This window comes from Thalassospira sp. MCCC 1A03138, from assembly GCF_002115785.1.
Classification (GTDB): Bacteria; Pseudomonadota; Alphaproteobacteria; order Rhodospirillales; family Thalassospiraceae; genus Thalassospira.
In genome coordinates, this window is the sequence record NZ_JFJY01000010.1 from 1 (window position 1) to 115,343 (window position 115,343).

The following is a 115,343-nucleotide window of genomic DNA, read 5'->3' on the forward strand; positions in this document are numbered from 1 at the left end:
CAAGCGCAAACCGTGGTCGATGGCATGACCTATGCGTCAAGCAGTGAAAATCCCGGCACATCGAGCCGTGTTGTGACCCTTACCAGCATTAGCGACAGCGGCGGTACGGCCAACAGTGGTTCGGACACCGCAAGTGCGTCCATCGCGGCGACGGTTACGGTCAGTGCCGTCAATGATGCGCCAGTCAATACCGTACCGGGGGCCCAATCCGCCGTGAGCGGCGAGGCAAAGGCGATCACCGGCATTTCGGTTGCGGATACGGATAGCGCGACGGTGACCACCACAGTCTCGGTGCCGAACGGTGACGGGACATTTACCACGACGGGCAATGCGACCATCACCGGGGGTGGCACCAATTCCATCCAGATTTCGGGCAGTGTTGCCGATGTCAATGCGACACTGGCCAATCTGCGATACACAGCTGCCACGACCGGTTCGCAAACGATTACCGTCCTGACATCGGACGGCACGGATACCGACACCGATACGGTCACGGTCAATGTTTCCGCCCGCCCGGCCATCGGCGGCCTTTCCGGCGACAGCATTGCCTATGCAACCGGCCAGACGGTCAAGCTTGATGTCGGCCAGAATGCGACGGTATCGGATGCGGATTTCTCGGCCGGTGCTTTTAACAATGGCGGTAACCTTACGGTCAGCATCACCGGTGGTACTGCTTCGCAGGATATTCTCAAGATTGATACCGCAGGTACAGTTACGCTTGACGGTACGACGGCCGGATCGAACGTGCGTGTCAACGGAACGACGATCGGCACACTGGCAAACAATATTGCCGCGGGCAATACCCTGCGGATCAACTTTAATGGCGCGGCAGATCTGACAAATATCCAGGAACTGGTGCGCGCCCTTTCCTATGAAAACAGTTCGGGCACACCGGCAGGCGGGAACCGGACGATCAGCGTGACGTTGACCGATATCAGCGGAAACACCAGCACGGCCAGCACGGTGAAGGTAAGGGTGACAGAGCCGGTGACGGAAACGCCACCACCGCCGCCGCCACCGCCTGCGCCGCCACCAGCACCGGTCGTGACGATCCCGCCGATCCTGCAAACGCCGGGATCGGGTGGGGATGCGGGAACGCCGGTCAGCAGTGCGCTTAGCGGCGGATCGAATGGCAATGGTTCTGGCGGGCAGTTCAACTCCGGCGGCCCGATCCAGAGCTCCGTGACGGGCCAGTTGGGCAGTATCAGCGCGATCGACAATACCGGCACACCGGTTTCGGCAGGGCTTAGTTTCAACCAGGCCGGGAGTGGGTTGGGTGTTACCACCGGACTGGGAGGTAACGGCGGTGGTGCTGCTTTGACTGACGGCGGATTTGGTAGTAGTGGTGCCGGTGGTCTTGGCGGCGGCGGACTTGGTGGTGGTCTTGGCGGCGGCTTGGGCGGCGGCTTGGGCGGAAGTGCGGGCGGCGGTTTTGGCGGCGGTGTCGGTGGCGAAGCGGGAACCGGAACACCTGTTGGCAATGACGGTATTCTGGGCACGCCTTCAACCGGGGGCGAGGCTTCGGGTGGTCAAGGTGGCGACGGTGAAACCTCCGTTGGCGAGGGTGGCGGTGGTCAGGCCATGATCGATGGTAACAGTGAGGCGGAGCTTGCCGCCGCACTTGACGATTTCAGCGCGCAACTGGCAGCCTTTGGCGATGCCGCCGAAATGGAAACGATACTGCTGGATCAGGTTCTGGGCACATATCGTATCCCCGCGTGATGACTTGAGTGATGATTTGCTTGATGACTTCGCGGCGGTCGATCCTGTCTGACCGCCGGAATGAGGGAATGTCCCGACCGGTTTCGAAGAGCCCGGGCGGGATGGAGATGGAAAGAGGGATGTTGCGGTTTTGGACAGAATCGCAACAGACCCGGATGACGCATCGAATACCCGCGTATCTGTCGGGCAGAGATGCGGGAGTTTGAATTTACTTGGGGGAATACCGTCTTGGTTTATCGTGCTTTGAAGTTTCCCGGAACTTTCCGAAAATGGCGGAATGTGGCGGTCGCGCTGACAGCGGCGGCAGTATTATCGGCCTGTGCGGTTGCGCCAGAGCCGTTGACGGTTTCGGAAAATAATGCGCGGGTTGAAAAGGATCTGGCGCGCCTGTTTGAAAAGCAGGAAAAGATCACCGGGCCGCTGACGCTTGAGGAAGCGATAGCGCGTGCGCTTAAATACAACCTTGATCATCGGCTCAAGCTGATGGAAGAAGCGGTGGCGATGGGGCAGCTTGACGTCGCCAATGTCAATCTTCTGCCCGATGTTGTGGCCAGTTCGGGCTGGACACAGCGCAGCCGGTCAGACTCGACCTATAACGAGAGCAAAACCTCGACATCCACCAGTTCGGACAAGAAAATCCGCGATAGCGACCTGACGGTAAGCTGGAATGTGCTGGATTTTGCCATCGGTTATATGCGCGCCCATCAGCAGGCGGACATGGCGCTTATCGTCAAGGAACGCCGTCGGCAGGTGATCCATAACGTGATCAATGATACGCGCAGTGCCTATTGGCGGGCGGCGGCGGCCGAACGGGCGCTGGTGAAGTTCAAACCGGTCCTGGAAAAGGTTCGCGCGGCACTTTCGCGGTCGGAAACGCAGGTGCGCGAACGGGTTGGTGCGCCGCTTGATGCGCTGACCTATCAGGAAGACCTTCTGTTGACCCTGCGCGAGCTTGAAACCCGCCAGCGTCAACTGGTTGAAGCCCGGACCGAGCTTGCGGTTCTGATGAATATTCATCCCGATAGCGACTTTACGGTCGAGGCCGCGGTTGAACCCGACAGTGGCCCGATGCCGGTTCTGACGATGAATGCCGAGGAACTTGAACTGGAAGCCCTGAAAAACCGTTCGGAGCTGCGTTCGGAAGCCTATCAGTTGCGGATCAACCAGCAGGAAGCAAAGATCGCCATCGTGCAGATGGTGCCGGGCCTTAATTTCAGCGCCGGTATCAATCACACGACCGACAGTTACAAGGTCAATTCCGACTGGTACGAGGGGTCGCTTGATCTTTCGTGGAACCTGATGCAGCTGTTCAAGGCACCGGCAAACATGCGCCTTGCCGACAGCCAGATCGAACTTTCGGAAGTGCGGCGTCTTGCGCTGAGCATGGCGGTGATCAGTCAGGTCAATATTGCGCAACTGCGGTTTGCCTTTGCCAAGCGCGATTATGAACTGACCGACCGGATCGCGTCGGTGCAGGACCAGATATCGGAAACCGTCAATGCCAGCCAGTCGGCCAATGCGGTCGGCGAGGGGCAGGCGATCCGGGCCGATGTCCGTGCGTTGCTGAGCAACCTGCAACGCGATATGGCCTATGCCGACATGCAGGCATCCTATGGCCGTCTGTTTGCCTCGATCGGTGCCGATCCGTTCCCGAACGATATTCCTGATGATTCTGTCGATACGCTTGCCCAGACGGTCGGCGATGTTCTGTCGCGCTGGAATCAGGGGGATTACGATGCACCGGTCACCGTTGCCGAAGACGATGGCGGTCCGGCATCAGAAAATGAACTGAAGCAGGCTGCTGTTCAGTGATGCATTTTAGCCTGACGTCGTTGCGCGGATATCGGGCTCAGTCCCCGGGCCGCACATTCAAGGCTGCCGCAAGCATGTTTTGCATGCTTGCGGTTTCGGCTTTGTTGTTTCCGGTTCTGGCAGATGCGCAGGAACCACTGCAAGCGCGTGTTCTGGTGACCACACAGGATCGGGCCGTTCTTGCCGGTGAACTGGCCGCGAGAATTGATAAAATGACGGTCCGTCCGGGCCAGAAGTTCAAGCAGGGCGATTTGCTGATTTCTTTTGATTGTGCGGCCTATAAGGCACAACGCGCAACGGCGGCGGCCGACTATCGCCAGGCCGATGCGCAATTCAAATCCCAGCAGCGGCTTTTTGAATTGCGCAGTGTTGGCGAGCTTGATGTTGTCATGGCGCAAGCAGCAAAGGAGCGGACACTGGCGCAGTTGCAGCTTCATGATGTGTATCTTGATCGCTGCAAGATCACCGCCCCCTATGACGGGGCTGTGGTCCAGTGGCTGAGCCAGCCCTATCAGATTGCCAATCCTGCCGATGAACTGATGGAAATCATCGGTTCGGGCAATCTTGAGCTTGAACTGATCGTGCCGTCAAGCTGGCTGTCATGGCTTTCGACGGGGCAGAGCTTTCAGGCGCGGATCGAGGAAACGGGATCGGTCATTGCGGCAACCACCGAAAGGATCGGTGCTGATATTGACCCGGTCAGCCAGACGGTTAAAGTCTTTGCAATCATAAATGGCGATGCCGGGAAGCTGTTGCCGGGCATGAGCGGTGTTGCTGTTTTTGAACCGGAAACCTGAGCGTTTCCGGCAAAGGGCGAAGCGGCACGCGACCAGAACCGACGGGTAAAATGAGCACCATTACAGCATCCGCAATTTTGCTGGGCATCGAAAAATCCATCCGCCAGGCCCGGGATATGACCGCGCTTCAGTTCGTGGCCGTTACGGAAACGCGCCGACTGATTTCCTATCAGCAGGCGGTGTTGCTTTCGCACGGGCTGGATGGGAAATTGCGGGTGGTGGCTGTTTCAAACGTTCCGACGGTGGACCGCAATGCCCCCTATATCCGGTTCGTCGAAAAGCTTGCCAACCGGCAGATTGCCACCGATCAGAAGAAGATATTTTCGCGTGCATCGGATGGTGCTGATTTCGAAGCGGACTGGCGGGAGTTTCTTCAGGACAATATCCTGTCTCAGCCTGTTCTTACCCCGGATGGCACATCGCTTGGTCTTCTTTTGCTGATCCGGGCCCCGGAATGGCAGGACGGGGAGCTGCTTCTTGTCGAACAACTGACCGATGCGCTTGGCCATGCGTGGAATGCGCTTCGCCCGCGCAAAAGGCGGGGCGGATTGTTTGAAGCCGGAAAAAAACGCCGCGCCGTTCTGGCCGGGGTTTTCGTCGGCCTTGTTCTTGTGTTGGCCATCCCGGTTCGGCAAAGCATTATTGCGCCTGCGACGGTCATGCCGCGCGATCCGGTCATGATTGCAGCCCCGATCACTGGGGTTATTCGCGAAATCAGTGTTCGTCCGAATGCACCGGTGACAAAGGGCGACCTTCTGTTTTCGTTTGAAGGTGCGGAATTCAAGGCAAATTACGAGATAGCATTACGCGCGGTCGATACCGCCGAGGCGGAACTGCGCCGTGCATCGCAGCAGGCATTCGGGGATGCCAAGGGTCGGGCCGAGGTTGCGCTTTCGCAGACGCGTCTGGCATTGCGTCAGGAACAGGCCGAATTCAGCCGCTATCAGCTTTCGCAGATCGAGGTCAGGGCACCGCAATCGGGTATTGCGATTTTCAGTGATTCCAATGACTGGCGCGGGCGGCCTGTTTCGACGGGTGAGCAGGTCATGGCAATTGCCGCCCCCGATGCTGCCGAGCTTGGTATTTCCATTCCGGTTTCCGATGCCATCGCCCTGCAATCGGGGGCGGAGGTCCGGCTGTTTCTGGATGTTGATCCGCTTGGTTCGATTGACGCAACGCTTGAATATGCCGCCTATCAGCCAAAGGAAACGCCCGAGGGCATATTGGCCTATCAGGCGGTGGCGCGCTTTGACAGCCCGGAAGACATTCCGCGTATCGGGCTGAAGGGATCGGCGAAAATCATGGGGGATCATGTTCCGCTGGCGCTGTTCCTTTTCCGCCGTCCGCTTTCAGCCCTGCGTCAGATGATCGGGTTTTGATCTGCCATGGCAATCGCACCGCAGGGGAACGCAAAAGAGCTGGTTGTGCCGCCGCTGCGCGAGGATCTGAGACTTCTGCCCGCCGGGACCGATGAATATGGTGCGCCGTGCTGGACGATCCATGATCCGGTGCGCAATCGGTATTTCCGGATCGGTTATGCCGCGTTTGAAATGCTGCGCCGGTGGCCTTTGCGCCAGGGGCAGGCAATCATCGAGCGCATTTGCCGCGATACGGTTCTGAGCGTTGACGAGGCCGCGTTGACGGGGCTGATAAAGTTCCTGCATGGCAATGGACTTTTGCAGCGTGACAGCAACGAGACCGTGGCCGAGTTTTCGCGCATTGCCAATGCGGGCAAACCGCCCTTCTGGAAATGGGCGATCCACAATTATCTTTTTGTGCGTGTACCGCTGGTCCATCCGGACGGTTTCCTGCGCAAGACCCAGCCGATTGCCGATATTATCGCATCGGGCGCGGTTCAGCTTGGCGTGCTGATCCTAGGGTTGATCGGCATTTTCCTGACCTTGCGTCAATGGGACCTGTTTGTGTCGACATTCATGGGGTTTGCCAACTGGCAGGGCGTGGTGTGGATGGCGGTGACACTTACGCTTGCCAAAATCCTTCACGAATTCGGGCATGCCTATAGCGCGGCGCGCTATGGCTGCCGGGTGCCGTCGATGGGGGTTGCGTTTCTGGTGATGTATCCGGTGCTTTATACCGATACGTCCGATGCCTGGCGGATCATCAGCAAGGAAAAAAGGCTGCGTATTGCGGCGGCCGGTATCCGGGTCGAGCTGGCACTTGCGTTACTGGCGACTTTTTTCTGGCATCTTGTGCCGCCCGGGCCGTTGCAAAGTGCGGTGTTCCTTCTGGCGACGACAACCTGGATCACAACACTTCTGATCAATCTCAGCCCTTTCATGCGGTTTGACGGCTATTATCTGCTGTCGGATTTTCTGGGTATTGCCAATCTGCAAAACCGGTCCTTTGCCATGGCGAAATGGACGATCCGCGAGACGCTTTTCCGGTTCGGGCATCCTGCGCCCGAACCGATGCCGCGCAAAAAGCGGCGGATGCTGACGGTTTTTGCGATTGCGGTCTGGATTTATCGCTTCTTTCTGTTTCTTGGTATTGCGCTGGTGGTTTACCACCTGTTCTTCAAGGTTCTTGGCATTATCCTTTTCGTGGTCGAAATCGCATGGTTCATCATCCTTCCGGTTTTAAATGAAATGAAACACTGGTGGAAAGACCGCCATAGAGCAAAAGTAACACCGTCGCTTGTCGCGACGGGATTTCTGTTGGCTGTTCTGGTTGTTCTGACCTTCGTGCCGTGGCAATCGCGTGTTTCGGCAGATGCGGTGCTTCAGGCCAGCAATGATGCGGAGATCATCAGTACGGTTGCAGGCCAGATTGCTGAACTTGCGGTGAAAAAAGGGGACCGGGTCCGGGCCGGTGATACGATTGCCATTCTGAGCGCACCGGAACTTGATGCCGAACACCGCATTCGGGAGCTGGAGCTTGCCGAGGCGCGGATATTGCTGGCGCAGACCGAGGCGAGCCAGGGCAATCTTGGCGACTATGCCGCCCGTCTTCAGGAAATGCGGCGTCTGGCGGCGCGGATCGTTGCCCTTGAAGCGCGGCAGGATCTTCTGACCCTGCGTGCGCCGATTGACGGCATGGTGCGCGAACTGGCCGATGATATCCGGGTTGGCGACTGGGTCGCACCGCGCACCCAGCTTGCGCGGATTGTCGGTGCCAGGGAACGGGCGTCATGGGAAGTTGTCGCCTATGTGTCCCAGCGCGATATTGCGCGTATCGGCAACCGGCCATCGGCAAGGTTCTATCCGGAACAGTTTACCCAACCCGTTCTTGACATCGAGGTCGAGACTGTCGAGCGGTTCAACAGCACCTATATCGAGACACCGGCACTTGTATCCACCCACGGCGGGACAATTGCCGCGACTGCGGACAAGGACGGCCGATACACCCCGCATGATCCGGTTTTCAAGCTGGAGGGGATCGTTGCGACAGATAGGGAAAGTCCCCCGGCAGGCGAGGGTTTTTCGATGATGCAGCGCGGCAGGCTACAGATCGATGCCGAGCCCATGAGCTGGGCGCGCCGCCTTTATGAAGCGATAGTCGCAGGCTTTATCCGGGAAGTCAGTTTTTAGAGGGATTGTCCGGATCGATCATTTGAGCAGATTAAACATAAAACGCTTTAAGTAATTAATATTGCAAAATATTTGTTTGTCGTTCCAGGTATGGAGCGCTGGACTGGATGCCTGCCGTCGCATCCAAATGACAAAACCCTGCCGATTGGCGGGGTTTTGTCATTTGGGTCCTGGATTACGGGGCAGCGGGGCGAGGAGACGCGCGTCCACGCGATCTCCACATAACCTGCACTCAACTTTCATTACGGCGTGAGATGGTGCTTGAAGAAAGCAATCATGTTCACGGGGATTTTTTCAAAACTCGCAAACGACCCGCCCACGGCTAGCCATCTGGCTGACATGGCGGGGCTATCGAGATCAGTCGTCTCGTGGCGAGAGTGAACCCGATTGAGCGACGATCTTCTTCTCTGGTCAATAAACGTCAGTTGGTAAAAACAACAATGAAACTGTCAAATAGCATTGGTCGAAATCTGATCATCGCAGGCGTAATTGCTGTGGCGCTGGTGGCAATGGCGTCGGCCAGCGGTGTTCTTGAGGAAGAGCCGCAGGCATCCGTGCTTACCGAGTTTGTTTCGCTCGGCACAATCGAGGAAACGGTTCTTGCCAATGGTGAACTCGAACCTGCCCGGATCGTCAGTGTCGGTGCGCAGGTTTCCGGTCAGTTGAAAACCTTGCATGTTGAACTGGGTCAGAAAATCAAGGCCGGGGACCTGATCGCCGAGATTGACCCGACGGCACAGGCATATGCCCTTCGCATCGCAGAGGCGGCTCTTGCCAATGTGAAGGCGCAGCGCAAAGCACGTGGTTTTGAGCTCAGGCGGGCTGAGCAAGCCTATGACAGACAGAAGAGCATGGCCCGTCAGCGTGCGGCTTCGGTCGCCGAGCTTGAGACGGCGGAGGCGGCGTTCAAAGTCCTGACGGCTGATATCGAGGCGTTGGACGCGCAGATTGCCCAAGCCACAGTGGAGGTCGAGAACGCGAAAGCCAACCTTGGCTACACGAAGGTTATCGCACCGATGGATGGGGTTGTGGTTGCTGTCGTTACCAAGGCTGGTCAAACACTGAACTCCAATCTGGCCGTGCCGACGATCATTGTGCTGGCCGAGCTCAACGTCATGCAGGTTAAGGTAAGAATATCAGAAGCCGATATTACCCGCGTAAAACCCGGCCAGATCGTGCGTTTCACGATCATGGGTGAAACCCATCTTCCGACGGTCGGCAGATTGGAGCAGATTGCGCCCGCCCCGACATCAATCGCGACAGAATCAACGACGGCCTCCACAACCGGAGGGCAGGCAGCACAGGCTGTTTATTTCAACGGAATATTCACAACGCCCAATCCTGATGGCCGACTGCGGCCCATGATGACTACTCTTGTGACCATTGTGGTGGGGCAGGCAGAGGACGTGCTGCTCGTGCCATGGTCAGCGTTGACCGAGCGCGAACAGAACGGTCGCTATCGCCTTAGTGTCCGCTCCCCTTCTGGCGAAATTTCGGAGCGCCTTGTCACAATAGGACTGACTGACCGGATCAAGGCGCAAGTGATCGATGGCCTGCAGGTCGGCGAGGAGGTTGTCATTCCGGCTGATGGTCAGGCATCGGACTCTAACGCGATGGAGATGATGTGAGCGCTTTACTGGAAATAGAGAACGTAACACGGCTGTTTCAGACGGGCGAAGAGACGATTGCCGCGCTCGCGGGGATCAATCTTCATATCGACAGCGGTGAACTTGTCGCGATTGTGGGCGCAAGCGGATCGGGTAAGTCGACGCTCATGAATATTCTTGGCTGCCTTGATCAGCCGACTGCGGGCGATTACCGTGTCGGTGGGCGCAGTGTTGCCGGTTTGAGCGCAGACGAACTGGCAGCGTTGCGACGGGAGCATTTCGGCTTCATCTTCCAACGCTATCATTTGCTCGGCACGCTCAACTCGACTGACAATGTGGCGATGCCAGCCGTTTACGCAGGCCTTGATACCGCTTCCAGGCGCGAGCGGGCCCGGTCACTTCTGGAGCGTCTTGGCCTTGGCGAGCGCGTCGATCACCGTCCAGGTCAGCTTTCCGGCGGTCAGCAGCAGCGGGTGTCGATTGCTCGCGCGCTTATGAATGGTGGGCGCATCATCCTTGCCGATGAGCCGACTGGAGCGCTTGACAGCAGAAGCGGTGAAACCGTGCTTGATATTCTCAAGGAGCTTCATCGGGACGGCCATACGGTCATTATCGTCACCCACGATATGGAGGTCGCGGCCCACGCTGATCGCATCATCGAAGTCCGTGACGGTCTGGTTCTGTCTGACCAAAGATGCCGCGAACCTCTGGTTGGTGCTCCCTTACCTTCCTTTGCACGTTCCGGGTCTGTTGGCGTGCTGGCAGGTTTCCATCGACGGTTTGCAGAAGCTTTTCCCATGGCGTTGCGCTCTATGGCGGCTCATCGGGTCCGCACATTCCTGACCATGCTGGGGATTATCATTGGCATCGCTGCCGTGGTTTCCGTCGTCGGTCTGGGCGAAGGGACACGCCAGCGGGTCCTTGCCGAGATCAGCGAACTTGGTGCCAGTACACTTTCCATTTATCCCGGGCAGGGTTGGGACGACGAGCGCGCCGACAGCATCAGAACGCTGGTCGTGTCCGACGCCGAGGCTTTGTCTGCGCAAAACTATATCGACAGCGTTACGCCGCTGGTGTCGACAAGTGCGCGCATTCGGTTCGGCAGCACTTCCATGTCCGCCAACGTTGACGGTGTCGGGGAGGATTATTTTCGGGTAAACGGCCTCAAGATCGTGCAGGGCAACGGCTTCACGGCCGACAGTATCGCCGAGCGCCGTCAGGAGGCCGTGATAGATGACAGAGCCGCAACTACGCTTTTTCCGGGCAGTGAAACTCCGCTTGGCAAGATCATCATGATCGACCGCGTGCCGGTGGTCATCATCGGTACGGTGGCCCAGCGTTCCGGCATGTCGGGCAAAACCCTGCAAATATACCTTCCCTATACTGCCGTGGCCGGCAGGCTGCTTGGTGCGGCAACGAGCCTTGCCGGGCTGACCGTTCGCATATCTGACAATGTTGACACGATTGTTGCCGAACGCGCGATTGTCGGTCTGATGACACGCCGTCACGGTATACAGGACTTTTTTGTCTTCAACAGTGACCAGTTGCGCCGGATCATGGAGAAGACGTCGCGGACGATGACGCTGCTGATTTCTTCGGTCGCGGTCATTTCGCTGATCGTTGGCGGGATCGGCGTTATGAACATCATGCTGGTTTCCGTCACCGAGCGTACCCGCGAGATCGGCCTGCGCATGGCGGTCGGCGCACGGCGTATCGACATCATGCTTCAGTTCCTGATTGAAGCTGTCACGATTTGCATTGCCGGATCTCTGCTTGGCGTCGGAGTGGCGCTTGGCGCTGCTGCTGCGTTTGGGGGGCAGGGCAGTTCATTCCCGATGATCATTTCGATTGACGCCATCCTTTCCGCCTGTCTGGTCGCACTTCTCATCGGCCTCGTTTTCGGTTTTCTGCCTGCACGCAATGCCTCGCGGCTTGATCCGGTCGTTGCGCTTTCCAGAGAGTAGTCATGTTTTTTGTCAGATTGGTTGTTCCTTGCCTGTTTGTTGTCCTTGCCGGTTGCACCGGCCCGTCGACAGACTATCTGCGCCCTGATCTGCCGGAGGGACCGACATGGTCTGCTTCGGTTGCCGCAGATACGGCGAATGCGAGTGCAGATCAGTGGTGGGTTGCATTTGGAGATTCCGGACTTACCACCCTGATCAGCGAAGTTGTCAGTCGCAACAACGACATTTTCGCTGCGACCGTTCGTGCGCGCAGAGCGCGCCTGCAAGCGGACCTTGCTGCGAATGCCCTGTTCCCGAAGTTGAGCGGGACTCTTAACACTTCGAGGAGCAGGCCTCTTGAAGGAAGTACGACTTCGACAGCATCTTCGTCTGCAACAATCGGTGTTTCCTATGAAGTCGACTTGTGGGGCAAACTGGCGGCACAGCGCGACAGCACAAGCTTCGAGGCGGAGGCAACTGCCGAGGATTACGAAGCGGCGCGCCTGGCAATCATCGGCATGACGATCGAAACCTATTTCCGTATCGCCCATGCCAATGAGTCGATTGCATCGGCTATAAACAGCCTTGATTATGTAGAGCAAATTCAGGATCTCGTGCGGAAGCAGGCAGAAGTCGGGGATGTTTCCGATCTGGAACTTAGAGAAAGCGAACAAGCTGTCGAGACTCAGGCTGCGCGAGTAGCGGAGTTGCAGCAGGCCCGCCTTGTTCTGCACAATGTGCTTACGGTCCTTTTGAACGGTGCGCCAAACCCGGTTCCAGAACCGCAGAGCCTGCCGCGAAAGAAGTTTCCGGAGCTTGCAGCAGGGTTGCCCGCCGATCTGCTTGCCCATCGTCCTGATCTTCGTGCAGCAGAAGCGCGGTTGCGGGGGACGTTGAAGAGCGTGGACGCGACGCGGACCAGCTTCTATCCGGGGATATCGCTTACCGGTGGGTTAGGGACCAGCAGCGATCAACTGATTTCCTTCGTCTCCAACCCGGTGGCAACCCTGGGAGGAGGCGCTGTTCTCTCATTCCTTAACCTGAAGGATATGAGTTTGACGATTGCGGTTTCAGAGACCCATTATGAAGAGGCCGTCACCGCATTTCGCAAAACTTTGCTGAACGCGTTTGCCGATGTGGCCAATGCGCTTGGCGCGCGTGCCAGCTATGGCGAGCAGTCACGCCGACTTGATAATGCCTATATGGCCGCGCTGGAAGTCGAGAAACTGACCGAGACACGTTATCGGGCCGGTGCGACCACCCTGCGCATCTGGCTTGATGCGCAGGAACGCCGTCGTTCTGCCGAAGTGGTTCTTGCCGATGTGCGGCTCGCACAGTTTGTCAATGAATCGATGCTTTACCGCGCGCTTGGCGGAAGTACTGCAATCGCTGATGAAGAGGTTGCGGCAGTACAATGATGAAGTGCGCTCTTTGATACAGATAAATTATCGGACCGCCTCTTGAGCCCGTTACACTGGAGTTCCTGTTGCCGAACATCTCCACAGAACCTCGACAAAATCTTAACCTGCCCTCGACGCGGGAGCCGTAATCGTTGAGTGTTATCCCGGAACTCCGATGCTGGCATTGCTGGCAGATGCATGATGGTACTTTCAATCGGTTGTGAATAACCTGGGGTGAGATGCGCCTCAATCAAATGAATCCTTTTGGGTGAAAAGCCAAAGATCGAAAAACATGTCCATGAACAATGCCTTGATCCTCATAATTGAGGACGAGCCCGAGATCGCGGAAATCATCGGGACTTACCTGTCACGCGAAGGCTTCCGGGTTGTTGCGGCTGGTGATGGAACGGTCGGGCTTGCCCATCATCAGCGCTTGCGGCCCGACCTTGTGGTGCTGGATATCAAGCTGCCGGGGCAGGACGGTTATGAAGTGCTGGCGGCGATCCGTCGACGTGGTGACACGCCCGTCATCATGGTAACGGCGCTTGCCGAGGATCTCGACAAGTTGCAGGCGCTACGTATTGGTGCAGACGATTATGTCGTTAAACCGTTCAACCCGCTTGAGGTTGTGGCGCGTGTTAAGGCGGTCTTGCGGCGAACCATTGCCCGTGATGACGGGCAAATGTTGCGCGTCGGACCTTTGAGCATTGATCCACAGGCCTATCGGGTGGAGGTCGAAAGCGCGGCGGGACCGGTTGTGCTCGGCCTTACCAGAACCGAATTTCGCATTCTGGCTTATATGGCCTTGAGGATTGGCAGAGTGTTCGAGCGCTCGGAACTGGTCGATGCGTGCCTGCCGGAGGGTGAGGCGCTGGATCGGACAGTGGACAGCCATGTCAGCAATCTGCGGCGCAAACTGGCTGCTGCCGGGGCGGATGGCATGCTCGTCGGTGTCCGTGGTGTCGGTTATCGACTGGACAACACCCATGGCTAGAAATCTGAATTCCCGCATCGTTCGTGCGATGATTTCGCTTACATTGCTTGCTTTCACCGTCGTTTATTTCGGGTTAACGGCGTATTTCTTCTTCATTTATGAATGGCTTTATCCGGATTTCACCGACGACGACATCCTGCGCACCGGTGATATCGTAACGTTGGGCCTTCTTCTGGGGATCGGCATATTAACCGCCTCTTTGTTGGGGTGGGTTCTGGCACGACGGATTGTGGATCCTTTGAAATCTGTTGCCGCGGCTGCGCGCAAGGTGGCGAATGGGGATTTTTCGGCGCGCGCCTCATTGAGCCGGGGCAATTTTGGCGAGGCGAGCGATCTGGTTGACGATTTCAATCAGATGGCAGGGCGACTGCAACGTGCCGAGGCCGAGTTGAAATATTCTAACTCGGCCATTGCACATGAATTGCGAACGCCTTTGACCATTCTGCGTGGGCGGCTCCAGGGATTGCTGGATGGTGCCTTCGCCCCCAGTCCGGAACTGTATGGTCGCCTGATTAACCATGTGGATGATCTGTCGGCCATCGTCGAGGAGTTGCGGACACTGGCGCTGAGCAATGCAGGGCAGCTCGATCTGCAATATTCACGTCTTGATCTGGCGGTGGAGGCCGAGGCGGCACTCCTTTCGCTTGAGGATCATTTCAGCAAGGCCGGGATCACGGTAATGCGCCAGTTGTCCAGCGCCGTCGTCAGTGCTGACCGCGCGCGATTGAGGCAGGCTTTCGTGGCGGTTCTGGAAAATTGCTGTCGTTACGCGCCGCAAAGTACGGTGCATGTCGAGACCGGTGTGGCCGGACAATATGTCTTTTTCCGTTGCACGGATACAGGACCGGGCCTTCCTGAAGAAAGCCGCACGCGTGCCTTCGAGCGGTTCTGGCGTGCGGACGACTCACGGGGGCGTAGCGGTGGTGGTTCCGGCTTGGGCTTGCCAATTGTCAGGGCGATTGCCCGGGCGCATGGAGGCGATGCGTCGATATTCCCTTCTGATCATCCTGGTCTTGCCGTCGAAATCCGGCTGCCGTGCCAAGTGTTACCTTTCGTCTGATTGTACCAATGTCCAAACATCTTCCTTATTCCGACGACTATACCGACCTTGCGGCGCGGCATGTTTCCATGCGGCGTATATTGTCGTTGTTCATTCCTTACCGGAAACGGATCGCAGCGGTCATATTGCTTATGATCATGGCCTCAGCGGTCGGTCTGGCGGGACCGTTCCTGTTGCGGGCGATCATTGACGAAGCTTTGCCCGCCAATGATCTCAGACTGCTTGTCGGGCTGGTGGGAGGTATGGTCATCGTCGCCCTGCTTTCGGCGGCGGTCGGTGCCTATCAGGTAATCCTCATGTCACGTATCGGACAGGCGGTTCTGCATGCCTTGCGGGTGCGGCTTTACACCCATCTCCAAAGCCTGTCGTTGCGGTTTTTTACCGGAACGCGTGTGGGCGAGGTTCAGTCGCGCATCGCCAGTGATATCGATGGACTGCAATCGTTGGTAACGGAAACTGCCAACGAACTTGGTCGTTCGCTCAGTGCGGTTGTCATGACAGCCATTGCCATCGTGATCCTTGACTGGCGGTTGGCTCTTTTTGTTCTGTTCGTGGTGCCGGGAACGATCCTGATCAGTAGCCGCGTTGCCCGTATGCGCGAAGCGTTGACTTACCAGCAGCAGGCGCGCGCCGCCGACATGTCCGTCGCGGTGCAGGAAACGCTTTCGGCCTCGGGTGTCATCCTTGCCCGCACGATGGGAAGGGGACCACATCTTGTACAACGGTTCACCCGGATATCGGGAGACCTGGCGAAACTTGAGGTGAAGTCGCATACCGCAGGTGAATGGCAGTGGTCCCTGATCAGCTTTGCGCTGGCCGTCCTGCCGGCGATGACGTTGCTGGCGGGGGGGCTGCTGATGCAGACAGACAATCCTGCCACCATCGGTACGCTGGTTGCGATGATCGCGTTACAGGAACAGCTATTGTGGCCTTTCGAGCAATTGTTGGAAATCGGACGCGATACACGAAAAACACGTGCCTTGTTTGCCCGGGTTTTCGAGTATCTGGACAAGCCGGTTGAGATCACCGAGAAACCGGCACCCGTTACAATTCGCCGTTCGGACATGCGCGGTCAGGTAGAGCTGGAGCATGTCAGTTTTGCCTATCATGAGGATGGCCCGACTGCTGTGCATGACATAAGCCTCATGATCCCCGCAGGCAGCAATGTCGCGATAGTCGGCCCGACGGGTTCGGGCAAGACGACACTGGGATACCTGCTGGCGCGGCTTTACGATGTGGATAGTGGTGCCATCCGGTTTGATGGCGTGGATCTGCGCGATCTCAGTTTTCAGTCGCTGTCCGAATTGGTGGGGGTCGTTGCTCAAGAGCCCTATCTGTTCCATGCCTCTGTGGCAGAGAACCTGCGCTTCGCAAAACCGGACGCGACCGAGGCCGAACTGGTTGCGGCTGCAAAGATTGCCCAGATTCACGACCATATCGCGTCGCTGCCTGAGGGCTATGATACGCTGGTTGGTGAAGACGGATACCGATTTTCCGGCGGCGAGAAACAGCGCTTGGTGCTGGCTCGCACCATCCTGCGCGACCCGCCTGTGCTTTTACTGGACGAGGCGACCAGTGCTCTTGATACACGTACGGAACGCGCGATGTCGTCTGCGTTGAACCACATGTCGAAAGGCCGGACAACGATTACCATCGCGCACCGGCTGTCCACCATCCGCCATGCGGACCAGATCGTGGTGATGAGAGCAGGACGCATCGCAGAGCAGGGTCGTCATGACCAACTGGTCGCTCTTGACGGTGTTTATGCGGATCTGTTGCGCGTGGTGTGACCTTGCAACAGCGTGCAACAGATCGCCTCTTATTCACGCAATAGCTTGATCCGCAGCCTTTGAGCGCTTCGGATGTGATGTCTTGCATCGGCATCGGCCTGATCGGCGTTGCCGGACCGGATGCTGTCGATAATGTTCTTATGTTCCTGATAGGCACTTTCGGGGCGGCCGTCATATTGAAGCGTCGTACCGCCCAGAAGCGCCATTGAATTCGATAAAGAACTAAGTGCATCAATAAGATAGCGATTGTTCGCCGTTCTATACAGCGCCTGATGAAACAGCCGGTTTGCTTCTGCAACTTTCACCGGGTCCTGCCCGTTTTTCAGCATCAGTTCATTCAGATCTTCCAGTTCGGCGATTTCAAGCTCTGATGCGTGGCGCGCGGCATAGCGGGCGGCTGTTCCTTCCAAAACTTCGCGAATTTCATACAGCTCGATCACTTCGCGATGATCGAGCTCCTTGATGACTGCCCCGTGTCGCGGCATGTGGATCAGCAGCCCATCACTTTCCAGACGCCGAATGGCATCGCGCACCGGGGTGCGGCTGATCCCAAACCTTTCAGCAACTTCCACCTCGCGGATTCGGGTTCCCGGCTTGAGTTCGCCATGCTGGATGGCTGCCAGAAGCTTTTGATAGGCAACTTCCCCACGGGGCTGGTGATCGGCGGAATCTGGGCTCATGAGAAGGCACCTGCTTTGTTCTGTCTGGTTTTAACTTGACACAAGCATGCTGAAATCTCAAGGTTGGAGACAATTGTATACAAGAGTATCCATTAAAATACGAAAAGAGGTGGAGACGCCGTGAAAACTGAATCCGATCATTATGATGTCCTTGTCGCGGGCGGCGGGCAGGCGGGGCTGATTGCCGCGATCGTCGCTGCGGAAAAAGGCGCGCGCGTCTGTCTGCTGGAAGGGGCACCCAGAACCCATCGCGGCGGGAATACCCGCCATACCCGCAATTTGCGACCCATGCATATTGGCCCCTTGTCGGTTTTAAGCGGCACTTATGACGAAGCGGAATACTGGGATGACCTGATGCGGGTGACCAAGGGGAAAACCAACGAAACACTTGCCCGCATGACCCTGCGCCAATCGATAGAAGCCGTTGACTGGCTTGAGGCGCGCGGTGTGCAGTTCCAGCCGCCACTTGGCGGAACCCTGCATTTGGGCCGAACGAATGCGTTCTTCATGGGCGGGGGCAAGCAACTGTTAAACGCCCTTTATCGGCATGCCGATAAGCTTGGCGTTGAAGTTCATTACGATGCGATGGTCACATCCGTAGAGATTTCGGAAGGAAGATTTAAAAGCCTTCAGGTGGGTGATCACACCATTTCGGCAAATGCGTTCGTTGCGGCAGCCGGCGGATTTGAAGCGAATATCGAGTGGCTGAAAGAGGCGTGGGGCGATATTGCCGAAAACTTCCTGATCCGGGGGACGCCCTATAATCGTGGTGATTTGCTGCGCATGCTGCTTGATGCCGGGGCCCGGCAGGTCGGGGAACCCAATCAGTGCCATGCGGTGGCAATTGACGGGCGCGCGCCAAAGTTTGACGGCGGAATCTGCACGCGGGTTGACTGCGTGTCGCTTGGCATTGTGGTGAACAGGAATGCCGAGCGATTTTATGATGAAGGCGAGGATTTCTGGCCAAAGCGATATGCGATCTGGGGCCGCCTTGTTGCGGACCAACCTGATCAGGTGGCCCATGTGATTATTGACCAGAAGGCGCGTGGTGCCTTTATGCCCCCCGTTTTCCCGGCCGTGGTCGCCGATACGATTGGCGAATTGGCCCAAAAGATCGGTCTGGATCCCGCGACGCTTGAGAAAACCGTTGCCGACTATAACGCGGCGGTTCAACCGGGAAAATTTGATCATACCGAACTGGATGGGGTTCATACCAGCGGGCTTGTGGTGAACAAGACCAACTGGGCGCGGACACTCGATCATCCCCCCTATAGCGCCTATTGCCTGCGGCCGGGCATCACATTCACCTATCTCGGTGTGGAAGTCAGCGAAAAGGCGCAGATGCAGATGGCCGACGGGACCGAAAGCCCGAACATCTTTGCTGCGGGTGAAATTATGGCCGGAAACGTTCTGGGCCAGGGATATCTTGCCGGGATTGGCATGACGATTGGGAATGTGTTTGGACGAATTGCAGGAAGGGAGGCTGCCGATTATGCGCTCAACCGATAAAACAACCGAAGCCGCCCGCGTGATGTCGATCTGCAATGCCTGCCGTTATTGCGAGGGACATTGTGCCGTTTTCCAAGCGATGGAACTGCGGTTGGAATTCAATTCCGATACGCTCGATTATCTGGCAAACCTTTGCCATAACTGCGGGGCTTGTTATCACAATTGCCAATATGCGCCGCCGCACGAATTTCAGCTTAACGTTCCGGCCGCGATGGCGGAGCTCAGGCAGGAAAACTACGGCGTTTATGCGTGGCCGGGCTTTATGGGCAAGCTTTTTGCCAATAACGGTCTTTGGGTCAGTTTTCTGTCAATCGTTGTGATCACGCTTTTTCTGGGCGGAACGGCCATTCTGACCGGGGATGATTTCTTTTCAGCGCACGACAACGCATTCTACGGCGTGATTTCGCATGATGTTCTGGCCGCAATGTTTGGTGCGGTCGGTGGATTTGTGCTGCTTGCGCTGCTGGTTTCGATTGTTAAATTCTGGCGGACAATGAATTTGCCAAGTCCTTTCAGGCTTGATTATCCCCGCGTCATGCAGGGGATCAAAGATGCTCTCTCGCTGAAATATCTGGATGGGGGTAACGGGCAGGGATGCTCGTATCCAAGCGAAACGCCCTCCATGGCAAGGCGTTGGTTCCATCAGATGACATTCTGGGGCTTCATGCTGTGCTTTGCGGCCACATCGTCGGCCACGGTCTTGCATTATGGCTTCGATCTTCCCGCACCTTACGGGTATTTGAGCCTGCCCAAACTGTTTGGCATTCTGGGAGGACTTGGTCTTATTGTGGGGCCAGCGGGGCTGCTGATCCTGAAGGCCAGGGCAGATGCAGCCCCGAAAGGCAAAACGAACAAGGGTATGGATGTCAGTTTTCTGGTTCTGCTGTTTTTGACAAGTCTGACCGGACTTTGCCTGATGTTTGTGCGTGATACGCAATATGTCGGGGTGATGTTAAGCATCCATCTTGGTGTTGTGATGACACTGTTTCTGTCCATGCCATATGGCAAGTTTGTGCATGGTTTTTATCGCCTGATCGCGCTGATTGTGTTTGCGGTCGAAAAGAACGATCACAAGCAGGTGGTCGGCGTTTGTCCGGACAAGAAAGCGGCCTGAATGTCAAAAGACAAAAGACCGGCGCGCGAAGTGCCGGTCTTTTGTCTGCAACGAGACAGATAAAACCGGTTAGCGCGGGAATGCAATCCGCACCTTCAGGCCGACACCGTCTTTGCCGTCTTCAAGGGACATAACGGCCTGATGTGCGTTGGCAACTTCTTTGACGATAGCCAGTCCAAGGCCACATCCTTGCCCGTTTTGCTCATCAAGGCGCACGAACCGTTCCAGAACCGTATCGCGGTCTTTTTCCGGGATGCCGGGGCCGTTGTCTTCAACCTCCAGAACCGGACCTACTGCAACGCCGCGACCAATGACGCGAACCGTCACAATCGTACCGGGAGTGCCATATAAAATGGCATTCTCGATCAGGTTGCCAAGCATTTCCTGAAGCAGAACCTCGTTTCCTGTTTCAATTTCACAGTTCATGCCCTCGCTTTGATCGTCGAAACCAAGATCAATATCGTGGCGGATCGCATAGCGAACCATCCCGGATGTCACCGAGGCGGCAAGGGCCAAGAGGTCGGTCTTCTCGTAGCGGACAGCCTTTCGGCCTTCCGGTGATACCCGCGCGAGGTTCAGAAGCTGGTTGGCAAGTCTGGCCGTCTGACGGGTTTGACTGACGATACGTTCAAGAGCTTGACGGTCTTGTTGGGCGCTGGCATTGCGCAAAGCCCATTCGGCTTCGGCCTGTACTGTCGCAAGCGGGGTACGTAGCTGGTGTGATGCATCGGCGATGAAACGCTGATTGGCGGTGATTGAGCTTTCCAGACGTGCCAAAAGTGCATTTAGAGATCTGACGACCTCGGTGACCTCCTTGGGCATGGCATGGCGAATTGGCCGCAAATCATCAGTTGACCTGCGGCGGATTGCCTGTTGAAGGCGTCTTAGGGGGGCAAGTCCGCGTGAAACGCCGATCCATGCGAAAACGCCGCCGAGAAACATCAGAACCAGAAAATCAGTGGTCGATCCCAGAAGTTCGTCATAAATCAGATTGTCGCGTTCACGACGGGTCTGGCTGACATCAATGGTGACCCAGCCATAGATGTTCGACGACGGATTGGAAACCAGATATTTCATGGTTACCGCGCGTACGTCTTCGTTACGATAGTGTGCGTTATAGAAATGGGGGACACCCGGTTCCAGAGTAATGCCAGCGGGCAGTCGCGGCAGACCAGAATCCCCCGTCACAAACGCCCCGTCCGGACCCTGCACCCGGTAATATGTGTTTTCGCGGGTGAACTGCTCGAGCAGCAACTCGATATCACGCGATAGCAAATCGCCCCTCGAATTGATTGCGTGTTCGGAAATCGTTACCGCCAGTGCAACCAGAAGCCGGTCCTGAATACGGTTGGCCATTTCGCTGACGGTCAGATAGTTTTTGGCCAACAGCCCGAATGCCAGCATTAATCCAGGCAGCAAAAGCCAGCGCAGGAGCCTTGCGCGCAATGATGTTGATATGGCGGTAGCGTTTTCGGTCATTCGTCAATCATATAGCCAAGTCCGCGAATAGTCCGGACTTCGACATCACCTGATGCAATTTTTTTGCGCAGGCGACTGATGTAAAGTTCGATGGATTTTACGCTGGCCTCATCATCAAAACCGAACAGATGCAGGGCGATTTTTTCCTTGCTGATCACCTGGCTTACGTTCAGCAGCAGGATTTCCAGCACACCGCGTTCGCGCGGTGTTAGCGAAACGGGCTGTCCATCAATCGTGACGGACCGGTCCACCGAATTGAATGTCAGTTTTCCAACCGTAATGGTGGGATTACGCTGCCCGATATTGCGCCGCAAAAGGGCACGCGCCCGGGCTTCAAGTTCCGACAGCTCGAACGGTTTGACCATATAATCGTCTGCCCCGGCATCCAGACCAGCAACACGTTCATCCAGATTGCCGCGGGCGGTCAGGATCATGACGGGCAAATTGATTTTGCGTGCGCGCACGGTTTTCAGAATTTCAATTCCGTCCAGTCCCGGCAGCGACAAATCGAGAATCAGAAGATCGAAGGTTTCTTGCAGAACAAGTCGAAGAGCATCTTCGCCATCATGAACCAGATCGACAGCATGATCGGTCTGCCGCAGGGCAGCAGCGATTTTGTCAGCCAGAACAAGGTTATCTTCTACAATCAGGATACGCATTCTGCCTAAATAACACCGAAAATGACTTCGAAAATGAAAAATTTGACCCTAGACAGCAAACTGACAGCTTTTTCGTTTAGATTTTGCGTCATAGGCAAACGGCACTCCCGGCAATGACCGGTCAGAAGAACAATAACAGCCGAAAGCCTGAATGGGAGGAAATCGACACTTGATGCCTGTCTGTGCGTCACGCGCTTCTTCCTTCCGTTCGAGAGAAAACAACCGTTATGGAGGGAAAGCCCAATGTCATGGGGAAAAACCGTTAATCAATCATTCAAAACCGCATGTGCGGCTGCGGCAATTGCTTTTGGTTTTGTCGGTACAGCAACCGCACAGGATGCCGACTTTGCCGGGGATCGTGTCGAACTGATTATTCCGTTCGGTGAAGGTGGGGGGACTGATACCTGGGGCCGGTTCTGGGCACCGTATTTCAGCGTCTTTCTGCCGGGAAATCCCACCGTTGTCGTCAAGAACATTCCGGGCGGCGGTTCGACTTCGGGGGCGAACCAGTTTGAAGCCCGCGCCAAACCTGATGGATTGACCGCTATCGGAACTTCCGGCTCAACCCAGTTTCCGTATCTGTTGCGCGACAAACGCGTGCAATACGAAATGCGTGACTGGCGCGTGGTTTTGGCTTCGCCTACGGGTGGTGTTGTTTATGTGAATTCTGATCTTGGTCTTAAGTCGGCTGCTGACATGAAAGCACTTGAAACCGTCAAGTTGCGTTATGGTAGTCAGGGCGCGACGTCCCTTGATCTGGTTCCGTTGCTAGCGTTTGAACTGCTGGGACTTGATGTCGATGCCGTGTTTGGCATGAAAGGCCGCGGGGCCGGTCGTCTTGCGTTTGAGCGTGGCGAAGTCAATATCGATTATCAGACTTCGTCGGCTTTTATTAACAACGTTACACCACTTGTTGATATCGGCAGCGCTGTTCCTCTGTTCTCGTGGGGGGCAATCGACGATGACGGCAATATCGTGCGCGATCCTTCCTTCCCCGACCTGCCAAGTTTCCCGGAAGCATACGAGATGATGAAGGGTGAAAAACCTTCAGGTCCCGCCTGGGATGCTTACAAAGCCTTTTTCATTGCCGGTTTCCCGGCCCAGAAAATGGTCTTCCTGCCAAAAGATACGCCTGAGGAAATCGTGCAGGCCTATCGTGAAGCGGCACAGGCCGCAACCGAAGATGAGAGCTTTCTTGCAGATCGACAGGCAACGCTTGGCGAATACAAACAGATCGTTGGCGAGCCTGCAGAGCGTATTTTCCGCATGGCTGTGAACGTTCCAGAAGAAGCCCGTGAGTGGGTGCAAAAATGGCTGACCGATAAATATTCGGTTCAGTTCTAACTGAAAATCTGAAGTCTCCCGTTTCCTGATCGGGGTGGCCTTGTCCACCCCGCTTTTTTCACCCTTCGACTGTCCGGTCGTTTAAGGGAACGGGCGAACTTTGTCTTTTGACGGAGTTTCCTGATGCTTGATGCAATGATGACGGCACTGTCTCATTTCGCGCAGCCAACCCATCTGATCTATCTTTTGCTGGGGGTTGGAATGGGCATGATCGTTGGCATTCTGCCCGGGTTGGGCGGAATTGTCGGGCTGTCTCTTCTGTTACCTTTCATTTATGGCATGGACCAGATTTCGGCACTTGCCATGTTGATCGGTCTTGTTGCTGTTATCCCGACCTCGGATACCTTTACATCTGTCTTGATGGGGATACCGGGATCAAGTGCATCACAAGCAACAGTTCTTGATGGTTTTCCTTTGGCCAAAAAAGGCCATGGTGCCCGTGCGCTGGGGGCTGCATTTTCGGCATCTCTGGTCGGGGGCCTGGTCGGGGCCGTTATCCTGACCGGCTTTGTCGTGATCGCGCGGCCACTGATCTTGGCATTTGGTTCGGCCGAACTCTTTATGCTCGCTGTTCTTGGTCTGTCGATGGTCGGCGTTCTTGCCGGTAAAAGCCTGCCTAAAGGCGTGATTGCAGCGGGCCTTGGCTTGCTGCTGGGGGCGCTTGGTGCGGCTCCGGCCACCGGCGAACTCCGCATGAGCTTTGACTCTGTTTATCTGATGGATGGTCTGCCACTCGTCATTGTCGGGCTGGGCATGTTTGCATTCCCTGAAATCATCGACCTGTGCCGGCAAAATCGATCTATTTCTGATAAGGGCACCCTTGGTCTGGGATGGCGCGACGGCGTTCGGGATATGATCCGTCACAAATGGTTGTGCCTGCGCTGTGCCGGTCTTGGCAGTATTGTCGGGGCCCTGCCCGGGCTTGGTGGAAGTGTTGTCGACTGGATCGCCTATGGCCATGTCGTTCAGACCGCAAAAGACAAATCGCAATTCGGCAAGGGCGATATTCGCGGTGTTCTGGCACCGGAAAGCGCAAACAATGCCAAGGAGGGCGGCGGGCTCGTTCCCACCTTGCTGTTTGGTATTCCCGGATCGGGCAGCATGGCCGTTTTCCTTGGCGGTATGGTCCTGATTGGTCTTGAAGCCGGCCCTGCAATGGTTGGGCGCGATCTTGATATCACCTACACGATCATCTGGTCGCTTGCGATTGCCAATGTGGTTGGTGCTGGTGGTGCATTGCTGATTTCACCTTTCGTCTCGCGTCTGACGACAATCAAATACGGTTACCTTGCGCCGTTCATGATTACGGTCATCTGCTTTGCCGCGTTTCAGGCGACGCGTTCCCTTTCCGATATGATCGCCTTGTTGGTGCTTGGTGTTCTTGGCGTGCTGATGAAACGCTTTGGCTGGCCTCGCCCGGCGTTTCTGATTGGTTTTGTGCTCGCATCCAACACGGAAACCTACCTTTATCAGGCCTTGCAATTCTACAACTGGGAATTTTTGACCCGTCCAGGTGTGGTAATTATCGCGGCTCTGACAGTCATTTCCGTTCTGATGGGGATGCGAAAACACCCGGTAAATCCGGTTGAAGAAGAAGAAAGCAGCCATTCCCACAATCCGAGACGCTGGCCGCAAATCCTGTTTGCGGGCGTGCTTCTGGCGTTCTTTGCGTTCGGAATTTGGGATGCAACGCAGCATTCCTTCCTTGGCAGTGTCTTTACCGGTGCGGTTTCGGTCGTGATGTTTGTCGTTTCGGCGATTTTGATCTGGCAATTGATTGTATCGCCACCGTCCCATGCGGCCAATTTTGATCATGAATTTGATCTTGAACATCAGGACGTGAAGCCGACCGCAGGTCTTTGGCACTACGTTCTTTGGGTTGCCGGAATGGTGGCCGCAACCGCCGTGTTTGGGTTCCTGATTGCGATTACCGGGTTCTTCATTGCCTTCCTTCGGGTCAAGGCAAAGGCATCGTGGCTTCGGACGTTGCTTTTAACCGGGCTTGCGATTGGCGGGCTTTGTGTTCTTGCGTGGTCACTGGTTCTCGATTTCCCGGCCGGGATACTTCAGGACCTGATTGAACTTCCCTGGCCGCTGGGGTGATCGACATGAAAAATACCGTGATTGTGAATGACCAACATGCCGTTCCCTGCGTGATGATGCGCGGCGGGACATCAAAAGGGCCGATCTTTTTGGCCAGTGATTTGCCCGAAGACGTTGCCGCGCGTGATCGTCTTTTGCTTGCGGCGATGGGGTCGCCAGACAAACGTCAGATTGATGGTATTGGCGGTGCCGATACGTTAACCAGCAAATCATGCATTGTTGCGCCGTCCAGACGACCGGATGCCGATGTCGAGTTCCTGTTTGCCCAGGTCGCCATCGATAGGGCAGAGGTTGATGTTAATCCGAATTGCGGGAACATGACCGCAGCCGTTGCCCCGTTTGCGATTGAGGCCGGTTTGGTGCCGGTTACAGGGGATCAAACGCTGGTCCGCATTTACAATAAAAATGTCGGTGCATTGGTTGACGTTCTGGTCGCGACACCCGGCGGAAAGGTGACCTATAGCGGGGATGCCGCGATTGATGGCGTGCCCGGGACTGCGTCCCCGCTGATATTGCGGTTCAAGGATATCATGGGCAGTAAAACCGGTCGGCTCCTGCCAACGGGGAAACCGATCAACTATATCGACGGGCTTGAAGTGACCTGTATTGATGTGGCGGTTCCGATGGTGATGTTTCGCGCCCGCGATCTTGGAATAACGGGGAACGAAACAAAGGCGCAGCTTGACGGCAATGCAGAACTGATTGCGCGGATGGAAGCCGTGCGCCGCAAAGCATCGGAACTGATGGGGCTAGGCGACTGTACCGGCAAGGTCGTGCCGAAAATGGCCATTCTGTCCGAGCCGACAAAAGGTGGCGATATTACATCGCGCTATTTTGTGCCGCATAATTGCCATGCGACCCATGCGGTGACCGGTGCGATTTGTGTTGCCAGTTGCGCATCACTTTCAGGAAGCATCGTTGATGGTATGATCAGTCTCAAGGCCTTGCCGCAACAGTGGATTCAGATTGAACATCCGAGTGGCATGATTGCAGTGGAACTTACCATCGAAGGATCGGGGCCAAATCTTTCGGTGATTTCCGGCGGGGTGATCCGCACCGCACGCCGGTTGTTTGAAGGTCGGGTTCTTGTTCCTGAAAATATTCTGACGGAGGTTTAGGGTCGTGGATGTTCTTTTATTGCCGGGCGACGGGATCGGACCGGAAATTACGGCTGTCACCCGCAATGTGCTTGAGGCATTGGATCGTTCATTTTCGCTGGGATTAAAATTTAGCAGCGAAGACGTTGGATTTGCATCATTGGAAAAACACGGTGCCACCATTACCCCGGAGTTGATCGAGCGTGCCCGCAAGGCTGATCTGACCATTCTGGGGCCGGTTGATACCGCACATTATCCTCCGGCAGATCAGGGCGGGATCAATCCTTCTGCGGCATTGCGCATCAATCTTGATCTGTATGCCAATGTAAGGCCTTCGAAGGTGTTTGAAGGTCTTCCTGCTTTGGCCCGGAATATGGATCTGGTGATTGTGCGTGAGAACACAGAAGGTTTTTATGCCGATCGCACCATGTATGCGGGCACCGGCGAGGTGATGCCAACCCCTGATCTTGCGCTGGCGATGCGCAAGGTGACGCGCCAGGGAAGTTACCGGGTGTCGGCATTTGCTGCGCGCCTTGCGGCCAAACGTCGCGGACATTTAACTATTGTTCACAAAGCCAATGTTTTAAAGCTCAGCGACGGTCTGTTTTTATCCGAAGCAGAGAAAGCCGCAGCCGAGCAGGGTGGACTTACGGTTCGCGAAGAACATGTTGATGCGATGGCATCACTTCTGGTCAGAACGCCAGATGCGTTTGACGTGATTGTAACGACCAACATGTTTGGTGACATCCTTTCGAATGAGGCGGCGGAGCTGGCCGGTGGGCTTGGGCTTTCCGGGTCACTCAATGTCGGGGATGAAAATGCGATTGCGCAGGCATCGCATGGTTCAGCCCCCGATATTGCAGGCAAGAATATCGCCAACCCCGTATCGCTTTTGCTGTCGACCGTTTTGCTTCTGGATTGGAAGGGGGCAGAAGCTGGCCGCGGCGATTTGCAGCAGGCTGCAAACAGGCTGGATAAGGCAATTTCCGAAATGCTCAAAAGTCCGGACACGCGAACAGCAGACCTTGCCGGATCATTGTCTTGTCGTGATTTTGGTTCGGTTTTGGCCGATAGGCTTCGCTGAAAACTTATAAAAGAGCCCCTGTCGCAATGCGGACAGGGGCTTTCGAAACTTCAGTTGAAGCGCAATTCTATTCGTTTATGTGATTGAGAGCTTCGACGAGGCACAGAAGCGCCATGGATTGGCCATAGCCGGTGGGGTGCAGGGGGATGTTCTTGTAGAATTCAAGGTCATGTCCCATGCGGGTGCCGTAGGAAACCTGTTGCACGACGCCATTACTGTCGATGTTTTCGAGCACCGCATGCAGGGCCTTTTGACCGGCCGTTTTCCAGCTTTCGGGGCCAAGGCCCAGCCGATATCCTTTGAGCAGCGCATAGCCGATTGCAGAGGTTGCCGAGATTTCCTCGTAAGAAGTTGGATCATCGACCAGTGTGTGCCATGTGCCGTTCGCGGTCTGATAGTCGATCAGGCTTGATAGCTGTGCCTTGACCACCCACAGCAGATAGCGGCGCGTGGCGGCATCAAGATCGGCAAGATCAATCAGATCGAGTATTCCTGCCGAAATCCATGAATTGCCGCGCGCCCAGCGCGCACGGGCGAAATTGTGATTTCCATCGAAGGTCCAGCCATGGAACCACAGGCCGGTTTCGGGTTCGCATAGATAGTGGGTGTGGACCAGAAACTGGAATTTGGCTTCGTCGATCAGGTCTTTTCGGCCGGAAGCCTGACCGTAGGATGCCAGAAACAGGGCGAGCATGAACAGGGTGTCGTCCCACAGTTCGCCGTTATTGATCTTGTCTGAAACATCGTGCTGGAACCCGCCTGACGTGGTGCGCGGGGCTTCTGCGATCAGGCGGTTTGCCCAATCGTCAAGAACAGGTTCCCATCGAGGATCCCGGGTCTGCTGCCACAGAATGGACAGGGCCAGCATGGGGGCTGTCGTGTTCACATTCTGGGGCGGCAGGCCCCGGGAAAGCTGTTTTTCGTACCAATTTTCCAGAATGCTCCGCGCTTCTGCGTCTCCGGTCTGGAGCCAGAGTTGCGCAATTCCGTACAGACCGACACCCTGTGGCCATTCCCAACTATCGAAACTGACATAATCACCGGCTGTTCCATCAAGGTTCGGCTCGTTGAATTGTCCTTCGTCTCGCAGGTTACGTAAGCCTGTCACTATCTGAGAGATTTTATCTTTCAATTCGTGGTGAAGGCTGACGGTATCGGTTCCCATTATTATGTCTCGCTGTTTTTTCTGAAGGAATTTGGTGGCGCGGAGCGGAAAATTATTCGGTTTCGAGAATCTGGGTCAGAAGACCGCCGAAATCCGGATCGTTGCGATACTCGTCAAGCAGCGGCATGACTTTTTCGCGGAAGGGGGCCTGATCCGGGGAGACAAAGGTCACGCCCATCTTTTCTGCTTCTGCGGTTGAATCCTTGACGGCCTGATCCCAAAGCGCGCGGAAGGATTCTGTTGCGTGAAGAGCAGCTTCCTTGAGGATGGTGTTCTGTTCGTCGGTGAGTTTTTCTGCCGCCGCGTTGGAGATCACCAGGAAGTCGGGAATACGAAGATGTTCGTCCTGCGAATAGAATTTGGCGACTTCGCCGTGACGACCGATGGTCAAAGCCGTGACGTTGTTTTCCGCACCATCAATCACGCCCATTTGCAGGGCCGTGTAGATTTCGGCGTAGGGCATCGGTGTCGGGGAGCCCCCCATCATTTCGACCATGCGGATCGAGCTGTTGGAGTTCAGAACCCGGATTTTCTGGCCAGCAAGATCTTCTGGCGTATTGATCGGTTTATCGGTGGTATAGAACGAACGTGCGCCGCTGTCGAAGAAGGTCAGGCCTACAAAGCCGCTGCCTTCTGTGGCGTTATAAACCTCGTCCGCGACTGGTCCGGTCATGACGCGATAGAAATGGTCTTCGCCCTTGAAGATATAAGGCAGGGTGAATGCCTTGAATACAGGGTCAAAGTTTTCGAGGTTGCCTGCACTGACGCGGGTCATGTCAACCGCACCGTTCTGAAGCTGTTCGAGGACTTCGCGCTCGGACCCCAGAACCGCATTTAAAAACAGCTGAATGGTAACTTCGCCGTCTGTGCGTTCTTTCACTTCATCGGCGAATTGCTGCAAGGCTGTACTGGTCGGGTGGTCTGCTGACAGCGAGTTAGCCAAAGTCAAACGTGTTTTCGCCTCTGCCTGGCCGACCGTAAGAGTGGCGATTGCTGTTAAGGTCAAGGCAAGTTTCTGATATTTCATTGTTTTCCTCCCTTGGATTTTTTTCCGCCCGATTGGCGGTGACGAAAATGTCACCGCATTTCATCGATGACATGTGGATAAAACTGTCATTGTGAAAATAAAATTTCCATATGTAATAAATTTTCATTCATGGGCGGCAAAACAAACATGCGGAAACCGCGTGAAAGGGGCATCGGCATTCACGTTTGGGACAGATTGCGCGCCAATATCTTTGAGGTCAGAGATTTGTCCGGGTTTGATAATCTTTTGAATGTGATGGAGCGCAGTATGACTGCGCAGCGCCGGTTGCGTCATTCTGTTTTAACGTGTAAGCCCGGTTCTGAAATGTTTATGAAAATAATTTTCAGATTGCAGATATTGTTTTCACATCGCATGGTCTGGGGATAATCGACATAAAAATAATGCCTGTCTGCGCCAGGCAACTTCGACGGAGGAAACGCGAAGTGTTGCAATCTCTCAAGCATGGTATTGAGCGCCTGCTGCTGGTGATTATTTCAATCACGCTGTGCTGCATGGTGGTCCTGATGCTGTGGCAGGTTTTCACCCGCTATGTGCTGGCAACGCCTGCCTTGTTCACGGAAGAAACGCTTCGATTTACGATGATCTGGATGGCGCTTCTGGGGTCGGCTTACTGTTTTGGCAGTCGTAAACATCTGTCGCTTGATCTGCTGGTTTTTCTGGGGCCGATGTGGTGGCGCAAAGGGCTGGCGATGCTGAACGGGGTTATTTCCATCGCATTTGCCAGCTTTACGATGCTGATCGGTGGCTGGGGGGCGAGCATGTCGGCAATGGCGCAGCTTTCGCCGATCATGCAGATCCCGATGGGGATGGTTTACCTTGCGGTTCCGGTGTCGGCGGGCCTGATCATTCTGTTGCAGGCCCTTAATATTATTCTGATCGGTCTGGGCCAACTGGCGCCGGTTGAAGAAGTGCAGGAGACAGCCTGAAATGGATGTGATTATTGATTTCATGCTTGATCCTGCCGGTGCGGCAGTAGTGCTTTTTGCACTGTTTTTCGGCCTTCTGGCCCTGGGAACGCCGATTTCGATTGCGATTGGTGTTTCTTCGGTTGTGACGGGCTTTGCCTATCTGCCTTCACAGGTTATCAGTTTCGTCAGCGCCCAAAAGATGTTTTCGGGCATCGACAGTTTTACACTTTTGGCCATCCCGTTTTTTGTCCTGGCGGGGAACATCATGAACAAGGGCGGCATCGCAATCCGCCTGATCAATCTGGCGAAATTGCTGGGCGGGCGTATGCCCGGTGCCTTGGCGCATACCAATGTGCTGGCCAATATGCTGTTTGGTTCGATTTCCGGGTCGTCCATTGCCGCCGCCGCTGCTGTTGGTGGTGTTATGGGGCCGTTGCAGCGCAAAGAGGGGTATGATCCCGCATTTTCGGCAGCGGTGAATATTGCATCGGCGCCAACTGGCATTCTGATCCCGCCAAGCGGACCGTTAATCCTGTTTTCGCTGGTGTCGGGTGGGACGTCGATTTCGGCCCTGTTCCTTGGTGGGTATCTTCCGGGCATCCTGATGGGGCTTTCGGTCATGATGGTCATTACCTTTTTTGCCGTGCGCCGTGGATATCGCACCGAAGGTAGTGTCGGCTGGTCGGAAGTGCTGCATGTGATATGGCAGGCTTTGCCGCCATTATTGATGATTATTCTTGTTATCGGCGGCATTGCGATCGGGGCGTTTACCGCGACCGAAGGGGCGGCGGTTGCCGTTCTGTATTCATTTGTTTTGTCGTTGATGTACCGGATGGCGAGCTTGCAGGAATATCTGGAAGCTTTGAAATCCTCGGCGGTTACCAGTTGTTCGATCCTGTTTCTGATCGCTGCATCGGGCATCATGTCCTATGTCATGACGATTGCCGGTATTCCGGATGTCATTGCCGAGGCCATTCTGACCTTTGACAATCCCATTGTGATTTTGCTGGTGATGAATGTCTGTCTGCTGATCATCGGGTTTTTCATGGATCTGACGCCGGCAGTGTTGATTTTCACCCCTATCTTTTTGCCGATTGCGACCGAAATCGGTATTCATCCGGTGCATTTGGGGATCATCATGATCTTTAACCTTGGGGTGGGATCGATGACGCCACCAGTCGGGAGTGTCCTTTTTGTCGGGTGTGCGGTTGCCAATCTGCGCATTGATCAGGTGGTAAGGCCAATCCTGCCGTTCTTCTTTGCGACATCGGTGGCCTTGCTTCTGACCACTTATGTCCCCTGGATCACGTTGGCATTGCCACGTTTCCTTGGGCTGATGTGACGTTCACCCATACCTAATCCTATCCAAGCGGAGTTATATCATGAATGCGTTCTCGCTGAGCGGTCGAAAAGCTTTGGTAACCGGTGCCAATGCCGGAATAGGGCAGGCTATTGCCGTCGCCATGGCACGCGCAGGTGCGGAAGTTGTCTGTGCGGGACGGCGAAGCTGTAGCGAAACGGTTGCAATGGTCGGTGATGCGGGTGGTGTCGCAAGCGAAGTCATTGTTGATTTTGCTGATCCGATGGCGGGGGCGGCCCTGTTTGAAGGGGCCAATATCGACATTCTGGTCAACAATGCGGGGATTATCCGCCGCGCCGATTGTATCGATTTTACCGAGGAAGACTGGGACGCCGTCATGGATGTGAATGCCAAGGCGGTGTTCTTTACCGCGCAGGCGTTTGCCAAGGAGGTCTTTGCGCGCGGCGGGCAGGGCAAGATTGTGAATATCGCATCGCTTTTATCGTTTCAGGGGGGCATTCGGGTTCCGTCCTACACCACATCCAAGCATGGTGTGGCCGGTTTGACCCGTATTCTGGCAAATGAATGGACGGCACGCGGTATCAATGTGAATGCGATTGCGCCGGGCTATATCGCGACAAGCAATACACAGGCGTTGCGTGATGATCCTGATCGCTCTGCGGCCATTCTGGAACGTATCCCGGCCGGGCGTTGGGGGCGTCCTGATGATATCGCGGAAACGGCGGTTTATCTGGCAGCGCCCGCGTCTGATTATGTTTCAGGTGCAATCCTGAATGTCGATGGCGGCTGGCTTGCGCGATAGGGCGGTTTGTGGCGCCCTGATCACGTTTGGCCGATCATGTCTGTCAGCGTAGTTTTGCCGGTGGCGGGCCGACGCTTTCGCGGTTAATGAGCTCGCACGCCAATTCAATCCGGCGTGCGGGCATTTCAATATCGGCATTGGTCAGTCGGCAGGTTTCAATCAGCAGATCCAGCGACAGCGCGCCGACTGTCTGCATCGGAATTTTGACCGATGTCAGCGCGGGTGACATGTATTGGCCTTGGGGCAGGCCATCAATGCCGACCACAGAAACATCTTTCGGGACGTTGTACCCCTTGGCTTGCAGGGCGGAAACAGCGCCGACAGCCAGAATATCGCCAGCAGCGACAATGGCGCTGAAAGAAAGGTTGCTACCGATGACCTCGGTAATGCGCTGGCTGGCGGCTTCGGCGGTCCAGTCGTCGATATCAATCACATAGTCGGGATTGTAATGTTCGGCCATGGCGTCGCGCCATCCTTCGAAGCGGCGCTGGATCGTGCGCCTGCCGGGGCGATTGAGAAACAGGATATGGCGGTGTCCTTGATTGATAAGATGTTTGGTCGCCAGGGAGGCCGCAGATCGATTGCATGGCGTGACCGAGCTTAGCTGCATTTCCGGATCGTCACCATTGACCAGGACGGCAGGCATATCCGAGGCGCGCACATAATCGAGTGTCGCATCATCGACGGAAACAAGCAAAAGACCGATCAAATCCGGGGCCTGTGCCGCGTTGTAGAGGTCTTCGAAGCGTTGATTGGGCTGATAGATGTAAGATTCTATGCGGATGTCCCGGCTTTCGGCGCGTTCGCGAACCCCTTCAAGAACATACATGGTGAACTGGCTGCGTTTGAAATCGATCATGGCCTCTTGCGAGGAAACAATCAGGACCTTTTGCCCGGCAGTGGTGCTTGAAACGGCGTAGTTCATTTCAATGGCAGCAGCCCGGATTCTGGAGGCGAGATGTTCGCGGACGTAGCCATTGCCGCTTAGGGCGCGTGATACCGTTGCCGTGGAAACCCCAAGACGCGAGGCGATGTCGCTTATCTTCGTGCGTCCGCTAAGTGCCATGTTTTGCCCTTTCCTGATTTTCACCAGTTTGTGGAATTTATTTACATATTGCACGAAAAATTTCTTGGTGTGATGTTTTTTCTTGTGCGGAACAGGAAGCGATCTTCCTGCTTCTGCGAATTTATAAAGTGTGTCACCGGCAAAAACGGTGGCGGAACGTGCAGGAAAATCCTTAGGAGATATCCCGTGGCTATGGAACAACGCTATGGTGCCGGTCCCGATCAGATCGATGGAATGAACACGTCGCAGTTGCGCGAGAATTTTATGGTCGAAGGGCTATTTACGCCGGGCCAGATCAGCTTTGCGTACACTCATTTTGATCGGATGATTGTCGGTGGTGCCGTACCCGGAGAAAAGGCACTTGGCTTTGGCGATGGCAAAGATGTCGGGACGAACCTGTTCTTTGATGCGCGTGAAATGGGCATTGCGAACCTTGGCGGTGCGGGCTGGATCGAGGTGGACGGAACGCGGTATGAGCTTGCAAACCGTGATGTTCTCTATATCGGCCGTGGTGCTGAAACCGTTTCACTGGGCAGTGATGACGCCAAAAGCCCGGCACGTTTTTATATGAATTCGGTCCCGGCGGGGCATTCAGTGCCGACGCGTCTGATCACGCGTGCAGAATCCAAAATCCTTGAGATAGGAGATGCCGAGAAAAGTAATCGCCGTTCCCTGGCGATGTATATTCATCCAGAGGTCGCGCCATCCTGTCTGTTGCTGATGGGCATTACCGATCCGGCGAAGGGTTCGGTCTGGAACACCATGCCGCCGCATCTGCATGAGCGGCGCATGGAAGCGTATTGCTATTTCGACCTTTCGGATGAAGACCGGGTTATGCATTTCATGGGGCGCCCGGATAATACCCGCCATCTGGTTGTGGCAAATGGCGATGTCGTCCTGTCGCCGGCATGGTCCATTCATATGGGTGCGGGCACGGGGCCGTATGGTTTTGTGTGGGGCATGACCGGGGAAAATCAGGAATATACCGATGTTTCGCCGGTTGCCATTAAGGAGCTGCGTTAAGTCATGCTGCTTAAATCCGGAGCATCCGTTCCTTATTGGCAGGTCACGTCGCTTGAAGAACGGGCATATGATGTGGCGGATATGCCGATGGAAGGCGAGATGGATTCAACCTTTTTCCTGACAAAGGAAAAGAATTTCATCCCGCATACCTATCCCTGCCGGACAGCCTATATTGCCGAACGCCGTGGCAAAGAAATTGCCGAACTGCCGTTCCCTGACTGGCGGAAGGCAAGAAATATTTTGCCAGGTGGATCACCGTTTCTGGATCTTTCGGGGTTCTGGTTCCGGGCAACCCATATTCAGGGGTGGGCGAGAACGGCGATCAATGCCATGGATGCAGGCCCAGCGCGGTTGCGATTGGGTATTTGTGGGGCCGCGCGCGTGTATGTGAACGGGCGGGCGGTTGCGTGGCTTTCGCCCGCGACCCGCAACGCCATGGACGAGGTCGAGTTTGAGGCCAATCTGAAACAGGGCCACAACGAGGTTGCCGTCCAGTTTGAAGATCTGTGCGAGCGCGATGCGGTTATCCGTATTGCGCTTGTCTGGATTGACGGCCCAAAGGCAGAGGCGGGGAATTGTTTTCCGGCGGAACCTGAGAGCGTATATGCGGTCGAGGCGGCCGTTGATGCCATGCATCTTGATCGTAAATTCTATGACAGTGATGATATCTGGCTTGTCATGCCTGTGCCGTTTCCGGACAAGGTTCGCGGCCGGGTCAGGGTTGCCGGTCATTTCATGTCGCATGATCATGATGATGTGACGTTTGAAATTCCCGCGGGGGCAGATCGTGTGCGTCTGGCATCGTCGAACGATTTTCCGGCAGATTACCGGTATTTCGGATTTGCGTTCCAGTGCGGCGATTTTGCATCCGAAGCGCGGCTTGGCGCGGAGGTTAGCTGGCGCTCTGTAACCGGGCGAGCACCGGAAAGTCTTGAGGCGCGCATTGCCGAAAGCCTTGCATGGATTGCAAAGAACGGTGAAACCGATACCGAAACCGCACTTGCCTGTGCGGCCGTCGGGGATGAGGTGGCGTTGGCGCGTGCCGAGGCAATCATCAACACGGCTTTGCCGGGGATCGAGCAGTGTTTTGACTGTGCTGATTTTGCGCTGGTTCCGTTGTTGTGGACACGCATTGTGTTTGCGGATCGGCTCCCGGTATCTTTGGTCGCGCGTATCGATGCCGCCATTCTGGAATTCCGTTACTGGATGGATGAGCCGGGCAACGATGTTCAATGGTATTTCTCGGAAAACCATGCGTTATTGTTCCATACTTCTGCCTATCTGGCCGGGAACCTGTTGCCGCAGTCGCATTTCCGGCGCGCAGATCGGAATGGCACCGCGCAGAAGCAAGTCGGTTATGAGCGCCTGATGGCGTGGTTCGATCATTTCGAAGCAGCCGAAATGGCGGAATTCAATTCCGGAACCTATTTCCCGATTGATCTTAAAGGGCTGGCGGCCCTGTTTGCGCTTGCACCCGACGAAGTCATTCGGAAACGCGCATCTGGGGCCATTGCCCGACTGATCACCATGATTGCCAATTCGGCGCATCACGGCGTCATTACCGGGGCGCAGGGCCGAAGTTACGAGCATTCACTTTGCGTCGCCGACACATTGGAGCTGAACGGTCTTGCCAGATTGTTGTGGGGCAAAGGGCAGTTTGGGGCGCATGTGAATTGCCTGGCCCAGATGGCTTTGGCGTTGCGTGATCATGGGCTTGAATTGCCTGATCTTGCCGACATTGCCTGTTGGGAGAAACGCGATACCGCACAGGAATGGACTTTCTGGCAGGGAGAAAATGCGTTTTGCCGATTGTATCATTACAAAACCAGTGAAACCGCGATGGGAAGTGCCGCACTTTATCGTTGGCGGGACTGGGGATATCAGGAAACGCTTCTTCAGGCGCGGATCGGTCGCGAACCGGGCGCACAGATATTCATCAACCACCTTGGTGAGATAGTCCAGTCCGGTTTCGGGCGCCCGTCCTTCTGGGGCGGATCGGCAAGTGTTCCGCGCGTTCAGCAATATCGTGATCTTGCGATTGTCCGGTTTGAAGGTGTGGCGCCGCAACCTGATTTTACCCATGCATGGTTCCCGACATTGGCGTTTGATGAATGGCACGTCGATGGAGATCGGGCGTGGGCACGTTCGGGCGAAGGGGCGTTGATTGTATCAGCTTCCGGTCCGCTGGAACTTGTGCAAACAGGCGGCTCTGCCGGGCATGAATTGCGTCTTTCCGGACGCGATAGCATTTGGGTTGTCCGGCTGGGCCATTGCCGTGATTTGGCGAAATTTGCAGCCGATCATGAGCTCAGGGTTCATGTCGATACGGATGGCACATATCGTATCGAAGATACGCAATATGGCACGGTGTTGTTCCATCAGAGCGGCGTTGTCACAGCCGAAGGCAGGACGCTTGATCCGATGGAATGGACGCTTAAGGGCGACCGCAAGGAATTGCCGGTGGTTCAGTGAGGGAGCCGAGACCTCCCGTCGGCTCCTGAATGATGAAGGCCGGAATAGCAGAAGTGCTGTTCCGGCCTTTTTATTATCGGTGGCGTATTGACGGTCAAATTGCAGCCTGTCTTGAGCATGTTGCTTGGCTGTTTGGAACGCATCTTTGGGAAGCGCAGGCCGTTTGGGGTGTGAAACACACCAAAGAAGGATGGAAACCATGCCTGCAAAATCAAAAGCACAGCAGAGGGCAGGGATATTGGCGCTTTTGGCCAAGCGGAAGGGCAAGCCTGAACATAAGTCGGACTTCTGAGCCCTTCCGATAATGCCGTGGGTTAAAGGTCGTCGATTTTTACACGCCGTTCCTCGCGGGCCGACAGGGCAACCGCGTGGATGACCTTTTCGAATTCAAAGGCATCGTCAAAGCCCGGATAGGCGGCGTGATTGTCGCGGATGGCGCGCAGAAGGGCGGCGGCTTCGATGACCTTGAGGTCGTTAAAGCCAAGCTGATGACCCGGTGCCGGACAGAAATTGCCATAAGGCGGATGTTCGGGGCCGGTCAGGATGGTGGTGAAGCCCTGTTTTGCTGCCGGGCCTTCGTTGCGGTAAAGCTGCAATTCGTTCATGCGTTCCTGATCAAAGCACAGCATGCCCTTGGTGCCGTGGACTTCCCACGCCAGCCGGCTTTTGCGGCCCCATGCCGAACGCGATGTTGAAATGCTGCCCTGAACACCGCTGGCAAAGCGGACAAGGGCGGTTGCCGTGTCCTCGTTTTCGACCTTTGCCCGGCCTGATCCATCGGCCAGCGGGCGTGTATCGTGAACGGTCTGCATATCGGCAATCAGGCTGTCGATCGGGCCGACAAGACCATAGGTCATTGACACCAGATGGCATCCCATATCCCCCAACGCCCCCAATCCGGCATCGGCAATCGTGCTGCGCCAGGTCCATGGCAGTTCGGGATTGGCCTGATAATCCTCGTCCACCCAGCCGCGGAAATGCACGATGTCACCAATCGCACCCTCGCGGAGCAATTTACAGGCATGGGTGAAGGCGGGGTTTTTGATGTAATTGTAGCCGACCATGGTTTTGACCCCGGCATTGCGCGCCGCATCGCGCATCGCGCGCGCCTGATCAAGTGTCAGGGCCAGCGGCTTTTCGCAATAGACATGCTTGCCCGCCGCAATTGCGGCCAGTGCCATGTCAAAATGCAGCATATTGGGGGTGGTGATCGATACGATATCGACCGCCGGATCGGCAATCAGCGCCTTCCAGTCATCGGTGGCACGCGCAAAGCCGAACTGATCGGCCATGGTTTGGGCCTTATCCGCCGGGGTGTCGCATAGCAGTTCAAGCCGCACATCGGGGACATCGCCCATCACGGCGCGCACCGCACCAAATGCAAGCGCATGCGCCTTGCCCATGAAACCGGTGCCGATCAGGCCAATTCCGATTGATGCCATTTCGCTGGACTCCCTGCCGATATCAAAATAGAATTTTTATTCTATAAAATGGATGATCATGGAATACATCCAGCGTCAAGCAAAAACAAAAACAGGAAACCCGTACGCCATGACGGACCAAACCGCGCCGGTCTCGCTTGAGGAATTCAATCATCGTCTTGCTGAAATATCGGAGGCAATGCCCAAAAGATTGAGGCAATGCGCCGAATTCGTTGCCCAGAATACCGACCGTATTGCGGTTTCAACCGTGGCGGAACTATCCGCCGGGGCAGGGGTGCAGCCATCGGCCTTCATGCGGTTTTGCCAGTTGCTGGGCTTTTCGGGATTTTCCGAAATGCAGAAAATGTTTCGCGAAACATATGCCCAGAAATGGCCCGATTACGCGACGCGATTGGAAAACCTGCGGGCAAGCGGGGCCGATAGCCCTAGCGCGCTTCTGGCCGAGTTTGTCGAGGCCGGACGGCTGTCGCTTGAAAATCTGGCATCGTCGATTGATGCTGGGTCGCTTGAAGAGGCGGTTGATGTGCTGGCCGCAGCCCCGATGATCCATATTGTCGGCTTCAGGCGGGCATTCCCGGTCGCGAGTTATTTATCCTATGCGTTTGAAAAAATGGACATCCCGGCAGTGCTGCATGACGGGGTGGGGAAGCTTAACCCGCGCCACGCCATCCGCAAGGGCGATGTCATGATTGCCATTACCTTTGCCCCCTATTCGCAGGAAACCATCGATCTGGCAGCCTATGCGCGGGGACTCGGCAACCCGGTGGTGGCGATTACCGATACGATGACCAGCCCGCTTCGGCGGATTGACGCCCTGACCCTTGCGGTGTCCGAAGTCGATGTTGGTGCGTTCAGGGCGCTGTCGGCCACGCTTTCGCTGGCGATTTCGTTGGCGGTTGCGATTGGGGCAAAACGGGATCGGGCAAACGAATAGAAAAAATTTGTTGCATCAAAATGAAAATGGAATAAAAATTCCATTCATCGAATTCGGGGTACCTGACCCCGAAGCGAGGCCCGGTAAAAAGTGACGCCTTAAGAAATCACAGGCCGGACCGTTCACTGAACATTCAGTCGACGCATCGGGGCGCAACATGCGGCCCCGTTTCAAAGCCACTAGGGAGGCTAACGATGAAGAAGACTTTGACCGCAATTGCGGCCGCTGCCATTGCCTTTGCCGGTTTGACCGGGACTGCTTCGGCAGAAAACGAGAAATTCGTTCTGATCAGCCATGCGCCGGACTCGGACAGCTGGTGGAACACCATCAAGAATGCCATCAAGGTCGCAGGCGACCAGATGGAAGTCACGGTTGATTACCGTAACCCGCCGACCGGCGATCTGGCCGATATGGCCCGTATCGTTGAACAGGCGGCTGCCACCAACCCGGACGGCATTATCGTTACCATCGCCGATTTCAACGTGCTTAAAGGCCCGATCATGGATGCGGTTGATCGCGGTATTCCGGTGATCACAATCAATTCCGGCACAGTTGAACAGTCGGCCGAGCTTGGCGCGCTGATGCATGTTGGCCAGCCGGAATATGATGCCGGTTTCGGGGCGGGCAAACGCGCCGCAGCCGCCGGTGCGAAATCATTCGTCTGTGTGAACCATTATATCACCAACCCGGCATCGGTTGAACGTTGCCGTGGCTTTGCCGATGCGCTTGGCGTCGAACTTGGCAGCCAGATGATCGATAGCGGCATGGACCCGTCGGAAGTAAAGAACAAGGTTGCGGCGTATCTTAATTCCAACCCGGATGTGGATGCGATCCTGACCCTTGGTCCGAATTCGGCGCACCCGACCCTGGCGGCTGTTCGTGATGCCGGTCTTGCCGGTCAGATCATGTTTGGCACGTTCGATCTTTCAAGCGAAATTGCGGATGCGATCAAAAAGGGCGAAATCAACTTTGCCATCGATCAGCAGCCTTACCTTCAGGGGTATCTGCCGGTCGTTATCCTGACCAACTACGCACGATATGGTGTTCTGCCGTCCGGCAACATCAATTCCGGTCCTGGTTTCATCACCAAGGACAATATCGCGCTTGTTGAAAAATACGCTGGCGAATTCCGTTAAGTGTTACCTCCCGTCAGGGGGCTGGCATCTGGCCGCCCCCTGGCAAAACTCACCTGCCATTAAAAGAGTGATGTCATGACGGACGAGCGGCTCAAGCAAGTCTCAACCCTTCGACGTGCCATGATCCGACCGGAACTGGGTGCTATTTGCGGCACGATCCTGGTCTTTGTTTTCTTCTTCATGATCGCGGGCGATAGCGGCATGTTCTCGCCCGAAGGGGTCCAGAACTGGGGCGTGGTTTCTGCGCAGTTTGCCATTATCGCCGTTGGCGCCTGTCTTTTGATGATTGCTGGCGAATTTGATCTGTCGGTCGGGTCGATGATCGGCTTTGCCGGGGTGGTGATTGCCATTCTGTCGGTGCATATGGGATGGCCGGTGTGGCTGTCGATCATTGCGGCCTTCGTCGTTTGTGTCGCCCTTGGCGCGCTAAACGGGTTCCTTGTGATCAAGACCGGACTGCCAAGCTTTATCGTCACGCTGGCGTTTCTTTATATCCTGCGCGGTCTGACCATCTGGCTATCTATCCTGACCACGCGCCAGACAATTATTGGCGGTGTCAAGGAAGCCGCAGAGGGCGATCCGCTGGCGTTTCTGTTTGGCGGGGTGATTTTCAAGGATCTGTTCCAGTGGTTTGCCGATCTGGGGCTGCTTGATACCTTTACGCGCGGTTCGCGTGCCGGTCAGCCGGTTGTCGAAGGCCTGCCGATGCTGATGGTTTGGGCGTTGGCTCTGGTGATTTTCGGGCACTGGCTTTTGACCAAAACCCGTTTCGGGAACTGGATTTTCGCATCCGGCGGGGATGCACAGGCAGCACGCTATGTCGGCGTTCCGGTTAATCGGGTCAAAATCCTGATGTTCATGTTTACCGCGTTCTGTGCCACGGTTTTCGCCACCTGTCAGGTGATGGAATTCGGTTCGGCCGCGGCAGACCGCGGGCTTTTGAAAGAATTTGAAGCGATCATCTGTGTGGTGATCGGTGGCGCGCTTTTGACCGGGGGATATGGTTCGGTCATCGGGGCGGCACTTGGCGCGCTGATTTTCGGTGTGGTTCAGCAGGGGCTGTTTTTTGCCGGGGCTGAAAGTTCGCTGTTCCGTGTGTTCCTGGGCGGTATCCTGATCCTTGCCGTCATCATGAACACCTATATCCGCCGCATGATCACGGGAGAACGGTGATGAGCACGCCATTGATTGAAATGAACAATATCGAAAAGCATTTTGGTCCGGTGATTGCGCTGGGCGGGGTGTCATTCGATGTGATGGAAGGCGAATGTCATTGTCTTCTGGGCGATAATGGTGCGGGCAAATCGACCTTTATCAAAACCATGTCGGGGGTCCATAAACCGACCAAGGGCACGATGAAGGTCAGCGGCAAGGAAATCACATTTGACAGCCCGCGTGATGCCATGGAAAACGGTATAGCCACGGTTTATCAGGATCTGGCGATGATCCCGTTGATGTCGGTGACGCGCAATTTCTGGATGGGGCGTGAGCCACGCAAAAGTTTCGGCCCGTTCAAATGGATCGATTTCGATCATGCCAATTCCGTCACGCTGAACGAAATGGCGCGTATGGGAATTAACCTGCGCGAGCCGGAACAGGCGGTCGGCACCCTGTCGGGGGGCGAGCGGCAGACGGTGGCGATTGCGCGTGCGGTCTATTTTGGTGCCAAGGTCCTTATTCTGGATGAGCCGACATCGGCCCTTGGCGTGCGGCAGACATCCAATGTGCTGGCGACCATCGACCGTGTGCGCAAATCGGGCATCGGGGTGATTTTCATTACCCATAACGTGCGCCATGCGATGGCGGTAGGCGACCGTTTCACTGTTTTGAACCGCGGGCAGACGCATGGCACGGCAAAGCGAGGCGAAATCAAACCCGAAGAATTGCAGGATCTGATGGCAGGTGGTCAGGAACTGGCCGAGCTTGAAGGATCGCTTGGGGGGACGATCTGATGAAAAAGCTTGATGTCATTACCATCGGAAGATCATCGGTCGATCTTTATGGTGCGCAGATCGGCGGCCGCCTTGAGGATATGGCATCCTTTAGCAAATATATCGGCGGATCGCCCACCAATATGGCGTGCGGTACTGCGCGGCTTGGCCTGAAATCAGCGCTAATCACGCGGGTCGGGGACGAGCATATGGGTCGGTTCATCCGTGAACAGCTTGTGGCCGAAGGGGTGGATGTGCGCGGGGTGATTACCGACCCCGAACGCCTGACGGCGCTGGTCCTTTTGGGCGTGCGCGATCAGGAACAGTTTCCGTTGATTTTCTATCGCGAAAACTGTGCCGATATGGCGTTGTGCGAGGATGATATTGATCCCGAATTCATCGCCGATGCGCGGTGCGTCACGGTGACGGGGACGCATTTATCGCATCCGCGCACGCGGGCCGCGGTTCTGAGGGCGTTGAAACTGGCGCGGGAAAACGGGGCCAAAACGGCCCTTGATATCGATTACCGGCCCAATCTTTGGGGATTGTCGGGGCATGGGGACGGTGAAAACCGGTTCATTGCATCGGACAAAGTCACCAAGGAACTGCAATCGACCCTGCATCTGTTTGATTTGATTGTCGGGACCGAGGAAGAATTTCACATTGCCGGTGGTACGACCGATACCCTTGAGGCGCTTGAAAATGTCCGGGTTACGTCGCATGCGACGCTGGTGTGCAAACGCGGGCCGATGGGGGCGGTTGCCTTTACCGGCAAGATCGGCGCGAAGCTTGATGATGGTATTTCCGGCCCCGGTTTCCCGGTCGAGGTGTTTAACGTTCTAGGCGCTGGCGACGGGTTCATGTCCGGCCTGCTCAAGGGCTGGCTGACCGATCAGGATTGGGAAACGTCGCTTAAATATGCCAATGCCTGCGGGGCGTTTGCCGTATCGCGGCATGGCTGCACGCCGGCCTATCCAAGCTGGGAAGAATTGCAGTTCTTTTTCAAGCGAGGGATCAAAACCCCGGCATTGCGTCATGATGCGGAGCTTGAGCAGATCCATTGGTCGACCAACCGGATTGGTGACTGGCCGGAAATGCGGGTTTTTGCATTTGATCACCGGATGCAGCTTGAAGACCTGGCCGATGAGGTTGGCGTTTCGCGCGACCGGATCGGGCCGTTCAAGGAGCTTTGCCTACGTTCCGTGCGGGATGTTGCGGGCGACAAATCGGGTTATGGCATCCTGTGCGAACCGCGCCTTGGCCGTGATGCGCTTTATGCCGCAGCCGGTACCGGGCTTTGGATCGGGCGGCCGGTTGAATTGCCGGGATCGCGTCCGTTACGATTGGAAATTGGCCCTGATATTGGCAGCAAGCTTGCGGAATGGCCGGTCGAGCATGTGGTGAAGGTGCTGTGTTTCTATCACCCCGATGACGACGCGGCGATGAAGGCCGATCAGGAAGAAACCATCAAGCGACTGGCAGACGGGGCACGGGCCAACCGGCTTGAATTCCTTTTGGAAATCATCCCGTCAAAGGTGGCGGCATGTAATGATCAGACGACGGCAAAGATCATCGAGCGGTTTTATGAAATCGGGGTTTATCCCGATTGGTGGAAGCTGGAACCGATGAAGTCGAACGCGGCATGGCGTCATGCCTGTGACATGATTTCGCGCCATGATCCTTATTGCCGGGGTATCGTCGTTCTGGGTCTTGAAGCGCCCGAAGCCGAACTGGTGGCAAGTTTCGAAGTTGCCGCCAAGCATGACATGGTCAAGGGCTTTGCCGTCGGGCGGACGATCTTTGCCGGGGTTGCGCGCGACTGGCTTGCGGGTAACATTGACGATCAAACAGCCGTTACACAGATGGCGGAAAAATATCGCGCGCTTTGCACCACATGGGACGCGGCGCGCAAAAAATCGGGAGGAGCGGCATGAAAACCGTTCGATTAACCGCCGCCCAAGCGATGGTGCGGTATTTAAGCAAACAGCAGAACGAAGACGGTGTACCGTTTTTCGGCGGGTGCTGGGCGATTTTCGGTCATGGCAATGTTGCCGGAATGGGCGAGGCATTGCACGGCATCGGTGATGATTTCCCGACCTGGCGCGGCCATAACGAGCAGGGCATGGCCCATGCCGCCATTGCCTATGCCAAGGCATCAAACCGCAAGCGCGCCATGACGGTCACGACATCGATCGGGCCGGGTGCGACCAATATGGTGACGGCTGCGGCTCTTGCGCATGTCAACCGCCTGCCGGTTCTGTTTGTGCCCGGTGACGTGTTTGCCAATCGGGCACCTGATCCGGTGTTGCAGCAGGTCGAGGATTTCGGTGATGGCACGATTTCGGCCAATGATTGTTTCAAACCGGTCAGCCGTTATTTTGATCGCATCATGCGCGCCGAGCAGCTTTTGACCGCCCTGCCACGTGCGATGGCAACCCTGACCGATCCGGCCGATTGCGGCCCGGTGACATTGGCATTCTGTCAGGATGTGCAGGCCGAGGCGTTTGATTGGCCCGAAAGTTTCTTTGAGACCAAAATCTGGAAATCCCAGCGTCCGCGCGCAGATCTGGATCAGCTTGAGGCGGCGGTGGCGGCGATCAAGGCGGCCAAACAGCCGATGATCATTGCGGGTGGCGGGGTACATTATGCGGGGGCGTGCGATGCCCTGGCCGAGTTCGCCCATCGCCACAATATCCCGGTCGGGGAAACGCAGGCGGGTAAATCGTCCATGCCGTGGGATGATGATCTTAACCTTGGTTCCATTGGTGTCACGGGGGCAAGCAGTGCCAATGCGATTGCCGAAAATGCCGACCTGATCATTGCCATCGGCACACGGTTGCAGGATTTCACCACCGGCAGCTGGGCGCTGTTCAAGCATCCGGAGCGGCGCATCCTGTCGATCAATGTCGCGGCCTATGACGCGACCAAACACAATGCGATTGCGGTAACGGGCGATGCCAAGGTGACCTTGGCCGAAATCGGCGGGATGCTGGGCGATTACCGGGCACCGGCGATTGATGCCAACCTTAAATCCGACTGGATTGCGGCGGTGGACAAGGTGACGGCAATGCCGACGGGCAATGCCCTTCCGACCGACGCGCAGGTGATTGGTGCGGTTCAGCGCAGTGTCGATGACGATGCGATTGTGGTCTGCGCGGCGGGTGGTCTGCCCGGCGAGTTGCACAAGCTTTGGAAGGCGGCAAAACCCAACGGTTATCACGTTGAATACGGCTTTTCCTGCATGGGATATGAAATTGCCGGTGGGTTGGGTGTCAAGATGGCACAGCCCGACCGCGAGGTCGTGGTGATGGTCGGTGACGGGTCATACATGATGATGAATTCCGAACTGGCGACCAGTGTGATGCTGGGCCACAAGATCATCACCGTGATCCTTGATAACCGTGGCTTTGGCTGTATCAACCGGCTGCAAATGGCAACCGGCGGGGAGAGTTTCAACAACCTTCTGGATACCGCGCGCCATGTGGTGCCGTCGGCGATTGATTTCACCGCCCATGCCGGATCGATGGGGGCGATTGCCGAAAAGGTATCGTCGATCAGCGAACTGGAAGCGGCGATGGAACGTGCCCGCAAGGCGGACCGTTCCTATGCCATTGTCATTGATACCGATCCCCTGCCAAGCACCGATGCCGGTGGCCATTGGTGGGATGTTGCCGTGCCGGAAGTTTCGGTGCGGCCAACGGTGAATGAAGCACGCAAAAATTACGAAGCTGCGCTTAAACAACAGCGCCCCGGAGATTGAGAAAATGATCCTTTACGGTACCAACCCGATTGCCTGGTCCAATGACGATGATCAGACGCTGGGTGCTGAAATCAGCCTTGAAACCTGTTTGTCCGAAGCAGGCGAAATCGGTTTTGACGGGATTGAAAAAGGCCACAAGATGCCGACCGAACCGGCGGCACTGAAGGCCAAGCTTGACCCCAACGGGCTTAAATTCGTGTCGGGCTGGCATTCGCTTAATCTTCTGACCCATTCGGTCGAGGACGAGAAAAAGGCGATCCAGCCGCATCTGGATTTGCTGAAAGCCATGGGATGCAAGGTGTGCATCGTGTGTGAAACCAGCAACGCGATCCACGGCAATGACGATGCGGCCCTGTCTGATAGCCCGGTTTTGCCGACGGACAAATGGGCGAAATTTGGCGCGGATGTTGAGGCGATTGCCGCCTATTGCGCCGAACAGGGTGTGACATTGGTGTATCATCACCATATGGGCACGATTGTTGAAACGGCCGATGAAATTCATCAGTTCATGGCCCATACCGGCCCGAAAACGCACCTGTTGCTGGATACAGGACACGCGTGGTTTGGCGGGGCAAATCCCGAAGAACTGGCAAGCCGTTATATGGGACGCGTCGCCCATATCCATTGCAAGAATGTGCGTCCGAAAATCGCCGAGCAGGTCCGCAATCAGCATCTGAGCTTCCTTGAAGGGGTGCGGCGCGGGGTGTTTACCGTGCCTGGTGACGAGGAAGGCATTGTTGATTTTGAACCGGTTCTGAAGATCGCGGCCGAACATGATTATTCCGGCTGGCTGGTGATCGAGGCCGAACAGGACCCGGTCGTGCGCAACCCGTTCAAGTATCAGTCGATGGGGCTCAAGGCCCTTCGCGCGATGGCGCAGAAAACCGGACTGGATAAGGGAGAAGCCTGATGGCCGATCTGCTGAGAAAACCGTCGGGGACCCGTGGAAAGGTCCATGACATTACCGCCCAAAGTGCCAATTGGGGCTATGTCGGGTTCGGGCTTTATCACCTGAAAGCCGGTGAAACGGCAGCCGAGCCGACGGGCGACCGGGAAGTGATCCTTGTCCTTGTCGAAGGCAAGGCGGAAATTGCGGTGGGCGATCAGAATTTCGGGGAACTGGGCAAACGCATGAGTGTGTTTGAACGCATTCCCCCGGCCTGTGTTTATGCGCCCAATGATGCCAACTGGACGGCCAAGGCCACGACCGATTGCACGCTTGCGGTCTGTACCGCACCGGGCAAGGGCAATTACCCGGCGCGCGTGATCAGCGATATCGAGCTGGTCGAACGCGGCAAGGGGGGCAATACGCGATACATCCATCCGATTGCGATGGAGGAAAAGGATATTGCCGACAGCCTGCTTGTGACCGAGGTTTTCACCCCGTCGGGCAACTGGTCAAGCTATCCGCCGCACCGCCATGACGAGGATAATTATCCCGACATGACCTATCTTGAGGAAACCTATTATCACCGGCTTAATCCCAGGCAGGGCTTTGGTTTCCAGCGGGTGTTTACCGAGGATGGGGAGCTTGATGAAACCATGGCGGTTTCGGATGGCGATGTGGTTCTGGTGCCCAAGGGGCATCACCCGTGCGGCAGTCCTTATGGCTATGAGATGTATTACCTGAATGTCATGGCTGGACCGATGCGCAAATGGCGGTTCCAGAACCATCCCGATCACGACTGGATTTTCCAGCGCGACAGCAAATAAACCCGTTTTCCGTATTCCCGTCTTCGCAACATTTGTCCTTTCAGGATGTCAAACATGCTTAATATCGGACTTCTTGGTGCTGGCCGTATCGGCATCACCCACGCCAAAGCCGTTCAGGCCCTGCCAAATGCCAAAATCGCCAAGGTTTTCGACCCGGTCGATGCCGCAGCGGAAAACGCGATTGCCCTTACCGGGGCCACCCGTGCGACGGTCGAGGAAATCATGGCGGATGGCAATATTCACGCCGTTATCATTGCGACCCCAACCGACCTTCATGCCGATCAGATCGAACTGGCCGCGCGGGCCGGCAAGGCGATTTTCTGTGAAAAACCGGTCGATCTGGATGCCGGGCGGGTGCGCGATTGCCTGAAAGTGGTCGAGGAAACCGGTGCGGTTCTGATGGTTGGTTTCAACCGTCGTTTTGACCCCAGTTTTGCCCGTCTTCGGGCCGAAATTGACGCGGGCGCGATTGGCGATGTTGAAATGGTGCAGATCACGTCGCGTGATCCGTCCGCGCCGCCGGTTGATTATATCAAACGGTCGGGCGGGCTTTTCCGCGATATGATGATCCATGACCTTGATATGGCGCGCTTCCTTCTGGGCGAAGAAATCGTGTCGGTCTATGCGACCGGTGCGGTCCTGACCGATCCGGCGATCAAGGCGACCGGTGATGTCGATAGTGCTGCGGCAACCCTTCGGACCAAAAGCGGCCGGATGGCGGTGATCACCAATTCGCGTCGTGCAACATATGGTTATGATCAGCGCATCGAAGTCCATGGCTCAAAAGGCTTGGTCGAGGCCGGAAACCATCGCACCACGTCGGTGACGGTGGCGAACGGGGCGGGCTATACCGCCGAACCGTTGATGGATTTCTTTATGTCGCGTTATGCCGATGCCTATCGGATCGAACTGACGACTTTCTGTGATGTGGTGGCGGGTAAAACCACCAATTATCCCAGCGGTGCGGATGGCCTGAAAGCGTTGCTTCTGGCCGATGCGGCGCTTGAATCGCTTGCGAGTGGCAAGGAAGTTCTGGTCGGGTAAGCGAAAAAAATCGCCGATCCTATCAAAAAGTTCTTGATTTGTTCTTTTTGATTTGATACAAGAACCAAGTCAACACCAGAATTGCGCCCGTCGGGAATTTCCCGGCGGGCGTTTTTGTTTTGGCGGAATGTGGTGTGCGGCGGGTAGCCAGATGGCGGCTCGTCGGGTCGGTATTATGGCCACGGGCGGCGATTTTGGCCGTCTTGCTGGCGGTCAAACGGGGGACAAACGGCAGTCAAAAGCAGTCAAAGGTGGCCAAGCGGGAGAGTTGCGCCCGGTTTGCGGGCTGTTTGAGCGCCAGTTGAGCGTCATTTGGGGGGCTTTATGCCCGAGTTGCGCCCGAGTTGCGCCCGGTTTGTGCCGGGTCGCGGGGCTGGATGATGTTGGAGGAGGGCCGGGGTCGGGCACCTTTCCGGGGCCGTGAAAGCCCCGGATTTCAGGTGTTCAGGCGGTCTTTTTAAGGTGCATCGGGCCGCCCTTGTGGCGGGGGAAGCCGTAGCCGTTGACCATCACGACATCGATGGCGTCCGGGCTGTGCGCGATGCCCTCAGTAAGGATTTTTTCGCCTTCTGCCTGCATGGCAGACAGGATGGTTTCGATGATTTCGGCATCGGAAAACGGGCGGCGTTTGATGCCCTTTTTCGCCGATTCAGCGATGACCAGTTCATCGACAACAGGATCAGGGAAAGCTTTGCCATGTTCATCATAGCGATACCACCCAAGGCCATTCTTGCGCCCGAAACGGCCCATTTCACAGAGGTAATCCCCAAGCGCGACATATCGTTCATTCGGGTCGCGGGTGGGTGCCAGGCGTTTGCGCGTGGCCCATGAGATTTCAAGCCCAGCCATGTCCTGCATGGCAAACAGGCCCATCGGGAAACCGAAATTGGTCATGGCGCGGTCAATGTCAGACGGGAGAGATCCGTCTTCGAGCATGTATTCGCAATGTTTGCGATAGGCCGACATGATCCGGTTGCCGATGAAGCCATCACACACCCCGCAAGGGACCGCGATCTTGCCCAGCCGTCTGGCGAAGGCAAGGGCCGTTGCCAGTGTTGCGGGGCTGGCCAACCGGGTGCGGACGACTTCGAGCAATTTCATCACATGCGCCGGGGAGAAGAAATGCAGGCCGATCACCCGTTCGGGATGGGTGCAGGCCGTCGCAATCGCATCGATGTCGAGATAGGAGGTGTTGGATGCCAGCACCGCATCGGATTTGCAATGGGCGGAGAGTTTGGCAAACACGTCATGCTTGACGCCCATGTCCTCGAACACGGCCTCGATCACCAGATCGCAATTGGCGAGCGCTGCGTAATCCGTGCTGCTGACGAGGTCGCCCAGAAGCTGATCATGGCGGGACTGGGTGATGATGCCGCGTTTGAGCGACCCGCCGAGATGATGGCGGACATTGGTAATGCCGCGTTCACAGGCATCGTCATCGCGTTCGATCATCACCACGGCATAGCCGGCCAGAAGGGCGGCGGTGGCAATACCGGCCCCCATGATGCCGCCGCCAATGACGCCGATTTCGTGAAGGGGGCGGGGATCGACCCCGGCCAGTTCGGGCAGCTTGGCAACCGATCGTTCGGCAAAGAAAATGTGACGCAGTGCCTTTGACTGGTCGCTGTCGCGAAGGCGAACGAAGTTTTCGCGTTCAAGACCCAGGGCGGTTCTGGCGTCGCCGGTGACAGCGGCCCGAATGGTCTGGGCGGCAATCACCGGGGCATCCTGTCCACGGGCCTTTTTGCCGATCCCGGCAAGGGTTGCATCCCAAGCATCGGCATCCGGGGCATTGACCGGAGCGCGGTCAATCAGGGCGGTCGGGCAGGGATCACTTTTGATCCGTTCGGCCATTGCGCAGGCGGCAACCCGCAAATCACCATTTCCGATATCCGCAATTTCGTCGATCAGGCCGAAATCATGGGCGGTGGTGGCATTGACCGGCTTGCCGCCGGTGATCATGGCAATTGCATTTTCAACTGCGATCAGGCGGGGCAAGCGCACGGTCCCACCGGCACCGGGGATCAGGCCAAGATTAACTTCGGGCAGGCCGAGTTTGGCGGTGGCTGTGGCGATGCGGTAATGGCAACCCAGCGCAACTTCAAGCCCGCCGCCAAGTGCATTGCCATGAATGGCGGCAATCAGCGGCTTGTTTGATTGTTCGAGTTTGAGGATCAGGTCGGGCAGGATCGGGTCCAGCGGCGGTTTGCCAAATTCGGTAACATCGGCCCCGGCGATAAAGGTTGACCCGGCGCAGGTCAGGATCGCGGCACGGATCGCGTCATCGCGGTTGACCTGATCCAGCGCATCCCAAATTCCCAGACGGACGGCATGGCTGGTCGCGTTGATCGGTGGGTGATCAATCGTGATGATCGCAATGTCGTTTTCGGTTGTAAGACTGACGGGGGACAGTGTGGACATTATGCGTCCTCCGGCTCAATCGGATGCAGCAGGCAGGCGACCAGATCAGAGTCCGGATCGGCCAGATCGGCGATCACGTCGAAATGGTGTTTGCCGGGGGCCTCAACCGCGCGGGTCGCAGCACCTAGTCCGGTCCAGATATTGGCAAGAAGATCGTTCTGGCGGACAAATTCCGGCCGTTCATCCGCGCCCACCCAGCAGGTGATGGAGCATGGCAGATGCGGACGGGTCAGTGCGGCACTTTCGGAAACCGCCTCGTCTTCGTCGAGTTTCAGCACATCATTCATCGCGGTTTTCAAAAGCGGGCGCAGATCGTGCAGGCCGCTGATCGAAACAGTGTTTTTGATGCGTGCCTGCGTTGCCGGTGAAAGGGGCGAGGAGACGCAGTTCATCCGGCTAACCAGATGGCCGCCCGCCGAATGGCCGGTCAGATGGATCGGGCCAGAAATACGATTGGCAACATGATCAATCGCCGCCCCGATCTGGCGGGTGATTTCCGACAGGCGGGCGTCGGGGGCCAAAATATAGCTTGGCAGACAGACCGCCCAGCCGCGCGCCACAGCCCCGCGTGCCAGATGCGACCATGTCGATTTATCAAACGCCTTCCAATAGCCGCCATGCACGAAAACAACCACGCCCTTTGGGGTGCCTTCGGGCCGGAACAGGTCGTATCTTTCGCGCGCGGCATTGCCATAGGCAATATCGAGTTCCGCCCGGCCTGATGCCGCCATTTCATCGCGGAAGGCCGCGGCCAGTTTGGCCCACATGCCGGGAAATTCCGCCGCACCCCTGATATGGTCGCCATTGGCGTATGCGTCGTCCCAGTTGGTGATCATTGTTTTTATCGCTCCCTTGTTTTTGGAGTGAATTTTCATTTGTTACTTGATAACAAACGGTTCTTTGGGTGGGGTTTTCTCTCATCCAAGCATTTTTTGGTTGAGTAATATCTCTTTCCACATTTCGGATGATTCGAGTATCACATCGGTCAATCGATGTTTTTTCCCATCGAAAAACAAATTAATATGATGGCGCTCTCGCCCTTCTAGGACGATGGAAAATGAATCGTATTCTCGCCGGACAAACCAATCAGCATCTTTAGGGTTTTGCGTTAGTTTTAGATGCTTAGAGCGATTGGCGACATCTCGCACTATCTGCCATACTGGATATCGGCTTAGATTATTGTCTATCTCTGCGGATGTAATAGCACCGTCTTTGATGATCCAATCCCGCAAAGAGTGGCTCCAGATAAAATACGCAAGCGCTATGTCTAGGGTATCGTTGAAGTCAGTGCGAGGTAGGTCTTTTCCTGCGTCTATCGCACGCCTTTGCCATCTCAGCATGCGATCATAGTGATTTTTCCATCCTCCTACCCTGTCTGCAGAAAACACCAGATCAATCCTCCCTTATTTGGATAGTTTTGGTGCGGCTAATCCACCTATCAAAGCGCCTATGAGCGCGCACGGAATTGCGCCGTTAACCGCTATACCAAAGCCAACTATTCCTATGGATGAGCCAAGAAGTAGCCCTAAGATCATTCCTAATATTATGAAAATAATTGTTTTTTTCACTTTATGCCCTAGCAGAAAGTCATAGATAGGCGGTTCAAGGATGGTGATCGCGACGAGTTCTGGTTGAAGCATCCAGTCGCAGGTGTCTTGGTATCTGTTTCTTGAGTTTAGGGAAAAATGGAGATATTTCAAACCCAAATATTTTATGCTTGAAATAAATGTCGGGCAGGCGTACCGTTTTTGAAGTTTCCCAAAACAACCGGGGCAAAGACCCCCATATCAAGAAGGGAAAATCAGGTGAGAATAGCTTGTTTGGGTGGCGGTCCTGCGGGGCTTTATTTTGCGATTTCGATGAAATTGCGTGATCCCGGCCATGAGGTCGTGGTGATCGAGCGTAACAAGCCCGATGACACGTTTGGCTGGGGCGTTGTCCTGTCGGACGAGACGCTGACCAATCTGGCGCAGAACGATGCCAAAAGTGCCGAGGCGATCCGGGCGCATTTTTCATATTGGGATGATGTTGCGGTTCTGTATCGCGGCGAAAAGACCGTATCGACCGGGCATGGTTTTTGTGGCATCGGGCGCAAGCAGCTTTTGATCCTGTTGCAGCAGCGCGCACGCGAGTTGGGTGTTGAGCTTCGGTTCGAGACCGAGGCCGAGAGTGCCGCGCATTATGCCAAGGAATTTGACCTTGTCGTCGCATCCGACGGGCTTAATTCCAAAACCCGCACCGAGTTTGCCGATAAATTCCAGCCCGATATCGATACGCGGAAATGCAAGTTTGTCTGGCTGGGCACGCATCAGAAATTCGATGATGCCTTTACCTTTATTTTCGAGAAAACCGACAAGGGCTGGGTCTGGGCGCACGCCTATCAGTTTGATGACAAGACCGCGACCTTTATCGTCGAATGTTCGCAAGCGACCTGGGAAGCCTATGGTTTCGGCGACATGACCAAGGAAGAGTCGATTGCCACCTGCGAGGAAATCTTCAAAGACCATCTTGGCGGTCATGCCCTTATCAGCAATGCGCATCATGTGCGCGGTTCGGCGTGGTTGAGCTTCCCCCGGGTTTTGTGCAAAACATGGTCGCATGAAAATATCGTCCTTATGGGCGATGCGGCGGCGACCGCGCATTTTTCCATCGGATCGGGGACCAAGCTTGCGCTTGAAAGCGCCATCGGGCTTGCCAATTACCTGCATTCCGAGGCCGACCTTCCATCCGCCTTTGCCAAATATGAAGACGAACGCCGGTTGGAGGTCTTGCGCCTGCAATCAGCGGCACGCAATTCGATGGAATGGTTCGAGGAGATCGAGCGGTATTTCCATTTCGATCCGGTGCAGTTTACCTATTCGCTTCTGACCCGATCGCAGCGCATCAGCCATGAGAACCTGCGTATGCGCGATGCCAAGTGGCTGAAAGATGCCGAAGGATGGTTCCAGCGCAAGGCGGGCATTCCGGCAAATGATGAAGTCCGTCACCCGATGTTCGTGCCGTTTACATTGCGCGACATGAAGCTTAAGAACCGCATCGTGGTGTCGCCGATGGCGCAGTACAAGGCGGTGGATGGCTGCCCGACCGACTGGCATCTGGTGCATTATGCCGAACGGGCCAAGGGTGGTGCGGGGCTGGTTTATACCGAAATGACGTGCGTTTCCGACACCGGCCGCATCACGCCGGGTTGCCCCGGTTTTTATGATCCGTCGCACGAAGCGGCATGGAAACGGATTACCGATTTCGTGCATTCCGAAACGGATGCCAAAATCTGTGCGCAGATCGGCCATTCCGGGCGCAAGGGTTCGACCCAGCTTGGCTGGGAGGAAATGGATGCGCCGCTGAAATCGGGTAACTGGCCGATCATGTCGGCATCCGATATTGCGTGGTCGGATCGCAACCAGACGCCAAAACCGATGACGCGCGATGACATGGATAGGGTGCGCGATCAGTTTGTTGCAGCCGCCGAAATGGCGGATCGGGCGGGCTTTGACATGATCGAGGTCCATGCAGCCCACGGGTATCTTCTGTCTTCGTTCATCAGCCCGGTCAGCAACAAGCGGGCGGATGAATATGGCGGGTCGCTTGAAAACCGGATGCGTTATCCGTTGGAAGTGATTGATGCGGTGCGTGCCGCATGGCCGACGCACAAGCCGTTATCGGTGCGTATTTCGGCCAATGACTGGGTCGGGGATGAGGGCGTGACACCCGAAGAAGCGGTTGAGATCGCCCGGATGTTGCAGGCTCATGATGTTGATATCTGTGACGTGTCGGCCGGTCAGACGACCAAGGCCGCACGCCCGGTTTATGGCCGCATGTTCCAGACGCCGTTTTCCGACCGGATCAGGAACGAAGCGCATATGGCAACCATGGCGGTTGGCAATATTTACGAGCCTGATCACGTCAATTCGATCCTGATGGCGGGACGGGCGGACCTTGTGTGCCTTGCGCGGCCGCATCTGGCCGATCCGTACTGGACGCTGCATGCGGCAGCCGGGCTTGGCAACCGGACGGAAAACTGGCCGGAACCATACCATGCAGGGCGTGATCAGATGTGGCGTCTGGCGGAACGATCCGACGTCATGACCGGGAAGGTGTAACCCATGGGAAACCTTGCCATCAGCACAGCATTGATTACCGGCGGCGGGACGGGTGTGGGGGCCGTGATGGCCCGTATGCTGGCCGATGCCGGGGGCAAGGTCGCGGTATCAGGCCGCAGGCCCGAGATGCTGGCCGAGGTGGCAAAACATCCCAATATCACCGCCATTCCCGCCGATGTGACGGATGAGGCATCGGTGCGTGCGATGTTTGGCACATTTTGCGATGTGATCGGCGCGCCCGATCTGGTGATTGCCAATGCGGGCATGGCCGAAAGCGCGCCATTTGGCAAAACATCCATCGACCTTTGGAAGCGCACGATGGATGTGAACCTTACGGGCACGTTTTTGACGTTCCGCGAAGGATTGAACGTGATGGATCGCGCCAGGCCGGGGCGGTTGATTTCGATTGCATCGACGGCGGGGCTTAAGGGCTATGCATATGTCACCGCCTATTGCGCGGCGAAACATGCGGTTATCGGGCTTGTCAAAAGCCTTGCGACCGAACTTGCATCAACGCCGATCACGGTCAATGCGGTTTGCCCCGGTTTCATGGAAACACCGATGCTTGAACAATCGGTTGCCAATATCGTTGCGAAAACCGGCATGAGTGCGGAAGACGCACGCGCAAGCCTTGCGAAGATCAATCCGCAGAACCGGTTCATCCAACCCGAAGAAGTGGCCGAGACCGTGATGTGGCTGGCAAGCAGCCAGGCCGCATCGATCACCGGACAGGCGATTTCGGTATCGGGAGGAGAGATATGAATATGGATAAGACAGTCCGCGATCCCGATATGCCGCACAATGAAACATCGGATATCTCAAAGGCGCGCCTTCGGGCGTGGCTGCAAATCCTGAAAGTGTCGCGCAAGATCGAGGGCGAACTTCGCGAGAAGATGCGCCTTGAATTCGGGTCCACCTTGCCGCGCTTTGACGTGATGGCCGCCCTTTACCGGTCCCGCGACGGGATGCGCATGAGCGAGCTTTCAAGTGCGCTTATGGTATCAAACGGCAATGTCACCGGCATTGTTGATCGTCTGGTGACAGAGGGGATGCTGGTCCGGGTGCCGGTTGAAAATGATCGCCGGGCATCGATCGTGCGCCTGACGGAAGCGGGCGAAAAGGATTTTGCCGAGCGGGCCCTTGTGCATGAAGGCTGGGTGTCCGAGCTGTTTTCCGATCTGTCGGCCCATGATGCCGATGCCCTGATCCGTATTCTTCGGACTGTTTATCATCATAACGAGGCGCACCATGACTAAGATGGCAAACATCACGCCAAAGCATTTCAACTGGCGCATGGAAGGCGACGTTGCGGTCATTTCGCTGGATCGGCCGGAACGCAAAAACCCGCTGACGTTCGAAAGTTATGCCGAGCTTCGCGATACGTTCCGTGATCTGGTTTATGCCGATGATATCAAGGCGGTGGTGTTTGGATCGAACGGTGGCAATTTCTGTTCGGGTGGGGATGTGCACGACATTATCGGCCCGCTGATCGACAAGGACATGAAGGGGCTTCTGGAATTTACCCGCATGACCGGCGATCTGGTCAAGGCGATCATTGGCTGTGGCAAGCCGGTGATTGCAGCGGTGGATGGCATTTGCGTTGGTGCGGGGGCGATCATTGCCATGGCATCCGATTTGCGCATTGCGACCCCGGTATCGAAAACGGCGTTTCTGTTTACCCGTGTCGGGCTTGCGGGCTGTGACATGGGGGCATGTGCGATCCTGCCGCGTATCATCGGGCAGGGCCGGGCGGCCGAGCTTTTATATACGGGCCGTTCGATGTCGGCCGATGAGGGCGAGCGGTGGGGCTTTTATAACCGGCTGGTCGAGGGGGACGTTCTGGAGGCCGAGGCGATTGCGCTTGCAACCCGGATTTCCGAAGGCCCGAATTTCGGTCACATGATGACGAAAACCATGCTGGCGCAGGAATGGAATATGGGGATCGAACAGGCGATTGAGGCCGAAGCACAGGCGCAGGCAATCTGCATGCAGACCGAGGATTTCAATCGCGCCTATAAGGCATTTGTCGCCAAGGAAAAACCGGTGTTCGAGGGGAACTGATGGCTGATACGTCCTATCTTGACTGGCCGTTTTTCGAAGACCGGCACCGCGACCTTGCCGCACGGCTTGATGCGTGGGCGGCGGCCAATCTTGACGGTATTGATCATCATGATGTCGATGCGGCGTGCCGCGATCTGGTGGCGCGGCTTAACGATGGCGGGTGGCTGAAACATGCCGCCATTGACCCCGAAATTGATGGCGCAAAACTTGATGTCCGGTCGCTTTGCCTGATCCGGGAGACGCTGGCGCGTTATGATGGGCTGGCCGATTTTGCCTTTGCCATGCAGGGGCTTGGCAGCGGGGCGATTTCGCTGTTTGGCACCAGGGCGCAGCGCGCAGAGATCCTGCCGAAAGTCCGGTCCGGCAAGGCGATTGCCGCCTTTGCTCTGACCGAACCGCAATCGGGATCGGACGTTGCCAATATCGCGCTGGAAGCCCGTGCGGATGGCAGCGATTTCGTCCTGAGTGGCGAGAAAACCTGGATTTCCAATGGCGGGATTGCTGATTTTTATTGCGTCTTTGCCCGCACCGGCGAGGCACCGGGGGCCAAGGGGCTTTCGTCGTTTCTGGTACCCGCCAACACACCGGGCCTTTCGATTGCCGAGCGGCTTGAAACCATTGCGCCGCATCCGTTGGCGCGGTTGAAATTTGATGATTGCCGTATTCCGGCGACCGCGCTCATTGGCTTGCCCGGCGAAGGGTTCAAGATCGCGATGTCGGTTCTGGACGTGTTCCGGTCGACTGTTGCCGCCGCCGCACTCGGCTTTGCCCGTCGTGCGTTGGACGAAACCATTAATCGCGTTCAGTCCCGCGAATTGTTTGGCGCGCCGCTTTTTGATTTGCAGATGGTGCAGGGGCATGTGGCCGACATGGCGCTTGATGTCGATGCCAGTGCGCTTCTGGTGTATCGCGCCGCGTGGCTTAAGGATAGCGGGGCCGCACGGGTGTCGCGCGAGGCCGCAATGGCAAAACTTTATTCAACCGATCATGCCCAAACCGTCATCGACAAGGCGGTACAAATACATGGCGGCGATGGTGTGCGTTCTGGTCACATCGTTGAAACGCTGTATCGGGAAATTCGCGCCCTTCGGATTTATGAAGGCGCGTCAGACGTCCAAAAAATAATCATTGCACGGCAAACGCTGGCACAAAAATAGCTGTATCAGGGGCTTAACCATGTCGCACGTTCTGGGTCCGACCGCACATAGCGATACGTTCGCAAGGGACAATCTTCCACCGGTCGAAAGTTGGCCGGTCTTTAACCTCGAAAAGTTTCAGTATCCCGAATATCTCAATGCCGGGGTCGAGCTGACCGACCGGATGGTCGAACAGGGATTTGGCGATAATACCGCCCTGATCGGCAATGGCCGCCAGCGGACATACAAGGAATTATCCGACTGGACCAACCGCATTGCCCATGCGCTGGCCGAGGATTATGGCGTCAAGCCCGGCAACCGGATTTTGATCCGGTCGGCCAATAATCCGGCTATGGTGGCCTGCTGGCTGGCCGCGACCAAGGCGGGGGCGGTTGTCGTCAATACCATGCCGATGCTGCGTGCCGGTGAACTGGCGCAGATCGTTGACAAGGCCGAGATCGAATTTGCCCTTTGCGATACGCGGCTGATGGATGAGCTGGTGGCGTGTGCCAAGGACAGCAAATTCCTTAAGAAAGTCATCGGCTTTGACGGTACGGCCAATCATGACGCGGAGCTTGATCGCATCGCACTGACCAAATCGGTGAAATATGAGGCGGTCAAGACCGGGCGCGATGATGTGGCGTTGCTGGGTTTCACATCGGGAACGACGGGGGAGCCAAAGGCCACCATGCATTTCCATCGTGATCTTCTGATCATTGCCGATGGTTATGCCAAGGAAGTCCTGAATGTGACGCCCGATGACGTGTTTGTCGGATCGCCGCCGCTTGCCTTTACCTTTGGGCTTGGCGGGTTGGCCGTTTTCCCGTTGCGCTTCGGGGCAACCGCGACGTTGCTTGAAAAGGCATCGCCGCCCAACATGATCGAGATTATCGAAACCTATAAGGCAACCGTGTGCTTTACCGCGCCGACGGCGTATCGGGCGATGCTGGCCGCGATGGAAGACGGGGCGGATTTATCGTCGCTGCGCGCTGCGGTTTCGGCGGGCGAGACATTGCCCGCACCGGTTTACAAGGCATGGATGGAAAAGACCGGCAAGCCGATGCTGGACGGGATTGGCGCGACCGAGATGCTGCATATCTTTATTTCCAACCGGTTTGGCGACAGTCATCCGGCCTGCACCGGGCGACCGGTGGGCGGATATGAAGCCCGGATCGTTGATGATGAAATGAACGAATTGCCGGTTGGCACGATTGGCAAGCTTGCGGTGCGCGGGCCGACCGGGTGCCGGTATCTGGCCGATGATCGGCAGCATGGCTATGTGCGTGATGGCTGGAACCTGACGGGGGATGCGTTTTTTGTCGATAGCGACGGCTATTTCCATTTTGCCGCGCGTAATGACGATATGATCGTCTCGTCGGGCTATAACATTGCCGGTCCTGAAGTCGAGGCAGCGTTGCTGGCGCACCCGGATGTGGCGGAATGTGCGGTGGTGGCGGCTGCTGACGAGGAACGCGGTTATATCGTGCAGGCGCATGTGGTATTGACCCCGAATGCCAATCCGTCACCCGAAATGGCGAAGCTTTTGCAGGATCATGTCAAGGCGACGATTGCACCTTATAAATATCCGCGTTCGATCCTGTTTATCGACGCGTTACCGAAAACCGCGACTGGAAAAATCCAGCGATTCCGCCTGAAACAGGAAATGTCTGCATGATTGACTTTGCCGCCACCAAAGCCTTGTTCCATATCCCTGACGGGGTGATTTACCTTGATGGTAATTCATTGGGCGCGATGCCGAAAACGGCGGCCGCGCGCGCCAAATCCATGATCAGTGACGAATGGGGCGAGATGCTTATTCGCGGCTGGAATGATGCCGGGTGGATGGAGCAGCCCAAACGCGTTGGCGATCTGGTCGCGCGTCTGATCGGGGCGGCGCCGGGTACGGTAGTGATGGGCGATACTTTGTCGATCAAGGTTTATCAGGCGCTTGCCAGTGCGCTTGAAATGAACCCGGATCGTAAGGTGGTGGTTTCCGACAATGGCAATTTCCCGACCGACCTTTATATCGCCGATGGGCTGATCAAAAGCCTTGATAAGGGCCATGTGCTTAAGACGCCAAACCCGGAAGATGTCGAAAGCCTGATCAACGAGGACTTGGCGGTTTTGATGTTGACCCATGTCGATTACCGCACCGGGCGGATGTATGACATGAAACGGATCACGAAGCTGGCCCATGATGCGGGCGCGATTGTGATCTGGGATTTGGCGCATTCGGCGGGGGCGGTTCCGGTCGACCTTGCGGGATGTGAGGCCGATTTTGCGGTCGGTTGTACCTATAAATACCTTAACGGTGGCCCCGGTGCGCCGGCATTTATTTATGTCCGGCCCGATCATGCGAAGACCGTGCGCCCGGCATTGTCGGGATGGCTTGGTCATGCGGCCCCGTTTGCCTTTGACCTTGAATACAGCCCGGCACCCGATGTTTCGCGGATGCGGGTCGGCACGCCACCGGTCATTCAGATGACGGTTCTGGAAGAAGCGATGAAGGCGTGGGATGGGGTCGAGATGGCCGATATCCGGGCGCGCAGCATCGAGCTTTGCGAGCAGTTCATCGCCGGGGTCGAGGCAAGCTGCCCGATGCTGGAACTGGCAAGCCCGCGGGATGCGACCCTGCGCGGATCGCAGGTATCGTTCAGGTTTGAAGATGGCTATGCGGTGATGCAGGCCTTGATTGCGCGCGGCGTGATTGGTGATTTCAGGGCACCCGATATCATCCGGTTCGGCTTTACCCCGCTTTATATCGACAACAATGATGTTGATGGCGCGGTGAAGATTCTGGCCGAGATCATGGAAACGCGGGCCTGGGACAAGCCGGAATTCCACAAAAGGAATGCCGTGACATGAGCGATAAAGCCAAAAATAACGGCTGCCCGATGAACCAGCCCTATGACCCCAGCACCGAGGGTGCGCGCACCGATTTTTCCGATCAGATGTCGTATGGCGATTATCTGGCGCTTGATGCGGTATTAACAGCCCAGCACCCATTGACCGATGCGCAGGATGAATTGCTGTTCATCATTCAGCATCAGACATCCGAATTGTGGATGAAGCTTGCGATCCGGGAAATTACCGCCGCACGTGATGCCATCCGCGAAGGTCGCCTGCAACCGGCATTCAAGATGCTGGCGCGGGTATCGCGCATATTCGAGCAATTGAACAATGCGTGGGACGTTTTGCGGACCATGACGCCCAGCGACTATACGACGTTTCGCGATGCGCTGGGCCCGTCGTCGGGTTTCCAGTCATATCAGTATCGCCAGATCGAATTCATGCTGGGCAATCGGAACCATGCGATGTTGCGCCCGCATGCGCACCGTGACGACATTACCGAGATGCTGAAGGCCGAACTGGCAACGCCCAGCCTTTATGACGAGGCGCTGGCGCTTTTGGCGCGCGAGGGGATTGCGGTGCCAGACGAGGTTTTATCACGTGATGTCAGCGCGCCATACGCGGCACATGACGATGTGATTGCGGCGTGGCATGCGGTTTACAGCGCGCCTGAAAAGCATTGGCCGCTTTATGAGCTGGCCGAGAAGCTGGTGGATTTTGAGGATTATTTCCGGCGTTGGCGGTTCAACCATGTGACCACGGTGGAGCGCGTCATTGGCTTCAAACGCGGGACCGGGGGGACCGGCGGGGTGAGTTACCTTAAAAAAATGCTGGAAGTTGAACTGTTTCCGGAACTCTGGCGGGTGCGAACCACGCTTTGAGGATGGACGGGCCTGATGGAACACTGCAAAATCAGGGGCAGGCATCAGGTCGATAAGTCCGTGACAAAAAACAACAAAGTCACGGAATGCCGATGTTGCTGAGTAGATAAAAACATAAACACGGAGGCTTTAATGAAGGGCACTAAGACGACAATCGCAGCTTTGGCTGCGCTTTTGATGGCGGGGGCGGCACAGGCCGAGCCGGTCAAGGTTGGCATGATCACGACCCTTTCGGGTGGCGGTGCGGGGCTTGGCATCGACGCGCGCGATGGTTTCATGCTGGCGGTCAAGCAGGCCAATAACCCGGACCTGACGGTTGTGATCGAAGACGATCAGCAGAAACCCGATATCGCGGTTCAGCTTGCCGATAAAATGATCCAGAGCGAGAAGGTCGATGTCCTGACCGGTATTATCTGGTCGAACCTGGCGATGGCGGTGGTGCCGTCGGCGGTGGCACAGGACAAGTTTTATCTTTCGGTCAATGCCGCACCGTCGCAATTGGCGGGCAAGGGCTGCAACAAGAATTACTTCAGCGTTTCGTACCAGAACGACAATTTGCATGAAGCCGCAGGCGGTTATGCGACCAGTGCCGGTTACGAGAAAACCTTTGTGATGGCGCCGAACTATCCGGCAGGCAAGGATTCCATCGCCGGTTTCAAGCGTTTCTATCTGGGGGATGTATCGGGCGAGGTTTACACCAAGCTTGGCCAGACCGACTATGCCGCCGAAATCGCACAGATTCGTGCATCGGGTGCGGATAGCGTGTTCTTCTTCCTGCCGGGCGGCATGGGCATTGCGTTCATGAAACAGTATGCCCAGTCGGGTGTGGATATTCCGCTGATCGGTCCGGCATTCTCGCTGGATCAGGGCATTCTGGGCGCGATTGGCGATGCGGCGATTGGCATCAAAAATACCGCCAACTGGTCCAAGGACATCGACAACGACACCAACAAGGCGTTTGTCGAAACCTTCCAGGCGGAATATGGCCGCCTGCCGTCGATCTATGCGTCATATGGCTTTGACACCGCCAATCTGTTGCTGTCGGCAATGGGCAAGGCAGACGTCAAGGATGCCGACGCATTCCGTGATGCGCTGCGTGCGGCGGACTTCAATTCCGTCCGTGGCAAATTCATCTTTGGCCCGAACCAGCATCCGATCCAGGACATTTATGTCCGTGAAGTGGTGAAGGAAGGCGACGTTCTGACCAACAAGATCATTGGCACAGCCCTTATCGATCATGCCGATGCCTATGCATCGGAATGTGCGATGTAACGACGAAGTCTGTTTCATAGACTGGCAAGTTCGGCGGGCATTCGTGCCCGGTTTCCGGGGCTGATGCCCGCCATCTTGCGACGGAGTTTTCCTTTATGTTTTCTTTATTTCTGGAGCAGCTTCTGAACGGCCTTCAGTCGGGGGTCATGCTGTTTCTGATGGCATCGGGTCTGACGCTTGTTTTTGGTGTCATGGGGCTGATCAATCTGGCGCACGGGTCGCTTTATATGGTGGGCGCGTTTGCGTGCGCGGCCGTGGCAGCATGGACCGGTTCATTCTGGCTGGGGCTTGTCGCGAGTTTGATGGCGGCCGCCCTTGCGGGGGCGCTGGTCGAGATGCTGGTGATCCGCAGGCTTTATAAACGTGATCACCTTGATCAGGTGCTGGCGACATTTGCGCTTATTCTTATTTTTTCCGAAGGCACCCGGTGGATTTTCGGGTCTTTCCCGCTGTTTTTAAATGTCCCCGAAGCCCTTTCTGGCACGGTGACGATGCCCGGTGGATCGGAATATCCGATTTTCCGGCTGGCGATTATTGTTGCCGGTCTGATCGTGGCGGCGGGTCTTTTTGCCCTGATTGGCAAGACGCGACTTGGCACGCGCATTCGCGCCGGTGAAGCCGACCGCGAAATGATTGCGGCACTGGGGATCAATATCGACCGGCTTTACACGGTTGTTTTCGCCCTTGGCGCGGCCTTGGCCGGGTTGGCGGGTGCGTTTGTCGGCACGACGCAATCGGTACAGGTCGGCATGGGCGAACCGGTTCTGATTTTGGCATTCGTTGTTATCGTGATTGGCGGGATCGGGTCGATCAAGGGGGCGTTGATCGGATCGCTTCTGGTTGGTTTTACCGACACGATGGGGCGGTTTTTATTGCCCATCGGGTTCGAGGCATTTTTCGATCCGGCAAGTGCGACGGCGATTGGGTCGGCCCTTGCATCGATGCTGATTTATATCGTTATGGCGCTGGTGCTTTTCCTGCGGCCAAGCGGTTTGTTCGGGACGGAAGCCTGATATGAGCATGAACCGCGAAACCATCCTTAATATCGTTCTGGCGGCGTTGCTGATTGCGGTGCCGGTGATCGCACAGATCATGGGCGAGCCGTTTATCATTACCCTTGCGACCAAGGTTGCGATCCTTGGCATGGCGGGGGTCGGGCTTAACATCGCACTTGGCTATGGCGGGCTTGTATCATTTGGCCATGCGGCGTTTTTCGGGATCGGGGGCTATGCCGCCGGTATCCTTGCCAGCCATGCGCTGAATTACGAGCCGATCATGACGGCACCGTTTGAAATCAACGGTACGACACAGATGATTGTCATCTGGATCGTGGCCTTGATCGCATCGGCTTTGGTGGCGCTTCTGATCGGGGCGATCACGCTTCGGACTAGCGGGGTCTATTTCATCATGATCACGCTGGCCTTTGCGCAGATGATCTATTATTTCGCGATTTCCTGGCCGGCCTATGGCGGGGAAGACGGGCTTTCGATTTATGTGCGCAACAGTTTCCCGGGCCTGAACACGCTTGATCCGATCAGCTTCTTTGCGCTGTGTGCCGCGATGCTGGGTGTTGCGATTGCGTTTTCAGCCGTTCTGATCCGGTCGCGGTTTGGTTTGGCCCTGCATGGGGCGCGGCAAAACAGCCAGCGCATGATGGCGATTGGCATTGCGCCGTTCCGTGTGCGGCTGGTGGCGTTTGTGATTTCGGCGATGATTACCGCATGGGCCGGTGCGCTTTATGCCGATCTGAACCGGTTTGTCAGCCCGTCGATGCTGTCATGGCATATGTCGGGTGAAATCATGGTGTTTGTCATTCTTGGCGGGGTCGGGCGGCTGTTTGGTCCGGTTGCGGGAGCGGCACTTTACATCATTCTGGAACATCTTCTGGGCGGCATGTTTGAATATTGGCAATTGCCGCTGGGTATTCTGTTGCTGGTGGTGGTGCTGTTTGCACGCGGTGGCCTGATCGGCCTTCTGGCGGGGGAGCGCAAACATGCCTGAAGCCATTCTTTCACTATCCAATGTCACCAAGCAGTTTGGCGCGTTGCTGGCGAGTGACAATGTGTCGCTGGACCTTATGCCCGGTGAAATCCATGCCCTGATCGGGCCGAACGGGGCGGGGAAATCCACCCTGATCAAGCAGATCGCGGGCGAGATCAAATCCGATAGTGGTGACATCCGCTTTGCCGGGCGTGATATCGGTGATCTGGATGCGGTGGAGCGATCCCGCATGGGGTTGGCGCGGACATTTCAGGTGTCGTCGCTTATGCCGGAATTCTCTGTGCTTCAGAACGTCGTTTTGGCGCAGCAATCGGTCAGCGGGAAAATCTTCCGGTTTTTCAAGCCGGTTCTAAGCGATGCGTCGCTTCTGGAACCGGCGATGGCGCAACTGGAGCGGGTTGGCCTTGCCGACCGGGCCCAGATGCGGGCCGCTGACATATCGCACGGCGAACGTCGGCAGCTTGAAATGGCGGTTGCGTTGGCGCTTAAGCCGCGTGCCTTCTTGCTGGATGAGCCGATGGCGGGCATGGGGCCGGAAGGATCGAAACGCCTGACCGGGTTCCTTGACGGATTGCGGGCAGAAGCGCCGATCCTTCTGGTCGAACATGATATGGACGCGGTTTTTGCGCTCGCCGACCGGATTTCGGTTCTGGTTTATGGGCGGGTGATTGCGACCGGCACGGTTGACGATATTCGTGGCAATGAAGACGTCAAGCGGGCGTACTTGGGGGAGGAAGCCTGATCATGAGCGCACTTCTGGAAGTATCAGGCATCACCGCATTTTATGGTGCGTCGCAGGCATTGTTTGGCGTCGATCTGATCGTGAATGAGGGCGAGGCGGTTGCGCTTATGGGGCGCAACGGCATGGGCAAGACCACGACGATCAAGACCATCTGCCGGATGATGAGCCACCGGGATGGCGAGGTCCGCTTTGCTGATACCGACCTTGCAAAACTGCCATCGCATAAGGCAGCCCGGCTTGGCATCGGGCTTGTCCCCGAAGGGCGGCGGTGCTTTGCGCGGTTAAGCGTGATGGAAAACCTGATGGCGGCGGCACGCGCCGGGGAATGGGATTTTGACCGGGTGGCGGACCTGTTCCCGCGGCTTGCCGAGCGGCGCGATCAGAAGGCGATGACGCTTTCGGGTGGGGAGCAGCAGATGCTGGCCATCGGTCGCGCATTGATGACCAACCCAAGGCTTCTGATCCTTGATGAAGCGACCGAGGGGCTGGCACCGGTGGTGCGGCAGGAGATTTGGGCTGCGATCAACCGGTTGAAACAATCGGGCCTTTCGATCCTTGTCGTCGACAAGTCGCTTAAAGAATTATCGGGCGTTGCGGACCGTTATGTGGTGGTCGAAAAGGGCGTTACCGCATGGACGGGGGCGGTCGGTGATTTGACCGACGACCTTGCCGACCGGTATCTGGGGGTGTGAGATGACGACATTCACCTACGCCCAGAAAGTTCTGTTTCAGCATTGCGACCCGGCGGGGATCGTTTTTTATCCGCGCTATTTCGAAATGATCAATGCGACAGTCGAAGAATGGTTTGAAGCCCGGATCGGGTTCAGCTTTGCGCAGATGCATGGTGTGGACGAGGTGGCGGTGCCGACCGCAGGGCTTCAGATCAGTTTTACCGCGCCAAGCCGCCTTGGCGAGATGCTGGAATTCCGGTTGGTGCCCAAACGGTTGGGGCGATCAAGCCTTGATCTTGAAATCACGGCTGTCTGTGGCGACGAGCAACGCCTTTCGATGACAGCGACGCTGGTGTTTACCAGAAAGGGTGCCGGGAAATCGGTGCCGTGGCCCGATGATTTGCGTGCCAAAATCGACAACGAAATCAATGAAATGGTAGAAAAAGATGCATAAAATCATTCAGCCAGACGGATGGAAACCGCCCAAGGGTTACGCAAATGGTGTCTTGGCCGACGGGGTGCCGCTTTATATCGGCGGGCAGATCGGCTGGAACGCTGATCAGGTCTTTGTCGCCAAGGATTTCGTCGGTCAGATGGAACAGGCGCTGCGCAATATTGTCGATGTGCTGGAGGCCGCCGGTGGCGGGCCGGAGCATCTGACACGGCTGACATGGTATGTGGTCGACAAGAAGGAATATCTTGCGAAACAGCGCGAGGTCGGCGAGGCCTATCGCCGCGTGCTTGGCAAGAATTTCCCGGCGATGACGATGGTTGTGGTAAGCGCCCTTGTCGAAGACGAAGCCCTGATCGAGATCGAGGCAACCGCATCGATCCCGGCAGATAGAAACGCGGCCTGAAACGCAAAACCCCGGCAGATGCCGGGGTTTTTGTTAGGTCGGTAAATTCAGATTTGCCGGAAGATCAGGGATGTGTTGATGCCGCCAAAGGCGAAATTGTTGCTCATCATATGTTCGGCCGAAAGGCTTCTGGCGTCGCCAAAGATGTAATCAAGTTCGGCGCATTCCGGGTCGACCTGTTCAAGGTTGGCGGTGGCGACAAATTTGCCTTCGCGCATCATTTCAAGGCCAAGCCATGCTTCGATGGCACCACAAGCGCCAAGGCTGTGGCCGAAATGGCCCTTGAGCGTGTGCATCGGAATGGCGCGGTCAAACACCGCACGGGTCGCCTTGCTTTCGGCGAGGTCGCCATGATCGGTCGCCGTGCCGTGGCCATTGACGATATCGATATCCGATGATGACAGCCCGGCAGTTTCAAGCGATTTGCGAAGGGCGACTTCCATTTTGTCCGCCGCGGGCTGCGTGATATGTGCGCCGTCGGAATTGCTGGCGAAGCCGACGATTTCGCCATAGATGGTCGCCCCGCGGGCCTTGGCATGTTCGTATTCTTCCAGAATAAGTGTTCCGGCTCCTTCGCCGATCACCAGACCATCGCGCCTTGCATCGTAGGGGCGCGGCGAGAGTTCCGGGGCGTCGTTGGACGTACTTGTGGCAAACAGGGTATCGAACACGGCGACCATGGTGGGGCAGAGTTCCTCCGCCCCGCCCGCGATCATCAGATCCTGCATGCCGAATTTGATCGCCTCATACGCATATCCGATGCCCATGCTGCCCGATGTGCAGGCGGTCGAGGTCGGGATGATGCGCCCGGAAATGCCATAGAGCACGCCGATATTGACGGCTGCCGTGTGGCTCATCATCTGGATGTAGCTGGTGGCGGTGATGGCGTTGCTGTCGCCATGTTCCATCAGGCGGGTGAAGCCGAGAACGGGCGGGGTACTGCCGAAGGACGAGCCATAGGCAATGCCAAGACGCCCGCCCTGCAGGATGGCGGTATCATCACGAAGGCCCGCCATTTCAAGTGCCTTGTCAGTGGCATCGACCGACATCTGGGCGACACGGCCCATGCTGCGAAGCTGTTTGCGGCTGAATTTTCCCTTGAGCGTGAAGTCCTGCACCGGGGCGGCAAGGCGGGTACGCAGATCATATTTGCCATCCCAGTCATCCATGCGCCGGATGCCGGTTTCGCCCGCTGCCATGCGCGATGAAATGGTTTCCCAGTTATCGCCGAGCGCCGTGATGCCCGCCATGCCGGTGACGACAACGCGGCGGTTGGAGGATGTGTTGCTCATAACATGCCCCCATTCACGCTGATGACCTGACGGGTGATGTAAGACGCATCGGGGCTGCACAGAAATGCGATGGTGCCCGCGACCTCGTCCGTTGTGCCGTAGCGGCGCATCGGGATCATGGCCTTGACCTCGTCCGCGGGCAGGTCGCCGGTCATCCGGGTTTCGATCACGCCGGGTGCAACGGCATTAACGGTGATTTTGCGTTTGGCGAGTTCAAGGGCAAGCGATTTGACCGCCCCGATGATCCCGGCCTTTGACGCCGCATAATTCACCTGTCCGCGATTGCCGGCAATCCCGGCGATGGAGGTGAGCGCAACAATCCGCCCGCCCTTGCGCCGTTGAATGATCGGCATGATCAGCGGTTTGATCACATTGTAAAAGCCATCGAGATTGGTGTGCAGAACCCGGTCCCAATCATCATCTTCGAGCGCCGGGAAAGGTCCATCGCGGGTCAGCCCGGCATTGAGGATCACACCATAGGGTGCGCCATGATCGGCAATGTCGGCCTCGATTGCAGTACGCGTCGCATCGCGGTCGGCGATATCGAACCGGATCAGGCGGGCATTGCGGCCAAGGGCGATGATATCATCACGGACGGCTTCGGCCCCGGTTTGATCGGAATGATAATGGACGACGATATCAAAACCGTCGCTTGCAAGACGGCGCGCGGTAGCGGCACCGATCCCCTTGCTTGCACCTGTTACCAGAATGGTTTCTGTCATGGCTTTGTCGTTTCTTGGTTGCTGGTTGGGGTTTCGGATGCGGCATCATTTGGCTGATAGACATTGATGCGGGCACTCACAAGGGTTGCGTCACCTTTGCGAACTTCGCCGTCAAACACACCCATTTCGCCGTCTTCGAAAATGTTTTTCACATGGATGACAAGCACATCGCCATCGGCAAAGCCGTCGCACACCATGGTCATTTTGCGCGTGCCGAGCAGATAACCGATTTTGGGTGCTGTGCCGGGGGCGGCAGACTGGGCGCGCCAGCCGCTATAGGCGGCGACCGACTGGGCGATATATTCAATCCCGACATAGGCGGGGACGCCGTGCGTGGGGGTGAAGAACAGGCTGTTTTTGGTGATGCGGACTTCTGCCGTCAGGCTTTCGGCATCGGCGGCGAGAACGCGGTCGATCAGGAGCATTGGGGCCGCGTGCGGTACCAGTGTTTCGACGGGCGGGAAGGCGGGTTTTACTGACGCATTCATGCGCGGTTCCCCCGGTTCCATCCCCGGCCAAGAATGACCGAGACGTTGCTGCCGCCAAAGGCGAACGAGTTGCTCATCATCGCCAGGCAATCTGCGGGCGGCAATTTCGTGCCCGGTCTGGTCACCAGATTGATGTTGGGAATTTCGGGATCAGTCGCACCATCCCAGATATGACGCGGCAGGGGTGCGCCATCGGCGGCATCGCAAAGCGAGAGCCAGAGCATGGCGGCTTCGATGGCGCCCGCTGCACCCAGCGTATGACCGGTCATGGGTTTGGTGGAGCTTGCCGGGACGTTGGCGCCGAGAACATCGCAGACCGCACGGGCTTCCATCCCGTCATTAAGCGGGGTCGCGGTGCCATGCAGATTGATATAAGCGATGTCGGATGGTTTGAGTTTGGCATTGGAAAGCGCGTTTTGCATGGCCATGGCGGCCCCCCGGCCATCGGGATGCGGGGCATTGGGGTGATGGGCGTCGGAGCTTTCACCGACACCGAGCAATTCGATGGCACCCGTATCGGGATTGGCATTCCGGCACAGGATGAAGATCGCGGCCCCTTCGCCGATATTGATGCCATCGCGATTGATGCTCATGGGATTACAGATGCCGTTTGAAACCGATTGCAGGGCATCAAAGCCGCGCACGGTCAGACGGCAGAGGCTATCGACGCCGCCAACCAGAACCGCATCGCACAGCCCGGTATTGATCAGGCGCGCCCCGGCGGCGAAGGCCTTGGCGCTTGATGAACAGGCGGTTGAAATCGCATAAGACGGCCCGCCAAGATCAAAGGCATCGCGCAGGAAATCGGCGGGCGATCCGATTTCCTGATGGCTATACAGGAACGTTTCGGGGAAGGCACCGCCATCAAGGGCGGCTTCGTAGTCACTTGTGCCTTCTTCGATGCCCGATGTGCTGGTGCCGATGATGACGCCAATGCGGGCGCGACCAATATCGGCAATCAGATCGGTGATGTCGGTTTCGATCTGTCGGGTTGCGGCCCAAAGCAGGCGGTTGTTGCGGGTATCGTGACGGGCAAGGGGATCGGGTAGCGGTTCGGGATCATGCGTGACGGTGCCAAGGATCGTGGTGCGGTCGGGCAGGAAGCCGTCGCGTGCGATCATATCCGCCGGGCGATCCCCAAACAGGGTCGTGCGGCTTTCATCGATCCCGCTGCCAAGGGCCGATACGATGCCAAGGGCGGAAAGATAGAGCGAACCCGGCGTCATGATGACGATCCGGTCCGTTGTGAATGGATCGTGATGGCATAGCCAAACCGTTCATTGCGCAAGTTTGCCACACCCTGCCAGACATCGCGGATCGGGCGTTCGATCCGGGCGTAGGCGCGGCCACTGTCATCCATGCGAAGCATGCGTTCACCCATGGTTTCACGGATCGACATATTGCCCGGCAGGGCATCGCGCACGACATCGAGCGGCCAATAGACGATGATGATATCGGCAAGCATGCGCCTGGCATCAAGCGTTTTGGGCAGCCAGTCGGCGGTTTGAACCAACAGCGCCTCGGTCGACCAGTCGATATCAATCGCGCGACGGCCCAGATCATCGATCATGACGATGCGGACATGGTCGCGTTCAAGGGACAGGCGGGCCTGAAATGTGCCGGTTTCGCTTTCGGTGCTGCTGGTGTTTTTCCAGCTTGCCGTGACCTGCTGGGTGACGTCGATGGCGTCATCATCGGTCCATGGCTGTTCGGGCAGGGTAAATTCGTAACCCTCGTCAAGCATCACGGTTTGCGCCGGTGTTGATGTGAAGACGTCCGGCATGGAAAAGTCGGGCATTGTCAGATCGGGCATGTTCATTGTTTCACAGGCGCTCAGGCCCGTGGCAAGCATGCCAGCGACAAGGGTTTTTACGACGACGGAGCGCATAGATCGTGCAACATCTCAAGATAGCGTTCGGTTTTGGCGACCAGCGGGTTTTCCATATTCCATGCATAACCTGCAAGGATCGAAACGACCATACGTTTCAGTTGTGAATCGTCATCGGGCTGATTGAAAATGATGGTCTGTAATCGTCCATCATACCAGGCATCGACGTAAGCCCGGAACGTATCGACCCCCTTTGACAGCGGTTCGGCGAAATCCATGTTCCAGTCAACCGCCTTGCCATTATGACGCGCGATCAAGGCCTTGGCGGCCAGTTCGGCGGAATGCATGGCAATGGTGACCCCCGATGAAAAGACCGGATCAAGGAAGCCCGCCGAATTGCCAAGCAGCACATAACCATCGCCAAAAAGTTTTTCCGATTGCGCGCTATATCCGGCGATGGAATTGAGATCGCGGATTGGTTCGGCGTTGGTCAGAAGGCTTCCGAGACGTGTGTCATTGATCAGTTGATTGAAAATGTCCTGATCAGCCATGCCGGCAAAGGCCGGATCATTATCGGGATAGATCGCACCGACGGACGCGGTGCCATCGGAAAACGGGATCAGCCAGTACCAGATTTCATGACGGGTCGGATGCACCGTGATCAGGATTTTTTCACGGTCATAGCCGGGATCGGTGATGTGATCGCGCATATGGGTGAAGAGGGCACGGCGTTCAATCGACTTGCCGGGGCGGGCAAGGCCGAGCATCCGGGGAAGGACCCGGCCATAGCCGCTGGCATCGACCACGAACCCGGCGCGGAGTTCGCCCGGATTGCCGTTTTCATCGGTGAAGCCAAGGCAGCAATCGCCATCGGCAAGTTGTGCGGATGTGACGCGATGGCCAAAGCGGATATCGACCCCGGCGCGGGCGGTCTCACCTGCCAGAATCTGGTCAAAGTGGGCACGCTTAACCTGAAACGTGGTACCCCAGCAATCGGATGGTTCGAAATTCTGGCGGAAATCAATCGACATATATTGGGGCCCGCATTCGAAGACGGCACCGTTTTTAAACTGGAACCCGGCATCGGTCACGGCATCCAGAAGACCCGCGCGTTCAAGCACATTCATGCAATTGGGCAGCAGGCTTTCGCCGATGACGAAGCGCGGGAATGTTTCGGCTTCGAGCACGGTAACAGCCATGCCGGCATCATGCAGGAATTTGGCAATGACCGATCCGGCAGGTCCGGCACCGATGACGGCGATATCGCAATCGGGTCTCACTATTCCTGTCCCCGCTGGTTTTGGGTTTGCGTGCTATTATTGGTTTGTGTTGGTGCGGTCATCCAGAAGGCTAGGAACCAAGCCCCAAGTAGGCCGATGGCAATCACCGATCCGATATCGCGCACGAGCGGCACGGATGATGTGGCAAGCAGGCCAAAGGCAAGCACACTGCTGATCAGCGACAGCAATACCGCAAGGCGTGTGTCGTCGTCATGGGTTTCGTTGCGGCTTTCGGCCAGAAACAGCACGTAATCCGCGCCAATGGCAAAGACCAGAAACAGCGCCATGGTGGCAAAGAAGCTTTGGGCGATGCCAAAGGCATAACCACCCAGCACCGCAAACAGGATCGCCCCGGCGGGGGCGGCAAAAACGCAGATGCCGGTTTGAAGCCCGTAACGCAAAACGGCAAGGATCGCGGCAACACAAAGCGCACCGCCCAAGGCAATCCATGCCCACAGGCGATAGGCGGCAAACTGGTTGCTGATCGCGGTGGGCGGGTTGATCAGGGTGACGTTTTCGATATCGCCAAGGGCGGTGCGGATGGCGTCAATATCGGTGGCGTTGCGAAGGCGGATGATGTCCGAACCGCCGGAATGCAGGCGGGCGATTTCGGGCAATGTGTTTGCCGCGTTGTCATCGGGGATGAGGTAACCGGCGTTTTTATCCGGCGCGATGATCCTGACCGGCAATTGATCGGACAGGGCCGGGCCAAAGCGATCATAAAGACCGGTTGTGACAAGGTCCCGGTTTTCGGTTTGCCGGGTGATCGACGGGATCAGATCGGACAGACCTATCATGCCGCCAAGCCGGTTATCGGCGATTAGCGGTGTCAGGGCACCCCGCACCGCTTCGCCGGTTTCAAGGCGGGTTTGGGGATCGGTGCCGTCAATGCGGATGAATACGGGGCTGCCGCCAAGGCCAAGGATATCGGCAATGTTTCCGGCGTCTGATATCAGCGCGTCATTACCGTGGCCGAACTGGCGGATATCGTTATTGCCGGGGATCAGGAAGGCCGCAAGGACAAGGGAGATGATGATCGCGGCACTTGCGATCAGCCGCACGCGGATCGGGGCAAATGTTTTGCCAAGGGCGGCTTGCAGGCCATCGTGCAGTTTGCGGATCGGTGAGGATGCCTGGACATCACGGGCCGGGATCAGGGGCAGCAGGAACAGCACCGAACAATAGGCGGCCACCAGACCGGCAACCGAATAAACCGCGATCTGGGATAGCAATTGGGTGGGGCTGAGTGACAGCGCGCCAAAGCCGATCACGGATGTCAGAAGGCCAAGGCTTAGCCCCGGTCTGATTTTACGCAGCCGATCCGTGGGCGACCCGGCGGCAGAGCGCAGCACAAGGTAATGCAGGGCATAATCGACCGAAATGCCGATCATGGTCGCACCAAACACCAGCGCAATCGCATGGATCGCCGGGAAGATCGCCACCACGGCGGCGAGCCCCGCCAAAAGGCCGCTGCCGACGACGAGAAGCGCCCCCAGAAGCGGGATGGGGGAGTAGAATACCAGCCCGATCATCACAAGGATGCCGATGGTCGCGATGATCGCGATGCGTTGCACATCGGATTGCGCGCGGGTGGCTTCCGCCACGGCAAAGAAAATCTGGCCGGTTTTGGCGGTATTCAGGCCGGGGGTGACATCGGTGATGGATTGCAGGGCCGCGTTGGCCCCGGTGACCCATGCCCGATCCGTACCGGCACTTCGCAGGTCGGGTGACAGGCTTGCCATCACCGGCAGGTAAAATTGCCCGTCGCGCGCGATCACGTCATTGCCGGTGCCAAGCTTGGCGCCAAGGTCGGACAGGAAGGCGGGCAGCAGGGCAAACGGGTCCTGTTTTAGCGACTGGCTGCTGAGTGTTGTGGCCGGGGAATAGAGGTTCTGGATGGCGCGGCGATAAAGGGTTTCGGCGTTGCCATTTGCCAGCTTTTCGCGATCAGACGGGGATAGCAGGCTGTTGGCATGCGGGCCATAAAGCGCCATCAGATCGGCAAAGCGATCATTGTTGTGACCGGGGAGCGTGATGGTTTGCGTGCCATCAAGGGCCGCGATCCGGCCCGCGAAATCAGTGGCGGCGGTTTCAAGTGTGTCGCGATTGGCGTGCGAGAGCATGAAGATCGCCTGCTGACCATCATTTGCCAGCAGATGGCGGACGGTGGCGATGTCGCTTTGCGGGGCGTCCGGCATGGCGTTTTCCTGCCCGATCAGGGACAGAATATCGGCATCGATCCCGGTATGGCCGCCGCGTAATTGCCACGCGGTAAAAACCGCCATCGCGATCAGGCACAGGGCCCAGAGGGTTGCGCGCAATGCCATTACTGAACCGGGCCGGTCAGAAGGTCGGCAAATTCGGGCGGCAGCGGCAGGCCTTGCAATGACTGATCGGAAAGGGTGATGGCATCATGATCGCCGGTCGGTTTTTCGAGGCGGACATTTTCAACAAAATCGGTGCCGGTGGCGGTGATTTTGCTGATCTGGTTTTCGATGGTGCTGCCGTCCTTGGGTGTCAGGATGACCTGCCATGTGCCGTTTTCGATTGTGTCCCTGGTGATGTCAAAACGCTGTTCCAGCGGTTGCCAGTTACCGGCAAGGACGGCCGAAATCAGTTCGACAAACTGGCGGAACTGATCACCGCGTGCCAACTCGTCGCGGTTGCCCTGATCATCGATCCGGGTGATGCCGTGATCATCAAGGATCGTGGTGCCGGGAAACGGGGCAAGGGTGCGCCAGACCAGTCCGTTTGCAGGGGACAGGACGAAATCACCGTTCGAGGAAAGCGGTTTGTCAAAGCCGTCAAGATGGCGGTCCATGGTGAAGGAGCCGCCGAGATATTGTTCGGTGCCGATGGTGGCCGGGGCCGGAATATCATCCGCCCGTGCGGTGCCGGTCATGCTGGCAGCCAGCAGGGTGGCGGTTGCGACGGATGCGATCAGGCGGCGTATCGGGGTCAAACAAGGGCCTCCATCTTTTCGATGAAGAAATCGGGGCTGCGGTAAAGCATTTCGCCGCTGGATTTTTCGACCGCGACCTGAATGGTGAAGCCCTTGGTCAGCTTTTCACCGGTTTTGCTGTCGCTGACCAGATAGTCGATTTTAAGCCGGTTTTCATATTCGCGAAGTGTGGCTGTGATCGTGATGTTCTGCCCGAAGGTGCAGGGGCGGACATATTTGACCCGCATATCCACCACCGGCCAGACATAGCCCGACGCATCCATTTGCGGGTAATTATAGTCGATCCGATCCAGAAGCGCGCATCGGGCATTTTCGAAGAACTGCACGTAATTGCCGTGCCAGACGACATTCATCGGATCAAGGTGATAGAACTGCACAGTTTCGGTGACCGACGCACTGATCATGATGCCAGATCCCCGCCATAAAGCGCCCAGTGGCGCGATTGAATGCGGTCGATCAGAAGGCGAAGGGTTGTTTCAAGCGGCTGGTCTTCGGCGATAAACGGGATGTCGTTGCCAAGGGCGTCAAGGAAGGCGGTGATGTCACTGCCAAGCTGATCGGGTTTGATGTCGCCGTTTTTAAGGCGAAGCGTGATCGCCTGTTTGACGGCAATCAGATTGGCGGCGGCGACCTGTTCGGTCAGTTGCAGGATGCGCAGGCAATCACGCGCGGCAATCGTTCCCATGCTGACCTTGTCCTGGTTATGGCATTCGGTCGAACGGGAAAAGACGCTGGCGGGCATGGTGTTCTTCAATGCTTCTGCCGTCCAGGCGGAAACGCCGATCTGCACGGCCTTCAGCCCATGATTGATCGAAGCGCGATCGGCATCCGATCCCGACAGGTTCGATGGCAGACCATGATTGAATTTGGTATCGACCAGAAGCGCCATTTGCCGGTCCATCAGATCAGCCAGATTGGCAATCAGGGTTTTCATGCCATCGGCGACAAAGGCAACATGCCCGCCATAGAAATGACCACCATGCAGGATGGTTTCGCCTTCGACATCAATCAGCGGGTTGTCATTGGCACTATTAAGTTCGGTTTCGAGCGTCGCGCGGAAGGTCGGCATCATGTCGGCCAGAACGCCGATGACATGCGGCGCACAGCGCAGCGAATAGCGATCCTGCAACCGAGCCGGGGCATAATTGGTGCCCAGATCAGCAAGGTCGGTTTCGATAAAGGCGGCAATGCGGGCCTGCCCCGGATGGGGTTTTGCAGCAAACAGGCGTTTGTCAAAATGGGCGGGATTGCCCAGCAACCCGATAGAGGCAAGTGCTGTAATGCGTGCGGTCAGGCGGCACAGATAATCGGCACGCACGAATGCCTGACACATCATGGCGGTCATGACCGACGTGCCATTCATGATCGCCAGGGCTTCCTTTGGACGCAGCGTTAACGGCGTTAACCCGGACGCAGCAAGCGCATCAAGGGCGGTCATTTTCTGGCCGCGATAAAGCACATCGCGTTCGCCAATCAGGGCGGCAGCCACATAGGAAAGCGGGGTCAGATCGCCGCTGGCACCGACCGATCCTTCTTCGGGGATCAGCGGCGTGATGTCATGTTCGAGAAGGCCGGCAAGCTGGCGCAAAAGATCAAGGCTGACACCGGAATAGCCGGTGCAAAGGGATGCAAGGCGGACGGCAAGGACAGCGCGCGCCTGATCGGGCGTGAGGATGTCGCCAAGGCCGCAGCCGTGAAACCGGCTGAGATGCAGCGGCAGTTCGGCGACCAGTTCGGGCGGCACACGGCGCGAGACGGAATCACCATAGCCGGTGGTGACCCCATAGATATGGCCGTGATCGCGCAATTCCCGATCAAGGAAATCGGCCCCGGCCTGAATGCGGGTGGTGAATTCCGGGTCGGATGACAGGACGGGCAGGGCGCGTTGTTCGGCAAGGGCAACGATATCTTCGATGCGCAGGTTTTCCTCGCCAAACAGGACAGTGGTGCGGCTGTTATTCATTGTTGTCCTTTTTATTCGCCCAGAAGTCATAGAAATTGAACCATTGCAGCGGCCGCGTCACAACAAGCTTTTCAAGCCAGTTTGCATATTGTTCGGCATATTCGGTGATTTTACCGACCCGGTTGGCACGCGGCAGGGTTATTTTATCGGCCAGTTTTTCCCACGCGATTTCAAACCGGTTTCCGTTACGCCATGCCGCAGCCATATAGACCGGGCATTGCAGCAGATGGGCCAGAACAAACGGCCCCTGCGGGAACGGGGCCGGATCGCCCAGAAACGGTACACTTACCGATTTATCACGTGCACCGATGGCAACGCGATCCGCCGCAATCACGATCCATTCGCCGCGTTCGACCTTTTCACGCAGCAGCATTGCGGTATCGGGGCCGATTTCGGTGACCTCGATCAGGTCAACCTGGCTTTCGGGGGCGAATTTTTGCAACACCCGGCCAAAGCGGGCGGCATTTTTCTGATGCAACAGCACATTTACGCGAAAATCGCGGTCGCGGCTGGCAATCGCCCGGACCAGTTCGATATTGCCGAAATGGGATACGAACAGAATGATCGCCTGATCACGCGGGATATAGGAAAACAGGCTGTCGGCGTGATCGGGCAGGTCCAGATCATCGATCTTCATTTCGCCCGACCAAGCGGCGATTTTATCCAGCGCGCTTTCGCCGAAATTCATGAAATGACGGAAACTGTCACGCAGGCCCGGTCTGGGTTGGCCGGTGACGGCGGCAATCCGGGTCAGGAAATCCTGCGAAGCCCGCCTTGCAATCCGCCCGGTGGCAAAGAAATAGGCGATGATCGGAAACATCACCACCATGCAGAGCCGACGGCCACCATAACGATAAACCATGCCAAGGAACCGGATGCCCCAATACATGCCGCGTTCATCAATTTCCGACCAGTGCCGGGCGGATTTGGCCCCGGTTTCAGGATGTTTTTCGGGATCAATACCGGTGCGGTGTTTCTGCCCGAAATGACCACCACGCGCAATGAAGCCCGGCAGGCGCAGCAGCATGCCAAAGAACAGCCGGGTGTGCATCCAACTGATCAGGACATTGTCCTTCCACATGCGGAAGTTCGATGTGTTGTTTTCAGGATATGTTACTTCGGTCGGGACGTGATGGATCGGGACACCGCGCCAGTATAGGCGCACCATCAGTTCGGTATCGAAATCCATCTTGTGGCCGCAGCCTTCTTCGCGCCAGACGGCAAGGCTTTCGGAGACCGGATACACGCGAAAGCCGCACATGCTGTCGCGGATGTGGGTGGATAATGTTTCGATCCAGACCCAGACATGGGAAATCCAGCGGCCGATACGGCGTTTTTCGGGGATGCTGTCATCATAGACCGGAAGGCCGGTGATGAGGGCAGCCGGGTCTTCGCGGGCGATGCGGATCATTTCTTCGATCCGGTCAAGATTGTGCTGCCCGTCGGCATCGACCTGAATAGCGTGGGTGAAACCGGCGCGTTCAGCCATGGCAAGGCCCGCCATCACCGCTACACCCTTGCCGCCATTTTCATCAAGATGCTGACAGGTAACCCCGTTTTCGGGATCGTGAAGGGCGGCGACAACGTCGTGTGTCTGCGTGTTTGATCCATCATCAATGATGATCACCGGCAGATCATATTCGCGGATGCGCGCCACAACATCAGCCAGGACGTCATGGTGGTTATGGGTCGGGATGACGGCACAGATTTTCATGAGGCAGCCTCGCGCCATTTCAAAATACCGGAGCTATGATCACCTTCGGCGTCGGAATGATAGCGGAATTTGATTTTCGCGTTGTCGCGGTCGCAATCAAGTTCCAGCATCACGGTCGATCCCGGTGTGATCGGCTTTCGGTATTTAAGTTGTGTTACTTCACCGATGGTAACCGGTACATCAAACACGGCTGCGGCCTGATCCACGGCCCAGTGCAGTTGCACGACCCCGGGCAGAAGCGGCATGCCGGGAAAATGGCCGCGGAAATAAAGCATATCCGCTGGCAGGCGCAGCGACAGATTGACCCGATCCTCATCACGATCCTGTATAACGATTTCAGGCATCACGGGTTCCATATCGGCAAAAAGTGCACGCAGCAAATGAAGCGGGCGCTTGCCTTGACTGTCGGATGGCAGCTGATCGACAAAGCGCCAGCGTTGCGGCAGGGCAGCGTCGTCTTCGAATTTGGCGATTTCACGCCGCAATTGGCGTCCCATGCGAAACCGCCCGATATCGGCCAGCATATTCTGGCCTTCCGGCGACAGCACCGCGACCACGCCAAGGCGGCGGTCATTTTCATCAGGGATAAGTGCAATGGCGTCTTCGACCAGATGGCTTTGGCGCAGATGGCGTTCAACCGCACCCAGCGAAATGCGTTTGCCTTCGACCTTGACCACCCGGTCGGCACGGCCATGCAGGGAGAAGGTGCCGGTTGCGTCATTGATCTTTGCGATGTCTTCGGTTTGATACCAATCATCGCCCGCAATATGGGCGGCACGCACGCGAAGGCACCCGGCCTCATTCAGCGCGACTTCAACACCCGGCAGAGGATGCCACGGGCAGTCATCGCCGGTCTGCTGACGGTGGGCGATGCCACCGGTTTCGGTGCTGCCGTAAATTTCGGTCGGGCAGGTGCCGAGCATGGCGGTGGTTTCGGATGCGGCGGCAAGGTCAAGCGGACCGCCTGATGAAAAGATCAGTGAGGGGCGCGGTACATCTGCCAGATCGGGATGCAGGTTTTTAAGATGCGCGGGACTTGTGATCAGGACATCGCCATCATTGATATCGCCCTGCATCATTTCCCAATAGGGTGCGGGATCGGCGGTAAAGACACGGCCCTTGATCACCGGCCAGACGATGCGGAAAATCAGGCCATAGATATGCTGATGCGATACCAGCCCGACAATGCGCGCGCCGTTTGGAATGTGTGGCTGCCAAAGCGGTTCCTGTATGGTGATTTCGGCTTCGATCAGGGCCAGTGTTTTAGGGATCGGCTTGGCATCCCCGGTCGAACCAGATGTAAAGAATACCGCGCGGCAATCGGTTGCGGCGGGCAATGTCATGTGGCTGCCGGTATTGGTCGGGGTAGCCGCAGCAAGTCTTTCGAGGATGGCGGCGTCATCCAGATACAGATCGAACTGGCTGCTGATGCCATCAAGATAGGCGGGGCGGTCGGTTGCGGGGAAAATCACGGTCGCACCCGCACGCCATGCCGCGGTGATCGCGATCAGGAACAGACGGGCCGACTGGCAATGGATGGCGATGCGCGAAGATGGGTGCAAGGTTGGGGACAGCCGGTCGATATCTGTCAGGATATCACCCGCACAGAAGACCCGGCCGCCTTCGACGCAAAGGGCGGTGGCGGCGTTTTTCGGATCATGCAGGTTTGCGATAAAGCCGGTCATGGGGTTTCGATATTGTTTCCGGTTTTGCGATCATGGCGGGCGCGCAAGAAACGGCGGACCGGCCATTCGCCAATGAACAGGATGCCGATCAGGCCATAGGACAGAAGCCCATTATAAAGCGTCCAGATTTCCATGCTCGCATAAAGTGCCGTCCATGTGGCAATCATCGCGTTGAGCGCGAAGAAGCCGATCCAGACTTTGGTCAGTTTGCGCGTATAGGCAACCGAATAGGCATCAAGATCGGGCATTTTAAGCTGTGCCAGGCGTTCGACCATCGGGCGTTCGGTAAACAGTGTAACGGTAAAAACCGTGCCCATGGTCAGGCTGACGATCACCGGATAAAAGCGGATAGCGACCAGTTCGCTTGCGATGCCGCCTGCGGCGACAATGACGGCGACCAGAACCGCAAGACCGGCAGGCCCATAACGTTTTTGCAGCGCAAATGAAGCGGCACGCAACAGAACGAGGATCAGAAGCCCGATCAGGATGATCTGCGGGGAAAAGACCGTCAGTCCGAAATAGACCAGAACCGGATAGATGATACCCAGTATGGCAAGCAGGATGGTCGCGATCCGTTTAGGAACTGACCAGGTCATGGATCTTCTCGACGACGTCATCGACGGTGCGGACAGACCGGAATTCCATGGCCGGGATTTTCTTGCCGGTGATTTCCTGGAATTTGACGATCAGGTCGACGGCATCGATGCTGTCGAGGTCAAGGTCTTCGAACAGGCGGGCGTCCGGGGTGATATCCTCGGACGGGACTTCGAAAAGTTCGACAAGGTAATCGTGAAGCTGCTGATAAACGTCCTGGCGACTTTGCATGATTACCCCTCCTTGCCCGATGCCTGAATGAATTTCGCCAGATTGCGCACGGATGCAAAATGGGTTTTCACATCTTCGTTCTTCGCATCAATCCGGACATCGTATTTTTTCTGGATCGCAACGCCAAGTTCAAGGGCATCGATGGAATCAAGGCCTAGCCCATCGACAAACAGGGCTTCTTCGCTGTCGATATCCTCGACACTTATGTCTTCGAGATTAAGCGTCTCGATAATGAAGGCTTTAAGTTCTGTTTCCAGCGAAGTCATGCGTCAGTCTGTCCAGATAATAATCCTTGATGATCCGGGTCAGCAAACGGGCCTGTCTGGCACGGCTTAATGTCGGATCAGCAATGTCCCCAAATGATAGCGGTGCATCGACCACCAGCCGAAAGCGGATTTTCGACGGCGGAATGCGATACCACGGTACCCCCTTTTTCAAGGTATCGTGATTACAGTGCACAACCACAGGAATCAAGTCGACTTGTGTTTCTATCGCGATATTCGCTACCCCGCGTTGCAATTGACCCAGTTTGCGGCGGCTGGGTGTACGGGTTCCTTCGGGGAAAATCAGGATGCAGGCACCGTTTGCGAGATGATCGCGCGCCTGCGATATCAGGTTTTCCGGGTCATCATTATTGCGAATGAAACCAGCCGCACGTACCACACCGGCCATGAACGGATTGCGAAACAGTTCGTGTTTGACGACACACTGGCAGCTATCCATCTGGGCCAGGATCATCACGACATCGAGCAATGTCGGGTGATTGGCAATGATCAGAACACCACGCGCGGATCGCAGGCGTTCGATATTTTCGGTTTCGGCGACGGCCACACCGGTGACATCAAGCATCCATGTGAAAAGGCGAAAGCCGCGGCAGATGACAAACTGGGCATAGCGGCGCCGTTTGGCGCGGTTGCGCAGGATGACCATCATGGCGGGGAAGATGGTGATGGCCATCAATAGCCCGCCCAGACCAAAGGATGAAAAGGCAAAGCCGGTCGCCAGCAGCCGCCAGTACCAGTTAAAGCCCTTTGACGGCTTTGTCGGCCGACCCCGTGTTTCAGCCATGCGGTTGCATTGCCCAGCCACCAGACTGACCCGGCAGGTTCAGACCGGCTTTTGACGATGCCCCCAGACAGGCGGCAATCGCGCGTGCCTGCCGGTGGGGCTGAACGGCGGGATCATGATCGGGGATCGGATCGAACCAGAACATTTTGCCATCTGATTCCGATGGCTGATCAAAGCGGATGGCAAGGGCGGTGCCGGAAATATCGTCGGGGTCCTGATCCTGATAGATGTCGGGCAGTGGCAGGTCGACATAGCACAGGATGACCGGGCCATCTTCGCTGGTGAGCTGGCATAATGTTTCGGTGAGCGCCGCGATCAGGCTGTCATTGCCGGCTGAGATTGCGGTGTGGCTTTGGGTGATCGACCAGTTGATCGAGGCAACCCCGACCAGCGCGTTATGCACCGACATGCTGAAATCGGCGGGTGAAAGGGTTTCGTTTGTTGCGACCTGATTAAGGAGTTTCAGCGTGCGGTCAATATTGCCGTGGCGTGATGCAAAAACGATATGCGGGTTATCGCCGTCACGGATCGTATGGCCGAGCACCTCGGCGGCGGCGCGACCATAAAGGTCAAGACGCCGCCGCCAGGCGGGTTTCAGGCTGCGCGCCAGATTGGCGCTGGTCATATCGTCTATCGGGATTTCGGTATGCCCGGCTGTTCCGGATTTCAGGACCGCGCGATCATCGCGGTCTTCCCAGAAAGCCCAGTGCGAAATTCTGGCGTGCAGCAAACTCATATCCAAACCTAGTTGGCAAGTACGGCCTTTGCCGATACCTCGCGCAAGATATCCTGTCTCAGATTGTTGACCCAGCGATTGTAATTATTATGAATCGAAGTGCCATCATAGTTCAGATTGGTGCTGTCGACATAGGAAATGGAAAATTCGGACTGGTCAAAATCGATTTCAACCTTGGCCAGATGATCGCGCGGGGAATAGGTGGCGATCAGTTCACCTTCAGCCTTGCGTTGAACGATCCATTCACGTTCGCCGGCGGCCTTGATGATGCTTTCTTCTATCTGTGCCATGCTGAGTTTTGACGCATCAGCCGGGAAGGGCTGACTGCTGACATTCTGAACCGGGGCGGTGCGGCACGCGGCAACAACAAGTGCCAGCAAACCGACGACTGCAAATTTCAAACTGCGCATATCCAACCTGCCTTTTATTGATATTATCCGATTGATCCGGTTGATCGGATCAATTATCGCGTTTTTTATTGCCCGAGCCGGGCAGACCTCCCTGATTTAATGAACCCGTCGCCAACAAAACAACCAAAACTTGCCAGATACATGAAAAAAAACGCAATCATCGATGTCAAGACCGCGTTTGGGGGCAACGTTTTATGGTGCTGGCAGCGGATCGATGATCTGAAGGAGGATCGCGCGGAAAAACGCCGCCAAAGTTCGGCCCGCGCGTGGCAGATGCTGGGCGATCTTGGACATTATATCTGGCCGGATATCGACGGGGATGGGACATATGAAACCGTGCGGCAAAGTTCCGGCCGGCCCGGCCTGATCATTGATGGTGTGATCCATTGTGCCAGCATCAGCCACAGCCGCGACCTTGTGGCGGTGGCGATTGCCAAAGACCCGGATGCCATGATCGGCATCGATATCGAATATCGTGACCCGAGCCGTGATATCGAGGCCCTGTCGTGCTGGCTGTTTGACGGGGATGCGATGGGCCGGGATTTTTATCAGGGCTGGTGCGATTACGAGGCGGCATTCAAGGCAACGGGCGAAACCGACCCATTGGCACAGGCACGCGCCACATTGATCGCGATTGACACCATTGATGGATTTTCCGGGGCGCTGGCGCGGGTTTGATGAGGCCGGATTTTAGCGGCTTGAATTTGCGCGATAATATTGCGACAGGTAAAGCTGTCGGCAATTGGGGCGGAAAGAAACATGACGCAAAATGTCTGGGTCGGTCAGAATATCACGGCGGGTGCCCGGTTGCGGCTGTTCTGTTTTCCGTTTGCCGGGGGTGGTGCGTTGGCCTATCGGCCGTGGCTGACGCAATTCCCCGATGATATCGATGTGGTGCCGGTCAATCTGCCGGGGCGCGAACAGCGGTTTGGCGATCCGGTGATTGATGATCTTTCGGCGATGGTTGAGGCCGTCGCCGCGGGATTAAAGCCTTTTATGGATCGGCCGTTTGCGTTTTTCGGTTATTCGATGGGGGCGCTGATTTCCTATCATCTGGCCTGTCATCTGCAACAGGCGGGGATGACCGTGCCGGTTCATCTGTTTGTTGCCGCAAGGCGGGGGCCGAATGTGGCCGGGCATCGGGCGCCGTTGCATCATCTGTCATCGGATGAGTTCTGGCAGGGGATTGCCAATTATGGCGGGACGCCCACCGAAATTCTGGAAAATGCGGAATATCGCGCCCTGTTTGAGCCCAGCCTTAGGGCGGATTTCAGATTGTCGGAAACCGCGGTTTCGACCGGATTGTCCAAACTGTCCTGCCCGATTACCGCCTTTGGCGGGGCGGATGATCCGAACCCGGTACCGGATGAACTGGATGACTGGGCGGCGGCAACCACGGGCGACTTTGCCAAGCATGTTTTGCCTGGCGGGCATTTTTTCCTGCGTGATGCCGGGGATGATATCGTGCGCGTGGTCAAGGATGCGCTGATTGCGTGATGGATCAGGCTTAGGTGGTTTGACGTCCGTCGACAAATTCGCCGTCACGGACATGATAGATCGTATCGGCGGTATCAAACCAGCGATCATCATGGGTCACACAGATGATGATCTTGCCCTGTTTGCGCAAGGAGGGCAGGATTTTTTCATAGAAGACCGAGCGGAAATGCGGGTCCTGATCGGCGGCCCATTCATCAAGGACAAGAACCGGCTTTTCTTCGAGCAGGGCCGCAATCAGGGCAAGGCGTTTGCGTTGCCCCTGTGACAGCGAGGTCGTTGAAAAGGCGTTGTCATCGAGTTCAACCTTGTCGTCGATTTCCATCTGTTTGAGCAGTGTTTGAACCCGCTTCGGATCGATATCATCAATGCCGTAGAGTTCGCGAAACAGGTGATAGTCCGACAGCACGGTCGCGAAATGATCGCGATAAAGCTGCAGGGCGTCGGTCGGCACCGGGCAGTCATTGACCATGATTGATCCGCCTGCCGCCGGGCGAAGGCCGGTCAGGACCGCGATGATCGTCGATTTTCCCGCCCCATTGCCGCCGGTGATAAAGGTGATTTCACCCTTTTTGAAGGTGGCGTTGATCGGGCCGACGGCAAAACCCGGGCTGTCCGACGTGCCGGGATAGGAGAAACGAACGTCACGCAGGCTGATTTCGGCGATATTGCCAAGGGCATCCTGGAATTTTTTTAGGGTTTCGGGCGATGACGTGCCGTTCGTGGCCTCCTGCGCGTGTTGGGCGTCAAGGGCGTCTTCGAGCTGATCATCGATATCCTTGATCTTGCGTAGTGCCACATCGGAATCAGTAAAGCTGGGCACGGCGGCAACCACCGCCCCGATCGGGCCGATCATGAACAGGGCCGCGGTCGTGGTTTGCACGGCAACGTCATGATAGTCCGATGTGAAAATCGGAACGATGAACACCATGGCCGCCATCATCCCGTAGAAAGCCAGCTGGATCAGGGCGAATTCGCGCGACCACTGGGCCTTGACCACGGATTTGGTATCGCGTGCCCGGATGGATCGCTCATTGAGCGCACCCAGAAGTGCGGCACGACGCCGACTGTTCATTTTGACTTCCTTGAAGCCATGCAGAAGATCGGACAACCCGCCAAAGAGCAGGTTTTCATCATCAATCGCATCACGGGTCGCATCATTGATTTTACGGATGCGTTGCAGGTGGATGGTCGAAACCACGATGGCCAGAACCGAAATCATCACAAAGGCAAAGGTCGACAGCCACGCAAGATAGGCCGCGACACAGATGATCAGGACCACCTGCTGTACGCCGTTCAGCATCAGGGGCAGGGCGGCGGATACGGTTTGCATTTCCTGGGTCAGCGCGGTTTGAACCGCACCCTGTCCGACCCTGGATAGGGTATCGGGGGCGGCTTTTCGCACGCGATCAAACATGCCAAGGCGAAGCTGATGGAGGATGTGTTCCACCTCGGCGGCGATCATGTCGCTGGATTTCTTCTGGGCCCAGATATAGCCGATCAGCGACAGGCCCATCATGCCGAGATAGCGCATGCTGGCAACGCCGTCTTCGGCCTGTTCGGCGGCGAGGTTGACGATGATCAGTACCATGGTGGTGGCAATCGATGCCAGTGACAGCAGGCCCACGGCATGGCGCAGATCGATGCGGGTTCTGGATCGCAGAAGATCAATAAGCAGCATGATCAGATCCTTCCACGCGGGTCGTTGCGGTCAATTTCGTGCAGGGTGCCTGCTTCGAGATGCAGGCGGCGGTCGGCAGCATCGAAATAATGGTCGTCATGGGTGACGGCGATGATGGTTGTGCCGCGTGCCTTTATCTGTGGCAGGATTTCGTAATAGAATTTTTTACGGAAATACGGGTCCTGATCGGCGGCCCATTCATCGAGAACAAGGATCGGGCGATGTTCGAGCAGGGCGGTGATCAGGCCCAGCCGTTTGCGTTGCCCGGCCGACAGGGCGGTGGAAACGAATTTGCCATCGCGAATGCCCGTCACATGGGACAGTTCAAACAGGTTCAGCCAGTGGGAGGCTTCGTCGGGATCAATTTCGGCCGATCCGTGCAATTCCGAAAACAGGTGGAAATCGGAAAACACGGTGGCGATCTTGTCACGGAAGGACGCGATGGTTTGCGCGCCAAGCTGGATATCATCAAACCGGATGGCCCCGGATACCGGCCGATAAAGGGCGGTCAGAAGCTTGATCAGGGTCGATTTTCCCGCCCCGTTGCCGCCGGTAATAAAGATCAGTTCGCCCTTTTTGACCGAGAGGCTGATCGGGCCAAGCATGAAGCCGTGGCGCGGGTCGCGGTTGGGATAGGTAAAGCAGACATCCTCGAACGCGATATTTGAAAATGTATCGGGCAGTCTGGTGCCGTTTTCTTCAACCGGTTCGGCAATCGCGCGCAAATCCTGTGACAGGGTGACCATGCGCGCAGCAGCCTGTTCCGCCGAACCCAGCACCGCCATTGCCTGCACCACGGTGCTGATCGGGCCGATCATGAACAGGACGGCCGTGCTGACCTTTGATATCGTTGATCCGAAATTGTCGGCATAGACCGGCACGATAAAGACGATCACGGCCAGCAGGACATAAAAGGCCGTCATACCCATGATCATCTGCCGAAACATCAGGCTGTGGGTTTCAGCGGTGATCTGTTCCTTTTGCAGTGAGTTTGCCGAAAAGGCATTGAAAAGGGTGCTGCTGCGCGACGACCACATGCGAACTTCGCGGATGCCGGAAAACAGATCGGCAATCTTGCCAAACAGGGCATTTTCGGCGTGATGGAGTTTGCCAAACCACATGCCGAGTTCTTTGCCCATGCGCAGGTAAATGACGATCCCGGCCCCGATCACCAGCACGATCAGGAAAAAGGCCAGCGTGGAGAGCCAGAAAACATAGCACATTACCGCAACGACCAGCAGAAGGGATCGGAACGACATGCCGATCATGTGCGAGTTTTGCGAAATGACCTGTGTGCTTTGGGTAATGCTGTCAAACAGGCGGGCTTGACCAAAGGTTTCAAGCTGTGCAAAGTCGGCATGCGCAATCTGATCAAGCAGTTTGCGGCGCACCTTGTCGATGCCCTGTTCGATCTGGGTCGAGATATTGGCGAGCAGGAAAACTTCGGCCAGGAAATAGACGACGGCAAGGGCGATGAAGCCGCCTGCCAGAAGCCAGTCAACCCGGTCCACGCCGTTATCGGCGATGCCTTCGGCGGCGGTATTGACGAGCCCCAGCAGAACCGCACTGCCCGCACCCGATAGCGCACCGGCAAAGGCAAGCCGGGCCATCAGTCTGTTATCTCCCCAAGACAACAGTTCAAGCAATTTCATCTGTTTGCAGTCCCCATAGAACCCGACGCGGGTGTTTGCCCGCGACTGTACCGGTGCCCGGCAGGGCTGTCCAGTCGGTGGCATAACGGAAAGCCTTTTTCGCGTCGAAAGAATTCAGATCGTTGCGCGGTAGGGCAGCGGAATGGGGCCTTCGCTGTTGATCACAAGCACGTTGCTTTGGGCATTCAGACCAAAACGGGCGCGAAGATCGTTGTTTTTTGCCACATGCCAAAGCCCGGCAATTCCGGCAATTCCGGTATCCCATGTTTCAAGCGGGGCGTCGCCATTGATCCCGGCGGAAAGCGCGTTCTGAACCAGAAGGGCAACATCATCATCAATCGCGATGCTTTGGGTGGAGACTTCGCGCAGGATTTCAAATGCCGGAAGACTCGGTTTGCCACATGAAAGCCCGATCATGCGGGTCAGGAGTTTGCCCGGAACCGATGTCAGTTCGCCGGTTGCGAGGCTTGCCTGAATGCAGGCTGCGTTTGTTGCCTCTACCGTGCAGACATTCGGTTTCTGGCCGCTTTCATGCCAGAGCCCGATGGCGCAACCCGCCGCCATTCCGCCGACCCCGCATTGCAGGAAAACATGATCGGGGGTGATGTTTTCAGCCTGAAGCTGCCGGGCGCATTCGATCCCCAGAACCGCGTAACCCGCCATGATGTCGCGGGTAACGTCGAGTTCGTGGCCATAGTCGGTATCGGTGATCAGAAGCACGTCGGTCGATTGTGAGGCATTTTCGGCGGCAAGGACCGCATCGTCATAGGTGCCATCAATCCGGACGATTTCAGCGCCGTTATCGATGATGCGCGTGATGCGGGCCTGATCGACTTCGGACCCGACATAAATCCGCGCATGACAGCCGAATTTCCGGGCCGCCCATGCAACGGCAAGGCCGTGATTGCCATCGGTTGCGGCGACGGCGGTATAGCCTGCGCATTGGGGGCTTCCGGGGATGAGACCGCGTTTCAAAAGCTGCTGTTTCAGGCCATAGGGGGCCCCAAGTGCCTTGACCCCGCCGAGACCGAACCGTTTGCTTTCATCCTTGATCCAGACGGTGCCAAGACCCAGTTCGCGGGCCAGGCCAGTGGCGCGGATCAGCGGGCTTTGGCAGTATTCCGGCCAGGAGGATATCAGGTCGAAAGCCTGATAAATATCGTTGCGCCCGGGATCAAGGGCGATGATGGACGTCATCGTCTTCTCCGAAATCTGGCCGTGGTCCGGTTTTATATTATATGTCCCTGTGGTTTATGAGGGGCGTATGATGTTGCGTCAAACACAATCTGAATATCGACGTTTGGGCAGGATTGCCGTGAAGATGATTGTGTTAAATCGCTGAGAATAAGGGTATTAATTCATCTTCGCTCTCGACGGGCTTCCCGATGATCCTTTAGGATGCGGGTAATGGTTCATCACTAACGATGAGTGAACGGTTTTGCGTTTTGAGCTCGGCATGAGAATGATTGCGACCGGTATGCTGGCGATGCTGTTGTCAGCGGGGGCGACGGGTGCGTATGCGCAGGAAAACGGCACCGCTGCCGAGGACGCAAGTGCCGACATGTCGCCGGTTGACGTGCTGCCGAGTATCGACGTCGACACATATGACGATGCCATCATCGACCCGGCAAAATCCAATCCCGATCTGATCAACGGCCTGATTTACAAGCCCGATGCCATTCCGTTGTCGCAATACCGCCGCCGGGCAAGTGACCCGGCCAGTCTGGCAGCGTTAAGCAATATCGATGTGATTGCCGGTGATGGCCAGACGGAGCGATCCTATTACGCGGCGATTTACAGCGGCAGTACGAGTGGCGTGTATTTCAAGGTTGCCGCCCAGATTTGCGACATGATGAGCCGGACCTTTGAACGCCATCGGGTGCATTGCGTACCATTGCGATCCCAGGGGGTCGGCAGCAATATCCGCCTGATGAAGGAAGGGCGGGTGCAGCTTGCCATCGTGCAGTCGAACAATAACTGGGAAGCGCAGAAGGGTATTGCGCCGATCCCCGGTGCGCGGTCGGTGATGTCGTTGCATGATGAAATGGGATTGCTGGTGGTGCGCAATGATTCCGATATTGAATCGATCGCTGATCTGCGCGGCAAACGCATCAATATCGGACCGGAAGGATCGGCATCGCGGGAATTGTGGCTTGAACTTCTGTCGCGATACAAATTGACGCTGGACGATCTTGATACCGTTTACGGCGTTGCGCAGGATTATAACGAGCTTGGCATCTGCGAGAATTATATCGATGCGTTCGGTCTTTGGATCGGGCATCCGGCGTCGCTGATCGAAGATACGCTTGGCTGCGGGGCGCGGGTTGTTGGCATGGGGGGGCCTTTGACCGATGAAATGGTCAAGGCAAACCAGTATTTCTTTAATCAGGTTTTGCCAGCAAAGACATATAGCGCGCAGGAAGAAGCGATTTCATCCTATGGCTTCAAGGCGTCGCTGATTGCGTATGAACCGGCTGATCCGTATGTGGTGTACTGGATCACGCGGATCGTGCATGAAAATATCGACCGGATGAAGGAAATGTATCCGACATTCCGGAGTGTCGTTGCTGACGACATGTTCAAAAAGGGCAATTTCCTGCCGTTCCATAAGGGGGCAGCGTGTTATTGGGAAACCGATGCGCATGCCTGCGACTGGCAGCCCTATTATCAGCAGGCCGACCCGAAAGGGCAGCGCAAATGGAATTATACCTATCAGCAATAAGCCGCGACATTAAGCGGACGTAAGCGACGCCCAGCCGATGCGCGGGGCAGTTCCGCGGCCCGATGACTGGCAAAACTGGCCGATAAATCCGTCATCAAGCAATTTCCGGCAGGTCGCAAGATCGTCGCTGGCGCACCAGATGGCGGTATCAGGGGCGCGGTCGGATTTTGCATCCTGATCGGGGCCGATATCCCGTCGCAGCAAGAACCGGTTTCCGCCAAATTTTGCGATCAAGGCATGAATGGCAAGGCCAGTTGATACGGTGCTGATCAGGCTTGGAAAATTGGTCGGGGCGACGGTGCTGAGCGCGATGGTGCGCCCGCATTTCCGGGCGATTTCGATGCGGTGTTCCACCATCCGGCGTTGCCACCCCTGTCCGCGCCATTTTGGATCAACGGCGACCCCGTCGATATGGGCGACCTGGCCCAGCAGATCGGGGGGCAGGTGATGGTCGGTGCCGAAATTGGGATCACCATCACGCGGCAATCCCAGCACGCAATAGGCCATCAGACGATCATCGTCAAAGACGCCAAAGATTTGCCCGCAGGCATCAAGATGATCGGCAAAGAACTGATCGGTTTCGGTGGCGGCATTGCCCGGCGGCAGATCGGCGATCACCCTGTGATGCAGGGCGATGATGGCCGGAAGGTGGGATGGATCAAGCCGGGTCAGGGTGCTCATTCGATGACTTCCGCGTAATCAAGCAGCGACAGCGGCGGATAGAGTTTAAGCTTCCGCGCCGATGACAGCCGGATCAGATAGGAAAACCGGTCAAGTGTTTCGACCGGTATATCGGCCGGCGATATGCCATCGATCAGGATCTGTTCGACCTTGCTGGCGGCAAGGCGGCCGACAAGTTCATAACGGCTGACAAGGCCCAGCATGGCGTGGCCGTCGCGGACTTCAAGTTCGGTCGCGCTAAAGGCGGCAAGCCCGTTGGCAAAACCGGCATCGGTCAGGGTATCGCGATAATTGCCGATGAAATTGTCCGGTCCGATATACAGGATGTCGGCCCCCTTTCTGGCGAGTTCGGCAACGGCAGGGGGAATGTCATCCTGTGAGGGTTCGCCATCGCTGCCGAGCGGAGCGGCCAGGACTTCGAAGCCCATTTCGCGGCCCAGTTCGGTCAGATCGGCGACGTTGGAAACGGAATTGTCTTCGCGGCTGTTATAGACCACACCGAGTTTGTCCATCGGGCGATAGGCACGGATGGCATTGATCTGGGCGGCAAGCGGGGCGATGTGGGTTGCCCCGGTGACATTGGGGCGGCTTTGGCCTGCAGGGGCAGCAATGCCGGTTTTCCATGGAGATGAAACCATCACATAAACCACCGGAAGGTCGGTAATGTTTTGCGCCGGATCGACGGCATCATATTTGCCGACCACGGCCGACGTGATCCCGGTGCCCCATGTGTAAACCAGATCGGGTGGGTCTTTGCGGATCTGATCAATGATGGCGGGCACGCGCGACAGATCACGCGCAACGTCATGAATGGTCAGATCGACGGGGATGTTGTTTTCGTCGAAATAGGCGCGAAATCCCTGTTCGACATTGGTTTCACCCCGCCAAAGGATCATGGCGATTTTAAGCGGGCCCGGTTGTGATTGTGCATATGCCGCCGGAGCAAAGATTGAGACGGCGATGGCCACAAGAATGCCCAACAGACGAAAAGCGGGGAGAAGGGAAAAGGTCATTTCGTTCCTCCCTCGTTTTTCTGTTCTGCTGGCACATGGCCGATCAGAAGTTCAAAGCACAGAACCGAAACAGCAGCAAAGGCCCCGAAGATCAGAACCGCGTGCGTTGTTCCGACCAGAAGGGTCAGACCGGCGGCAAGCAACGGACCTGCAGCCCCGCCCAGCCGTTCGGCAAGACGCAGGACGGCAAGAACCGGGCCGGTGCCGTGATCCTTGGTGAAATCCTTGCTGAGTTTAAGGCTGGCGGAAAGCTGTGCGGGGATTGAGGTCGCCTGCGCCAGACCGAGCAGGGCGACGGCAACCGCAAACAGGGCATATTCCGGAAGCCAGCCCGCCAGCAATAACCCGGCAGCGGTCAACCCGCCGCCAATGCCGACCGCGCGGGTTTCGTTCTGGTTCTTGTCGGTCCATTTTGCCGCTGCCCAGCCGGTCAGGATCGCGACCAGCCCATAAAGCATGATCACCCGCCCGGTTTCAGCCGTGGTTGCACCCGATTGCAGCAGGATCATCGGGGTCAGGTAATATAAAAAGCCGCTGAGGATCAGTTTGGCGGGAATGGCGGCGAACAGGATCAGGACCTGCAAACGGCGATTGCCGAGCATGGCGCGAAGGGCGGCACGTGTCGGGATCGGTGGCGGGGTTTTGCCGCGCACCATGTTATCCATCAGGAAGAAGGCCAGAAGGACTGCGAGGAACGCAATGGTCGCACCGGCGATAAAGGTCATGTCCGGGCCGAAATGGCCCGCAGCAATCCCGCCAATTGCCGGGCCGCAGATATCAGCCAGCATGATGCCGCTGACCATCATGGCAGTCCCCTGTGTGCGGTTGCTGTCATTGGTGGCATCAAGGACATAGGACTGACAGGCGACAAAGGTGGTGGCGTAACCGATGCCCGACAATGCCCGCCACAGGACAAGATCCCAGATGCCAACAGCAAAGGCGGTGCCAATCAGGCCAAGCGTCGCCAGAAACGCGCCGCACAGATACATGCGTAGTGACCCGACCTGTTCCTGAAACAGGCTGCAGATCGGCATGGCAAGGGCAACCATCAGAAGATGAACCGCCATGACCACGCCAGCACCAAGCTGCCCATCAATGCTGTGGGATGTGACCTGGCTGAAGAAGGCGGGCATGATTGGCCGGGCCAGTTCTTCGGCAAGGACGAACATGAAGGCCAGCATGCGAACACCGATCAGCTTTACCTCGCGTTCGCGCTGGGGATGGGTTCCGACCTTTTTGGCGGTGGTGTTGATCAGGGAATTGATCCGTTCCATGAACTGGCCGATTTCGTCATGGGTGCTTTGGCCATGCAGCAGGGTAAATTTGCGGTCGCGCACATTGCCCAGAACCTTGCGCGCGACCCTTACTGGCAGGGCGACATTGACGGTTAACACCAGCAACATCAGCTCGAACGACAGGGCGAGGGTTATGATGAAAATGATCGCAATGTCATAAAGATTATCCGTCACCGGGCGCATCAGGGCGGCACGGGCATGACCAAGGACAACTTCGATATCGTCATGCCCTTCGGCGCGGGGCAGGTTGAGGCGTGTCACGATATAGGCGGTATCGTTGCCCGACGGGGCCGTTAGAGCGGTGGCGATTTCATCCGATGGCAGGCCGCCCGCATGCAGGATGTCGCCCCCCATGTCGGTGATGGCGGCAAAAACCAGATCGGGGTCGCCATCGCGAAGCTGATAGACGACGGCTTCGAAGCCGACAATCTCGCGGAGCGGAATGCCGAGCCGCAGGGCATTTTCGATTTTTTCGCCAAGAACCCGGGCTTCGATTTCGGCCTTTTCGCGGATTTCGGTTTGCAGATCAGCACGCGCCAGTTCGGCGGCCCGCCAAGAAATCCCGACCAAGGCAATGCAAAGCGAGATCGTGCTGAACAGCAGCAGAATCCAGATCGTGCCCTTGGGGAAAAGGCGGCTTCGGATATTGCCGCCATGAGCAGGTGCGGGGGTATCGGTTTTGGTGTCGGGATTGGCAGAGAGGGTCATTTCAGGGGCTCCGCCGGGGTTTTTGATGTGCGTTCGGTGCCGTCATTTTGAGTGTCGTGGGGCAACTGATCGCGGATTTCGCGGTACAGGGAAATCAGTTCGATTTCGCTTTGGGTCAGGACATCGCCATCATGGGGGCGGATATTGGGGGCCTTGCCCGCAACCGCGCGCGCCAGATCTTCGTGCAGTTCTTCGAAAACGCGATGGCGGCGGCGCATCAGAATGAACAGAACGCCAAAAATGGGGATAATCATGCCCATGCCCAAGGCCGCCGATTTCCACATTTCGGAGAAGGCATTGGCAAGTTTGGCTTCGGAGGTTTCGGCGCTTGCCGTAATGACGACCTGCCCGGCGCATTGGCCGAGGCTGTCGCGCAGGACCTGTCCGGCGGTGGCGATGCCCGGTGTGAAATCGATCCACTGATCGTGGGCCTGTTGGGGGATTGCTGCGCCAGAGAGCGCTTGATCATCGGGGGAGCTGTCTGGCGATCGGTCGGCGTTGCTGATGATGGTGCCGTCACAATCAAGAACGGCAACATTGCGGATATCATTGGACATATCCAGACGCCGGTTCAGGATTGGTTGCAGGTTTTCCATGTTTTCCAGCCGCAAGCCCAGATCGATACCAGCAAGGATATCCTGACTGGTTTCATTGAGAATCACGGTCATCCGCTGGGCCAGAAGGGTGTGCAGGGTCTGGTCGAATCGCAGATAGTTCAGGACCGTGGTCATGCTAAGTGCGCTTGCAAGCACAAGGAAAAGAGCCAGCCCGATCTTGGTAGACAGCTTCAAAACGTGTCTCCGGCGACATATATTTTCAAAACACAGTCCTGTTAAGCCGGTTATATCCTCAGAAACCCGCTTTCACAAACCATATGGTTGATTGCATCGGGGGTTGGGTCAAGGCTGTATAAAACCTTGATTCGGTTTGCAGTGCCGATAGTTAGCGATTATGATTTGCCGCGGGACAATAAACCGGGGGACGTGATGGGGGCTGAAACGCTTGAAGTGCTGAAACGGCGCAAACAGCACCGGCTTGCAAGTGGTGTTGTGCAACGCAATACCCTTTGGGCGGCCACGACCGGTTTTGTTCCGATCCCTGTTGTCGATTCTGCGGCCACGGTTGCCGTGCAGCTTAAAATGCTGGCGGAACTGAGCGATGTTTACGGTGTTGCGTTCAACAAAAGCAGCGGCAAATCCGTGATCGCAGCCTTAACGGCGTGCATTACCAGCAGCGTTTTGGGGCGGGCTCTTTTGGGGACGGGGATATTTGCCAATCTTGCCAAGGTGATGCCGGTTGTCGGATCGGCACTGAGCATCGTGACCATGCCGGGTTTCAATGCCGCATTTACCTATGCGCTTGGTCGGGTTTTTCAGCAGCATTACGCCGCAGGCGGGACGATGGCGGATTTTGACGCCAAAAAGGCGGAGGCCGAGTTCCGCCAGAAATTCAAGGATGGCCTGAAATTCGATCAGGACGGGAAAACGGCGTGAAGAAGGCGTAATCGCGCAATAACAGGAATTCGGGTGGCGAAACGATGCATTTGATTTTGATTGTAATTTATCTATTGGCCTGCATTGTTTGCGGCATGCTGGGACGCCGGACATCATTCGGGTTTCTGGGGCATTTCCTGCTGGCGATTGTGATTACCCCGATTGGCGATTTTCTGGTTCAGATCGTTGCGCGCCCGTCGCGGGAGCTTCGTGAAAAGCTTAAAGACCTTGATTATGATTAAGATGATGACTGACGGGCGATCAGCATACGTCACGATACACCCGACGACGAGATGATGAATGGTTGATAGCGCGACAGTCGCACCCGGTGCACCAGACGAAAACGGAACCGCCCGCAAAAGAGGGCGATGGTCGATCTTTTGGCGGCGCTTTTTCATTAGTGCTGGCGTACGCCTGCGGCGGTTGCGCACGGCTTTTCTGATCGGTCTTCTGTTCCTGCTGGTCGCTATTTTCGCGTTGGCGCCACAGATTTTCATTACCGTGCCCGCCGGGCATGTTGCGGTAATGTGGTACCGGTTCTTTGGCGGTACGGTCATTGATAAAAGCTACGGCGAAGGTATTCACATGATCTTCCCGTGGGATGAAATGTATATCTATGACGCCCGCCTGCAGAATCAGGCGCGCGTTTATGACACGATTTCATCGAACGGCCTGTCGATGGAAGTCGACATCGCGGTGCGTTATCGCATCAACCGCGAAGCGGTCGGGATGCTGCACAAGCTGGTCGGGCCGAATTATGCCGAAGTCCTTGTATATCCGGAAATCGGATCGCATGCGCGTGAACTGATTTCGCGGTACACCCCTGAACAGCTTTATACCGAAACCCGTGCCTTCATTCAGGCGGAAATCCTTGAACGCATGGTCAACGAACTTGGATCGTCGCTGGTCAATCAAAGCTTCCAGGGGCGGCTGGTGACGGTTGAAGACGTTCTGATCCGGTCCGTGACACTGCCGGAACGCGTGGCGGATGCGATTGAACGCAAGGCCGAACAGTATCAGGCGATGCTGGAATATGATTTCCGTCTGGCGCGCGAGGAAAAGGAAAAGCAGCGCAAGAAGATCGAGGCGGAAGGTATTCGGGAATTCCAGGATATCGTCGCCAAAACGATCACCGAGGAATATCTGCGCCTGCGCGGTATCGAAGCGACCATGACCCTTGCAACATCGAAAAACAGCAAGACGATCATCATTGGCGGCAAGGATGGCCTGCCCGTGATCCTCAATACCGCGGATGCACCGACGGCCAGCACCCCGGATTCCGGTTCGGGGGCGGAGCTTGTGAACGATACGGCCGAAAGCCTGCCGAATGCCGGGGCGCTTAATGCACGGTCGCAGGAAATCGCGCCGCAAAATGCGATTTCGCCGGGCGTTCGCGCCCCGACCGATCCGTCGGACAAACGTGCGCGCCCCGGTGCGGCAAATTCGGCCACACCGCCGGTAACACCCCCGATGAAGCCGACAGCCCCGACAGCGGGGGCGTCAGAGGATGTTTCAACGGCGGGTAAAACGGCCGGAGATGTTCTGAAATCGATTGCCCCGGTGTTTGATCCGACCAGTGGTGACGGGGGTGGTGTTGTCAAACAGAGCGATATGGAACCTGCCGCGACACATGAGAGTGCGGGGCAGCCTGAAATTTCAAAAACCGGTAGCAAATAAAGGGTGTTGCACGTTGCTACTTTGGGTTAGTTCAGGTAAAGTTGAAGAATAAATTTTGCGTGCAGATCATCAACCTGAAGGTAGACATTCAAGAGGCGATAATGAGCGAAGCAGAAACCATCGAAGAGACTGAAGAAGTGGCTGTCGCGAAGGCGGATGAAATTCGTGCCCAGTCCCGTGACTGCATCCATCGCCATAGCGTTTATGCTGCGGTTGGTGGTCTTGTTCCGATCCCGTTCCTTGAAATGGCCACCAGCAGCACCATCCAGCTGCGGATGCTTGCAAAACTTTGCGACATTTACGGTGTTCCGTTCTCCGAGAACGCGATCAAGAATTCGATTTCGACCCTGGTTGCAACGGTTCTGCCGATGACCGGTGTCGGTTATGCAACGGCGGCACTGGTGCGCAAGGTTCCGGTTGTCGGCACGATCTTTGGCGTTGTCGCCATGCCGACCTTTGCCGGTGCCTGCACCTATGCGCTGGGTCGTGTTTTCGCCTGGCACTTTGCCAAGGGCGGCACGGTTGCCGATTTCGACGCCGATGAAATGAAAGGTCGTTTCAAGGACGAATTCGAAGACGGCAAACGCAAGGCGTCCGAATTTGTCAAAGGCGGCAAAACCACTGCCAAACCGGCAGCAGGTGCGACGACCGCCAAGGCCTGATTGATCATCAGGTTTTCAGATTGTATTTCGGGAATGCCCAAAGCATGCTTTGGGCATTCTTTTTTGTCTGTTTGCAATGACGCATAAAAGGCTACCGCATGCCCCCGATCAGAACCCATCGCCTTGTGTTCGAGCGCCCGAAGGGCACCGGCACGTTTGCGCCGTCCGATATCCTGCGGGCGACGCTGGCGGTTTTTGATCTTGGCGATATGGACGATGCCGGGTGTAACAAACTGGCAGAAAGCCAGTTGCACGCAGTCGAAAAAGCCCGGCTGGCGGGACTCAAGCATGATCGCCGCCGGAAAAGTTTTATCAGCGGGCGGTTGGCAGCGAAGGCCGCGTTGGCGGCCCATTTGCCGGGGGTTGATCCGCAATCGATTGAAATCGGATCAGGGGTTTTTGATCAGCCAATGATTGCTGGCGGCGGGGAAGATGTGCAGGGCATGTCGGTTTCGCTGTCGCATTCGGACCGGTTTGCGGTGGCGCTTGTGTTTCATCGTGCCCATCCGCTGGGCATTGATGTTGATCTGCCGGTGATGAAGGATGTGCCCGCAATTCTGGACGGGATCGCGCCCGATATACGGACGATGATCCGCGCCCATGATTTGGATGATCATGGGGCGGCCTGCCTGCTTTGGGTAGCACGCGAAAGCCTTGCCAAGACCATTACCACGGGGATGATGACGCCGCTTGAACTTTACGCGCCGTCATCGATCGAGCGCAACCGGGGCTGCTTTGAGGTGCGGTATGCCAATTTCGGGCAGTATCGCACCATCATCTGGCCCGGTGTGCAGGGGTGGCTTGGCCTGACATTGCCGGATCAAACGCGGTTCGATCCGGCAAGCCTGCCCTGGGACTGAGTTTTCAGTCCATCATTTCGATTTTTCAATATGAAGGCGGATGCGTTCGGCGACTTCGATCACATGGGGATCGAACATCATCGATCCGTGGGTGCCGCTGACCCATTCAAGGGTCAGATTGTCGCCCGCGACCTTTTGCCAGCCGCTATATTGATCGCCTTCGATGCTGGGTGCGGCGCGGGTTCCGGTTGTCGGACGCAGCAGCAGGACATCAATCCCGTCAATTTTTGGCGGGACATAATGGACGGCGGCGAGCGCATTATTCTGGAACACGGCGAGCAGGCGGCGCATGGTGCCGCGATCTGCCTCGTCGGGCAGAAGGTCGCAATTCTTGCCGCGTTCGAGCAACAGGTCGATGCGTTCTTCGGGGGTGAGCGGACGCAATTCGTCAACCGTGACAAGGCCGAGCTCGGCAAAGATATCGGCAAGATATTCGGCCTCGCCCTTGCGCAATATGGCGCGGACCGCATCGGGCACGGCAATCGCATCAAGCAGGATGATATTGCGCACATCAATGCCGCCCTGCTGCATGCGAAACGCTGCTTCGAAGGCCAGCAATCCGCCGAAGCTCCAGCCGATGACATGAATCGGGCCGTCGGGAACGGTCTGGCGGATGGCGGGCATGTAGGTTGCGACCATTTCCTCGACCGTGGGCTGCAAATTTTGGCCTTCTTCGAGACCTTGGGCTTCGACCATGTAAAGTGGCTGATCAGGGCCGAATTCACGGGCAAGGTTTTGATAGCACAGCACATTGCCGCCGACCGGATGGAAGCAGATCATCGGTGGTTTGGTGCCCGATGCATTGACGGTGACAATCGGGCTTTTGACATGCTTGGCGTTTTCGCGTTCGGAGATGCGGGCGGCGAGTTTTTCGACCGAGGCGCAGGTAAACAGATCACCCAGCGGGATTTTGACGTTGGTGAGTTTGTTGATTTTTGACAGGAACTGAACCGCAAGGACGCTGTGGCCGCCGAGTTCAAAGAAATCGGCGGTGGCGTCATCGATGGTGCAATCAAGGACTTCGCCCATCAGGCGGGCGACGGTTTTTTCATGGTCACTGCCAAGCGGCTTGGCAGTGACGCCCGTTACCTGATCGGTGTTTTCGGGGACTGGAAGGCGCGAAAGGTCGATCTTGCCATTTACGGTCAGCGGCAGGTCATCCATCGTGATCAGGTGGCTGGGCACCATATAGTTCGGCAAGGCCTGTTCAAGTTTTGCCCTGCATGCAGATATGTCGAAACAGGCATGGGCATCGTCATCGGTGACGACGTAAGCGACCAGAACAACATTGCCGTTCTGATGGCGGTCATGGGCGACCACGGCCGCGCGGCGGATATGGGGATGTGTCAGCAGGGCATGTTCGACTTCGCCCAGTTCGATGCGGTTGCCGCGAACCTTGATCTGACCGTCTTCGCGGCCAAGGAAAATGATTTCGCCATCACTGCGCCGCCGCCCCATATCACCAGTGCGATAGACACGGTTGCCGTTGGGGTCGGTCACAAATTTCTGCGCGGTCAGGATCGGATCGTTCAGGTAACCGCGCGCGACACCGGCTCCGCCAATGCGGATTTCACCCGGAACACCATCGGGCAACGGGCGGCCCATATCATCGCAGATTTCAATATGAACGCCCTGAATGGCCTTGCCGATGGGGGGCGGCAGAATCTGTTTATGGTTGTGCGCGGTCATCACATATTGCGCCGATGAAACGCAGCATTCTGTCGGGCCATAGGCATTGACCAGTTTGCGGTCAGTCTGGCCGGGCAGGGCAAAGAAACGTTCGACCAGTCGGGTGGAAACAGCTTCGCCGCCCAGAACCACCATCCTTGCCGGGCAGGAAAACCCATTTTCTTCCCAGTAATCAAGCAGCAGGGAAAACAGGCTTGGCGTTGCGTCAAGCTGATCAATCGCGTTGGCGACCATCAGGTCATGCAGGGCTTCGGGGTCGCTTCGTGTGGCCGATCCGGTGATGTTCAGGCAATGCCCGTTCAGGATGGCCGCGAAAATCTGAACGATGGAGCCATCAAAGGCAAAGGGCGCGATACAGGTCAGGTTCAGGACGCGGTCCGGATCATCGGCACCGATCGGTTTTAACTGTGTATCGAGAACGGATTGTGCCAGGTTTACAACCGAGCCATGTTCGATCATGACGCCCTTGGGCGTGCCGGTGGTGCCGCTGGTGAACAGGACATAGGCAAGATCGTTTGCCGATGTGACGGTTGCGGGGTGTTGATCGTTTGCGGCATTGAGCGCAGCCAGATCGTGGCGGCGCTTCGTCGGTGCGACCGGGTGTTTTGCCGCATCCGATGTCAGGACGAAATCGAATGTGTAGGGGGCCGGATCGAACCCGTCGGCATCGATGGCGGATCGGTTGGCGGCAAAGCCGCCCTGTTCGCGTGCCCAGTCTTCAAGAAAGCATTGCGGGACAAACAGGTCTTCGAGGAAATCAAGCCGGGTATTGTAGCCTTTGCCCACCGTCTCGCGGGCAAACCGGGCCAGATCGGCAAGGTAATCATCGCGGCGATCCGCATCCCATACATTGCCAAGATAAATCGCCCCGCCCGGTGCCAGCAGGGTTTTTGCCTTTGTCAGGACCGTGCGCAGATAACCGTAACCGGGGAAGTTTTCGATGACGCTGTTCATGACGATCAGGTCGAACGAACCCGGTTCGTAAACATCGATATCATGCGCGCCAAGCTGCCGACCGATGACATGCGTCATGCCAAGATTGATCGCCAGGGCCTCGGTCCGTTCGACGTTACGGCGCGACAGATCGGTCGCGACATAGGTGCCGACCACCGGGGCGACGTGTTTCATGGTGAAGCCGGATGCGCAGCCGATTTCAAGCACCCGGGCATTGTTCGATACCAGACCGGCGACCTTGTTGCGGGCATTTGCGCCAAAGGCATCCATCGCACTTTGCGCAATCGGTTGGCCGGTAAAGGCACTTTTCCAGCCGCCAGCCAGAATGTTATCGGCATCGTCACCCGCCAGATGATCCCACAGTTCGACCGACATCAGGGAGCCGTGATTTTCCGTCAGGGTATCGATATCGTCACGGTCAAGACACAGAATGTTGGTGACGGTTTTGCAGCGCCACTGCAACTGGTGCAGATCGCCGATATGAGCGCCTTCGGATATGATCAGCGGTAGCGCTGCATTGCGGACCAGTGTGGTGCGGCGGATCAGCGGCACATTCGGATCAAGCGGCACAAAGGCGAAGCCTGCCTTCAGGACGCCAAGGGTTGCTGCGATGTAATGGCGGTTGCGCCCGGTCATCACACCGACAAGCGAGCCGGTCGGCAGGGCGAGACCGGCAATGAAATGCGCTATACGATTGCTTTGACGATCAAGGTCAACATAACTGATTTCGCCGGTTTCATCGCGGGTTGCGATGCGATGCGGGTAAGACGCCGCAATTGACGCAAACCGGTCGATGATGCTGCCGGTTGTTGCCGATGGCGGAACATCGGGTGTGCCATCCATACCGGGCGTTGGCGTATCGAGGGTTTCAAAATCGAAATCGGCGATTTTCATTATGCGTCCTTTTGGGCGTTTTGTGCGGCGGCTGCGGCGAATTTGCCAAGGAATGCCAACCAGCGCCGCATGGTTTCCGCATCAAACAGATCGGTGTCATATTCAAGCGTAAAGCGTGCCTGACCGGCTTCTTCGGTCAGGAACAGAATGATGTCATGTTTGGCCGTCGTGTTATCGACAAAGGCATCCATGTTGGATGGCAGTATGCCGTCGGCATCGGGGGCAAGCATCGGCAGGCCGGATTGAGCCCAGCCGTTTTGCGCCAATCCGCTTACGGCTTCGAAGCGCTGATATTCGAACACCACATTGACCAGTGGCTGACGGTTGGATTTGCGTTTTGGCGCGACGGCCCGGACCAGTTCATCAAACGGGAAATCCTGCCGGTCCAGCGCATTGGCAATATTGACATGGGTGGCACGGATCAGATCGACAAGATCGGTATCATCGTCAAGCTGCATACGGATTGGCAGGACATTGACAAAGAAGCCGATCAGGCCTTCGGTTTCGATGCGTTCGCGCCCGGCAACGCCCATGCCGATCACCATGTCGCGTTGGCGTGTCAGGCGATAGAGCATGGCGGAAAACAGCGACAGGCCCACCGATGACAGGGTTGTTTTGTTCAGGCTGGCAAGCCGATGCAGGCCGGATAAAACATCATCAGGCAGGGCAAGATGCACATGTGCCCCGCGGAAGGATTGTTTTTCCGGCACAGGGCGATCCGTTGGCAGATTGATCTGTTCCGGCGCGTTGGCAAGCTGTTGACGCCAGTAATCGGCGGCATCCGCCCAATCCTGCCCGGATTGCCAATGGGCGAAATCCTTGTACGTGATCGGAAGTTTCGGCAGGGCATTGTTCCGTTCATGAAGAACGGCATCATAAAGCGCGCCAAGTTCGTTGATCAGGATGCGCGAAGACCAGCCATCGCCGACAATATGATGGGTCATCAGGATCATCAGGCATTCATTTGCCGCCACCTGGATCACACGCCCGCGGATTAGCGGCGGCTGATCAAGGATGATCGGTGTTGCGGCCTCAAGCCGGGTCAGGCGCAGGGCTTCGCGGGCCGGATCGCCATGACCGGAAAGATCATCAAACGCGACGGCAGGCGGCGTGGTGGCGTGGATTTTCTGCGTGATCGTGCCGTCCTGTTCGGCAAAGCCCGTGCGCAATGTTTCATGACGGTCCACCAGACGGGTCAGGGCGGATTGCAGGATATCGGCCCGCAAATCACCGGTACAGCGGAAGACATAAAGCATGCCATAGGCACCGCTGTTGCCGTCCATCGTTGAGAGCAGATAAAGCCGTTTTTGCGCGTGGCTGGCCGGGTAATATTCCATTTCCGGTGCGGGCGGGATTTGGCCATTGCCGGTGGCGGCGATATCGAGGGTGGCATTTTCGATATGGCGGGCAAGCCCCGCGACCGTCGGATCGGCAAAGAAGTCGGCCATGCTGATGCGTTTGCCGGTTCGGTCCGTAATGCGGTTCACGATCCGGATCGCCATCAGGCTGTGACCGCCAAGCTGGGTGAAGCTTGCGTGCCGGTTACGGATGGGGCTTGCGAACACCTCGGTAAAGATATCGCAAACCAGTTCCTCTGCCGGGGTGGCGGGCGGGATGTCGATGCCGCCGTCAAGCGCCATCGCATTTGATGTGCGCACCGTTTCGAGTAGCGCCTTTCTATCCACCTTGCCATTGGCGGTGATCGGGATGGTATCGACGATATGCCATTTTGCCGGGATCATGTAGCCGGGCAGATGTGTGCCAAGCCACATCATCAGGGCAGGGATATCGATATCCTGATCCTGTGTCGCCTGAATACAGCCGATGATGGTACCGCCGTCAGGCGCGTTGGCATCAAACAGGGCAACGGCATTTTTGATGCCGGGCGCGGATTGAAGCTGCTGTTCGATTTCATCCAGTTCGATACGGAAGCCACGCAATTTGATCTGATTATCATGGCGGCCGCCAAATTCGATCCGACCATCGCGGGTCCAGCGGGCAAGGTCGCCGGTGCGATAAAGCCGTTGGCCGGGCTGATCGGGATCAGGGATGAACCGTTCGCGGGTCAGGTCGGGACGTTGCCAGTATTCGCGGGCCAGCCGCGCCCCGCCAATCATCAGTTCGCCCCAGACCCCGACGGGCGCGCGTTGACCGTTCTGATCAAGGATCAGGGTTTTGGTATGGGCGATGGGTTTGCCGATGATGGTGGCGTCGGTATCGCCTGCTAGATCATTTTCGGTGATAGGGCCGACAACGGCGAAGGTGGTGCTTTCGGTCGGGCCATAGACATTCAGAACCTTGACGTGTGGGCAGGCCGCGATGAAGGTGCGGACATGCTGTTTGCTGATCGCGTCCCCACCGATCATCAATATTTCAAGACAGGCAAGGGTTTGGGGATCATGATCGACCTGACGGTTGAACAGGCCGACACTCATGAACATTTTCGTAACGCCAAATTGCGACAGGGCATCGCCGAGTTTGGCCGGATCAAGGAGATCATTACGGTCAATGACGGCGATTTTGGCGCCGCGCAGCAGGGGCGCCCAGATTTCAAAGGTCGAGGCATCAAATGCCAGCGGGCCCGCCTGTGCCACCACATCAGAGGCAACGATTTTGGCGTAATCCGCCCCCGACGCCAGCCGACGCACGGCCCCCTGTTCGATCAGAACCCCCTTGGGCGTTCCGGTCGAGCCGGAGGTATACATGATATAGGCAGGCAAACTGTCCGGGTTGATCAGTTCGGGCAGGGTGAAGTCCGCCGGTGCCGGGGCAATGCCCGCGATATTGATCCGTTGCGCGGATGGACCGCCGGTTTCGGACAGGGCATCAAGCGCGTCATATCCGATGTCGTCAACCAGAACCAGTTTGGCGCGGCTGTCTGACAGGATGAATTGATTGCGTGCTGCCGGATAGGCCGGATCAAGCGGGACATATCCCGCGCCGATGGCGGTAATCCCAAGAATTGCCGCAATGGCCGGACGACCGCGTTCAATATGCACCGCAACCAGATCGCCCGGTTTGACCCCGGCGGTTTGCAGGCAATGGGCAATGGCGCGCGCCTTGGCATGCAGTTCCCCAAAGCTCCATGTGCCGTTGTTATCGCGGATGGCAGGGGCATCGGGGGTGACAGAGGCCTGATTGGCGAATATCGCAAAGATTCCGGCATTCGTGTCCGCATCAAGGCTGGTTTCCGGTTGCGGACCCTGTTCCCAGATTTCGATATTTGTTTTCTGATCATCGGGCAGAAGATCAAGATCGGCAATCGGTATGGTTCTTGCGGTAGTTTCCGTCGTAACCAGTTTTTGCAGGGTTTTTGTGAAGATGTGACCGAGTTCGATCATGCGCGCCTGATCGAACATATCGGCATAATAGTCAAACGAGATGGACATTCGTTCGGGCAGATCACGGACAAAGATCGCCAGATCGTTTTTGCATTGCTGCCGACCAAGGCCGATGGGGAGCATGGCTTTGGCCTGATCATCCGGTCCGTAATCGCCCTGCGCATAGTTCATGTAAGACAGGGAGATTTCGGACAGCAGGGTGCGTTCGGGGGTGGCAGGTGGCGAGAGATCATCAAGCAGCAGATCAAGGAAATAGGCCCGGTGGCGCAGCGCATCGATATGATGGTTTTGCACCTTGTGCAGTAGGGATGCGAAGGTTTCATCATTGGCAATCTGCATGCGGAGCGGCAAAAGCGATACCATCATGCCCGGCACATTGCGGAAACCCGTCCCGTCGCGCTGGTTGACCGGGACGCTGATCACCAGATCGTCGGTTGCGGTGATCCTGCCAAGCACGGCAAACCATGTTGCCATCATCAGTGAGAACATGGTGACGCGTTGATCGGATGCGAATTTGCGGGCCGATTTCAGCAAGGCCGGATCAATATCAAATGCGACGATTTCGCCCCTGAAGCTGTGGAAGGCCGGGCGTCTGCGATCAGACGGCAGATTCAGTTTCGGAAGCGGTCCCTGATAGAGGGAAAGCCAGTAACCACGTGCAGTTTCAAGCCGCTTGAGGCTTTCGGGTTGCTGGCTCCAATACGCGTAATCGCGAAGCTGATAGGGGAGTGGGGGCAAGACCTGCCCACGATAAAGGGCCAGCAAATCCCCCAGCAGCATTTCAATGGTAAAGCCATCGCAAACCGTGTGATGGATATCAAAGAACAGTGCCTTTTGACCGTTGGCAGCGCAGATCAGACGCCAGCGCGCGGGGATTTCCGTTGCCAGATCGAACGGCATGACAAGGTCCGCACCGACATCTTCAAGCGATACGGAAGCATCAAGTTCGATCAGCGTCAGATCGGGCAGGGCATCATGAAGTGGCAGAATTTTCATGACCGAGTCATCGCCATTGGCGATCAAGCGGGTACGCAGGATTTCATGACGTTCCGTCAAGCGGGTGATGGCATCGTGCAGGCGATCAAGATCGATACTTTCATCAAGCATGAAGGCATGCGGCAGGTTGAAGGCCGTACCCATATTGCCGCTATGTTCGGCATGCAGAACGGAAACCTGTTCGGGGGCCAGCGGATAGAATTCCATTTCAGGCGCGCGGCGCGGATCGGTTTCGATCCCGGTTTCTGTTGCTGCCTTTACGGGTTTTGATGCCGATGGCAGAGATGTTTCTTCGGCTGGGGGATTTGCCAATGACTGGGGAAGTTCCGCCGTTTCAACGGATGGCGATATTTTTGCGGCCAGGGCGGTGATCGTTGGGGTTTCAAACAGATCTGCAAGACCGATATTGCAGGCAAGTTCGGCATTCATGCGATCAACGATCTGCATGCCGGTGATGGAATCGCCGCCCAGGGCATAGAAATCCTCGTCCGGGTCTATGGTATCATAACCAAGAATTTCGGCCCAGATTTTTGCAATTTTTTCCGCAGGAGTGGCCTTTTCGTCCAATATCGCGTCACGATGATCGGATATTTCAGGTGTGCTGACATCACCCGCCGGTGACGGGGCGAATTGGGCCGTCAGATCGGATACCGTCGGTGCGGCAAACAGGTCCGAAATCGCCAGCGACAGTTTCAGTTCGGCATTCATGCGATCAACGATCTGCATGCCGGTGATGGAATCGCCGCCTAGGGCAAAGAAATCATCGTCCGTGGTGACGGCATCATAGCCGAGTGTTTCGGCCCATATGGCCGCGATCTTTTGCGAGATATCCGTTGCCGTGACGGATACAGATGCCGGTGTGGTCACGGGTTTTGCCGGTTGTTCGGCTGTTTCACCGGCAAGGGCCGGATCAAGCACGACAAGCTGTGCGGCCGTGCTGCACATGGCATCGCGCCAGAAGATCGGAGCCTGTTGCGGGGTGATGGCGGCCCCGTCCTGAAGCGGTACATTGTGGCGCGCCGCCATGCCCTGATCGGCAAGGGCACACCAGTCGATGGTCAGTGCCGGGCGGCCCTGTGACCTGCGGTAACGGGCAAATCCGTCAAGGAAGGCGTTGGCCGCACTATAGGCCGCCTGACCGGGCACACCGACGATGGCCGTCAGGCTGCCGAACATGACAAAGGCCTGCACGGGGTCGTTAAGGGTCAGGGCGTCAAGATGACGGGCCCCCTTGATTTTGGCCGCCATGATGGCGTCGAACGCGTCCATGTCTCGCACGGCAAGGAACCCACCATCGGCAAGCCCGGCGGCGTGCGCGATGGCGGTGATCGGGCCAAGACTATTTCGGATCGTGGCAAGGGTATCGGACAGGGCGTTTTTATCGGCAACGTCGCAGGTGTGGATTGATACTTTAATACCGTTGGCGCGCAGGTCGGCCAGTTTAGACTGCGCAAAGTCATCAAGGCCGGTTTCGCCGCGACGCGCCAGAAGGGCAAGCGCGATTTTGCCGCCCAAAGCCATTTCATCGGCAAGGGCCAAGGCAAAGCCGCCGGTGCCGCCGGTCACGACACAGACGCCGTGATCGGGCCAGTTGGGTTGTGGCAGGTTATCGTGCCCTGAAATCGGGCGCAGTTTGCGGCGATAACGGACCTGATTGCGATAAACCGAAACCGGATCGCGGCCCGGTTCGGCTGCCAGTTCACCACCGATATGCGTGATGAAATCAGCCGGTGCGATATCAGTAAAGGAAAGGGCAAGACGCGGTTCTTCGGCGGCCACCGCGATGGCAACACCGGCAGCGGCACTTCGATCCGGGGAGGCCGGAATGGTATCGCTGTCGATCTGATAGGCACCGCTTCCGGCAACGACAAGCCGCATCCGTCCGCGCATCGAGCGCAGGATATCGCGCAGGCATCGGGCGGTGCGAAGGGCGATATCTTCGCCCGGCTGCAACGCCAGAATGACGTTTTGTGCCTTTGCCAGCATATCCTTGCCGAGCATATCGGGATGGACGCGCTGGCAGGCAGGCGGGATCGGCCAGAAATCGCCATCGGCAATCATGATGGTGTTTTCGGGAACCGGTTGCATTTCAACCGTGCCCGGCAACCAGTCAATTTCGAGCAGTTCCGGCATGGCGGATGCGGCTTTGCCGTTACCATCCCCCGAGAAACGAGTGCCGCGTATGGTCAGAAGCAGTTTGTGGCTGTCGGCATCAAAGAAGGTGAAGTCGGCCTGGCCCGGATGACGACGTTCGGCACAGACAATGATATCGCCGCTAAATGGCGCGTGCAGCGTGATTTCGTCAATGCCGACGGGGAGAGAGCCATTATCCTCGGCCGTCAGAATCATGCTGCATGCAATATCGGCCATGGCCGGATGAATGATCCAGTCGCGCAGGTCGGCATGATATTGCGGTTTCAGTTTCAGATGCATCATCGCCATGGTTTCGTCCGCGCTGTATTGCATGGACACCCGGCAATCCCAACGGTCGCTGATCGTGATCGGCCCGATCTGAGCGGCATAGGGGGCGATATTGGCCGTAAGGGTACATTTTGCGCGCGCATGGTCGAGCGACGGCGAATTGTCAGTCCGGTTATTTTCCGGCGTGTCATTGGCCCAGCGCGCAGTGGCAAAGACCGACCATTTGCCGTTTTTCAGACGGCCACCCAGTTCGACATGACCGTCATTTCCCAGCAACAGCGTTGCCGTACCATCGGGCAGGGCATTGGGAAGAAGGGCCTTTTGCCATTTAAGGTCGGAAATATGAACGGTTTGGTCGCCTGTCCCGTTTCGGGCCGCTGTTGCGATCATGGCGGGAACCGCCATGCCGACCAGTGTCGGTTGTCCGTTCAGGTGATGTTCATTTGTCGGCCAGAAGGACGGGGAGGCGACCGGAATGGCAAAGCAGCGGCCCCTTTCGGTTTCGACCGGGCCGGTCATGATGGTGGTATCAGGGGCCCGGGTGTCGCCAAAGACCGGTTTGCAAACGATTTTCGCAAAAGGTGCATGGGGAAGGGACACGCGGCGCGCGCGCATGTCGTCGGGCCAGATCAGATTGGCCCCTTCGAGCCACTGGCGCGCATTGGCCGTAGCATCGGCGGGATCGTGCGAAACCGCAGAAACGGGTAATGCACCAGCGGCGGGTTTGGGGGCTGCGCAATTTTCCATGTCACCGGCGATCAATCGCGCAAGGGCGTTCAGAAGGCTGTCGCGATCCGAAACCGCAACGGCGAAGCGATGCCTTAGCTGGTCGCGCCCGGTTGCCAGCGTGTGGCAGATGTCGTGGACAGCAAGGCCGGTGTCACTGGCAATGGCGCGATGCAGCTTGGTGGCATAGTCGGTTAATGCGGCTTCGTTGGCCGCAGATAGGGCAAGGATGAAGGTTCCGTTTTGCGAGGTTTCATCCTTTGCATTTGCCGCGTGTTTTGGGGCGGCTTCAAGGATCACATGGGCGTTGATGCCGCTTAACCCGAACGAACTGACACCGGCGCGTTTTGGCGCGCCGCGATCTGCCAAGGGTTCAAGGCGGTTGGTCGGGCGCACCGGGGCACGGGCGAAATCAATCCGGCTGTTGGGGATTTCAAAGAAGGGTTGTGGCGGGGCCTGATCAAAGCGGAGTGCCATGATGGCGCGGGCAAGGCCAAGCGCCCCCGCCGCCCCGTCAAGATGGCCGTAATTCCCCTTGGCCGAGCCGATCAGGGCAAAGCCATGTTCATCCGTGCTTCCGGCAAAGGCACGGGTCAGGCCATCGATTTCAATCGGATCGCCAAGCGATGTGCCGGTGCCGTGGGCTTCGATATAGGATATGGAACCCAGTTCGATGTCCGCCGTTTGCGCGGCCTGCCGGATGACATCGGCCTGCATGGCCGGGTTGGGGGCGGCCGCCCCGCTTGAGGCGCCATCCTGATTGACGGCACTGCCGCGGATGATGGCATGGAGGGGGTCACCATCGGCGATGGCGTTGCCAAGCGGTTTGAGGACAAAGACGACGCTGCCTTCGCCCATGCCGGTACCATCGGCGCTGTCGTCAAAGGCGCGGGTGCGGGCGGTGGAAGAATCAATCGTAAAGCCGCCGTCCGCATCGGGCGGGCAGGGGATCAGTTTTGCGCCACCGGCAAGGGCGATGGAGCATGTGCCGCTGCGCAAATTCTGGCAGGCCTGATGGACGGCGACCAAGGATGACGAGCAGGCGGTATCGATGATATTTGCCGGACCGTGCCAGTCCTTTAGGAAGGACAGGCGTGTGACCATGTTCGAGGGCACGTTAAGGGCAAAGACCTGTTCGGCCTTGTCACGCGCAACATGTTCCATGGCAACGCGCCATGCCGGGTTTGTCCCGCCACCGGCAAAAATACCGACTTTTTTGCCACGCAGGGCCTGCCCGCCGTAACCGGCATTTTCCATCGCCATCAGGGCGGTTTCGATAAACAGGCGCTGTTCCGGGTCAATCAGGGCGGCATCCGCGGGTGCCATGCGGAAACGGCCCGGATCGAAATCAAAGATGCGATCAAGATAGGCGGCTTCGCGGAAGTGGGCCGGAACCGGACGGCCGATGGCGGCCATCATGTCGCGGGTTTCATGATCGCGTTCGGGCGGAAGCGGACGCACGCGATCCGTGCCGCGGGCGACGTCCGACCAGAATGTATTGATATCATCCGCCCCGGCAAGCTGAAGACCGATGCCGATTACCGCAATCGGTTCGTCGGTGGCAAGCTGGGCACCTTGTGCCGCTGCAAGATCATCGGTTGCGATATCAAGTCCGGCCAAAAGTTCGGCCTGACGTGCGATGGTGGCACTGGCGAACAGATCGGCGATGCTGACCTCTCCGGGCCAGCGGGCATTGATTTTTTCATGCAGGCGCAGCAGCAAAAGCGAATTGCCGCCGACATCAAAGAAACCGTCTTCTCGATCCGCCATCACACCGGGCAGGATTTCCTGCCACAGCCGTTGCAGAACGCGTTCCAGATTTGCCAGGTCATGGTTGTCGGCATCCGACTTTGCCGCGATAGCCGGTTTTGATTTCCGGTTGGCGACTTTTGGCGACCCTGCCATCGGTGTCCCCGAAAGGGCCTTTCGGTCGACCTTGCCGCTGCTGGTGAGAGGCAGGTGATCAAGGGCAAAGAAACGTGCCGGGATCATATATTCGGGCAGGCGGGTGCGCAGATGATCGCGCAGGACACCAATGGTCAGTTCACCGTCACCCAGTACAAAGGCATGCAATTCATCAAGGTCGCCAACCCGCACTGCCTTGACCAGGGCGCGTTCAACCAGATCATGGCTTTCAATCGTGGTTTCGACTTCGCCGCATTCGATGCGGAAGCCGCGAATTTTGACCTGATGATCGATCCGGCCAAGATATTCAACCGACCCGTCGGCAAGGAAGCGGCCCAGATCACCGGTGCGATACAGTTTATGGCCCGGATTGCGGGGATCATCGGGGAACTTTTCGGCACTCAGTTCCGGGCGGTTCCGATAGCCGCGTGCAATTTGCGGCCCGCCAAGCACGATTTCACCGGTGACGCCAATCGGCATGTCGCCCAGTTTGTCATCAAGGATGCGAATGGTGGTGTTGGCAATCGGTTTGCCGATGGGAACGATATCGGGATTATGAAGCGGCGAGCAGGCATGCCAGGTGACATCCACCGTCGCCTCGGTCGGGCCGTAAAGGTTATGCAGTTCGGTCCCGAAGCGATCAAACAGCAGATCGTTGAAGCGTTTTACCAGTGCGGGATCAAGTGCCTCGCCACTTGCGAAAACGCGTTTGAGGCTGCCAAGGTTTTCGATATCAACCAGCCCGTGTTCGACCGAGAACAGGAAACTTGCCAGCATCGAAGGCACGAAATGCATGGTGGTGACGCCATGATCGCGAATGGTCTGGGCCAGTTGTTGCGGATCGCGTTCAACACCCGGATCGGGCAGGACAACGCGCGCCCCGGTCCATGACCACCAGAACAGTTCCCAGACCGACACATCGAATGTGATCGGGGTTTTCTGCAAAATGACGTCATCAGGGCCAATCGGGAAGGCGTCCTGCATCCAGAGGATACGGTTCAGAACAC

At 56.8% G+C, this 115,343-nt stretch carries 91 protein-coding genes (1 of these 91 running past the window's edge); 54 read left to right on the forward strand and 37 right to left on the reverse strand.

What is annotated here, in order from left to right:
- The 11 genes from TH468_RS21770 to TH468_RS18050 form a co-directional block, all read left to right on the forward strand.
- On the forward strand, positions 1-1,722 hold a 1,722-nt coding region (locus TH468_RS21770; protein WP_371268758.1), incomplete at its 5' end, for a beta strand repeat-containing protein.
- A 228-nt stretch (positions 1,723-1,950) separates the two neighbouring features.
- Complete coding sequence (locus TH468_RS18005; RefSeq protein WP_168177181.1) at positions 1,951-3,534, forward strand: TolC family protein; 1,584 nt, start codon at positions 1,951-1,953, stop codon at positions 3,532-3,534.
- 74 nt (positions 3,535-3,608) lie between these two features.
- A complete protein-coding gene (locus TH468_RS18010; RefSeq protein ID WP_210402266.1) occupies positions 3,609-4,331 on the forward strand; it encodes an efflux RND transporter periplasmic adaptor subunit in 723 nt (240 codons plus the stop codon).
- A gap of 50 nt (positions 4,332-4,381) precedes the next feature.
- Positions 4,382-5,710 carry an efflux RND transporter periplasmic adaptor subunit gene (locus tag TH468_RS18015; protein WP_085645945.1) on the forward strand — a complete coding sequence of 443 codons (1,329 nt, stop codon included), beginning with the start codon at positions 4,382-4,384 and terminating at the stop codon, positions 5,708-5,710.
- Between the two features lie 6 nt (positions 5,711-5,716).
- Entirely contained in the window at positions 5,717-7,879 is a 2,163-nt protein-coding gene (locus tag TH468_RS18020; RefSeq protein ID WP_085645946.1) for an HlyD family efflux transporter periplasmic adaptor subunit, read from the forward strand.
- A gap of 440 nt (positions 7,880-8,319) precedes the next feature.
- Positions 8,320-9,507: an efflux RND transporter periplasmic adaptor subunit gene (locus tag TH468_RS18025; RefSeq protein ID WP_085645947.1), complete on the forward strand. Its 1,188-nt coding sequence runs from the start codon at positions 8,320-8,322 to the stop codon at positions 9,505-9,507.
- On the forward strand, positions 9,504-11,450 hold the full coding sequence (locus TH468_RS18030; protein WP_085645948.1) for a MacB family efflux pump subunit: 1,947 nt from the start codon (positions 9,504-9,506) through the stop codon (positions 11,448-11,450). Before TH468_RS18025 ends, TH468_RS18030 begins: the two co-directional genes overlap by 4 nt.
- Positions 11,451-11,452: 2 nt before the next feature.
- On the forward strand, positions 11,453-12,847 hold the full coding sequence (locus TH468_RS18035) for an efflux transporter outer membrane subunit (RefSeq protein WP_085645949.1): 1,395 nt from the start codon (positions 11,453-11,455) through the stop codon (positions 12,845-12,847).
- Between the two features lie 274 nt (positions 12,848-13,121).
- Positions 13,122-13,823 carry a response regulator gene (locus TH468_RS18040; protein ID WP_246832380.1) on the forward strand — a complete coding sequence of 234 codons (702 nt, stop codon included), beginning with the start codon at positions 13,122-13,124 and terminating at the stop codon, positions 13,821-13,823.
- Complete coding sequence (locus TH468_RS18045) at positions 13,816-14,883, forward strand: ATP-binding protein (RefSeq protein ID WP_063095507.1); 1,068 nt, start codon at positions 13,816-13,818, stop codon at positions 14,881-14,883. Before TH468_RS18040 ends, TH468_RS18045 begins: the two co-directional genes overlap by 8 nt.
- An 8-nt stretch (positions 14,884-14,891) precedes the next feature.
- On the forward strand, positions 14,892-16,673 hold the full coding sequence (locus TH468_RS18050) for an ABC transporter ATP-binding protein (RefSeq protein ID WP_085645951.1): 1,782 nt from the start codon (positions 14,892-14,894) through the stop codon (positions 16,671-16,673).
- A 29-nt stretch (positions 16,674-16,702) separates the two neighbouring features.
- On the opposite strand, the gene TH468_RS18055 is transcribed toward TH468_RS18050, so the two are convergent.
- Positions 16,703-17,353 carry a GntR family transcriptional regulator gene (locus TH468_RS18055; RefSeq protein ID WP_085645952.1) on the reverse strand — a complete coding sequence of 217 codons (651 nt, stop codon included), beginning with the start codon at positions 17,351-17,353 and terminating at the stop codon, positions 16,703-16,705.
- A 120-nt stretch (positions 17,354-17,473) separates the two neighbouring features.
- Between TH468_RS18055 and tcuA the strand changes: the two genes are divergently transcribed.
- Positions 17,474-18,862 (forward strand): FAD-dependent tricarballylate dehydrogenase TcuA, encoded by a 1,389-nt coding sequence (gene tcuA, locus TH468_RS18060; RefSeq protein ID WP_085645953.1) that lies wholly within the window; start codon positions 17,474-17,476, stop codon positions 18,860-18,862.
- Entirely contained in the window at positions 18,846-19,976 is a 1,131-nt protein-coding gene (gene tcuB, locus TH468_RS18065; RefSeq protein ID WP_210402267.1) for a tricarballylate utilization 4Fe-4S protein TcuB, read from the forward strand. The genes tcuA and tcuB overlap by 17 nt, the downstream gene beginning before the upstream one ends.
- Positions 19,977-20,045: 69 nt before the next feature.
- On the opposite strand, the gene TH468_RS18070 is transcribed toward tcuB, so the two are convergent.
- On the reverse strand, positions 20,046-21,455 hold the full coding sequence (locus TH468_RS18070) for a sensor histidine kinase (RefSeq protein WP_085645955.1): 1,410 nt from the start codon (positions 21,453-21,455) through the stop codon (positions 20,046-20,048).
- Complete coding sequence (locus TH468_RS18075) at positions 21,452-22,114, reverse strand: response regulator transcription factor (protein ID WP_085645956.1); 663 nt, start codon at positions 22,112-22,114, stop codon at positions 21,452-21,454. Before TH468_RS18075 ends, TH468_RS18070 begins: the two co-directional genes overlap by 4 nt.
- Before the next feature lie 243 nt (positions 22,115-22,357).
- On the opposite strand from TH468_RS18075, the gene TH468_RS18080 reads away from it, so the two are divergent.
- The 4 genes from TH468_RS18080 (at position 22,358) to TH468_RS18095 (ending at position 27,742) form a co-directional block, all read left to right on the forward strand.
- Entirely contained in the window at positions 22,358-23,458 is a 1,101-nt protein-coding gene (locus tag TH468_RS18080) for a tripartite tricarboxylate transporter substrate binding protein (RefSeq protein ID WP_085645957.1), read from the forward strand.
- Positions 23,459-23,581: 123 nt separating this feature from the next.
- On the forward strand, positions 23,582-25,561 hold the full coding sequence (locus tag TH468_RS18085; protein WP_085645958.1) for a tripartite tricarboxylate transporter permease: 1,980 nt from the start codon (positions 23,582-23,584) through the stop codon (positions 25,559-25,561).
- Positions 25,562-25,566: 5 nt separating this feature from the next.
- The gene (locus TH468_RS18090; RefSeq protein WP_085646034.1) at positions 25,567-26,679 is read left to right on the forward strand and encodes a 4-oxalomesaconate tautomerase; all 1,113 of its coding nucleotides are present in this window, start codon (positions 25,567-25,569) and stop codon (positions 26,677-26,679) included.
- Positions 26,680-26,683: 4 nt separating this feature from the next.
- Entirely contained in the window at positions 26,684-27,742 is a 1,059-nt protein-coding gene (locus TH468_RS18095; RefSeq protein WP_085645959.1) for an isocitrate/isopropylmalate dehydrogenase family protein, read from the forward strand.
- 67 nt (positions 27,743-27,809) lie between these two features.
- Here TH468_RS18095 and TH468_RS18100 read toward each other — a convergent pair whose 3' ends face one another.
- Together TH468_RS18100 and TH468_RS18105 are read right to left on the reverse strand one after the other, a co-directional pair.
- Positions 27,810-28,907: a glycoside hydrolase family 105 protein gene (locus TH468_RS18100; RefSeq protein ID WP_085645960.1), complete on the reverse strand. Its 1,098-nt coding sequence runs from the start codon at positions 28,905-28,907 to the stop codon at positions 27,810-27,812.
- Between the two features lie 52 nt (positions 28,908-28,959).
- The gene (locus TH468_RS18105) at positions 28,960-29,934 is read right to left on the reverse strand and encodes a TRAP transporter substrate-binding protein (protein ID WP_085645961.1); all 975 of its coding nucleotides are present in this window, start codon (positions 29,932-29,934) and stop codon (positions 28,960-28,962) included.
- Positions 29,935-30,377: 443 nt separating this feature from the next.
- On the opposite strand from TH468_RS18105, the gene TH468_RS18115 reads away from it, so the two are divergent.
- The 3 genes from TH468_RS18115 to kduD are packed head-to-tail and all read left to right on the forward strand — an operon-like array spanning position 30,378 to position 32,986.
- Positions 30,378-30,881, forward strand: a complete 504-nt coding sequence (locus TH468_RS18115) for a TRAP transporter small permease (RefSeq protein WP_168177183.1) — start codon at positions 30,378-30,380, stop codon at positions 30,879-30,881.
- 1 nt (position 30,882) lies between these two features.
- Positions 30,883-32,205, forward strand: coding sequence for a TRAP transporter large permease (locus TH468_RS18120; RefSeq protein WP_231858110.1), 1,323 nt, complete (start codon positions 30,883-30,885; stop codon positions 32,203-32,205).
- Positions 32,206-32,245: 40 nt separating this feature from the next.
- Complete coding sequence (gene kduD / locus TH468_RS18125; protein ID WP_085645964.1) at positions 32,246-32,986, forward strand: 2-dehydro-3-deoxy-D-gluconate 5-dehydrogenase KduD; 741 nt, start codon at positions 32,246-32,248, stop codon at positions 32,984-32,986.
- Between the two features lie 43 nt (positions 32,987-33,029).
- On the opposite strand, the gene TH468_RS18130 is transcribed toward kduD, so the two are convergent.
- Positions 33,030-34,052, reverse strand: coding sequence for a LacI family DNA-binding transcriptional regulator (locus TH468_RS18130; protein ID WP_085645965.1), 1,023 nt, complete (start codon positions 34,050-34,052; stop codon positions 33,030-33,032).
- 192 nt (positions 34,053-34,244) lie between these two features.
- On the opposite strand from TH468_RS18130, the gene kduI reads away from it, so the two are divergent.
- Both kduI and TH468_RS18140 read left to right on the forward strand, forming a co-directional pair.
- Positions 34,245-35,075 carry a 5-dehydro-4-deoxy-D-glucuronate isomerase gene (gene kduI / locus TH468_RS18135; protein ID WP_085645966.1) on the forward strand — a complete coding sequence of 277 codons (831 nt, stop codon included), beginning with the start codon at positions 34,245-34,247 and terminating at the stop codon, positions 35,073-35,075.
- Between the two features lie 3 nt (positions 35,076-35,078).
- The gene (locus tag TH468_RS18140) at positions 35,079-37,547 is read left to right on the forward strand and encodes a hypothetical protein (protein ID WP_085645967.1); all 2,469 of its coding nucleotides are present in this window, start codon (positions 35,079-35,081) and stop codon (positions 37,545-37,547) included.
- A gap of 314 nt (positions 37,548-37,861) precedes the next feature.
- Here the strand turns inward: TH468_RS18140 and TH468_RS18145 are convergent, their stop codons facing one another.
- Positions 37,862-38,989, reverse strand: coding sequence for a Gfo/Idh/MocA family protein (locus TH468_RS18145; RefSeq protein WP_062959109.1), 1,128 nt, complete (start codon positions 38,987-38,989; stop codon positions 37,862-37,864).
- Between the two features lie 109 nt (positions 38,990-39,098).
- Between TH468_RS18145 and TH468_RS18150 the strand changes: the two genes are divergently transcribed.
- The 9 genes from TH468_RS18150 (at position 39,099) to iolG (ending at position 49,507) form a co-directional block, all read left to right on the forward strand.
- The gene (locus TH468_RS18150) at positions 39,099-39,923 is read left to right on the forward strand and encodes a MurR/RpiR family transcriptional regulator (protein WP_085646035.1); all 825 of its coding nucleotides are present in this window, start codon (positions 39,099-39,101) and stop codon (positions 39,921-39,923) included.
- A 194-nt stretch (positions 39,924-40,117) separates the two neighbouring features.
- The gene (locus TH468_RS18155) at positions 40,118-41,059 is read left to right on the forward strand and encodes a sugar ABC transporter substrate-binding protein (RefSeq protein WP_085645968.1); all 942 of its coding nucleotides are present in this window, start codon (positions 40,118-40,120) and stop codon (positions 41,057-41,059) included.
- Between the two features lie 75 nt (positions 41,060-41,134).
- Positions 41,135-42,232, forward strand: coding sequence for an ABC transporter permease (locus tag TH468_RS18160; RefSeq protein ID WP_085645969.1), 1,098 nt, complete (start codon positions 41,135-41,137; stop codon positions 42,230-42,232).
- Positions 42,232-43,011, forward strand: coding sequence for an ATP-binding cassette domain-containing protein (locus tag TH468_RS18165; RefSeq protein ID WP_062953503.1), 780 nt, complete (start codon positions 42,232-42,234; stop codon positions 43,009-43,011). Before TH468_RS18160 ends, TH468_RS18165 begins: the two co-directional genes overlap by 1 nt.
- Complete coding sequence (iolC, locus tag TH468_RS18170; RefSeq protein ID WP_085645970.1) at positions 43,011-44,924, forward strand: 5-dehydro-2-deoxygluconokinase; 1,914 nt, start codon at positions 43,011-43,013, stop codon at positions 44,922-44,924. The genes TH468_RS18165 and iolC overlap by 1 nt, the downstream gene beginning before the upstream one ends.
- Positions 44,921-46,750, forward strand: a complete 1,830-nt coding sequence (gene iolD, locus TH468_RS18175) for a 3D-(3,5/4)-trihydroxycyclohexane-1,2-dione acylhydrolase (decyclizing) (RefSeq protein WP_085645971.1) — start codon at positions 44,921-44,923, stop codon at positions 46,748-46,750. The genes iolC and iolD overlap by 4 nt, the downstream gene beginning before the upstream one ends.
- 4 nt (positions 46,751-46,754) lie before the next feature.
- Entirely contained in the window at positions 46,755-47,660 is a 906-nt protein-coding gene (gene iolE / locus TH468_RS18180; RefSeq protein ID WP_085645972.1) for a myo-inosose-2 dehydratase, read from the forward strand.
- Positions 47,660-48,463, forward strand: coding sequence for a 5-deoxy-glucuronate isomerase (iolB, locus tag TH468_RS18185; protein WP_085645973.1), 804 nt, complete (start codon positions 47,660-47,662; stop codon positions 48,461-48,463). Before iolE ends, iolB begins: the two co-directional genes overlap by 1 nt.
- 54 nt (positions 48,464-48,517) lie before the next feature.
- Positions 48,518-49,507, forward strand: coding sequence for an inositol 2-dehydrogenase (iolG, locus tag TH468_RS18190; RefSeq protein ID WP_085646036.1), 990 nt, complete (start codon positions 48,518-48,520; stop codon positions 49,505-49,507).
- Positions 49,508-49,951: 444 nt separating this feature from the next.
- On the opposite strand, the gene TH468_RS18200 is transcribed toward iolG, so the two are convergent.
- The 3 genes from TH468_RS18200 to TH468_RS18210 form a co-directional block, all read right to left on the reverse strand.
- Positions 49,952-51,928, reverse strand: coding sequence for a 3-hydroxyacyl-CoA dehydrogenase NAD-binding domain-containing protein (locus tag TH468_RS18200; RefSeq protein ID WP_085645975.1), 1,977 nt, complete (start codon positions 51,926-51,928; stop codon positions 49,952-49,954).
- On the reverse strand, positions 51,928-52,764 hold the full coding sequence (locus TH468_RS18205; protein WP_085645976.1) for an alpha/beta hydrolase: 837 nt from the start codon (positions 52,762-52,764) through the stop codon (positions 51,928-51,930). Before TH468_RS18205 ends, TH468_RS18200 begins: the two co-directional genes overlap by 1 nt.
- Positions 52,765-52,845: 81 nt before the next feature.
- Positions 52,846-53,316, reverse strand: coding sequence for a hypothetical protein (locus TH468_RS18210; RefSeq protein ID WP_139834760.1), 471 nt, complete (start codon positions 53,314-53,316; stop codon positions 52,846-52,848).
- 417 nt (positions 53,317-53,733) lie between these two features.
- Here TH468_RS18210 and TH468_RS18220 point away from each other — a divergent pair, with 417 nt between their 5' ends.
- From TH468_RS18220 to TH468_RS18290, 15 genes are all read left to right on the forward strand, one after another.
- The gene (locus TH468_RS18220; protein ID WP_085646037.1) at positions 53,734-56,028 is read left to right on the forward strand and encodes a bifunctional salicylyl-CoA 5-hydroxylase/oxidoreductase; all 2,295 of its coding nucleotides are present in this window, start codon (positions 53,734-53,736) and stop codon (positions 56,026-56,028) included.
- Positions 56,029-56,031: 3 nt separating this feature from the next.
- Complete coding sequence (locus tag TH468_RS18225; protein ID WP_085645979.1) at positions 56,032-56,790, forward strand: SDR family NAD(P)-dependent oxidoreductase; 759 nt, start codon at positions 56,032-56,034, stop codon at positions 56,788-56,790.
- A gap of 2 nt (positions 56,791-56,792) precedes the next feature.
- A complete protein-coding gene (locus TH468_RS18230; protein WP_240478889.1) occupies positions 56,793-57,284 on the forward strand; it encodes a MarR family winged helix-turn-helix transcriptional regulator in 492 nt (163 codons plus the stop codon).
- Complete coding sequence (locus tag TH468_RS18235; protein WP_082832698.1) at positions 57,277-58,089, forward strand: enoyl-CoA hydratase family protein; 813 nt, start codon at positions 57,277-57,279, stop codon at positions 58,087-58,089. The genes TH468_RS18230 and TH468_RS18235 overlap by 8 nt, the downstream gene beginning before the upstream one ends.
- Positions 58,089-59,246: an acyl-CoA dehydrogenase family protein gene (locus tag TH468_RS18240; protein ID WP_085645980.1), complete on the forward strand. Its 1,158-nt coding sequence runs from the start codon at positions 58,089-58,091 to the stop codon at positions 59,244-59,246. Before TH468_RS18235 ends, TH468_RS18240 begins: the two co-directional genes overlap by 1 nt.
- Positions 59,247-59,265: 19 nt before the next feature.
- The gene (locus TH468_RS18245) at positions 59,266-60,900 is read left to right on the forward strand and encodes an AMP-binding protein (protein ID WP_085645981.1); all 1,635 of its coding nucleotides are present in this window, start codon (positions 59,266-59,268) and stop codon (positions 60,898-60,900) included.
- Positions 60,897-62,090: a kynureninase gene (kynU, locus tag TH468_RS18250; protein ID WP_085645982.1), complete on the forward strand. Its 1,194-nt coding sequence runs from the start codon at positions 60,897-60,899 to the stop codon at positions 62,088-62,090. The genes TH468_RS18245 and kynU overlap by 4 nt, the downstream gene beginning before the upstream one ends.
- Positions 62,087-62,956 carry a tryptophan 2,3-dioxygenase gene (kynA, locus tag TH468_RS18255; protein WP_139834761.1) on the forward strand — a complete coding sequence of 290 codons (870 nt, stop codon included), beginning with the start codon at positions 62,087-62,089 and terminating at the stop codon, positions 62,954-62,956. Before kynU ends, kynA begins: the two co-directional genes overlap by 4 nt.
- A 132-nt stretch (positions 62,957-63,088) precedes the next feature.
- Positions 63,089-64,228, forward strand: a complete 1,140-nt coding sequence (locus tag TH468_RS18260) for an ABC transporter substrate-binding protein (protein WP_062953518.1) — start codon at positions 63,089-63,091, stop codon at positions 64,226-64,228.
- 95 nt (positions 64,229-64,323) lie between these two features.
- Entirely contained in the window at positions 64,324-65,241 is a 918-nt protein-coding gene (locus TH468_RS18265; RefSeq protein WP_062953519.1) for a branched-chain amino acid ABC transporter permease, read from the forward strand.
- A gap of 1 nt (position 65,242) precedes the next feature.
- Positions 65,243-66,229 (forward strand): branched-chain amino acid ABC transporter permease, encoded by a 987-nt coding sequence (locus TH468_RS18270; RefSeq protein WP_062953520.1) that lies wholly within the window; start codon positions 65,243-65,245, stop codon positions 66,227-66,229.
- Positions 66,222-66,971 carry an ABC transporter ATP-binding protein gene (locus TH468_RS18275; protein WP_085645983.1) on the forward strand — a complete coding sequence of 250 codons (750 nt, stop codon included), beginning with the start codon at positions 66,222-66,224 and terminating at the stop codon, positions 66,969-66,971. The genes TH468_RS18270 and TH468_RS18275 overlap by 8 nt, the downstream gene beginning before the upstream one ends.
- Before the next feature lie 2 nt (positions 66,972-66,973).
- A complete protein-coding gene (locus tag TH468_RS18280; RefSeq protein WP_063094840.1) occupies positions 66,974-67,663 on the forward strand; it encodes an ABC transporter ATP-binding protein in 690 nt (229 codons plus the stop codon).
- Position 67,664: 1 nt separating this feature from the next.
- The gene (locus TH468_RS18285; protein WP_085645984.1) at positions 67,665-68,096 is read left to right on the forward strand and encodes a thioesterase family protein; all 432 of its coding nucleotides are present in this window, start codon (positions 67,665-67,667) and stop codon (positions 68,094-68,096) included.
- Entirely contained in the window at positions 68,089-68,499 is a 411-nt protein-coding gene (locus TH468_RS18290) for a RidA family protein (protein WP_037992735.1), read from the forward strand. Before TH468_RS18285 ends, TH468_RS18290 begins: the two co-directional genes overlap by 8 nt.
- Before the next feature lie 47 nt (positions 68,500-68,546).
- Here the strand turns inward: TH468_RS18290 and TH468_RS18295 are convergent, their stop codons facing one another.
- Genes TH468_RS18295 through TH468_RS18380 form a run of 18 tightly spaced genes read right to left on the reverse strand, consistent with a single transcriptional unit; the run spans position 68,547 to position 85,472 of the window.
- On the reverse strand, positions 68,547-69,791 hold the full coding sequence (locus tag TH468_RS18295; RefSeq protein WP_085645985.1) for a beta-ketoacyl-ACP synthase: 1,245 nt from the start codon (positions 69,789-69,791) through the stop codon (positions 68,547-68,549).
- Positions 69,788-70,513 (reverse strand): 3-oxoacyl-ACP reductase FabG, encoded by a 726-nt coding sequence (fabG, locus tag TH468_RS18300; RefSeq protein ID WP_085645986.1) that lies wholly within the window; start codon positions 70,511-70,513, stop codon positions 69,788-69,790. The genes TH468_RS18295 and fabG overlap by 4 nt, the downstream gene beginning before the upstream one ends.
- A complete protein-coding gene (locus tag TH468_RS18305) occupies positions 70,510-71,001 on the reverse strand; it encodes a 3-hydroxydecanoyl-ACP dehydratase (RefSeq protein WP_168177184.1) in 492 nt (163 codons plus the stop codon). The genes fabG and TH468_RS18305 overlap by 4 nt, the downstream gene beginning before the upstream one ends.
- On the reverse strand, positions 70,998-72,227 hold the full coding sequence (locus tag TH468_RS18310) for a beta-ketoacyl-[acyl-carrier-protein] synthase family protein (RefSeq protein ID WP_085645988.1): 1,230 nt from the start codon (positions 72,225-72,227) through the stop codon (positions 70,998-71,000). Before TH468_RS18310 ends, TH468_RS18305 begins: the two co-directional genes overlap by 4 nt.
- Entirely contained in the window at positions 72,224-72,814 is a 591-nt protein-coding gene (locus TH468_RS18315) for a DUF3261 domain-containing protein (protein WP_168177185.1), read from the reverse strand. Before TH468_RS18315 ends, TH468_RS18310 begins: the two co-directional genes overlap by 4 nt.
- A gap of 56 nt (positions 72,815-72,870) precedes the next feature.
- A complete protein-coding gene (locus tag TH468_RS18320) occupies positions 72,871-74,109 on the reverse strand; it encodes an NAD(P)/FAD-dependent oxidoreductase (RefSeq protein WP_210402268.1) in 1,239 nt (412 codons plus the stop codon).
- Positions 74,109-76,436, reverse strand: a complete 2,328-nt coding sequence (locus tag TH468_RS18325) for an MMPL family transporter (RefSeq protein WP_085645991.1) — start codon at positions 76,434-76,436, stop codon at positions 74,109-74,111. Before TH468_RS18325 ends, TH468_RS18320 begins: the two co-directional genes overlap by 1 nt.
- The gene (locus TH468_RS18330; RefSeq protein WP_085645992.1) at positions 76,436-77,071 is read right to left on the reverse strand and encodes an outer membrane lipoprotein carrier protein LolA; all 636 of its coding nucleotides are present in this window, start codon (positions 77,069-77,071) and stop codon (positions 76,436-76,438) included. Before TH468_RS18330 ends, TH468_RS18325 begins: the two co-directional genes overlap by 1 nt.
- A complete protein-coding gene (locus TH468_RS18335) occupies positions 77,068-77,475 on the reverse strand; it encodes a thioesterase family protein (RefSeq protein WP_085645993.1) in 408 nt (135 codons plus the stop codon). Before TH468_RS18335 ends, TH468_RS18330 begins: the two co-directional genes overlap by 4 nt.
- Complete coding sequence (gene hutH, locus TH468_RS18340) at positions 77,472-79,034, reverse strand: histidine ammonia-lyase (RefSeq protein ID WP_085645994.1); 1,563 nt, start codon at positions 79,032-79,034, stop codon at positions 77,472-77,474. Before hutH ends, TH468_RS18335 begins: the two co-directional genes overlap by 4 nt.
- A complete protein-coding gene (locus tag TH468_RS18345; RefSeq protein ID WP_168177186.1) occupies positions 79,027-80,748 on the reverse strand; it encodes a glycosyltransferase family 2 protein in 1,722 nt (573 codons plus the stop codon). The genes hutH and TH468_RS18345 overlap by 8 nt, the downstream gene beginning before the upstream one ends.
- Positions 80,745-82,433 carry an AMP-binding protein gene (locus tag TH468_RS18350; protein ID WP_085645996.1) on the reverse strand — a complete coding sequence of 563 codons (1,689 nt, stop codon included), beginning with the start codon at positions 82,431-82,433 and terminating at the stop codon, positions 80,745-80,747. Before TH468_RS18350 ends, TH468_RS18345 begins: the two co-directional genes overlap by 4 nt.
- Positions 82,430-83,029 (reverse strand): hypothetical protein, encoded by a 600-nt coding sequence (locus TH468_RS18355; RefSeq protein WP_085645997.1) that lies wholly within the window; start codon positions 83,027-83,029, stop codon positions 82,430-82,432. Before TH468_RS18355 ends, TH468_RS18350 begins: the two co-directional genes overlap by 4 nt.
- Complete coding sequence (locus TH468_RS18360) at positions 83,010-83,258, reverse strand: acyl carrier protein (RefSeq protein WP_062953537.1); 249 nt, start codon at positions 83,256-83,258, stop codon at positions 83,010-83,012. The genes TH468_RS18355 and TH468_RS18360 overlap by 20 nt, the downstream gene beginning before the upstream one ends.
- Before the next feature lie 2 nt (positions 83,259-83,260).
- A complete protein-coding gene (locus TH468_RS18365) occupies positions 83,261-83,524 on the reverse strand; it encodes a phosphopantetheine-binding protein (RefSeq protein ID WP_007090636.1) in 264 nt (87 codons plus the stop codon).
- Positions 83,499-84,326: a 1-acyl-sn-glycerol-3-phosphate acyltransferase gene (locus TH468_RS18370; RefSeq protein ID WP_085645998.1), complete on the reverse strand. Its 828-nt coding sequence runs from the start codon at positions 84,324-84,326 to the stop codon at positions 83,499-83,501. Before TH468_RS18370 ends, TH468_RS18365 begins: the two co-directional genes overlap by 26 nt.
- The gene (locus TH468_RS18375; RefSeq protein WP_085645999.1) at positions 84,319-85,062 is read right to left on the reverse strand and encodes a beta-ketoacyl synthase chain length factor; all 744 of its coding nucleotides are present in this window, start codon (positions 85,060-85,062) and stop codon (positions 84,319-84,321) included. Before TH468_RS18375 ends, TH468_RS18370 begins: the two co-directional genes overlap by 8 nt.
- Before the next feature lie 8 nt (positions 85,063-85,070).
- A complete protein-coding gene (locus TH468_RS18380; protein WP_085646000.1) occupies positions 85,071-85,472 on the reverse strand; it encodes a hypothetical protein in 402 nt (133 codons plus the stop codon).
- Between the two features lie 141 nt (positions 85,473-85,613).
- Here TH468_RS18380 and TH468_RS18385 point away from each other — a divergent pair, with 141 nt between their 5' ends.
- Positions 85,614-86,150 carry a 4'-phosphopantetheinyl transferase superfamily protein gene (locus TH468_RS18385; RefSeq protein ID WP_139834762.1) on the forward strand — a complete coding sequence of 179 codons (537 nt, stop codon included), beginning with the start codon at positions 85,614-85,616 and terminating at the stop codon, positions 86,148-86,150.
- 81 nt (positions 86,151-86,231) lie between these two features.
- On the forward strand, positions 86,232-86,969 hold the full coding sequence (locus TH468_RS18390) for a thioesterase II family protein (protein ID WP_139834763.1): 738 nt from the start codon (positions 86,232-86,234) through the stop codon (positions 86,967-86,969).
- Between the two features lie 10 nt (positions 86,970-86,979).
- On the opposite strand, the gene TH468_RS18395 is transcribed toward TH468_RS18390, so the two are convergent.
- Genes TH468_RS18395 through TH468_RS18405 form a run of 3 tightly spaced genes read right to left on the reverse strand, consistent with a single transcriptional unit; the run spans position 86,980 to position 91,496 of the window.
- Positions 86,980-88,647, reverse strand: a complete 1,668-nt coding sequence (locus TH468_RS18395; protein WP_085646003.1) for a cyclic peptide export ABC transporter — start codon at positions 88,645-88,647, stop codon at positions 86,980-86,982.
- A 2-nt stretch (positions 88,648-88,649) separates the two neighbouring features.
- Positions 88,650-90,383 (reverse strand): cyclic peptide export ABC transporter, encoded by a 1,734-nt coding sequence (locus TH468_RS18400; RefSeq protein WP_085646004.1) that lies wholly within the window; start codon positions 90,381-90,383, stop codon positions 88,650-88,652.
- A 30-nt stretch (positions 90,384-90,413) separates the two neighbouring features.
- Complete coding sequence (locus TH468_RS18405) at positions 90,414-91,496, reverse strand: diaminopropionate ammonia-lyase (protein WP_085646005.1); 1,083 nt, start codon at positions 91,494-91,496, stop codon at positions 90,414-90,416.
- Positions 91,497-91,755: 259 nt separating this feature from the next.
- Between TH468_RS18405 and TH468_RS18410 the strand changes: the two genes are divergently transcribed.
- Positions 91,756-93,021 (forward strand): TAXI family TRAP transporter solute-binding subunit, encoded by a 1,266-nt coding sequence (locus tag TH468_RS18410; protein WP_085646006.1) that lies wholly within the window; start codon positions 91,756-91,758, stop codon positions 93,019-93,021.
- A 9-nt stretch (positions 93,022-93,030) separates the two neighbouring features.
- Here TH468_RS18410 and TH468_RS18415 read toward each other — a convergent pair whose 3' ends face one another.
- From TH468_RS18415 to TH468_RS18430, 4 genes are read right to left on the reverse strand one after another with little or no spacing between them, the layout of a single operon-like run.
- Positions 93,031-93,702, reverse strand: a complete 672-nt coding sequence (locus TH468_RS18415; protein ID WP_085646007.1) for a GNAT family N-acetyltransferase — start codon at positions 93,700-93,702, stop codon at positions 93,031-93,033.
- Positions 93,699-94,715, reverse strand: a complete 1,017-nt coding sequence (locus tag TH468_RS18420; RefSeq protein WP_085646008.1) for an ABC transporter substrate-binding protein — start codon at positions 94,713-94,715, stop codon at positions 93,699-93,701. Before TH468_RS18420 ends, TH468_RS18415 begins: the two co-directional genes overlap by 4 nt.
- The gene (locus tag TH468_RS18425; protein WP_085646009.1) at positions 94,712-96,718 is read right to left on the reverse strand and encodes an MFS transporter; all 2,007 of its coding nucleotides are present in this window, start codon (positions 96,716-96,718) and stop codon (positions 94,712-94,714) included. Before TH468_RS18425 ends, TH468_RS18420 begins: the two co-directional genes overlap by 4 nt.
- The gene (locus TH468_RS18430) at positions 96,715-97,509 is read right to left on the reverse strand and encodes a hypothetical protein (RefSeq protein WP_085646010.1); all 795 of its coding nucleotides are present in this window, start codon (positions 97,507-97,509) and stop codon (positions 96,715-96,717) included. Before TH468_RS18430 ends, TH468_RS18425 begins: the two co-directional genes overlap by 4 nt.
- A 195-nt stretch (positions 97,510-97,704) precedes the next feature.
- Between TH468_RS18430 and TH468_RS18435 the strand changes: the two genes are divergently transcribed.
- The 5 genes from TH468_RS18435 (at position 97,705) to TH468_RS18455 (ending at position 101,410) form a co-directional block, all read left to right on the forward strand.
- Positions 97,705-98,211 carry a YcjF family protein gene (locus TH468_RS18435; protein WP_085646011.1) on the forward strand — a complete coding sequence of 169 codons (507 nt, stop codon included), beginning with the start codon at positions 97,705-97,707 and terminating at the stop codon, positions 98,209-98,211.
- Between the two features lie 44 nt (positions 98,212-98,255).
- A complete protein-coding gene (locus TH468_RS18440; protein ID WP_062953552.1) occupies positions 98,256-98,453 on the forward strand; it encodes a hypothetical protein in 198 nt (65 codons plus the stop codon).
- Positions 98,454-98,511: 58 nt separating this feature from the next.
- Complete coding sequence (locus TH468_RS18445; RefSeq protein ID WP_085646012.1) at positions 98,512-99,888, forward strand: prohibitin family protein; 1,377 nt, start codon at positions 98,512-98,514, stop codon at positions 99,886-99,888.
- A 101-nt stretch (positions 99,889-99,989) separates the two neighbouring features.
- Positions 99,990-100,550, forward strand: coding sequence for a YcjF family protein (locus tag TH468_RS18450; RefSeq protein ID WP_062953554.1), 561 nt, complete (start codon positions 99,990-99,992; stop codon positions 100,548-100,550).
- 98 nt (positions 100,551-100,648) lie between these two features.
- Positions 100,649-101,410, forward strand: coding sequence for a 4'-phosphopantetheinyl transferase superfamily protein (locus tag TH468_RS18455; protein ID WP_085646014.1), 762 nt, complete (start codon positions 100,649-100,651; stop codon positions 101,408-101,410).
- Between the two features lie 12 nt (positions 101,411-101,422).
- Here TH468_RS18455 and TH468_RS18460 read toward each other — a convergent pair whose 3' ends face one another.
- Positions 101,423-104,947, reverse strand: a complete 3,525-nt coding sequence (locus TH468_RS18460; protein ID WP_085646015.1) for an alpha/beta fold hydrolase — start codon at positions 104,945-104,947, stop codon at positions 101,423-101,425.
- A protein-coding gene (locus tag TH468_RS18465; protein ID WP_085646016.1) for a non-ribosomal peptide synthetase crosses the window boundary here: on the reverse strand, positions 104,947-115,343 show its 3' portion. It continues 5,158 nt past the right edge of the window; the window shows 10,397 of its 15,555 coding nt (coding positions 5,159-15,555); its start codon lies off the right edge, out of view; it ends in the stop codon at positions 104,947-104,949. Before TH468_RS18465 ends, TH468_RS18460 begins: the two co-directional genes overlap by 1 nt.

Coding starts and splice junctions, on each gene's coding strand:
- TH468_RS18425 (WP_085646009.1), bottom strand. CDS start 96,718: ATGACCCTCTCTGCCAATCCCGACACCAAAACCGATACCCCCGCACCT.
- TH468_RS18440 (WP_062953552.1), top strand. CDS start 98,256: ATGCATTTGATTTTGATTGTAATTTATCTATTGGCCTGCATTGTTTGC.
- tcuB (WP_210402267.1), top strand. CDS start 18,846: ATGCGCTCAACCGATAAAACAACCGAAGCCGCCCGCGTGATGTCGATC.
- TH468_RS18400 (WP_085646004.1), bottom strand. CDS start 90,383: ATGCCACCGACTGGACAGCCCTGCCGGGCACCGGTACAGTCGCGGGCA.
- TH468_RS18455 (WP_085646014.1), top strand. CDS start 100,649: ATGCCCCCGATCAGAACCCATCGCCTTGTGTTCGAGCGCCCGAAGGGC.
- TH468_RS18040 (WP_246832380.1), top strand. CDS start 13,122: ATGTCCATGAACAATGCCTTGATCCTCATAATTGAGGACGAGCCCGAG.
- TH468_RS18090 (WP_085646034.1), top strand. CDS start 25,567: ATGAAAAATACCGTGATTGTGAATGACCAACATGCCGTTCCCTGCGTG.
- TH468_RS18325 (WP_085645991.1), bottom strand. CDS start 76,436: ATGGCATTGCGCGCAACCCTCTGGGCCCTGTGCCTGATCGCGATGGCG.
- TH468_RS18385 (WP_139834762.1), top strand. CDS start 85,614: ATGAAAAAAAACGCAATCATCGATGTCAAGACCGCGTTTGGGGGCAAC.
- TH468_RS18240 (WP_085645980.1), top strand. CDS start 58,089: ATGGCTGATACGTCCTATCTTGACTGGCCGTTTTTCGAAGACCGGCAC.
- TH468_RS18370 (WP_085645998.1), bottom strand. CDS start 84,326: ATGGCTGAAACACGGGGTCGGCCGACAAAGCCGTCAAAGGGCTTTAAC.
- TH468_RS18355 (WP_085645997.1), bottom strand. CDS start 83,029: ATGACCTGGTCAGTTCCTAAACGGATCGCGACCATCCTGCTTGCCATA.
- TH468_RS18365 (WP_007090636.1), bottom strand. CDS start 83,524: ATGACTTCGCTGGAAACAGAACTTAAAGCCTTCATTATCGAGACGCTT.
- TH468_RS18230 (WP_240478889.1), top strand. CDS start 56,793: ATGGATAAGACAGTCCGCGATCCCGATATGCCGCACAATGAAACATCG.
- TH468_RS18025 (WP_085645947.1), top strand. CDS start 8,320: ATGAAACTGTCAAATAGCATTGGTCGAAATCTGATCATCGCAGGCGTA.
- TH468_RS18200 (WP_085645975.1), bottom strand. CDS start 51,928: ATGTCCACACTGTCCCCCGTCAGTCTTACAACCGAAAACGACATTGCG.
- TH468_RS18010 (WP_210402266.1), top strand. CDS start 3,609: ATGTTTTGCATGCTTGCGGTTTCGGCTTTGTTGTTTCCGGTTCTGGCA.
- TH468_RS18045 (WP_063095507.1), top strand. CDS start 13,816: ATGGCTAGAAATCTGAATTCCCGCATCGTTCGTGCGATGATTTCGCTT.
- iolC (WP_085645970.1), top strand. CDS start 43,011: ATGAAAAAGCTTGATGTCATTACCATCGGAAGATCATCGGTCGATCTT.
- TH468_RS18235 (WP_082832698.1), top strand. CDS start 57,277: ATGACTAAGATGGCAAACATCACGCCAAAGCATTTCAACTGGCGCATG.
- TH468_RS18450 (WP_062953554.1), top strand. CDS start 99,990: ATGAGCGAAGCAGAAACCATCGAAGAGACTGAAGAAGTGGCTGTCGCG.
- TH468_RS18295 (WP_085645985.1), bottom strand. CDS start 69,791: ATGAGCAACACATCCTCCAACCGCCGCGTTGTCGTCACCGGCATGGCG.
- iolG (WP_085646036.1), top strand. CDS start 48,518: ATGCTTAATATCGGACTTCTTGGTGCTGGCCGTATCGGCATCACCCAC.
- TH468_RS18105 (WP_085645961.1), bottom strand. CDS start 29,934: ATGAAATATCAGAAACTTGCCTTGACCTTAACAGCAATCGCCACTCTT.
- iolE (WP_085645972.1), top strand. CDS start 46,755: ATGATCCTTTACGGTACCAACCCGATTGCCTGGTCCAATGACGATGAT.
- kynU (WP_085645982.1), top strand. CDS start 60,897: ATGATTGACTTTGCCGCCACCAAAGCCTTGTTCCATATCCCTGACGGG.
- TH468_RS18290 (WP_037992735.1), top strand. CDS start 68,089: ATGCATAAAATCATTCAGCCAGACGGATGGAAACCGCCCAAGGGTTAC.
- TH468_RS18075 (WP_085645956.1), bottom strand. CDS start 22,114: ATGCGTATCCTGATTGTAGAAGATAACCTTGTTCTGGCTGACAAAATC.
- TH468_RS18410 (WP_085646006.1), top strand. CDS start 91,756: ATGAGAATGATTGCGACCGGTATGCTGGCGATGCTGTTGTCAGCGGGG.
- TH468_RS18435 (WP_085646011.1), top strand. CDS start 97,705: ATGGGGGCTGAAACGCTTGAAGTGCTGAAACGGCGCAAACAGCACCGG.
- TH468_RS18165 (WP_062953503.1), top strand. CDS start 42,232: ATGAGCACGCCATTGATTGAAATGAACAATATCGAAAAGCATTTTGGT.
- kduD (WP_085645964.1), top strand. CDS start 32,246: ATGAATGCGTTCTCGCTGAGCGGTCGAAAAGCTTTGGTAACCGGTGCC.
- TH468_RS18270 (WP_062953520.1), top strand. CDS start 65,243: ATGAGCATGAACCGCGAAACCATCCTTAATATCGTTCTGGCGGCGTTG.
- TH468_RS18130 (WP_085645965.1), bottom strand. CDS start 34,052: ATGGCACTTAGCGGACGCACGAAGATAAGCGACATCGCCTCGCGTCTT.
- TH468_RS18225 (WP_085645979.1), top strand. CDS start 56,032: ATGGGAAACCTTGCCATCAGCACAGCATTGATTACCGGCGGCGGGACG.
- TH468_RS18310 (WP_085645988.1), bottom strand. CDS start 72,227: ATGACGCCGGGTTCGCTCTATCTTTCCGCCCTTGGCATCGTATCGGCC.
- TH468_RS18155 (WP_085645968.1), top strand. CDS start 40,118: ATGAAGAAGACTTTGACCGCAATTGCGGCCGCTGCCATTGCCTTTGCC.
- fabG (WP_085645986.1), bottom strand. CDS start 70,513: ATGACAGAAACCATTCTGGTAACAGGTGCAAGCAAGGGGATCGGTGCC.
- TH468_RS18245 (WP_085645981.1), top strand. CDS start 59,266: ATGTCGCACGTTCTGGGTCCGACCGCACATAGCGATACGTTCGCAAGG.
- TH468_RS18305 (WP_168177184.1), bottom strand. CDS start 71,001: ATGAATGCGTCAGTAAAACCCGCCTTCCCGCCCGTCGAAACACTGGTA.
- TH468_RS18375 (WP_085645999.1), bottom strand. CDS start 85,062: ATGAGTTTGCTGCACGCCAGAATTTCGCACTGGGCTTTCTGGGAAGAC.
- TH468_RS18160 (WP_085645969.1), top strand. CDS start 41,135: ATGACGGACGAGCGGCTCAAGCAAGTCTCAACCCTTCGACGTGCCATG.
- TH468_RS18285 (WP_085645984.1), top strand. CDS start 67,665: ATGACGACATTCACCTACGCCCAGAAAGTTCTGTTTCAGCATTGCGAC.
- TH468_RS18120 (WP_231858110.1), top strand. CDS start 30,883: ATGGATGTGATTATTGATTTCATGCTTGATCCTGCCGGTGCGGCAGTA.
- TH468_RS18020 (WP_085645946.1), top strand. CDS start 5,717: ATGGCAATCGCACCGCAGGGGAACGCAAAAGAGCTGGTTGTGCCGCCG.
- TH468_RS18280 (WP_063094840.1), top strand. CDS start 66,974: ATGAGCGCACTTCTGGAAGTATCAGGCATCACCGCATTTTATGGTGCG.
- TH468_RS18035 (WP_085645949.1), top strand. CDS start 11,453: ATGTTTTTTGTCAGATTGGTTGTTCCTTGCCTGTTTGTTGTCCTTGCC.
- hutH (WP_085645994.1), bottom strand. CDS start 79,034: ATGAATAACAGCCGCACCACTGTCCTGTTTGGCGAGGAAAACCTGCGC.
- TH468_RS18140 (WP_085645967.1), top strand. CDS start 35,079: ATGCTGCTTAAATCCGGAGCATCCGTTCCTTATTGGCAGGTCACGTCG.
- TH468_RS18345 (WP_168177186.1), bottom strand. CDS start 80,748: ATGAAAATCTGTGCCGTCATCCCGACCCATAACCACCATGACGTCCTG.
- kynA (WP_139834761.1), top strand. CDS start 62,087: ATGAGCGATAAAGCCAAAAATAACGGCTGCCCGATGAACCAGCCCTAT.
- TH468_RS18150 (WP_085646035.1), top strand. CDS start 39,099: ATGACGGACCAAACCGCGCCGGTCTCGCTTGAGGAATTCAATCATCGT.
- TH468_RS18265 (WP_062953519.1), top strand. CDS start 64,324: ATGTTTTCTTTATTTCTGGAGCAGCTTCTGAACGGCCTTCAGTCGGGG.
- TH468_RS18380 (WP_085646000.1), bottom strand. CDS start 85,472: ATGCGCAGTTTGAAATTTGCAGTCGTCGGTTTGCTGGCACTTGTTGTT.
- TH468_RS18335 (WP_085645993.1), bottom strand. CDS start 77,475: ATGATCAGTGCGTCGGTCACCGAAACTGTGCAGTTCTATCACCTTGAT.
- iolD (WP_085645971.1), top strand. CDS start 44,921: ATGAAAACCGTTCGATTAACCGCCGCCCAAGCGATGGTGCGGTATTTA.
- TH468_RS18085 (WP_085645958.1), top strand. CDS start 23,582: ATGCTTGATGCAATGATGACGGCACTGTCTCATTTCGCGCAGCCAACC.
- TH468_RS18445 (WP_085646012.1), top strand. CDS start 98,512: ATGGTTGATAGCGCGACAGTCGCACCCGGTGCACCAGACGAAAACGGA.
- TH468_RS18360 (WP_062953537.1), bottom strand. CDS start 83,258: ATGCAAAGTCGCCAGGACGTTTATCAGCAGCTTCACGATTACCTTGTC.
- TH468_RS18395 (WP_085646003.1), bottom strand. CDS start 88,647: ATGCTGCTTATTGATCTTCTGCGATCCAGAACCCGCATCGATCTGCGC.
- TH468_RS18420 (WP_085646008.1), bottom strand. CDS start 94,715: ATGACCTTTTCCCTTCTCCCCGCTTTTCGTCTGTTGGGCATTCTTGTG.
- kduI (WP_085645966.1), top strand. CDS start 34,245: ATGGAACAACGCTATGGTGCCGGTCCCGATCAGATCGATGGAATGAAC.
- TH468_RS18350 (WP_085645996.1), bottom strand. CDS start 82,433: ATGACCGGCTTTATCGCAAACCTGCATGATCCGAAAAACGCCGCCACC.
- TH468_RS18100 (WP_085645960.1), bottom strand. CDS start 28,907: ATGGGAACCGATACCGTCAGCCTTCACCACGAATTGAAAGATAAAATC.
- TH468_RS18315 (WP_168177185.1), bottom strand. CDS start 72,814: ATGCCCGATCTGACAATGCCCGACTTTTCCATGCCGGACGTCTTCACA.
- TH468_RS18275 (WP_085645983.1), top strand. CDS start 66,222: ATGCCTGAAGCCATTCTTTCACTATCCAATGTCACCAAGCAGTTTGGC.
- TH468_RS18460 (WP_085646015.1), bottom strand. CDS start 104,947: ATGAAAATCGCCGATTTCGATTTTGAAACCCTCGATACGCCAACGCCC.
- TH468_RS18260 (WP_062953518.1), top strand. CDS start 63,089: ATGAAGGGCACTAAGACGACAATCGCAGCTTTGGCTGCGCTTTTGATG.
- TH468_RS18070 (WP_085645955.1), bottom strand. CDS start 21,455: ATGACCGAAAACGCTACCGCCATATCAACATCATTGCGCGCAAGGCTC.
- TH468_RS18415 (WP_085646007.1), bottom strand. CDS start 93,702: ATGAGCACCCTGACCCGGCTTGATCCATCCCACCTTCCGGCCATCATC.
- TH468_RS18405 (WP_085646005.1), bottom strand. CDS start 91,496: ATGACGTCCATCATCGCCCTTGATCCCGGGCGCAACGATATTTATCAG.
- TH468_RS18205 (WP_085645976.1), bottom strand. CDS start 52,764: ATGATCACCAACTGGGACGACGCATACGCCAATGGCGACCATATCAGG.
- TH468_RS18015 (WP_085645945.1), top strand. CDS start 4,382: ATGAGCACCATTACAGCATCCGCAATTTTGCTGGGCATCGAAAAATCC.
- TH468_RS18390 (WP_139834763.1), top strand. CDS start 86,232: ATGACGCAAAATGTCTGGGTCGGTCAGAATATCACGGCGGGTGCCCGG.
- iolB (WP_085645973.1), top strand. CDS start 47,660: ATGGCCGATCTGCTGAGAAAACCGTCGGGGACCCGTGGAAAGGTCCAT.
- TH468_RS18080 (WP_085645957.1), top strand. CDS start 22,358: ATGTCATGGGGAAAAACCGTTAATCAATCATTCAAAACCGCATGTGCG.
- TH468_RS18050 (WP_085645951.1), top strand. CDS start 14,892: ATGTCCAAACATCTTCCTTATTCCGACGACTATACCGACCTTGCGGCG.
- TH468_RS18145 (WP_062959109.1), bottom strand. CDS start 38,989: ATGGCATCAATCGGAATTGGCCTGATCGGCACCGGTTTCATGGGCAAG.
- TH468_RS18055 (WP_085645952.1), bottom strand. CDS start 17,353: ATGAGCCCAGATTCCGCCGATCACCAGCCCCGTGGGGAAGTTGCCTAT.